This is a genomic window from Pseudomonas sp. LBUM920 (assembly GCF_003852315.1).
Lineage (GTDB): Bacteria > Pseudomonadota > Gammaproteobacteria > Pseudomonadales > Pseudomonadaceae > Aquipseudomonas.
Genome location: NZ_CP027762.1, coordinates 4,440,808 through 4,553,223, shown reverse-complemented (window position 1 = coordinate 4,553,223; position 112,416 = coordinate 4,440,808). Strand labels below are relative to the sequence as shown.

Below are 112,416 nucleotides of genomic sequence, written 5' to 3'. Positions count from 1 at the left end.
GTACACCGGTCAGCGTCGAAGACCGCGCGTCCGAGCACTATGTGGCTGGCATCAGCTGCCCGCATTGCTGGGATAAGCTGCCGGAGAAGACCCGTCGCAGCGCGATTGACCGGCAAAAGCAGATCGAGCTGGCCAAGGCCCGCAATATGCCGCACCCGATTGGCTTCAACTATAAGCAAACCCCTTCCGAGGCCTGACCCATGCCCGCGCGCCTGCTCTATGTGATGGACCCGATGTGTTCCTGGTGCTGGGGCTTTGCCCCGGTGGCCGAGGCGTTGGTCGAGCAGGCCCAGGCTGCGGGCGTGGAGCTGCACCTGGTGGTGGGCGGTTTGCGCACCGGCAGTGGCGCGGCGTTGGAGCCGACCACCCGGCGCTACATCCTTGAGCACTGGCAGGCGGTCACCGAGGCCACCGGTCAGCCGTTCACGCGTGAAGGCGCACTGCCCGATGGTTTTGTCTATGACACCGAGCCCGCGTGCCGCGCCATCGTCACGGCGCGCAGCCTGGCGCCGGATTGCGCGTGGAAGCTGCTGGGGCTGATCCAGCGCGCGTTTTACGTCGAGGGCCGCGATGTGACGCTGGCCAGCGTGCTGGTAGATCTGGCCGAGGAGGCGGGCATCCCGCGTATCGAGTTTGCCGGCGCGTTCGACCGCGCCGAGCAGCACGCCGCGACGGCCGCTGATTTCACCTGGGTGCAGGATCTGGGCATTGCCGGTTTCCCGACCCTGCTGGCTGAGCGGAACGGTCAGTTGGCCTTGTTGACCAACGGCTACCAGCCGCTGTCCGAGCTGTCGCCATTGCTCGCCCGCTGGTTGGAGCGAGCCACCTGTGCATGACCAGCCCGACCGTACCGACCGACTGACCTGGGCGGAGATTCGCCGCCTGGCCCTGCGCCACAAAAAATCGCTGTGGATTGCCAACGGCGTCGCTGTGCTGGCGACGTTGTGCAGCGTGCCGATTCCATTGCTGTTGCCTCTGCTGGTAGACGAAGTGTTGCTGGGCCGTGGCGATGCCGCGCTCAAGGTGATGAACAACGCGTTGCCCCTGGGCTGGCAGAAGGCGGCCGGTTATATCGGCCTGATGCTGTTGCTGACGCTGTGCCTGCGTTGCGGCGCACTGGTATTCAACGTGGTGCAGGCGCGGCTGTTTGCGCGGCTGGCGAAGGACATTGTCTACCGCATTCGCGTGCGCCTGATCGAGCGGCTCAAGCGCATTTCCCTTGGCGAATACGAAAGCCTGGGCAGCGGCACGGTTACCACGCACCTGGTCACCGACCTGGATACGCTGGACAAGTTTGTCGGCGAGACCCTCAGCCGCTTCCTGGTGGCCATGCTCACGCTGGTCGGCACTTCGGCGATTCTGGTGTGGATGCACTGGCAGTTGGCGCTGCTGATCCTGCTGTTCAATCCGTTGGTGATCTACGCCACGGTACAGCTGGGCAAACGCGTCAAACACTTGAAGAAGCTTGAAAACGACAGCACGTCGCGCTTTACCCAGGCATTGACCGAAACCCTCGACGCGATCCAGGAAGTGCGTGCGGGAAACCGCCAGGGCTTTTTCCTCGGACGCCTCGGCCAGCGCGCCCAGGAAGTGCGCGACTACGCGATCCATTCCCAATGGAAAACCGACGCCTCCAGCCGTGCCAGTGGCCTGTTGTTTCAGTTTGGCATCGACATCTTCCGCGCTGCGGCGATGCTCACGGTGCTGTTTTCCGACTTGTCCATCGGCCAGATGCTCGCGGTGTTCAGCTACCTGTGGTTCATGATCGGGCCGGTGGAGCAGTTGTTGAACCTGCAATACGCTTACTACGCGGCGGGCGGGGCGCTGACGCGGATCAACGAGCTGCTGGCGCGCGCCGACGAGCCGCAGTATGCCGGCGGCGCAGACCCGTTCACCGGGCGTGAGACCGTCGGCATCGAGGTGCGCGGCCTGAATTTCGGCTACGGCGACGAGCTGGTGCTCGATCAGTTGAACCTGGCCATTGCGCCGGGTGAGAAGGTTGCGATTGTCGGCGCCAGCGGCGGCGGCAAAAGTACCCTGGTGCAACTGCTGCTGGGGCTGTATACGCCGCAAGCCGGCAGCATTCGCTTCGGCGGGGCCACCCAGCAGGAAATCGGGCTTGCGACTATCCGCGAAAACGTCGCCGTGGTGCTGCAACACCCGGCGTTGTTCAACGACACCGTGCGCGCCAACCTGACCATGGGTCGCACCCGCAGCGATCAGGCCTGTTGGCAGGCACTGGAAATCGCCCAGCTGGATGCTACCGTCAAGGCACTGCCGCTGGGGCTGGACAGCGTAGTGGGGCGCTCCGGCGTACGGTTTTCCGGCGGTCAGCGTCAACGCCTGGCCATCGCGCGAATGGTGTTGGCCGAGCCCAAAGTGGTGATTCTGGATGAGGCCACGTCCGCCCTGGACGCCGCCACCGAATACAACCTGCACCAGGCGCTGGCGCGGTTTCTCAGTGGGCGTACTACACTGATCATCGCGCACCGGCTTTCAGCGGTGAAACAGGCTGACCGGGTACTGGTGTTTGATGGTGGGCACATCGCCGAGGATGGCGATCATCAGCAGCTGATCGCCGACGGTGGCCTGTACGCCAAGCTCTACGGGCATTTGCAGCAAGTTCGGTAACGTTGGGTTTGCAATGATTGACTCTGGCAGGTACGAGAGTCTCCCCAGGAAATAGCGGCTTTCCTGCGCCGTTCAAGGTTCAGGCGCTGAATAGACCCGACGCCCTTGAGCGGATCGAGCGAATTTAGCCAAGATTGTGCTGTCAGGAGCGTTAATCACTCGCCTGTTTTTGGTGGTGCTTGTGCAAGGGACCTCATGAAGCAAAAGCGCACTCTCGGAACGACGCTAAGTACGCCTCGGTTGTTGGGCATCGTCTGGCCGTTTATCGCGGTAGTCCTGTTCCAGGCATTGCTGGGTTGCGTCAGCCTCTACATGCTCTCGGCAGTACGCGGTTATGTGGCCGGTGAAAGCCTGTGGTCCAAGGGTCAGAAAGATGCGATCTACTACCTGACCCTTTACGCCGACAACCGCGATCCGGCCACTTACCTCAAATACCAGCAAGCCATCGCCGTGCCCCAGGGTGGGCATGAATTGCGCATTGCCCTTGACCGACCCACGCCCGACCTGACGGCCGCGCGCCTGGGTATCCTCAAGGGCGGCAACCACCCTGATGACGTTTCCAGCCTGATCTGGTTGTACCTCAACTTCCGCCATTTCAGTTATCTGGAAAAAGCCATCGAGCTGTGGACCGTGGGCGATGGTTACCTGGTGCAACTGGATGACCTGGCGCGCACGATGCATCGGGCGATCAGCGCTGACCAGGCCAGCAGCACCGACGTGAAGGCCTGGAAAACGCGCATCAACGCCATCAACGACGGCGTCACGCCGGCTGCCAAAGCCTTCAGTGATGCCCTGGGCGAGGGCTCGCGTGTCATCCTGCGCCTGCTGTTGATCACTAACCTGGCCACCGCACTGGGCCTGATCGCGTTGGCCCTGCTGCGCACCCACAAGTTGCTGACCCAGCGCCATGCCTTCGCCGACGCCTTGCAGGTGGAGAAGGAGCGAGCGCAGATCACCCTCGAGTCGATCGGCGACGGCGTGATCACCACCGACGTCGACGGCGCCATTGCCTACATGAACCCCGCGGCGGAGGCACTGACTCACTGGCGCTCATCGCAGGCCCAAGGGCTGCCCCTGGCGGCGCTGTTCAAGCTGCTGGACGAAAACGCCGAGCCGGACGGCTTTACGCTGCTGGAACACATCATCAAGGGCCGGCTCAGTGGCGGCAGCGAACATTCGAAGCTGATCCAGCGCCTGGACGGCAGTACCGTGTCGGTGACGCTGGTGGGCGCGCCGATCCGCAGTGCAGGCAAGGTCAGCGGTGCGGTGCTGGTGCTGCACGACATGACTCAGGAGCGTCAATACATTGCCAACCTCTCCTGGCAGGCGACCCACGATGCATTGACCGGCCTGGCCAACCGCCGCGAATTCGAGTATCGCCTTGAGCAAGTGCTGCACCCGGCAGGGCGCCAGCAAAGCGGGCGGCATGCGTTGATGTTCCTCGACCTTGACCAGTTCAAGCTGGTCAACGACACCTGCGGTCATGCGGCGGGCGACGAATTGCTGCGCCACATCTGCGCACTGCTGCAATCGGACCTGCGTGAGGGCGACACGCTGGCGCGGCTGGGCGGAGACGAGTTCGGCATTCTGCTGGAGAACTGCCCGGCACCTGTGGCGGAAAAGATCGCCGAAAGCCTGCGCCATACCGTGCAAAGCCTGCATTTTGTGTGGAAGGGGCGGCCCTTCATGACCACCGTCAGTATTGGTCTGGTGCACATTTCGCAAACCCCGACCACACTGGAAGCCTCGTTGCGAGCCGCCGACATGGCGTGCTACATGGCCAAGGAAAAGGGCCGCAACCGCGTGCAGGTCTACCACGCGGATGACTCGGAGTTGTCCCTGCGTTTTGGCGAGATGGCTTGGGTGCAGCGCTTGCACATGGCGTTGGAGGAGAATCGCTTTTGCCTCTACGCCCAGGAAATCTCCCCGCTTGGCCAAACCGATGGCGGCAATGGCCATATTGAAATCCTGCTGCGTCTGCACGACGAGGCCGGCCGGATCATCCTTCCCGACAGCTTTATCCCGGCCGCCGAACGTTACGGTTTAATGACTTCACTGGACCGCTGGGTGGTAGAAAACGTATTCAAGATCATCGCCCGTTGCATGCACGAGCGTGCAGGCCGACCTATGGCCATGTGTGCGATAAATCTGTCAGGGATAACTATTGGAGATGACGATTTTCTTGGGTTTTTACGTGAAAAATTCGAGGCTTACAGCATTCCGCCTGAAATGATTTGTTTTGAAATAACCGAAACCAGCGCTATAGCGAATTTGGGCAGTGCAATTCGCTTTATTAATGAACTCAAAGCCTTAGGTTGCCATTTTTCGCTCGACGATTTTTGTGCCGGAATGTCCTCATTCGCCTATCTGAAACATTTACCTGTAGACTTCCTGAAGATCGATGGAAGTTTCGTAAAGGATATGCTGGACGACCCGATTAACCGCGCTATGGTCGAAGTGATCAACCACATCGGCCATGTCATGGGTAAGCGCACAATTGCCGAGTTTGTTGAAACACCGCAAATCGAACAGGCGTTACTGGAGATAGGTGTGGATTACGCTCAGGGCTACCTGATTGAACGCCCGCAATTGTTTACCTTTGATAGCTTGCAGTGTCGACCTGTGCGGCCGCAGCCTCTGTTGTTCAAGGCGCCCGGCACATTCCGCTGAAACTTTGCTGGTCTGTACAATCACACTTAAAAAGGAGCCTTACAGTGATCGACACATTCAACAGAACCGGCCCGCTTATGGAAGCCTCGAGTTACCCCGCCTGGGCGCAGCAATTGATCCAGGACTGTAGCGAGAGCAAGCGCCGAGTTGTCGAACACGAACTGTATCAGCGCATGCGTGACAACACGCTCAGCGCCAAGACCATGCGCCATTACCTGATCGGTGGCTGGCCAGTGGTGGAACAGTTTGCCTTGTACATGGCACAAAACCTGACCAAGACCAAGTTTGCCCGTCATCCTGGGGAGGATATGGCGCGCCGGTGGTTGATGCGCAATATTCGCGTGGAGCTCAACCACGCCGACTATTGGGTGCATTGGGCCCGCGCCCACGGCGTCAGCCTCGAAGAGCTGCAAGCGCAGAACGTACCGCCTGAACTGCACGCACTGAGCCATTGGTGCTGGCATACCAGCTCGGCCGATTCGTTGATTGTCGCGATTGCCGCAACCAACTACGCGATCGAAGGTGCAACCGGGGAGTGGTCAGCGGTGGTGTGCTCGACCGGTGTGTACGCGGCAGCCTTCCCTGAGGAAGACCGCAAGCGCGCCATGAAGTGGTTGAAGATGCACGCGCAGTATGACGACGCCCACCCGTGGGAAGCGCTGGAAATCATCTGCACCCTGGCCGGGATGAACCCCAGCAAAGCCCTGCAGGTAGAGCTGCGCCAGGCGGTATGCAAGAGCTACGACTACATGTATCTGTTCTTGGAAAGCTGCATGCAGTTGGAGAACGAAAAAGCAAAGGCGCCTGCGGCCGCTCGCGAGCGTCAGGTTCGCGTCGCCAGCGAGGCATGATGTAAGCGTGATGGCGGGGTGTTTACCCCGCCATTGCCAAGCGGTTGCGGCCTTCGCGCTTGGCCACGTACAAAGCGTTGTCGGCACGGCGCAACAGGCTTTCGGCAGACTCTGCGGCCAACAGCGTCGAGCACCCCAGGCTCACGGTCAGCTCCACCCGCGTGGTATCTGCCCAATAGTCCTGAGCTTGTGCTGCCTTGCGCAGGCGCTCGCCGACCATACCTGCCGCGTCCCGGCCGGTGTTGGAGAGCAGGATCAAAAACTCTTCCCCGCCAAATCGAAACACCATGTCGACATTGCGCAGCTGGCTTTTGATCGCCCCGGCCACAGCGCGCAGTACGGTGTCGCCGGTTGCGTGGCCGTGAGTGTCGTTGATCTTCTTGAAGTGATCGATATCCAGCATCAGTAGAGACAACGGGTTCATGTGCCGCCGGGCCATGTCGATCTCGCGTTGCAGGGTCTGGTCCATGGCGACGCGATTACCGGTTTCGGTCAACGGGTCACGCAGAGCGCTGCGAGTGGCGGCGCGGTAGAGCAGGGCGTTGCGCATCGGATAAAGCAACGTCGCCAGCAGCGCTTCAAGCTGGACCAGTTCGTCTTCCAGCAGGCGTTGATTGCGTCGAAATATCAGCTCGCCCAAGTGCTCACCTTCATGGCTCAAGGCATAGCTCACCGAGTGGTGGCCGCGATGGCCAAATTCCAGGCGCAGGTCGCTGGCTTCGTGGCGATACTGCAACGCATCCAAAGGCACCAGGCGCTGAATCTCGCGAAAGAACAGCCCAAGGATCCGCTGGGGCTCCAGGCTGACTTGCAATTGTTGGCTCAATTGCTGACGAAGTTGGGCGAACGACGCTGGTCGACGGGGTGGCAGGAGAGACGGCTGACCAAAGCCCAGGCGTTGCAATTTGGCACTGTCGAAGTCAATTGCGTGAGTCTGGGTCGGTGTTTTCATAAGCTATCTGCCTCTAAGCACTTAACTGTCTTACAGGCTGCGTGAGAGTGGCGAGTGCCAAGCGTCTTACTGTTCCTTCAGTTCCGTAAAACATTGGTAACAGTTTAAACCGCTTTACCAGGGGTTATAACCCCTGGGTACTGCCGCACGTCTTGTCATCGCTTAACCTGCTTGAAAGGGATTAGAGCGAGATTCATGCCATTTCGTTTAACTTAATAAAACTCCTTATAAATCAACGACCATTTTACAGAGTAAAAACAGTCGTTGGGTACTGACGTCAGTTATTTGGCTGATTGAACCAGCGTAGTGCTGTCAATCTGATCAATCGACGTCACGCCGGTCAGTGTCATGGCCACGCGCATCTCCTTGGCGAAGATGTCCAGCAGGTTTTCAACGCCGTGCTGGCCATCGGCAGCCAGCGCATAGGCCGTCGCGCGTCCCAGCAGGCAGGCCTTGGCACCCAGTGCGAGCATGCGCACCACATCCAGCCCGGAACGGATGCCCGAGTCGACAAGTACCGTCAGGTCATCGCCAACCCCATCGGCAATCGGCGGCAAGGCTCTGGCGGTAGAGAGCACGCCATCAAGCTGACGGCCGCCGTGGTTGGAGACCACGATACCGTCGGCGCCGAAACTCACCGCATCCTTGGCGTCCTGTGGGTCGAGAATGCCTTTGATGATCATCGGGCCTTTCCAGAATTCACGGATCCACTCCAGGTCTTTCCAGCTGATCGACGGGTCGAAGTTGTTGGCCAGCCAGCCGATGTAATCTTCCAGATGAGTCGGCTTGCCGAGGTATTTTGAGATGTTGCCCAGATCGTGGGGGCGGCCCATCAGGCCTACGTCGAAGGCCCATTGCGGTTTGGTGACCGCCTGCAGCATGCGTCGCGACGCCGCGAACGGCCCGGACATGCCGGAGTGGGCATCGCGGTAACGCGCGCCAGGCGTCGGCATGTCCACGGTGAATACCAGTGTGGTGACCCCGGCAGCCTGCGCGCGCTCCAGCGCATTGCGCATAAATCCACGGTCCTTGAGCACATAGAGCTGGAACCAGATCGACTGCGGGCTCTGCGATGCCACTTCTTCAATCGAGCACACCGACACCGTCGACAAGCAAAACGGAATGCCCTGGTTCGCCGCTGCCTTTGCCGCTTGCACCTCACCACGCCGCGCGTACATGCCGGTAAGCCCCACCGGGCTCAGAATCACGGGCATGGCCAGTTCCTGGCCGAACAGGTGGGTCTTGAGGCTCAGGTTGTCGACGTTGCGCAGGATACGCTGGCGCAGGCTGATCTCGGCCAGGTCCGAACTGTTGGCGCGCATCGTGTGCTCGGCGTAGGCGCCGCCGTCGATGTAGTCGAACAGAAAGCGCGGCAGCTTGCGCTTGGCGGCGGCGCGGTAATCGGAAGCGGACGAGATGATCATCAACAGTGTCTCCACAAGGCAAGGTGGGTTCAGCATAAGGAAATATCTGGCATGATAAAAACAACTTTTATCGCTAGTAGCCAGTCGCTAAAGGAATACCGATGAACCTCAGAACGCTGCGCGCCTTTGTCGAAGTGGTGCGCCAGGGCGGTTTCTCCCAGGCGGCCCAAGTGGTGTCCCTGACACAGTCCACCGTGAGCAAGGCGGTCAAGACGCTGGAGGATGAATTGGGTACGCCGTTGCTCAATCGCCTGGGCCACAGGAACGAACTGACCGCCGCTGGCGAAATTGCCTACCGCCGCGCGCTGGTGTTGCTCGCTGAACGCAACGATTTGGTGGCCGAGATCAACGACCTGCGCGGGCTCAAGCGCGGCGTATTGCGCATTGGCTTGCCGCCCGTGGGCTGCGGCGTGTTGTTTGCCGCGATGTTCGCCGCTTACCGCAGGCTGTACCCGGATATCGATATCGAGCTTACCGAGTATGGCAGCAAGAAATTGCGTGAATGCCTGGAAGCCGGGGAGGTCGATCTGGCGGCGCTGCTGTTGCCCATGGATGAAGATTTCGACTATCAGTCAGTGCGCAACGAACCCTTGATGGCCGTGCTGCCCATGAGCCATCCACTCGCCCAACGCACACGTATTGATTTCAACGACTTGGCGGATTCGCCGTTTATCCTGTTCGAAGCGGGTTTTGCCCTGAATGCCAAGATTCTTGCCGCCTGTGAACGCAAAGGCGTGACGCCGAGGGTGACGGCCCGCAGCGGCCAGATCGACTTTATCGTCGACTTGGTGGCGGCGGGGCTAGGCGTCGCTTTTCTGCCGCGCATGCTTGCGCACAAGCATCAACAACCCGGCATCGCCTTGATTGCTTTGGACGAGGCGCACACTGATTGGCACATCGCCCTGGCGTGGCGCGCCAGTGCGCACCTGCCGCCCGCCGCCCGCGCCTGGCTGGACCTGGCCAAGGAAATGGCCAGCCCGGTATAGACGTTCACAGCGGTTGGCCGAAGTAATTCTGGAAAATATGCCTCAGTGCTTGACTTCTTCTTTTTAATCAGTAACATACGGCGCATTCCGCGATAGCTCAGTTGGTAGAGCAAATGACTGTTAATCATTGGGTCCCTGGTTCGAGTCCAGGTCGTGGAGCCAGATAGAGAAAAGCCTGCAGAGATGCAGGCTTTTTTTTGCCTTGGATTTGACTGATGGCAGCCACCCCAACCCCTATACAACGCCCACCCCAAAGCCATAAGATGAGAAGCATTATCATTTAATGCGGATCTGACATGCACGACGACAGCATCGCCTCGCCGGTCGCCAAGCTGTATACGAATCACCATGGCTGGCTTCGGGGTTGGTTGCATCGGCGGCTGGGGCACAGTGCCGATGCCGAAGACCTGGCACACGACACGTTTATCCGCGTGTTGCGCTCCAAGGAGGATGTGCGCGAGTTGCGCCAACCCATGGCGTTTTTGGCCACCATCGCCAATGGCTTGCTGATCAATCGCTGGCGTCGCCAAGCGATCGAGCGGGCGTACTTGGAAGCACTGGCGGCGCGGCCGCTGGCTGAGGAGCCTTCGCCGGAGGAGCGCCACCTGATGATCGAGACCTTGTTGCAGTTGGATTCGCTGCTGGTCGGGTTGTCGGCGCGGGTTCGGCAGATTTTCTTTTTGTCCCAGCTCGATGGCCTGACCTATCCGCAAATCGCTGCGCAGTTGAGCCTGACGGTGGCCCAGGTGCAGCGGGCCATGGGCAAAGCATTCAGTGTGTGCTACGCGAGTCGCTTTGAATGAGGGGCGCTGCAGTTGACCCGCGCGTGCGCGACCGTGCAATCGATTGGCTGGTGCGGATCCAGTCCGGGTTGATGAGCGCCGGTGATCATCAAGCGCTGCGGCAGTGGCGTGAGGCGAGTGCCGAGCATGAGCATGCGTGGCAGCGGGTAAGCAGCTTGCCGTTGATGCTTCAGCCGGGCGCCGATCTATTAGCCGATGCCACGGCGCGCCGGGCGTTGCAGGCGGCCGGGGCTGACCCGCAACGTCGTCGCCAGGTGCTCAAGTGTTTGCTGGCGTTGGGGCTGCTGGGTGGGATCTCCTGGCAAACGGCGGATTCCACCTTGGTGCGTTCGGCATTGGCGAGCTATCGCACGCGTGTGGGGGAGCGGCGGCACTGGGCCCTGGCGGATGGCTATTCGCTGTGGCTAAACACCGCCAGTGCGGTAAACCTGGACTTGGGCGCAGGGCAACGCAGCGTGGAGCTGGTCGAGGGCGAACTGGCCCTGGATACCCCGGCCGGGTCTGCGTCGCTGGAACTGCTGACCCCCAACGCGGTGCTCTACAGCCATGGCGCCCACCTGCTGGTGCGTCATGATCGCCAAGGCACCCGGGTGACGGTGTTGCGCGGGCTGGCGCAAGTGAGCACGCGGCATCAGCCGACGCCGGTGCCGTTGCAGGCAGGCTGGCAGATGCAGGTGGACGAGCGTGGGGCAGGGCGCCCGAGCCCCGTCGATCGGGTGCTGGCCCAGGCCTGGATGCGCGGCTTCCTGCCTGCCGAGCGCATGCGCCTGGACCACCTGTTGGCTGAGCTGTCGCGCTATCGCCCAGGCTTACTGCGTTGCAGCGAGGCGGTGGCCGCCCTGCGCATCACTGGCAGTTTCCAGCTGGACGATACCGATGCTGCGCTCGCGTTGGTCGCCAACACGTTGCCGGTGCGTATCGAGCGAAGAACGCGTTACTGGGTGACGGTGGTGCCTGCGTGAAGTTTTTTTTTCGCGGCGCGATAGTTTTTTCGATCTGGCTTGGCCTTTAGGTATTACCCACCGGCACAGGTGGGTTTCAACCCCTAGGAGCCTTGCATGATTTCCCCCGCTCGTGTCTTGCGTACCCATACATTCAGCTTGCTGTTTTTGAGTTTACAGCCGCTCTACGGTGAGCTGGTTTTTGCCGCCGGCGAACGCCCTTACCGAATTAGCGCCGGCCCGCTGGATCAAGTGCTGTCGCGCTTTGGTGCCGAGGCGGGCATCAGCATGGCGGGCAGTGCGCTGCTTACGGCCGACAAGACCAGCCACGGGCTGCAGGGGGAGTACAACATTGAGTCGGGCCTGACCCAACTGCTCTCAGGCACTGGCCTGGGCTATCAGCGCCAGGCCGACGGCGGCTATGTCTTGCGTGCGCATCAAGGTGCAGTCCTGCTGCCGACGCAAAAGGTCACGGGCGAAAATCTCGACGAGGAAGACGTCTACCGCGCGCCGCGCTCATCGGTGTACATCTCCGGCGAAGACATGCAGCGCTTTGGCGTGGTCTCTGTGGGCGACGTGCTCAAGGGCCAGCCGGGCGTGCAGGTCGGCGACAGCCGCAATGGTGGCGGGCTGGATGTGAATATCCGCGGCATCCAGGGCCAGAGCCGGGTGGCGGTCACGGTGGACGGGTCGCAGCAGGCACTGGATGTCTATCGTGGTTATGCCGGTACCCAGCAGCGCAGTTACATCGACCCGGACATGATCAGCGACATCACGGTCGACAAGGGCCCCAGCCTGACCTCCAGTGCCATCGGCGGCACGGTGAAAATGCGCACCCTCACGGTCGACGACATCCTCAAGGACGGCCAGACCATCGGCCTGCGCCTCAAGGGCGACCTGTGGAACAACGGCGTCGCTCCAGCCTCCCGAGACCCGCATTCCAAGACCGAAGACCTGTACTCGGAACCGCACCAGAGTCGCGGTGGGCTGCTCGGCTCAGAGGCGCAGGCCGGCAGCGCGGCATTTGCCTATACCCATGACTTTTTCGACGTCGTGGCGGCCTATGCCAAGCGCAACCAGGGCAATTATTTCGCCGGCAAAAAGGGCCAGGACCGCTACCGCACCTACGACCGTTGGGGCGATGAAGAAACCAGCGTGGCAACCACCTACAACGCTGGCGAAGAAGTGCTGAACTCCTCGTCGAGGACCGAATCCTTGCTGCTCAAGACCACCCTGCGTCCGGCGGACGGCCATACTTTCGACCTGGGTTACCGCCGCTATGACGGGCGCATCGGCGAGATCATGCCTTCGGATATCTTCCGCTTCGGCACCGGCGGCATCTATCAGTACCCCTTGGGCCACACCAAAATCGACACCTACACCGCGCGTTACAACTACTTGCCTGCGGGTAACCCGTTGGTGGACCTGACTGCCGACCTGTGGCTCACCGATGCGCAAACCAGCCAGCTCACCTCGGTACGCGCGCCGGCGTCCCAGGCGTATCGCTCGGACCGCGCCTGGAGTCGTCAGGCTAACCAGCGTATTGGCGGCGGCCTGGCCAACACCTCGAACTGGGCGACCGACTACGGCGACTTGAAACTGGACCTGGGCGGCTCGTTCCAGCTCGAAGAGCTGCGCCCGCAAAAAGGCGTGGTCACCAACCAGGACGATATCAACGCCAACCGCATGCTGCGCGAAGGCTCGCGGCAAGAGTTCAGCTTCAATGGCAAGCTGGAGTACAAACCGGTGGACCGCCTCACGTTATGGGGCGGCGGGCGTTACACCCACTATCGCAGCAAAGACCACATCGCCAATGCCACGGCGCGCGAGGAGGAGCGTAACTTGCGCTACCTGCGGGTCTACAACGGTGGCGGCTCCGGCAACATGATGTGGTTCCCGGACCAGAACGGCCAGTACACCGACGCCACCGATCCGCGGCTGACCAATGGGATTGTCTTCCAGAACACCAACTACCCCTTTGAGGGCGTTCGCTACAACGATTTTGGCGCGGTCGATTCGACGGTCTATCCGTCCCAGGTCGGCAGCGTGGTTACCGGCTATGAGTATTCGGGCAAGGCGAGCAACAGCGGAGGCGCTTTCGCTCCGGCCGTGGGCATCAATATCGAAGTGCTGCCGGACACCTTCGTCTACGCCTCCTACACCCGGGGTTTTCGTATGCCTTCGCTGTTCGAAACCAGCCAGGGCGTGTTGCAGACCATGCCCGGCAAGGGCCTGAAGCCTGAGCGTTCAAGTAACTGGGAGGTCGGCGCGAGCACGCTGCAAAAGGGGTTGTTGTTCGATGACGACTCGGCGGCGATCAAGCTGGCCTATTTCAACAACACCATCAAACACTACATCACCCGCTACTACGACCCAAGCCCGGGCTTGTGGGGCTTGATGCGCTTCAGCAACACCGACAGCTACAAGACCAGCGGCCTGGAATTGCAAACCCGCTACGATGCCGGGCGTGTATTTGCCGACCTGTCGTCCACCTACTACCTGAAGACCGAAACCTGCGATGCGGCGTTCGCGGCCACACTGCGCGCTACCAGTGACAGCTACCAGAAAACCAGTAATACGCCGAACTGCACGCCGGGCAGCTTCATGGGTTCTTACACCAACACCCAGAACCCGCCACGGTTCGCAGGCAACCTCACCACAGGCCTGCGCTTCTTCGACCAGAGCCTTACGCTCGGTACGCGCATCACCTACACCTCAGGCCCCACCGTCACCGCCGACAAACCCTGGCAGACCGGCGCCACCACGCCGCAATTGAATTACCGCGAAGTGGCCTTGGTCGATCTGTTCCTTAACTACAAGTTGCAGGAAGACGCCAGCCTCAACGTGTCGCTGCAAAACCTGACCGATCGCTACTACCTGGATCCACTGGCGCAGAGTTTCATGCCGGCGCCGGGGCGTACGCTGCGGGTGGGAGTGCAGGCGAAGTTCTAGAGGCAACGGTTGTGATCCTCGCGCGGCGGTGCAACAGCCCATCACGCGAGGTTCGGCAAGGCGGGGTTACAACGTCTGCACGATAATCTGGCTTTTCAGGTCGTTGACCATGCCTTCAATCGCCGGCTTCATGGCGACAAACTCCTGTGGGCTGCACAGCGCGTCGGGGTGGCTGAACGCATAGCTGCGGGTGATGAGTACGCTGTTGCCTTCCTTGACGTAAGTGGTCTGGTAGTTGAATCCACCGGTGTTGAGCGTTACAGCCTTGGGCACCGCGAGGATATTCAATTGTTTGGGGAAGTCGAAGCGCGCTTTTTCTTCAATCGTGCCAGAGGTACAGATGAAGGCCTGCGTGCGGTCTTGTTCCGCCATGAGGCTGAACACGTTCTGGCCGATGCCGCCCGCGAGGCTGCTGAGCGTCGGTACGCCCGTGGGGCCGGGCAGGTTGACCAGGTTCTCGGTACGCCCTTTGACCGTGGACGTGAAGGTGGCGGCATTGCCTTCCAAGGGGTCGGTTTCAATCTTGCCGCTGCCGCTTTGCCCGTACATGCTGAGGACTTTCTGGGTCAGTTGATCACGGTCGGCAGGCATGATGGATTTGAACAGGAAACGATTGAGTTCCGTGGCCCAGCCTTCCACCGTGGTGCCGTTGGTGAAGTCCGCCGCGCCGCTCGGGTCGATCTTGAAGTGCAGCGTGCCGTCCACCTTGCCCAATTGGTGTGAAGGTGTACGCGCCAGTTCGCCGCTCTGGGTCAGTAACACGGGTTTACCCAGTTCCGGAATCATCAAGTAGCCGGCGGCGATGGGGGTTGCGGTGGAGTCCAGATAAAGGTCGAGGGTCGGGACGTAAGTGATCGCATGGTTAAGCAAACCCAGGGTCGGCACCTTCGGCAGTACGTAGGCGTCGCCGAGGTTGATCAGCGCGGGCGAGCTTTCGATGGCCACCGCCTTGAGCAGCGCTTCGAGCAAGGCAACATGGTCCTTGCAGTCGCCATAACGGTTATCCAGCACCGCCTGCGCCGCGTGCGGCACCACGCCGCCATTGCCGACGTAAACCGCGACGTAGCGAATGTTCTTGCGCACCCAGTCACTCAGCACCAGTGCTTTGCTGCGTGGGGAGTCCAGGTTGGCGGTGAGTTCCCTGGCCAGTTGGGTAATGGCGGGCGTCACCTCAACCTGCGCCCTGACGGCATATGCCTGGGCAAGCTGTTTGTAATCGGTGAAGGTCGACACGGCGAGGCGTTGCCCGTAATCGGTGTAGGCGACGGAGCCGACTTCAACGCGGTTTTTCTCCGTGGGTTGCAGGTCCCAGCGATAGATTTTTCGCCCGTTGGCGGTGGTGGGCTCGGCGGCTTTGAAACCCCTTACGTCAGCGAACAAGGGCATGTCGGCTGGCATGTCGTAGGTGAAGTGGATCTGTTGGTTCTCGTAGAAGTCCGGCGCGTAGAGGTCTTCAAACTGTCCGGGGAACATCGCGGTGGTGCGATGGCGCTGGTAGCGCAAGACCATGCGGTCACCGACGGCTACGTCAGGGAAGATCACCACTTTGACGCGTGAGTCCTGGAACATCGGCGCTTCGGCTGAGGCCTGCTCCTGCTGTTCCTTGATCTGGTCGGCAGCCACCGGCACTTTGCGTCCGTCGGCTTTCTGGGTGTAGGCCTCCACGATGTCCACGGTTTCCAGCGAGCGGTTGAAGCTCACCGAGCGTTGCGCGTTGGGCTTGATCGCGCGTTCCTCATTGATGCGCGAGACCAGCTCGAAGTCGAGCACAAAACTGCCGTCGGCATTGACCACGTAGGCCTGGCTATTTTTTTCGACGGTCAGGGAACGGTCGGTGTAATCGGCATTTGCCTGTGCGCTGAACAGCCCGCAGACGACCACCACCGCTGCACCGAACAGGCGCGCCGGGAAGAGCGTAACGCTTTGCATAAAGATCCTTCTAAACGATGACGCGCGCCGTCTGGGCGAGGGCGCGCGTTCCTTGGGTAAACCGCCAAATGCGAAGCGTTACTATATAGAGGTGGCAGTGAGCCTGGCTATTTTTGTTGCTTAGCGTCGTGTGGGAAGCGTCTGGGTATCGCTCGACAGCCGTGAAGACCTGATGGGCGAAGAGATTTATTGGCGAACGATGGGACTGGTCGGCCTGGGGGAAATCGGTCGGCGTGTGGCGCGGATTGCCCAAGGTTTTGGCCTGGATGTTTTGGCCTACGACCCGCATCTGCGCAACCAACAGATTCTCGCTCACGGCGCCACACCCGTGATTGCCGGAACTGCTGAGGCGCAGTGATTTCGTGTCATTGCACTGCCCGTTGGACGCCAGCACTCGGCACCTGATGGGCGCGCATCAGTTCGCGGCAATGAGGCCCGGCGCGGTGTTCTTGTCCACCGCCCGCGGCAGCATTCATGATGAAGCGGCGTTGTACGAAGCCTTGCAAAAAGGCCACCTCAGCGGCGCCGGGCTCGACGTGTGGGCGTGCGAGCCGCCTGCGCAGAACGCGCCGCTGATGAGCTTGCCCAATGTGGTTGCGACCTTTCACACGGCGGGCGTCACCCACGGAGGGCGGCGCAATGTGGCACGCTCTTCGGCGGCGCAAATTGCCGCGATCCTGCGCGGCGAACGGCCGCCGCACTTGCTCAATCCTGAAGCCTGGGAGGTGGTCTGCGAGCGCGTGCGCCTCAGCCGTTGAGCCAGGCGTTAATGCTTGCTCGGGGAACAGAGGCGCGTGAACAGTCTTTGAGGATTTGCACCCGCGTGTTGGCGGCACGTGCGTGGCGATGGCAAAGTCGGGCAGACACGAATCACAGCGTCGTAGCCTTCCTAACCCGCGTGGCGCCTTCAAAAACCTCGCGCTGCGCGTGCGTGATGCGACCTATCGGTCTTCTTTCAGCCGCGATGCGGACGAGGTGCGGGTGCTGATCACCTACACGCAGCAGGTGTGGTAGCTGTATTTATGTGGCGCAGCCTGATAAACAGCTCGGTAACCGTTCTAGCTGGTACCGGGTGTCATTGATCATGAAACGCCATTTCGAAGATGTGCAGCTGGGCAGCATCGAGCTGTTTTGCCTGGCCGCCGAAGCCAATAGCTTCACCGCTGCCGCACAGATTGCCGGGGTCACCCCGGCCGCTGTGAGCCGCAGCATTTCGCGTCTGGAAGAACGCCTGGGTACGCAGTTGTTTGTGCGCACCACGCGCAGCATTCGCCTGACCGACAGCGGCCGTACATTCTTCGAGCAATGCCGCCAGGCGCTGACGCAATTGGTGGAGGCGCAGCAGGAAGTCATGGGCGCGCAGTCGGTGCCGTCCGGCCAGTTGCGCATCAGCGTGCCGACCACTTACGCCCATCATCGGCTGTTGCCGTTGCTGCCCGCGTTTCGCGCGCTGTACCCGCAAGTGACCGTGGACATCCATATCAGCAACCGCAATATCGACTTCGTTGCCGAAGGCTATGACCTGGCGATTCGCGTGCGCGCCCAGCCGGACTCATCACTGATCGCCCGGCTGCTGGAAGACGCTGAATTGGTGGTGGTGGCAGCGCCGGCCTACCTGCAGCGCGCCGGCACGCCGCAGACGTTGGAGGATCTGCCGTCGCACGAGTGCATTCAGTTTGAATTGCCCAGCAATGGCCGACGCATTCCCTGGTTGTTCCAGGTGCAAGGCCAGGAACAGGCGTTTGCCGGGGAGGCGGGTTACAGCGTTTCTCATGACGTGCTGGGCGGCGTGACCTTGGCCAAACATGGCGCGGGGCTGTTTCAGACCTACAAGTTCATCGTCGAACACGAACTGGCTGACGGCACGCTCGTGGAGGTGTTGAAGCCGTTTGGCGGGCGCACGCGACCGTTTACGTTGCTGTACCCCCACGGGCGCTATGTGCCGCATCGGGTGCGGGCGTTTGTGGATTTTTTGCTGGCGTATCGGGACGTGTGGGCGGCGCCGTAGACGCGGCGATGTCCCATGTCAGCAGGAGTTGGCTGATCGCTGCATTGAGGGTTTCAAACGACGCATTGTCACGCGCCAGAATGGAAACACCCTGCAGAAAGCTGTCATACACCGTCGCCATTGCCGTCACATTGATTGTGTCCGGCAACTGCCCGGCACTCACCCCTCGCGCCACGCACGCCACAATCCCTGCCCGGGTCCGTGCGCGTGAGTGGGTCAATGCGTCGGTGACCCGCGCATTTTCCGGGCTCGGCGCACTCATCACCCCCAGCGTGACCATGCAGCCCTTGGGGTGGGCGTTGTCACACTGCATGCGCGCCGATTGGCGCAGCGCCGTTTCGAGGGCTTGGCGCGGCGGCAGGGTTTCGTCCCACAGGCATTCAGTGACCTGGGCGTAGGTCGTCAGGTAGCGCTGCACGCACTCATCGAACAGCGCCTCTTTGGAGCCGAACGCCGCATAAAAACTCGGCGCGGAGATGCCGCCACCCAGGCCGGCCTTGAGCTGGGCGAGGGAGGTGGCGTCGTAGCCGTGCTGCCAGAACAGATGCATGGCCTGTTCCACGGCCTGGTCACGGTCGAAGTTACGCGGGCGCCCCATTTGTGCCATTTCGTTTCTCCTGTGCAGATCGATATAAATACTAGTCGATACATAAGTCATTGACAACGCGCTCACGCTGCACGCAACATCTGTATCGATCAGTATTTAAATCGCCTCAGCTTTAAGGAGTTGCCTGTGACACCCTCACTCAGCGTATCCGCCTCGTCCGAACGCCTGCCCATCGGCGCATTGCTCGCGCTGGCCATGACCGGCTTCATCTGCATCGTTACCGAAACCCTGCCCGCCGGCCTGCTGCCGTTGATCAGCGAGGGCCTGGCGATTTCGCCGTCGCTGGCCGGGCAGATGGTCACCGCCTACGCGCTGGGTTCGGTGCTGGCGGTGATCCCCATGACCATTGCCACCCGCGGCTGGCGCCGGCGCAATGTGCTGTTGCTGACCATCGTCGGGTTTCTGCTGTTCAATTCCATCACTGCGCTGTCGTCGCACTATGGCGTGACCCTGGTGGCGCGCTTCTTCGCCGGCGTGGCGGCAGGGTTGGCCTGGAGCCTGCTGGCCGGTTACGCCCGCCGCATGGTCGCGCCGCATCAACAGGGCAGGGCGCTGGCCTTGGCGATGGTCGGCACGCCGATTGCGCTGTCGTTGGGCGTACCGCTGGGCACGTGGCTGGGCGGGCTGGTGGGCTGGCGTACCACGTTCGGCCTCATGTCGGCGCTGACGCTGATGTTGATTGTGTGGGTGCTGGTAAAAGTCCCGGACTATCCGCCCCAGGCCGCGCACCAGCGTGTGTCGCTGGCCAAGGTGCTGACCACGCCCGGTGTGCGGCCCGTGCTGGCGGTGGTGATCAGTTGGATGCTGGCGCACAACATTCTGTACACCTATATCGCCCCGTTCGTGGCGCCCGCCGGCTTGGGCGACCGCGTGGATGTGGTGCTGCTGGTGTTCGGAAGTGCTGCATTGGCGGGGATCTGGCTGACGGCCAAGTTGGTCGAGCCGCTGTTGCGCCGTACCGTGCTGGTCAGCCTGGCGACGTTTGCGGCCGTGAGCGTGGTGTTCGGTTTTGTGGGCAATATGCCGCAGGTGATTTACCTCGGCGTGGCGGTGTGGGGTTTGAGTTTTGGCGGCGCGGCGACCTTGCTGCAAACAGCCCTCGCGGACGCGGCGGGTGACGGCGCAGACGTGGCGCTGTCGCTGAACGTGGTGGCATGGAACAGCGCGATTGCCGGCAGTGGCGTGGTGGGCGGCGTACTGCTCGATACCTGGGGCGTTGCCTCATTTCCCTGGGCAATGGCGCTGTTGGTTACGCTGTCGTTTGCGATTGCCTGGCGCGCACGCACCCATGCGTTCAAGCCTGGCGCACGCGGGGCGGGCAAGCCCGCCGTAGCGGGGCATTGACGTGGTTGCTGAGTGACGCTCATTAATCCTGCTGAGTAACGGGGTAAACTCCGGCCAGTCGTCACTACCGCCCAGGACCTCGCCATGCAGATCAGCCGCGCCAACCTTGCCGACTTCGTGCTCTTCCTGGCCATTGCCCGGCACCAGAGCTTCAGCCGTGCGGGCCTGGAGGTGGGCATCAGTGCGTCGGCGCTGAGCCATGCCATCAAAGGTCTGGAAACCCGCCTCGGCGTGCGCCTGTTGAACCGCACCACCCGCAGCGTCACGTTGACCGCTGCGGGCGAGGAGTTGCACAGCGTCATCAGTCAGCCCATGGATGACATCAGCCAGGCGGTCGAAGCGCTCAATCGTTTTCGTGACGAGCCCACCGGGCGCATCCGCCTGAACCTGCTCAGCGATGCCGCCGACCTGCTGCTGGGCCCGGTGTTGCCATTGTTCAACGCGCGCTATCCGGACATCCAGATCGACCTGACCGTGACCAACCAGCTCGTCGACGTCATTGGCGCAGGGCATGATGCGGGCATCCGCTACGGCGGGACGGTGCCGGAAGACATGATCGCTCAGCGGTTGTCCGCGGATATCCGTTGGGTGGTGGCCGGTTCGGCGAGTTATCTGCAGCAGTTTGGCGTGCCTCGCCATCCCCATGACTTGCTCGACCATCGCTGCCTGCGCATCCGTCTGGGCAACGGTTGCCTGTACGACTGGGAGTTCGAAAAAGGCGGCGAGCACCTGGCGATTGCAGTGCCAGGCGCCATCACCCTGGATGAAACGCGCGTCGGCCTGTCGCTGATGCGCCAGGGCGCTGGCCTGATGTATGCGCCGGAACCGGCCATGGCCCCTTTGGTGGCGCGCGGGGAGGCGGTGCGCGTGCTCGACGATTGGGCCAGCATGGGCCCCGGGTTTCATATGTATTACGCCAGCCATCGGCAATTGCCGATGGGGCTGAGGCTTTTGATCGACCTGATCCGGGAAGTGCAGCCGCTCGGTGATTGCTGAGCAGCGCTCATCAGTACATCCCGATTTCACCCGGTATTCATCCTCTGCTGCGTCACTTAGCGTGACGCTACGTTTGAGCGAGGAGATACCCATGAGTTTTTCATTCCAGCATCAGGTTGCGCTGGTCACCGGCGCGGCGTCCGGCATTGGTCTGGCGACCGCCAACGCATTCGCGCACGCCGGTGCAGCCGTGGCGATTGTCGACGTCAACGCGCAGGCTGCACGCGCGGCCGCCGAGGCGTTGGTGGCCGCCGGTTATCAAGCGATTGGTCTTGGCTGCGACGTCTGCGACATTGACCAGGTACAGGCCATGGTCAAGGAAACCGTCGCGACGTTTGGCCGACTTGATGCGGCATTCAATAACGCCGGCATCCAGAACGTACTGGCAGAAACCGCCGATGCGAGCGTTGAGGATTACGACCGGGTCATGTCGGTCAACCTGCGCGGCGTCTGGAGCTGCATGAAGTTCGAGCTTGAGCACATGCGTCGCCAGGGCGGCGGCACCATCGTCAACTGTTCCTCTCTGGGCGGTCTGGTCGGCGGGGCGCAGCGCGCCAATTACCACGCGGCCAAGCATGGCGTGATCGGGCTGACCAAAAGCGCGGCGCTTGAATACGCCACCCGAAACATCCGCATCAACGCGGTATGCCCCGGATTGATCTGGACGCCAATGGCTGACCAGATGGTTGCCGCCGGCCAGGGCGACGCGCTGGCGGGCATGGTCAAAAGCATACCGATGGGGCGTCACGGTCGACCGGAAGAAATCGCCGACGCCGTGCTCTGGCTCAGCAGCTCGACCTCCAGCTATGTCACAGGCCAGTCCATTTCGGTGGACGGGGGTTTTGTCATGCGCTAGCACCGGCGTCACGCCACGCAAGCCGCGCCCGACATTTACCCACAAGGAGTACCGAGCCGATGCCGCCATCAGCCTCTTCCAAAACAGCTGCGCTCATGCTCATCGGGCTCGGCCTCATGCTCGCGCTGGCAGGTGCGTGCCTGTTGGGCGGTGGCGGCTATCTGATCGCCCTCGGGGGTTCCTGGTACTTCGCGCTCGCGGGCCTTGGCCTGTCTGCCAGCGGGGTGTTGTTGATGCGCCGCCGCCTGCAAGGTGTGGTGATTTACCTGGGCGTATCAGCCGCCACCGTCGCGTGGTCATTGTGGGAGGTCGGCCTGGATTTCTGGCCGCTGTTTTCCCGCTTGATGGCGTTTGGGGTGCTGGCGGTGCCGGTGCTGCGTGCCACTGCGCAGCTGCGCGCCAAGGCTCGGCCGGCCGCCTACGCGGGGGCTGCGCTCGTGAGCCTCTGCCTGGCGGCCACGCTCTACCTGGCCCTGCAGCCACAGCCTATTCAAACGGCTACGGGCGCGCCTGCGCCGGTAGCCGGAAAGGCCGTCGGCAACGTGGAGCCGGCGACCGACTGGCGTTACTTCGGCCAAAGCCCCTCGGGAACCCGACATGCGCGGCTCGAAGCAATCACCCCGCAAAATGTTGCCGGGCTGCAAGTGGCCTGGACCTACCGCACCGGCGAAATTCCCCGCGGCAGCCAGGGGCATGTGGTCACGCCGCTGCATGTGGACGGCGTGCTGTATGGCTGCACACAGTCCAGCCAATTGTTCGCGCTGGATGCCGACACCGGTCAGGAAATCTGGCACCACGACCCACACGTGCAGGCGAACAATGTCTACCCGCGCTGCCGAGGCGTGGGGTATTACGCCGCGCCTGAGGCTTCAACCTCAACGGGCCAAGCGTGCACGCGGCGGATCATTGCAACCACCGTGGATGCGCGCTTGATTGCCGTGGACGCGCACACGGGGCAAGCGTGCGCAGGGTTCGGCGACGCGGGCAGCGTCAGCTTGCACAGCGGCATGGGCAGCGCCGATCAGGCGCTTTATTTCCCCACCGCCGCGCCCACCGTGGTGCGTGATCTTGTCGTCGTCGGCGGGCTGGTCTGGGACAACCAGAAGACCGGCGAGCCCTCCGGTGTGGTGCGCGCCTTCAATGTGCGTACGGGCGCACTGGTGTGGGCCTGGGACTTGGGCAACCCGGCGATTACCCGTGAGCCACCCGAGGGCCACACCTACACGGCGGGCACGCCGAACGTGTGGTCGACGCCTGCGTTCGATGAGGCACTGGGCTTGATTTATCTTCCCACGGGCAACGCCACGCCAGACTTTTGGGGCGGCCATCGCACCGACGCCGACGACCGCTATTCCTCCTCTATCGTTGCCCTCGACATTGCCACCGGCCGCGAACGCTGGCGTTTCCAGACGGTGCACCACGACGTGTGGGATTACGACGTCCCGTCGCAGCCCGCGTTGTACGACGTGCCGGATGGCAACGGCGGAACGCTCCCGGCGTTGCTCCAGACTACCAAGCGCGGGCAGATCTTCATGCTTGACCGACGCACGGGTCGCCCGATTGCGCAGGTGCAGGAACAACCCGTCCCGCAAGGTGGTGTGGCTGATGACCGGACGTCGCCGACCCAGCCGTACTCGGTCGGCATGCCTTCGATTGGCACGCAGCCGTTGAGCGAAAAACGCATGTGGGGGCTCACGCCGTTGGATCAGTTGATGTGCCGCATTCAATTTCGCCGGGCGCGTTACGAGGGTGAGTTCACACCGCCCAGCGAGCGCCTGACCCTGCAATACCCGAGTTGGCTGGGCGGCATGAACTGGGGCTCTGTGTCGATTGCCGAAAACCTCGGCTACCTGATCGTCAACGACACGCGCGTGGCGACCTGGAGCCGGATGATCCCGCGTGCCGTCTACGATGAAAAAGCGCTCGGCGGCGGCGGGCACGAAGGCAATGCACCCCAGGCGGGTACGCCGTGGGGCATTGAGCAAGGACGCTTTCTGTCACCGCTGGGCATCCCATGCCAGGCGCCGCCTTACGGAACCCTCAGCGCGGTCGACCTGGCCACGCGCAAAGTGCTCTGGTCAATGCCCCTGGGCACCACCGAGCAAACCGGGCCGCTGGGGCTCGCCACCCATCTGCCCATGCCCATCGGCATGCCAACGCGCGGCGGCCCGGTGACGACCGCCACTGGCCTGGTCTTCATGGCCGGCACCCAGGACTTCTACCTGCGCGCCTTTGATGTACGCACCGGCCATGAACTGTGGAAAGGTCGTTTGCCGGTGGGCGCAGAAGCAACACCCATGACGTATAGTTCGCCGAAGACCGGCCGCCAGTTCCTGGTCATCAGCGCCGGTGGCAACTCGGCCACCACGCTCAAAGGCGACTACGTGGTGGCCTTCGCATTACCTGTACCGCTGATTCAACATTGACGCGATAAAGCGCGTGAAGCGGCCGCACTAAAATGCCTTTCGAGGGTCAATAAACCTCGCAAGATCATCCACTTGGCTCCGCCAGCGGAGCCTGCCGCCTTACTCCCTTTCAAAGAAGTCATGCATGCACCTGCGCAAAATTGCAGTCGGGCTGTCAGCCCTTGTTTTGCTTTCCACCGGGGCAGATGCCCGTGGTTTGCTCGACCTTATCAAGCCTCCCGCCCAGGAACACACCTCACGCGCAGGCTCGACCAGCCAGCGCGCGGCCCTCGACCTTTATTCCAGCAAGCAACAGCAGCCCTCGTTCGCCAGCTGCGCCGATCTGTTCCCTGGTGCCACACCGATCAACACCGCCACCGTGCCCAGCACCATGAAACCCATGGCGTTGTGTTCCGATAGCTTTGCGGTGCTCTACTCGCAAACGAGCAAGACGCCGCTGGTGGTGGTCGAGCGCTTGAACGCCGCCCAGCTCAAGGACGCCAAAGGCGAGGAACGCACCAACCAGTTCTACGCAGACCCGCGCATCCCCAAAGGCGCTCGCGCCGAGTTGAGCGACTACCGCAGCCAGCACCCGGCCGTGGACCGTGGTCATCAGTCTCCGGCGGCCGACGCGCCGAGCGCGAATGCCATGGCGCAATCCTTCGCGCTGTCGAACATGGTGCCGCAAGACCCCACCAACAACCGCAAGATCTGGAGCAAGGTCGAGGCGGATGTGCGCAAGTTTGCCGTGCGTGCCGGCGGCGATGTGTTTGTGTTCACCGGCCCGTTGTTCGACGCGGGCTACAGCACCATCGGCGACAACAAGGTCTGGGTGCCGACGCGCCTGTTCAAGTTGGTGTACGACGCCTCGTCGAAACGCGCCTGGGCCTATGTGCTGCCCAACGCTGAAACGCGCATCCAGAAGCCGATGGACTACGAAACGTTTGTGAAGAGTACCGGGCTGAAGCTGCTGGGCAATCTGCCGGTCACGGGGTCGGTGGGTCGGACGTGATCACCTGCGGCCGATCCAGCTGGCGCTTGATTGTGTAGAGCGCCACGCCCACCGCCAGGATGCCTGACACCGCGCCGACCACCAGCGCCCAGCGCGGGCCCAAGTGGTCGGCGACCCAACCGACGATGGGCGCGCCAATTGGCGTGCCGCCCAGGGCGACGGCGACGCGCAGGGCGATCACCCGGCCGCGCATCGCGGGTTCGGTGGTGAGTTGCATCAAGCTGTTGGTGGTGTTGCTGAAGGTCATGGCGCCCACGCCGATGACCACCAGCGCAATCGCAAACGTCCAGTAATTGGGCGCCAGGGCTGCCAGCACGCAGCCAAATCCAAACACTGCCGCACCGGTCAGCAAAGACTTGAACCGGGGGCGTTCGCTGCCCGCGGCAATCAGCGCACCGGCGATGGTGCCGATGGCCAGGGTCGAGGTCAGCAGCCCGTAGCCGCGCGCGTCGGCGTGGAACACAGTGACGGCCATGGTCGAGATGAAAATCGGGAAGTTCATGCCGAAGGTGCCGATCAGAAACAGCATCAGCAGGATGGCTTTCAAGTCCGGCCGCGCCCACACGTAACGCATGCCTTCGGTAAGGCTGCCTTTGGTACGCAGCGCGCGCACCTTGGTGTGTTGACTTGAGACGCGCAGGAAAAACAGCGACGCCAGCACCGCAAAAAAGCTCGAGCCATTGAGCAGGAACGCCCAGCCGGTGCCCACCGACGCGATGGTCACGCCGGCCACGGCCGGGCCGATCATGCGCGCCATGTTGAACGAGGTGGAGTTGAGCGCGATGGCATTCGACAAGTCCTTCTCGCCCACCAGTTCTGCAACGAAAATCTGTCGCACCGGCGCATCGAATGCCGAGGCGCAGCCGGATAAAAACGCGAACACGTACACATGCCACAGCTGCACGAAGCCGGTGATGGTGAACACGCCCAGCGTCAGCGCCAGCAAGCCCATCACCGCCTGAGTGAAGATCAACAGCTTGCGCTGGTCGTAGTGATCGGCAGCAAACCCGGTCCACGGCAGCAACAACAACTGCGGCCCGAACTGCAGCGCCATTACGATACCCACCGCGGCGGCGTTGTGCGGCGTGAGCTGAGTCAGCACCAGCCAGTCCTGGGCGGTGCGTTGCATCCAGGTGCCGACGTTGGACACCAGCGCGCCGGCGGCCCAGATGCGGTAGTTGGGGCTGCGCAGGGAACGGAACGTGCCGAGGAAACTCATGACGGCTTCAGTTCCCCCGGTTGTCGAGCAACTCGATGATGGCTTGCGCCGTGCCCGATTCGCCCAGCTTGGGGAACACGTGCTGCAGGCTGTAGGCATGGGCCTCGGGGCTGACGTCGGTCATGGCATCGATGGCCAGGGTCACGTTGAAGCCGAATTCGTACGCCTGCCGCGCGGTGGCTTCGACGCCGGTGCCGGTGACGACACCTGTGATCACCACTTGCGTGACATTGAGCGCCTTCAACTGCGCCTCAAGGTCCGTGTTGGCGAAGGCGCCCCAGCAGCGTTTGGTCACCAGAATGTCGCTGGGCTGGTGGCCGAGTTGCGCAATCAGATCAGCCCAATCGGGTGGCAGGTCAGTGATGCGACGCGGCCGCTCGGTGCGTCCCGGCGCAAAGCCGTTGACATTCACCAGCACCACCGGCAGCCCGCGTTCGCGAAAGGCGTCGAGCAGTTCACGCGACCGCTCTATCACCTCGCCAATGGGATGGATAAAAGGGTAGCCAACGATGCCGTGTTGCAGGTCCACGATGATCAGGGCGGTTGTTGCATCCAGCGAGGTGACAGCCATGCTATTTCCTCAATCGGGTGATTCAAAAGTCGGCGAGGCGCTCCAGCAGTTTCACCGCAGCGGCGAGTTCGTGTTGTTCCTGGGGCGACAGTTGTTCCTGCAGCGCGTGCAGCAGCCAATCGTCTTTGGCGGCGCGGCTTTGGGTCAGGTGTTTGCGCAAGGCGGGCGTCAGTTCGATCAGCGTCTGCCGGCCATCGGATGGGTCCGGCTTGCCGCTGACGGCTTGCATTGCCTCAAGCCCGGCCACGGTGATGCGCATCGACTGCGGCCGCACGCTTTCAGCGCGGGCGAGGGCGGACACGGTCGTCGGGCCATCACGGTCCAGTCGCAGCAACACCGACTTTTGCGCGGTGGTGAAATCATCGGGGTGAGTCTGTTCGCGCAGGCGGCGGATCAGCTTGCCCAATGAGATGCGCAGTTCGGCGGCCAGGGTGGCGGCGGATGGAGTGTCGGCAGTCGGGGAGGGCTCGGTCATGCCTTAACCGTAGCGCCCTGCAGTCAAACTGTACAGTTTGGCTGTATTAATTTTTTTTCATAAATCGCGCATGGCATGCCTATGTGCACCCGTGGAGGCGGCTGCTAATAACCCCGTGGCGAGCGGGCTTGCCCCGCGTTGGGCCGCGAAGCGGCCGTCAAAACCCGCAGCGCATTTCAACTAATACGTCGCACCCCCCGCACTGGCCCACTTCACAGTCCTACGCGAGGCAGACCCGCTCGCGACAGCAAACCTGCACGACTCAACCCCTCACAGATCATTTACACGACGATCCACCGACCCCCTCGGTTTATACTCACCGCACCTTGCACACCCTCAAACCGAGATACCCCATGAGCACCTCTGTTTCCCTGACGCCTGCGCGCAAGCCTATCGCGCCGCTGGTGGCTTTTATCATCCTGTTGGCGGGCGCCGTGTTTCTGCAAAGCAGTGTCGGCTCACGCCAGGTGCTGTTGCTGGTGGTCGGCGCGGCACTGGGTTTGACCCTGTATCACGCCGCCTTTGGCTTTACCTCCGCCTGGCGCGTGTTCATCAATGATCGGCGTGGCGCCGGCTTGCGAGCGCAGATGGTGATGCTGGCGGTGGCGGTCGTGCTGTTTTTCCCGGCGCTGGGGGCGGGCACGCTGTTGGGTCAGCCGGTGGTCGGGCTGGTGGCGCCGGCCGGCGTGTCGGTGGTGTTTGGCGCGTTCATCTTCGGCATCGGCATGCAGCTGGGCGGCGGTTGTGCCTCGGGCACGTTGTTCACTGTGGGCGGCGGCAATGCGCGCATGTTGGTGACGTTGTTCTTCTTCATTTGCGGTTCGTTGATCGCCACCCACCATGTCGATTGGTGGTTTGCACTGCCGGCGTTTCCTGCGGTGTCCATCGTCAAAAGCTTCGGCGTCGTACCGGCGCTGCTCTTGAGCCTGGCGGTGTTCGCGATCATTGCAGCCGTCACCGTGCGCCTGGAGAAGGGCCGTCACGGCCAACTGGAAGAGGGCGTGACCAGCGAACACAGCGGCCTGCGCCGTTTCCTGCGCGGGCCGTGGCCCTTGGTATGGGGCGCGATAGGCCTGGCGCTGCTCAATTACGCCACCCTGGCGCTGGCTGGGCGGCCGTGGGGCATTACCTCGGCGTTCGCGCTGTGGGGCGCCAAGGTCGCCAGCGGTTTGGGTGTGGACGTGGCCAGCTGGGCGTTCTGGCAGGTGCCGGGCAATGCCAAGGCCCTGGCCGCACCGGTGTGGGAAGACATCACCAGCGTCATGGACATCGGTATTGTTCTCGGCGCTTTGTTGGCGGCCGGCCTGGCCGGGCGTTTTGCGCCCAGCCTGAAAATCCCCGCGCGCTCGCTGGTGGCGGCGGTGATCGGTGGCTTGCTGCTGGGTTACGGTTCGCGTCTGGCATACGGTTGCAATATCGGCGCGTACTTCAGCGGCATCGCTTCGGGCAGCCTGCATGGCTGGGTTTGGTTGGTGGCGGCGTTTATCGGTAACAGCGTGGGCGTGCGGTTGCGTCCCTTCTTCTTTGCGGGCGAGCGGCCGCAGGTGGCGTTGAGCGGCTGCTGAACGAACCAGTGAGGTATGCGGCATGATTCGAGAACTGAGGACTTTCGTCAGCGCGGCGCGGCGCGGCACTTTTGCCGCTGCCGGTCAGCAGGTGGGGCTGACGCAATCGGCCGTGAGCGCGCAGATCAAGCACCTTGAAGACGCGCTGGGGGTGAAGCTGTTCGACCGCACCGGCCGCTCGGCCACCCTCAACTCGGCCGGGCAGCGCGCGGTGCCGCTGGCGGAGGAAATCCTCGATATTTTCTCGCGCATGGGCACCCCCGACAGGGCCAACAACTTCCACGGTTCGTTGCGCATCGGCGCCATCGGCAGTGTGCAGACCGGCATCCTGCCCAAGGCGCTGGTGGCCCTCAAACAGCGGGCGCCGTTTATTGAAGTCAATTTGGTGCCGGGGGTTTCGCTGAACCTGCTCAGCCAGGTCGATGCCGGTGAACTGGACCTGGCGATCATGATTCACCCGCCGTTCAACCTGCCAAAGGACCTGAATGTCGAGGTCATCGCCCGCGAGCCTTTTGTGCTGATCACCGCCAAGGACGTGCCGGGCGATGACCCGCTGCAGATCCTGCGCGAGCAGCCGTTTGTGCGATACGACCGGGGCTCGTTCGGTGGCCGCCAGGTCACGCAGTTTCTCAAGGAACAAAAGATCCAGACCCAGCAGGCGCTTGAGCTTGATGAGTTGGACGCCATCGTCAAGATGGTCCGCAGCGGCCTCGGCGTGTCCCTGGTGCCACTGGCCGGCTTGTGGCTGGAACACGAAAGCGACGTGCGGGTTTTGCGATTGGACGACCTGACCTTCCATCGCGAAATCGTCTTGCTCACCAAGTACACCCAGCGTCAACTGCCGCTCTTCGCGTTATTCAGGGCGTGCATCATGGAAGTGCTCGGTGCGCCGAAGTAGGGCGCGAGCATCGAAAAAATTGAGGCTCAGGACGAAAGATATGCGCTTTATCGCTCGGTCTTTCTGGTGAAGAATCGAGTTCTGAATAACAGAACCCGCAGGTAGCCACCGTGAGCCTTTCGCCCTTTCATCTTGCTATTCCCGTCTACGACCTCGCCGCCGCCCGCCACTTCTACGGCGACGTGTTTGGCCTTCGCGAAGGTCGCTCCAGCGCGCAATGGGTCGATTTCGACTTTTACGGGCACCAGTTGGTCATCCACGAACACCCCAAGACGGAATCCCAGGCATCGGTGCACTCCAACCCTGTCGATGGTCATGACGTACCGGTCCCGCATTTCGGCATCATCCTGCACTGGGACCAATGGGAAGCCCTGGCCGATCGGCTCAGAGCGCGTGAAACCCGGTTTGTGATCGAACCCTACATCCGCTTTCAGGGCCAGGTCGGCGAGCAAGCCACCATGTTCCTGTTTGACCCGTGCGGCAACGCGCTGGAGTTCAAGGCGTTCAAGGACATGAGCCAGTTGTTCGCCAAGTAGTTGCCATCCGCGCGACCGTCGCCACCCGAGCGACGGCGTTAATAAGACGTGAAGCTGCATGCCTGCCGCATGAGAGAAGTGACGTGATGTCTGACGTTGACTGTGATTTTCGGCCTGTGCGTGCCGAACAGCGCTGGCAGTTCGAGCCGTGTGGCGACAGCTGCATCGTGGTAGTGTTTGCAACGCTGTTCAGCGCGCAGGCCAACCGCCGTGCCGTGGCGTTCAGTGCCACGCTGCATGACCTGTTGGCGCGTGGGCTGCTTGGCGGCGTGACCGATGTGATCCCGGCGATGGTGTCCGTGGGCGTGCATTATGCCCCGCCTATCATCGCCAGGCTGTACCCCGAATTATTGCCCTACGACGCGATTGCCCAGGTGTTGGAAAACGCCCTGACTCAACAGCACAACCTGGCACGCATCACACCCAAACGCCTGGAGATCCCGGTGTGCTACGAGGGCGACTACGCGCCGGATCTGCTGGACATCGCCAACGCCTGCGCCATCACGCCCAACGAAGTCATCGCCGCACACAGCGGGCAGTGGGTCGACGTATTGATGGTCGGTTTCGCACCGGGCCATCCCTATATCGGCATGCACGAGCCTGCGTTGAAACTGACGCGCCGCGCCGTACCGCGCACGCTGGTCACGCGCGGCAGCGTCGGCCTGGCCAATTGTCAGAGCGTGATTTACCCCACTGATTTGCCAGGTGGCTGGAACATCGTAGGCCGCACACCGTTGTCGATGTTTTCGCCGGCCAATCAGCCGCCGTGCCTGTTGAGCGGTGGCGATCAGGTGCGCTTCGTGCCCATCACCGCCCGTGAATTTGAACAACTGGCCGGAGCGCAGCGATGACCATCAAAGTAATCAGGCCCGGTCTGTTTTCCACCTTTCAAGACATCGGCCGCGTGGGCTTCCAGCATTGGGGCGTGCCGGTCAACGGCGCCATGGACCAGGACGCGCATGCGCTGGCCAACCTGTTGGTGGGCAACCCGACCACCGCTGCGACCCTGGAAATCACCCTTCAAGGCCCGGTCTTGTGCTTTCAGGCACAGGCGCTGATCGCCCTGGCCGGGGCTGACCTGGGCGCGCGACTGGACGGCGTTGCGCTGCAACCCGGGCGCGCCGTGCGTATCAAACCGGGCGCGATGCTTCGCTTCGAGACGCGTGAGTACGGCGCGCGGGCCTATCTGGCCGTGGCCGGCGGTTATCTGCTCACGCCGGTGATGAACAGCGCCAGCACGTATAGCCGGGGAGGGTTTGGCGGGCTGTCGGGGCGCGCACTGCAAGCCGGCGATGTGATCCCCATTTGCTCATCGTTCGCAAACCCCGTGCGGTTGAATATTCCTGCGGGCTGGCGGCTTGGCGCGCCGACACGTCCCGCGTCCATTCGGGTGCTGCCGGGGCGCGAATGGGCCGACTTCACCGAAACGGCTCGCCATGACTTCCTGCATGAGCCCTATCAGCTGACCGCTGCCTCGGATCGCATGGGTTATCGATTGGACGGCGCCGCGCTGGACCTGACGCAGCCCCGCCAGCTGCTGTCCGAAAGCGTGGCCTTCGGCACCGTGCAAGTGCCCGCCGGCGGTCAGCCGATTGTGCTGATGGCCGACCGGCAAACCACCGGTGGCTACCCGCGCATCGCCCAGGTGGCCAGTGTGGATTTACCCAGGCTTGCGCAACTGTTGCCCGGCGATGAGATTCGATTTTCGCTGATTGACTTACCCACGGCTCAAGCGTTGTTCGTGGCGCGTGCACACGCGCTGGAACGACTGGAGGCCGCCCACTGAGCAAAAGCCGTCGCTACCGATAATAAAAACAGGAGCGCTAGATGATTAAGCCCACGTTCACATTTCTTACTGTCGAGCATTAAAACCCCTCGCAACCTGACGGGTTTACTTCTGGGTGGAACTGTCCACCTCAATAACTCAAATGACCAACGGTCAGAGTGGAAGGTGTTTATGTCTCGCGTGATCGCTACTCCCATCCCATCGCCGCGTTTGGGCGAGTTCGACAAGACCGCTGACAGCAGCGCCACCAGGATCGCCAAGCGGGCAGCCATCGCTGCCGCGACGGGCACTGCAGTGGAGTATTACGAATTCGGTGTGTACGGCTTTATGGCGACGATTATCGCGCCGTTGTTTTTTCCCAGCGATAACGCCGCCGCCGCATTGCTGGCCACGCTGGCGGTGTTTGGCAGCGCATTCTTGATTCGGCCGTTGGGCGGCATTCTGCTCGGGCGGCTGGCGGACCGCATCGGTCGGCGCAAAGTATTGCTGAGCACCGTCATCGGAATGGGCACCGCGACCGCGATGATCGGGCTGTTGCCGACGGCCGCCCACGTGGGGATTGCCGCGCCGATCCTGCTGGTGCTGATCCGGCTGGCGCAGGGCTTTTTCGCCGGCGGCGAGGTGATTGGGGCTGCGGCTTTTCTGGCCGAGTCTTCACCCAAGGGCCGCCGTGGTTTCTACGGTGCGTTCACGCCGGTGGGTGTTGCGATTGGCGGGTCGATGGCAGCGATCATCTGCGGCATCACCACCGGCCTGGTCGATGCGCAGCAGCTGCAAGCCTGGGCCTGGCGTATCCCGTTTTTCCTGGCGATTCCGTTGGTGATCTTTTCGTGCATCATGCGCCACAACGTCGAGGAGACGCCTGAGTTCAAAGCCTTTCTTGCCGTGGAAAAGCCGCCCACCGCGCCGGTCAAGGAGGTGCTCACGCAGAACCTGCCGGCGGTGCTGCGCGTGGTGGTGTTCGCCTTTGCACAGAACGCCGGCTACTACATCGGCCTGGTGTTCATGAACATCTACCTGACCACCTACCTGCATTTCGAGAAGTCCAAGATCTACTGGGTCATCGCCGGCGTCAGCCTGTGCATGGCCGCGCTGATGCCGTTCTGGGGCGGGCTGTCGGATCGCATCGGGCGCAAGAAAGCCCTGGCCATCGGCTTTGTCGGTTATGCGGTACTGGTGATTCCGATGATGGTGTTGATGAACAACAGCAGCCTGTTCATCGCGGTCCTGGCGTTTTTTGTGGCGACGCTGCCGATGCCGGTGATCCAGTCGGTGGGCTACCCGACCTATGCCGAGCAGTTTCCCACTCGGGTCCGCTACACCGGCATGGCCATCAGCATCAATCTGGGCGCCATCCTGGGCGGCGGGATCACGCCTTACATCGTCACATCACTGATCGGCTCGACCGGCAATTTGCTGATCCCGGGGTTTTTCATGGCCGGCGCGGCGGTCTGTGCGTTGATTGCCTTGACCACCTTGCGTGAAACCTCCCAAGGCGCTTTGCGCCGCTGAGAATGAATGTCCGAATACGTCCGCATGTGGTCCGTCATGTGCCTGTCGCTCGCGTGCCGCACTGCCTAGTATGGCTTGCATCACTCACTGAACTGCACGCCAACAGGACACCTCATGAGCCGCAAAGCCCTTATTGTTATCGATGCCCAGCATTCGTTCCGCCATTCAAGCTACTGGTCCGAAAATGACCTGCCGGGTTACCTGGAAAAGCAACAGGCCCTCATTGATGGGTGTGTTCAACAGGGCATCCCGGTGATACAAGTCTTCCATGTGGAAGACCAGGGGCATTTTTCGCTGGCCTCGGGCAATGTTCGGGCATTGAGCGAGTTGTCGATCAACCCTGACCAGGTCATTCACAAGCGCTTTCACAGCGCGTTCGCCGGCACGCCCTTGGCGGCGCGGCTCACGGAAATGGGAGTGACCACAGTGATCATCAGCGGCATCCGCACCGAACAGTGCTGTGAAACCACCACGCGGCAGGCGTCGGACAGTGGCCTCAGTGTGGAGTTTGTCAGCGAAGCGACGTTGACCTTCCCGATGACCCACGCGCGCAGCGGCCGGGTCTATACCGCAGCCGAAATACGCGAGCGTACGGAGCTGGTGCTGGAAGGCCGCTTTGCGCGCATCGTCACGGTCGCCCAGGCATTGGAGGATTGACCCCGTGAGCGTGCCGGTGCTGTTTGTACTGCTGCCCAACGTGCTGATGCTGGACCTGGCCGGTCCCGCCGAAGTGCTGCGCCTGGCCACTCAGGTCGAGGACTCGACGGCCGTTGAGTTCGACTTGCAATACGTCAGCCCGGTTGAAACGCTGCCAACGTCCATCGGCTTGCCCCTGACCGGGTTGGCGCCGCTTCCGCCAAATCTGGCGCCGGGCACGCTCGTGGTATTGGTGGGCTCTACATCCAAGGTCAGCAAGGCGGGGCAGCAGGCATTTGAAGCGGCCAGCAGCGTGCTGACCCAGTGGCTGCAGGCGGTGTTCGCGCCGTCTGGCGAGAAGCTGGTCTGCGTCTGTGCGGGCGCCTTGAGCGCTGCCCGCGCCGGGCTGCTGGACGGACGCCAATGCACCACGCACCACGCGCTGTGCGCCGCTTTGCAAACCCTGGCGCCCAAGGCTCGAGTACTGGAAAACCGCTTGTACGTCACCGATGGCAACATCAGTTGCAGCGCCGGCGTCACTGCCGGCATCGACCTGATGCTGCATTGGGTGGCCGAGCTGGCCGGGCCGCGACTGGCCTGCGCGGTTGCACGGGACATGGTGGTGTACATGCGCCGCAGCGGCGCCGATCCACAGCTGTCGGCCTGGATCGCCGGGCGCAACCACCTGCATCCCGCCGTGCATCGGGTGCAGGACGCCGTCGCTGCCGACCCGTGTGAGCCGTGGACCGTCGCGCGTATGGCCAGCCTGGCCTGCACCAGCACCCGGCACCTGGCGCGACTGTTTCACGAACACGTCGGCATCAGTCCGCTGGATTATCTGCACACCCTGCGTTTAACCGTGGCGCGTGAATTACTGGTTGAATCGACCCTGGACATTGAAACCGTTGCCGAGCGCGCGGGCTTTGGTTCGGCGCGGCATCTGCGGCGTATCTGGGGCAAATATGAAGCGGGGACGCCGTCAGCTGGGCGTGTCGGTGGTGGTTGACGCTTGATCGTCCTGGGCTTCGAGTTTGGCGCGGTCGGCTTTGCTGATGTATTTATCTTTGCTCTTAGGGGCCAATTTGGCGCTGGCTTTTTTCGCTTTGGCCTTGAAGAGCTGCTGCAGTTTTTTCTGGCGGTTCATGGTGTGCTACTCAGCGGGTAAGTGTTCGCATGATATCAGCTTGAGGCAGTGCGTCAGGCCTCGGCCTTGTGGAGTCAACCTATGCTCAGGTTCATCGTTGGGGTTGCCGGTCTGGTGGTGTTAGCGGTGCTACCGGCTGCGCACGCCGGCGACGCTTTCTACGTCAATCCTGAATCGACCGCTGCTCAGTGGTTAAAACACAACCCGCAGGCGGCCGATGCGGCAATCATCCGTGTGGCCATTGCGCAGGTGCCGAGTGCCCTGTGGCTGACCGGCAGCAGCCAGGGCAGCGATCAGCTTGAGGCGCGTGTGGAGCGCTACGTATCCGCCGCCGCCACGGCCCGCGCCACACCGATCCTGGTCGCCTACAACCTGCCGCACCGTGACTGCAGCGGCGGCGCCTCTGCAGGCGGCGCGGCCGATGCGACAGCGTATCGCGCCTGGATTGGCCAGCTGATCAACGGCGTTGGCCGCAAACCGGCGATCATCATCCTGGAGCCCGATGCCTTGCCGGACATGCAGTGCCTCAGTCAGTCTCAGCGAGACGAGCGCCTGGCGCTGTTCAACTACACAGTCGCAGCTTTCAAGCAACGCGCGCCCCAGGCCGACGTGTACCTGGACGCCGGTAACGCGCACTGGAAGCCCGCCGCGCAGATGGCCGATGCCCTGCATGCGGCCGGGATAAAAAACGCACGCGGTTTTGCGCTGAACGTCTCCAATTTCTACACGCTCGATCAATCCCGTGACTACGCCGACAGGATCAACGCCAGGCTCTTTGCCAATCACGCCTACACAAAGGCGGTGGTCGTCGATACCAGCCGCAACGGCAACGGCGCCGTCCCTGGCGACTGGTGCAACCCGCCTGCACGCAAGCTGGGCATGCTGCCGCACGCCGTCACGCCCAACCTGCTGGCGCTGTGGATCAAGCTGCCGGGCAACTCGGACGGCGCCTCTTCGCCCATCGCCGACTGCCATGGTGGGCCGGCGGCCGGCACGTTCAGCGCGCCGTTGGCGCTGCGGTTGATCGAGGGCAAATAAACCCCTCTGCGTGACCCCGGTGCTGTTGGCGAACGCGCAACGGCCCTCGCCACAACGGAACGTCTTGGCATCTGGGTCGCTTTTCAGCGCCGATCTGTGCATTGAATCACCGGCTGTTTTGCCAATAATCAGGCCGGGTATTCAGCGCAAACGGAAGGCATTTGATGAGCACGCATACCCGCACCCAACGCATCACCGTCCCGCAACTGGTCGCGATGAAAGGCCAGCAGAAAATCGTCTCCCTGACGGCGTATTCCAGCGCCATCGCCACGCTGATCGACCCGTTGGTCGACTTCATTCTGGTGGGTGATTCCACGGCCATGGTCGGCTATGGCCGGCCTTCAACCTTGAGCATGCAGCTCGAAGAAATCATCGGCCACACTCGCGCAGTGGTCGACAGCACGCGCCTGGCCTGTGTCATCGCCGACATGCCGTTTGGCAGCTACCAGGAATCCCACGAGCAGGCGTTTCGCAACTGCGCCCAGGTATTGGCGCGCACCGGTTGCGACGCCGTCAAGCTGGAAGCCAACCAGGCCTTGGCCAGCACGGTTGAGTTTCTGGTGGCGCGCGGCATTCCGGTGATGGCCCATGTGGGGCTGATGCCGCAGTTTGTGAATGTGATGGGCGGCTTCAAGGCGCAGGGCCTCACGATCCAAACCGCTGCGGTGATCGCTGAAGATGCGCGTGCCAACCTGGAGGCGGGCGCTTTCAGCCTGCTGCTGGAAGGCGTGGCCGAAGGTGTGGCCCGGCAGATTACCCAGGACGCGAAAATGCCGACGATCGGCATCGGCGCCTCGCCCGCCTGCGATGGCCAGGTGTTGGTCACCGAAGACGTGCTGGGCCTGAGCGGTGAGCACCTGCCACGTTTCGTCAAACAGTACGCCGATGTCGGCGCGGTGATTCGCGATGCCTGCGAGCGCTTTGCCGATGACGTACGCCACGGGCGTTTCCCCGAGGCGCGGCATTGCTACGGGCTTTGACGCATCGCCTGGGCCAGCAGGTTTACGGCCTGGGCGATATCCTTGCCCCAGTCGAGGGTGTAGCTCAGGCGTAGGTGATGGCGCCAGGCGCCTTGCTGACTGAACAGCTCGCCGGGCGCAATGACGATGCGCTCGGCCCGCAGACGCTCGAATACCTTGCGCATGTCGACGGCGGGCGAAGCCTCAAGCCAGAAACTCGCGCCGCCGTGGGGGCGGTGTACCTGCCACTGATCGTGTTCGCTCAGCAGCGCGTCGAGTTGGGTCATGCGCTTGTGCAGCAGTGCCCGCAGCGCTTTCAAATGTGGGTCGATACGCTTGGACGTGAACAGTTTGGCGATCGCCTTCTGACGGATAGGCGACAGGCGGAACCCGCGCTTGAGAAACTCTCGCTGCAACTGCGAGCCTTGCCCGCGACTCAGTACGTACCCATAAGGCGCTTCCGCGCCGATGACTTTGTCGAAGGTCGAAAACACCAACAGCTTCTGCGGGTCGGCAAAGTCGCGATAGCGCGCAGGTCGCGGCTCGAAATACAACTCGCCGTAGGTGTCGTTTTCGAACAGCCAGATATCCCGCTCTGCCAGCCAGCGGCAAATCTGCTGTTTATCCTGCGCGGGCATCACGCCACCCTGGGGGATATTCACCGTCGACGACAGCACCGCCAATCGAATCGGCGCCCGCTTCAGTACTCCTTCCAGCGCGGCCAGGTCGAACCGCCCGTGCGCGTCGAGGGGCAATTCGATCACCCGGATCTTCGCTGCCTGCAGCTGACGCAGGATCGCCCACGAACACGGCGACTCCACCAACGCCACCGTGCCGGCGAGGTCCAGCGCGTTGAGCGCTGCGTCCAACACCGCGTGCAAGTCCGAGCCGATAAACACATGGTCGGCCTGCCAGTAATGGTCGGTGGATTGGGTGTAGCGCTCGGCCAATGCGGTGCGCAACTCGGGCTCGCCGAACGGCAGGTACAGCGGCGCCAGCGAGCGCGGGTGTTGGCGGGTGAGTTCGCGTTCGAGCATCAGCAGCGGGTGTTCCAGCGACAGCAGCAGCGCCGGGGCATCGCTGCTCAGCGCCAGCATCCCGGGCTGGCGGGCCGTGGCAAACACCTGGTCGAGCAGGCTTGATGTGCCTTCAGTCAATAACGGCGCCGGTAGCGATCGGGTGAAGTAGCCGAACTTGGCTTTGGCGTAGATCCGCCCTCGATCTTCAAGCAGCGCGTAGGCGTACTTGGTGGTCGACACTGACACACCCAGGCGCTCGGCCAGTTGGCGCAGAGATGGCAATTTGCGTTCGCCGTCTGGCGGGCCGGCGTCGATCAACTCGATCAGGTAGCGGTACACCGCCTGATAAGCGAACGCGCTGTGTTTAGTTCTATCCATGACTACTCGCGCTACTCGACCAGGTTACACGGGGAATACATCGGGATTGGGGCCGGGCCAGTATTACTCAAGACGATGTGATACGGAACTCAACGGCAGCCCTCCATCATCAAGCCGTACACCCTTAACATTCCTGACGAGCGCGCGTGCCGCTGTGCTTATCGGATTGGCAGATTTGAGCCGAAGCTTGAAATCATGGATGCTGCTGTCGATTCGTTCACGGGCCGTACGATGCGTTGGGGCCTGATACTTTCATGTCGACCAGGAAAACCACACCATGCAAACCTCGCCGCCCGATGGATTACCTGTTTACCGGCTACTGACGGGCAAGGATGACGCCGCGTTTTGTCACCGCGTCTCTGAAGCCCTTGCGCTGGGTTATCAGTTATATGGCTCGCCAGCGGCCACCTTCAACGGCGAGTACGTCGTGGTGGCTCAGGCCATTGTTTGGGGGCCTGGTAAGTAGGCCCGTTTGCCTTGTCAGGTCAGCCCCTCGGCGACGTTCTTGGCCAGCGCCAAAAACGCTCGCGCCGCCGCAGGCTGATAACCCCCTTTGCGCTGCATCAACACGGCGGTGCGCTGTAACCGCTGCGGCCCCAGCTCAATGGCCACCAACTCTGGATGCGCCCGCGCAATCGCGGCGGGCAGTAGCGTCGACAGCGTAGTCCGGCGCACCACCTCAATAAGCGCGCCAATCACATTGGCCTCCATCACCACGCGTGGGCGAATGCCGTGCGTGCTGCAATAGCGGTCAATCTGCTCGCGGGTGGCGAATTCCTTGCCCAGCAAAATCAGTGATTCACCGTCCAACGCCTCCAGCCCAATAACCCGCTCCTCAGCCCGCGGGTGCTGCTTGCCGACTACCAGCGCAAGGGTTTCGACCAGCAGGGGCGTGGCGTCGATGTCGGGCGCGTGCACCTCATCGAACGCAATCCCCACGTCCAGTTCGTCCGCCAGCAGGAGGTTTTCCATCTGTTCCTGGGCAACCTCACGCACGTTCAGCGTGATGTTTGGATAGCGGCCGTGAAAGGCCTCCACCAGCGGCCCCACCAGGTAGGTGGTGAACGTCGGCGTGACGGCAATCCTCAGCGTGCCCCGGCTCAGGTCGCCCACGTCATGAATCGCGCGCTTGCCTTGCTGCAGCTCCTGCGCCGCCCGCAGCGCATAACGCAGGTACACCTCGCCGGCATCGGTCAGGCGCGTTTGGCGACCGGATCGATCAAACAACTGGGCACCGAGGCTCTCCTCCAACTGCCGCACTTGCTGGGACAGTGCCGGCTGCGAGACATGCAGGGCCGCCGCCGCTTTGGTAAAGCCTTGGTGTTCTGCAACGGCCAGGAAGTAGTGGATATGGCGTGCCAGCATATTTGTACTCATAAGATTATCTAATGTGCAGGATCATATATAAGACTTTTACCTTATTGCACGGGCTCCGTAACCTTTGCTCCATCGCATCGCGATTCAAAGGAGTTACCCATGCAAGACATCATCGACGGTTTCCTGAAATTCCAGCGCAGTGCCTTCCCTGAGCGCGCCGGCTTGTTCAAAGACCTGGCCAACCAGCAGAGCCCACGCGCGCTGTTCATCTCCTGCTCCGACAGCCGTCTGGTGCCCGAGCTGGTCACGCAGCGTGAGCCGGGCGACCTGTTCGTCATCCGCAACGCCGGCAATATCGTGCCCTCTTACGGCCCGGAGCCGGGCGGCGTGTCGGCGTCAGTGGAATACGCCGTCGCGGCCTTGCAGGTTCGCGACATCGTGATCTGCGGGCATTCCGACTGCGGCGCCATGACCGCTATCGCCACCTGCAAATGCCTGGACCACATGCCCGCCGTGGCCAGCTGGCTGCGCTACGCCGACTCCGGCCGGGTGGTCAACGAGGCTCGCCAGCATGTCGACCAGCCCGCCAAAGTCGCCTCCATGGTCCGCGAAAATGTGATCGCGCAATTGGCCAATATCCAGACGCACCCCTCGGTACGCCTGGCACTCGAAGAGAAGCGCGTGACCCTGCATGGCTGGGTCTACGACATCGAAAGCGGCTGTATCCAGGCCTTCGATAGCCGCACCGGCACCTTCGTGCCGCTGGCCGATTACCCTGCCTGATGCACCGAGGTGTCTGCATTGCAGCGGTGCGGCGATCCGACATGCCAGCTCCCACAGTTGATAGTTGGCGCTTTCCCCATCAACCGTTTTACCCATTGTTTTTACTCACGGAGATAACCCCATGATCCAATCACACATCAGCCAGAACACTCGCCTTGCCCTGACCGACGTCATCCTGCTGGCCAAGGCCCGCAAAGACCTGTCGTTCGCCCAGATCGCCGAGGGCACCGGCCTGCACGAAGCCTTCGTCACCGCTGCGTTGCTCGGCCAACACCCGCTGCCGGCCGACGCCGCCCAAACCGTTGCCGACACCCTGGGCCTCGACGCGGACGCTGTGCTGCTACTGCAAACCATCCCCGTGCGCGGCAGCATCGGCAACGGCATCCCGACCGACCCGACCATCTACCGCTTCTACGAAATGATTCAGGTCTACGGCACCACGCTCAAGGCACTGGTTCACGAGAAGTTTGGCGACGGCATTATCAGCGCGATCAACTTCAAGCTCGACGTCAAGAAGGTTGAAGACCCGGACGGCGGCTCGCGCGCGGTGATCACCCTGGATGGTAAGTACTTGCCGACCAAACCGTTCTGATCACGTCCGCAAAGGGCCCGGCGGCGCCTGGTCGCCGGGCTCCACTCTCCTCACGATGTCGAAGAGGTTATCTGAGCATGAAAGCGTTACTTGCACTGGTGGTTGGGTTTTTTTGCAGCGCGGCGATGGCCGACCAGCTGCTTCCGGTTGAGCAATACAGCTATGCCCAGCACCTGGACATCGCCCACGTCATTTCCATCAGCGACATTGCAGACGTCTGCGCAGTGGTGCCTGTGCGCATGACTTACGAAGACTCGAAGGGCCAGCAGCACATTCTTGAATACCACGTGATGGGTAACGGCTGTTCCAACGGTTAAGCCACCCATTGTTTGTGTTTTTACCGCTGCGCCCGGTGCGCCTGAGGGCAGCAACTTGAGGGCCATACCCATGGATTTAATCTTTCGCAACGTACGCGTCGACGACGCACAACCGCTGATGGACGTGGCGGTGCACGACGGCAAAATCATTGAAATTGCGCCTCGCATTTCAGCGCATGCCCAGCAGGAAATTCAGGGTCAGGGCAACGTGCTGATACCCGGTTTTGTCGAAGGCCACCTGCACCTGGAAAAAGCCCATGTCATGCACCGCAAGGCCAATCGCTCCGGCACGTTGAAAGAGGCAATTGCGGTGACCGCCGAACTCAAACCCAGCTTGACCCGGGACGACATTCTGGAGCGCTCCACCCAGGTCTTACGTGCGCTGGTGCAAGCCGGCACTACTCATGTGCGTGCCCACGCCGAGTTCGACCCTGTACAAGGCTTCACCGGGTTTGATGCGGTGCTGGAACTGCGGGAGAAATTTCGCGACGTCATCGATATTCAGGTGGTCGCCTTTCCTCAGGAAGGCATCCTGAAGCTGCCAGGGATGCGGGAAATGATGGTCGAGGCCATGGAAAAGGGCGCCGATGTGGTGGGCGGCATTCCCTACAACGATGACTCGGCGCATGAACATATCGACTTTGTGTTCGCCCTGGCCAAGCGCTACGGCAAGGACATCGATTTGCACCAGGACTTCGCCGACCACGCCGAACACATGACCATTGAGTACCTCGCGCGCAAGACCCTTCAGGAAGGCTATCAAGGCCGCGTGTGTGTCGGCCACCTGACAAGCCTGGGCGCCGTGCCACCGCACAAACAGCACGAGATCATTGCGCTGATCCGCGAGGCTGGCATCAGCGTCATGTGCCTGCCTGCCACCGACCTGCACCTCGGTGCGCGCGGCGACAGTCATAACGTGCGCCGCACGCTGACACCGGTGCGGGCCCTGCGTGATGGCGGCGTGAATGTGTGCCTGGCCACCAACAATATTCGCAACGCCTTTACCCCGTTTGGCACCGGCGACTTGCTCAATATTGCGCAACTGGCAATTCCTGCCTGCCACCTGGGCGGGGCGGACGACCAGGCCACGGTGTTGTCGATGCTCACCACAAGCCCGGCCAAAGCGCTGGGCTTGAAGCACTACGGGTTGGCAGTGGGTAAGGCTGCTGACCTGGTGTTGTTGGATACGCGCGCAGTCAGTGATGTGATTCTCGATTTACCGACGCGGTTGATGGTGCTCAAGCGCGGGAAGATCGTGGCGACATCGGCCTGTCAGCGTTCGGTGGTTTTTTGACCCGGCGTGCTTGCCCTGGCCAGAAACCCGCTGATCAGCGCCACCACCTGCTGCTGAATCACCGCCCGTGGCCGCGCGCCTTCGCCATCCCGGCAAATCATGCCATCGCCCGGCGAGCTTTCTTCAATCAATGCCATGCCACCCGGCTTGCAGATCGGCATAAAGCTGAAGTGCGTGGCGTCGCTGATCTCCACGTACTGCGTGGAGGGTGTTGGCATGCGCTTGACCATGTCGGCGGATTCCAATTCGGGCGACATGTCCTCAGTTGGCACGCCCCCGGCGATCACCAGCGCCGGCACCGGCAGTGCGGCCAGGCTGGCGCTGGTGAAGCCCCGCGACAGGCCCAGGTCCAGTGACACAACTGCGGTGATGCGTTTGTCGCTCAAGTCAGCGGCCAACTGGGCCTTGCCGGCGGGCGTGGCGGCGGGGTTCATCTGCTGGTAGCCGATGCAGCCGCCCAACTTCGGGTGTTCGGCGCAGTCGCGGCTGAACAGGTCGGGGTCGAAGCGTGCCCCGGCGATTTCCATCACGGTCCAGCCGCCGAGGGAGTGGCCCACCGCAGCAATCCGGGTAGGCGCAACCGCGCCAAATTGCTGCGGCTGAGCCAGGACCGCGTCGATAGCGCGGCTCAGGTCGGCCGGGCGCAGCCACAGTTGCGCGGCGGCTTGGGGGCTGCGGTCTTTGGTGGTGGTGCCGGGGTGATTGACCGCAGCCACGATATAACCCTTGTGCGCCAAGGCACTGGCCAGCCACACCTGTTTACCCCAATTGCCGCCGTAGCCGTGGGACAGCACCACCAACGGATGCTCGCCGGCAGCCGGTGGCGCGTCGGGCACGGCGAGGGCGCCGATGAACACCGCGTTGTCGGCGATCAGCTTGGGTTGGGCTGTGGAGGTAGCGGGGTACCAGACCACCAGTTCCAGCGGGCGCTGGTGTGTGGCATCGGGCAGCGTGGCGGTCTTGAAGCCCACCGGGCTTTCGGCAGCGAAGGCGGGCGTGGACAGGCACAGCAGCAACAGGGCGCGCAGCGCGGTTTTCATTGTTTTTATCGTCCTTGATGTGGGTGGCGCATCATTACCTGAAATGCCCTCGCAATGCATCCCCTGCCGGGTCACCTGCGACGATTGAAACGCGCTTCTACGGCGCTTCGAAACCCTCGTAATCCAGGGAGATCTCATCGTCTTTCGGGTAGCTGACGTACACCACCACCGCGTCGCTGCTGTCGACCAATGCGTAAGGCCATTTACCGTTGGCCTTACGCATGTGCTCATACAACGGCAGGAAAAAATCCTTGGTCTGACCGCGTGGGTCGTAGGGCGCTTGCACCTGGAAAATCGGGTAATGACCGCCGTTGCACAGCTGGATGCGTTCGAGCTGAAAGTTGTTCTTCTCCAGTAACGTGCGGGTGGGATGCTGCCAGGTGGCCAGGTTGACGTCCACGCAGTCGTGGGCGGTGGTGGTGTAGAGCGTGGTGTCTTTCAGGACGGGGAGGGCGTGGGCCAGGCTGGGTAGAAGCAAGAGCAGAAGGGGGAGAAGGCGCGGCATGGCGAGGTTCCGAGAAAGATGGGGTTTGGTTGGTGTGTTTTTACCAGCTTTATAGGTGTGAAGCGTTTGATATCTGGTCGAGGTGCTTTGGCTTCACGGGGGGCTGTTGGCTTATGGTGGTATGCGCTGCGAGATAGCCGGCTTTAGACCCAATACGGTCAAATCACGAAACGCATGTTCCACCGACAAAGAATGGGATTCGCTGAATTTTCACCTCGCTCATTGTTCGCCAATCATTCAGCACAACCTCTCGCGCACAGCCCTCAATACCGCTTCTATGTGCCAGGTTTCGACACCGATGGCGACCGCTTCGCCGGCATCAAGCACTAACTCAATTTGGGTGGCTATGGCTTGTTCGAAAAGCAGTCGCTGCGCGTCTTCAAGCAGCCTGCGTTTACCTGTGAGCCAATAGCGTTGTTTGCCCGTCAGCAACGCAAGGGTTTGCGGGTAAGTGCACTGCAGCTTTCGACGCAAATTGACCAGAGCCGGTTTGTCGCCTCGGTCAATTGCTGGGGTCAGTACATACTTGTTGCCCGACGCTGCCTCCAGATCGTATTTGTCTTGCAGATATTCATCGACACTCATGCAACTGACGACCGTCTCACGCTCTCCCGTCATGACGTTGATCAAGTGCGCATTAACGCCGACGTAGCAGAACTCCGTCATGCCGTGGACGACGTAATCCTCACTGTTACTGCGAATAACCCAGTAATCACCGTTGCCGGAAAGCTCACATGACTGAATGACAAAACGCTCAGGTTTGCCATCTCTCATGACGCCGTCAAACAGGCTAAGCACGATTTCGCAGGCCTGCTCTGCGGTTAGCAAGGAGTTGATCCTTGTCACGCTTTGCCAAAGCCAAGCAATGAACGCAGCCAGCCTGCCGACTTTCGTTCATAGAAGGGTGCGGTTTGTGTGAGGAAGTAATCGCTAAGGCCTGATTCCCCCGCGTGAACGCGGTAGAGGTCAACGGGTTCGCCATCCGGAGCGCTATCCCCGGCAACGTTACCGGCTTCGCGCATGACCCGTTCAATATCCCCATCCGCTTCAATACCAATGATCAGATGAGGCTTCTGATCAGACGATGCGTCATGCATCAACGCCAGAAATGCACGCTTTACGTTGCGATGTTTGGCGAGTAATTGCGTGAGCGAGTTGACCATCTTCGACGGATGGTGCGACGGCTGTCCGAGCAGCACGTTGGTGTCTTTTTCTACTGTGCGCTGCACGGGCTCCTGGCCGATCCCGTCAGAGAGCAGATGGCGCACTTCCTCCGGGAAAAACTCTTTGCCGTAAGCAGACTTTGGATTGAGGAAAAGAGGGGTGCCTAGTGTGATTTCAAACAGCGATCTGGCCGAGATCTCTATGTAGGATTCTTTGCTATCTATGGATCTTTGGAGTGTTTGCAACGAAGAAAAAAACGGGATGACTGCGCAGCCGTCAGGTTTTTGCCAGTGCGCAATGCTGATGTTGCTACCAGACTCGATGTTGACTTGACCTTCGCCAACGCCGGCAGTGCCGAGGACGTAGACGGAGGAATTCAACAAAGTCTTGAAAAAGTCTGGACGATGAGCCGGTTCATTCGCCGCCAGCCGGAGTGATTTTTCGAGGTTGTTTTCTTGCTGGGTATCCATGATGTCCATCAGCAGTTCCATCGAAACAGACAAAAAGGTGAGCGGCAAAGTGCGCGCAGTTTTTCACGCCACTGTGAAAACGGGAAGAACAGGGGGCTAATAAATTTGAAGCATACGCAGAGACACGCTGGACGGTCTTCAAGGATAGCTCCTCGAGAAAATAGGGTCAGACCACTGTTATAAAGGGTGGCCTGACCCGGTTTTTATGGCGTTATGCGCTGCGAGATAGGCTGCTCTCGACCCTAAGCTGCCCTTTACGGAGGGCAGCAATCGGCCAAAAGCGGACGGTCGGTGACCTGCAAGCACGGCTACGAATCCTGTACCGTTTTACGGCGACTCACCACTCTGGCAACTCCGTCGCCGTTCACTGGTTCAGGAACTTGATGACAGCACTGGCGAACAGTTCGGGCTGGTCGAGCATGATGAAGTGAAAACTGCCGTCAAGGCGCCTGAAGCTGATGTTTGGGGTAGAAGCATAGGCGTTACGGAACATTGCATCGACGTGGGACGCTTCTACGCCGAAAAGCGCATCGTAGGCGTAGACGACCTCAACCGGCACCTTAATGTGCCCAAGCTCAGGCCGGAGGTCTGAGACCATCAATTCATACATGGCATCGGCCATGGTCTTTCGGTCCGAGTTTAACCCCGCCGCGACCAGGCCTGGCCTGACCGCTTCAGTTTTGGCGAGGCGGGCGATGGATGCATGCTGCATGGCTTGCGCCTGCTCAGGCGTTGCCGCCAACATTGCATCACGCATTGCAGCCGCATGCGGGGCCGCCGTTTCACTGGTCGCGGAGGGATCAAAGAGCAAAGTGTAAAAGGGCATCGCATCGACAATCATCAGGCGTCCCACTTGATCAGGATGACGAGCACCTAGCATGAGTGCCACCTCGCCACCCAACGAATGCCCGATGATGACCGGCGACTCGATGCGCTGGCTGCGGATGTATTCAGCGATCGCCTCGACCGTAGACGCGACTACTCTCCCGTCCGGATTGGATACAGCAGGCGAGCCGGCAAATCCAGCTACCTGTATAAGATGGAGCCGGTGGCTGAGTCTTAATCTGGAGGCCAAATCTGCCCATACTTCGTAGGACGACGCAAATCCTGGGATCAAGATGATATCTGTGCCCGAGCCTTGTACCTGCACCGAGATACCCCCCTTGTTCACTGTGCCTGGCGGCAGGGGCGCAGACTGGGCTGGCGATGCAGACAGCAGCGCCAACAGCGTGCCGATCCCGGCAAAAATCATTCTTGCACGCATTGAACTGCCCTTTTCGCGCAGTGAGTAGTGACGTTTACACCGACAGGTAGGCCGCTTAACGGGTTCATAGCCACTCCTTTGACTGAATAAATATTGCCACTATACGGCGCCCAAAGACATCAGAAAACTATCCCCGCCTGCAATTTATGGCGTCCGCTTCGGGTCGATAGCTGCCACTCAGTGAAGGTGGAAAAGCCTCAAGATCAAGCGTGAGGCTTTATCACCGTCGGCCTCATATAGACCGTGTAATCCGGCCTGATCGGTGAGTTTGTGTAGATTGAAGTGGTTGTAAAACGCTTGGCCCAGTCGCTGATGCTCGAAGCTTCCATGACTCCAAAGCCAGACGAACTCCTCATAAGCGGCGCGTTCGATCTGCAACGAGGGATCATGTCCCATGTCAGGTTCCTATCATTAGAGGGACTCAAGCATACTAGTTGCCTATCAGCCCTTCCAGCTCGGCCTTCCCCAAAAAAACAGGGTCAGACCACAGTTAAAGTAATTGTGGTCTGACCCCGTTTTTCTGTTTTTCTCCACAAGCGCCGTTCGGAGCGAATGCCATAGCAATAGCCCACGACTAGCATGCGGATCATCAGTTCAGGATCAATCGAAGGGCGCCCAATCGGGCTATAGAAATCGGCGAGGTAGTGGCGCAGGTCGCTCAGATTGAGACACCGATCAATGCTACGCAGGAGATGATTTTTTGGGATGTGTTCTTCAAGATTGAACGAATAAAACAGCCGATCCTGCTTACTCGATAACTGTCCCATCATGCTGCGTACTCTCCCGCTGGCCGACGGGCAGATTTTGCCTTAGACCAATCAGGAGAGCTACTTTTGCAAAAGGACAGTTCATCATCTGCTGATGTAAAAGGCAGTTCGCCGACAGAGGTTTCGTGTGCCTTGATTCCCGAATGTAGATGAAGAAGACTCCATCCATTATCTGAGGTCGAACCAACGACCGTAGTTGTCGAAGTGGGATTACTTTTGGGCATGGGGCCGACGATGCAGGGAAAAACGTTCGAAATAGTGCGAATAGATCAAATCCACGAAATTGTTTCGCCAACCGTAGAATCACTTTTACAGCCGTTAGGGTTCGAAGTTCAGGGCCCGCTGTCCTGGCTTCGTAGCGTCAATGCTCCCATTCGCCAACTCTTTCGCCTTGAGCAGTGCAAAGGCGGCGCGCTAGCGCCGTCATGGGCTCTGTCACTGGACTTCGTTCCCCATCTTTCCGGCAATGAAATCAAATGGCACAGGACGTCAAAATCAGCACGACCTGATCTGACTTTCGATGTGCGAGATCGAGCGTTTGATATCTCATGCAGCTACGGACCTGATGTCATAGCAACCCGCGCACCCAATATTCTCCGGGCAGCAATTCCAAAAGCTGAATCGTTTTGGAACGAGGCTCGTTCGATAGCCGACCTGCCTGATGCTTTCGAGCGGGTCAAGCAGCATTTGTCGACTGGTGGCCTGGGTTTCTACAACTACATACAACATCCTCTTGCATACGCGTTTGTATTGGCCATGAACGGCAAGCCCGACACAGCCTAAGAAGAGTTTCAACGCTATTCACCGCGTCTTTCAAAGGCAGCTCGAAAAAAACTCCGCAAGCTATTCATTGATGCAGGCGGTCACCTTGGCTAAGCGAGTACGACTTTTTCAACAGAATCGGCCAAAAACAGCCCTTCAACGCGGCTACAAAACCAGCTGCGGTTTACTCACAACGCAGACGCGGCCAACCCAAGCTTCAACAGTTCCTTGCGTAGCAGCGCGGGCTCCAGCACCGCCATTGCGGCCTGCCATTCGATCGACAGTAAATGGCTCAACTTTTGTTGGCTGACCAAGGGCTCAGCCAGAAAGTAGCTTTTGCACTCGCGGATGCTGATGACGTTCAACAGCCAGTCTTCACCCTGCGCCGCCAGCCAGTGTCCCATCGTTGCACGATGGGTTCGGATGAGCGCACTGGCATCCCATACCGCCAGCTGCGCGAAAACCTGCGGCAGGTTGCTCTCGGCTTTCAGCCGCTTCACATCAACCGCCAACGCGCCAATCAGGTCTGATTCGACAGTGGCCTGACACTCGGAGAAATACCGCTCGGGCCAATCGGCCTCCAGTTTCGCCCGCTCTGCGAGGACTTCATACGCCCGGATATCCGAGTGGGTGGTCAACTGCCCGGTGAAATTCAGGGTGTTGTCCAGAATGGCCGTGGCCAGCAACGCGGCACTTGTTTCGCTGATCAGCGGCAACAACTCTGCCGCTTCCCAGCGCTGAAAAATCAGCGTTGCCGCTGCGCCGATCGGCAGGATGTGGGCCGCAGGTCCGAGCTTCTGCGCCCAATGGTTTTCAAAGCCTGGGTGATGGTCAATGACTTCCACCACCTGTTCAAGCACCACCAGCGGGTCGAAATGGTGGTAGTCGGAGACATCCACCAACACGAACTCATCACCCGCTCTCGGCCGATAATCGTCCAGCGATGATTGCCATCCGCGCACGGTCCTGGAGATGCTGACATTGAGCGGGGCGCTACTGACGGCCCGAGCATCAACGCCCTGGTGATTCAACAGCTCGGCGTACGCAATGCAACAGGCATACGCGTCGATGTCCAGGTACGCCGAGCCTGAGGTCACTACCCTCATGACGCATGGGTCACAGCGTGAGCTGCCGGGACAGTCGAAGACAGCTTCAGCGCTTGGGCGATACCCGCCAGAATCCGCTCATACGCCAATTGACACTGTGCTTCGGCGATGGAAATGCGCACCGTGGCCCCGGCGATCCGGTCGGGATATCCCAGTTGTATAACCGTGTTGGACAGGCTCCGTTGCTTGTCCGAGCATGCCGACCCACCGGTGATGTAGATCGACTGCGTGTTCAAGGCCCACTGCAGTTTTTTTGTATTGACCCCTGGCAATGCAACAAAACTCACACAAGGCACACGCGGCGCTTGCTGACCGATCACGACCACTTCGCCCAGCATCGCTTGCAGCGTACGTTCAAACGTTTCCCGGCTCTGTTGTACCGCGACTTTGCCGGTGCCGTAGGTGTGTTGTTTCTCCTGCAACGCGGTTTCAATCGAAAGAATGCCCGGATAGTTCTGAGTACCACCGCGCAACCCACCTTCCTGGCCGCCGCCAACAATCAATGGCGACAACCCGTAGCGGCTCCTGGCGTACAGAAAACCGGCACCGGGCAACGCCCCGAACTTGTGTCCTGACGCAATGGCGAAATCAACGCCGGATGCGTGCAGGTCCACAGGGATTTTACCGATGGCCTGGGTCATGTCCGAAAACAGCCAACCACCTCCAGCCTTCACGTGTCGGGCGATGTCTTCGATCGGTTGAATCACGCCGGTTTCGTTATGCACGGCCATAACGCAAACCAACGTCGGGCGACCGGCATGGGCGCGCAGCAACTGCTCCAATTGTTCGGTGTCGAGCAGTCCGTTCATTTGATGCCCGATTGCTATGGCCTGCAGGCCTTCCAGGCCGTAGCGGTTTATGTTCTGCAGGGTGCAGGCGTGTTCGATCGCTGAGTACAACACCAAGGGTTGCTCATGTTTGTAGCGTTCGAAAAAACCATGAAACACCTGAGCACAGCCCTCACTGGAGCCACTGTTGAAAATCAGGCAGTCGGCGTCCACGTTCAAAAGGCTGGCGATGCTGCCACGCGCCCGTTCGACGCGTTCGAGCAACTGAACGCCCAGGGCGTGATTGGCATTGGGGTTGGCGCATTGGCGGGTCGAAAACAACGCCTGAAGCATGTTGCTGACACCCATTGAAACCGGAGCCGACCCACAGACGTCGGCATAAACTGCATCCACAGCAATATCCATATCAAACACTTCCAGGTTTTCTTTGTATGTCATTCAGGATGCTGCTCGCAGATGCGAACACAGACTCACAGGTCAAATAAGCACGCGCAGCATGAGCTGGAGCGAGCACAGCAAAACGAAAGCATTCAGCGCTTGCTTCAAATGCCTCGAATCCAGCCGATGAGAAAGCATGGCGCCGAGCAATCCCCCCACCAATATCCCCAGTACCAACTCACCGGTGTAGCCGAGAAAATCCATGGTTGAGCCCACTCTGCCGAATAACGCTCCACTTGCTCCGATGATGCCGATCAGCGCCGAGGTCGAAATGGCCTGCTTTATCTGCAGACCAAACAAGCTGATCAGTACAGGCAGGTAGATGAACCCGCCGCCCTGTCCAACCAGCCCGCACAGTACGCCAAGCACCAGCCCTATCAGTGGCAACGACAGCGATTGATGGTTGCACAGCAGGGCCACCGGTTTACGGAACAGGTACGTGACCAACAACGACATCAACCCCAGCAGGCCGAAGACGAACAGGATGAAGTTTTCGCTGAAGGCATCAGCATGGAGCGAGGCAAAAAAGTTGGCGACAGCCATCGGAACGGCAAAGCTTCTGATCACTCGCCAATCCGGCTGAAACTTGATGCGGTGCAACGCGAACGACACGAGGGACGAAAAGAAGCCCTGTGCAGAGGACAACCCCGTCACGACTTCAATTGGCAGTTTCTGACCGGACAATATCGGGTAAATCAGCACCAACAGGGGCGTCACGATGATGCCCCCACCAATACCGAACAGGCCTGACATGAAACCCGCCATCACGCCCACACCGACCATAACCGGGTAGATTGTCATGGCTACCATCTCAGCAGACCTTGATCTTGCCGGTCCCTTGCGTCATCCGACCGATAACAATCAGATCAGGGCAAAGCGCCTGCCACGTCCGACGGTTCGTTTCAAACCCTTGGGCACTCACAGTGAACAGCAACCCGCCATTCGTTTGCGGGTCATGCAACAGAAACTTTCTAGCCAAGGGAATATCAGCCAGGTACTCCACGTGCTGCGCGTACTTTTTAATGTTAGAAAAAATACCGCTGTCAGCCGACGTCACCGCCACTGCCAATGACTCTGTACCGTCATAAAAAACCAGACCGCTTGTATCGAGGTCAACATCCAGTTGCCCCAGCCCGACCATCTCACTGATATGGCCGATCAGGCCGAACCCGGTGATGTCAGTCAAACTGCTGACTTCAGGGCTTTCGCTCAGCGTGCGCCCAAACGCGTTGTCGCCGGTGATCTGGGCAAGCGTCGACGCAGCAATGTCCTCTTGTTCAATCACGCCGGTCTTCAGGGCATTGGCGAGGATGCCGACACCAATCGGACGCGTCATGACCAGCCAATCACCGGCCTTGGCCGTGTTGTTTTTCTTCAAGCGGTGCTTTTCCACCTCACCAATGATCGAGAAGCCGTACAAGGGCTGGCTGTTCTTGATCGTGTGGCCACCGACGATGCTGACGTTGAACTTGTTCATCACCGACTGGGCGCCCAGGATCATCTGCGTTACTTGTTCGGCCGACACCAGTTCCGGGTCGAACGCCATGATCGAGTTGGCAATCAGTGGACTTCCGCCTGAAGCAAAGATATCGCTCACAGCATTGCTGGCTGCCAATTGGCCGAAGACATAAGGGTCGTTGACTATCGGGGAGAAAAAGTCGGTGGTGAATAAAAGGTATTTTTCACCTGCGTCATAGACGGCGCAGTCGTCAGAAGACTCAAAGCCCAATACCACTTTGTCATCCGAGACCGTATTGGCCGCTGCAGTTTGCGACAGAATCTTCGTTAACACGCTGGATGGGATCTTGCACCCGCACCCACCACTCTCAGATTTATCCATAATCTGACAAAACATCGACATCGATTTTCCTTAAAATCCATTTTCCATAATAAAAACAGCGGTTTAGCGTGCTAAAGCTGGCTGTTATGTCCTATTTCCGCCGACAAAAATCGCATGGTTTCATTGCAGAAATATGACGCCATGGCGGCATTTTTAAGCCATGCGAATATCAGCGCGCAGCGGTGTATGAACCATTGCCTCACGGCTGCGCAGCGCTGTGCGGCCATTTTGCTGGCCGGGAATTTATCAGTGAGGCGAGCGCAACCCGACGTTCACCCTTGCTATTGCCCAGCACAGCCCCATAACTATCCCAGTACTCATTCAGCACAAGGGCAGACCATGACCAACCAAACCGAAACCGCGATCCTCGCCGGCGGCTGCTTCTGGGGCATGCAGGACCTGTTGCGGCGCTACCCCGGCGTCCTCAGCACGCGAGTCGGCTACACCGGCGGCGATGTGCCGAACGCCACTTATCGCAACCACGGCAATCATGCTGAAGCGATTGAGATCGTGTTTGATCCTGCGGTGATCACGTACCGGCAGATTCTCGAGTTCTTTTTCCAGATCCACGACCCCAGCACGCCTAACCGCCAGGGCAATGACCTTGGGCCAAGCTATCGTTCAGCGATTTACTACCTGAGCGAACAGCAACGCGACATCGCCGAAGACACTGCTGCCGACGTGGATGCCTCCACGTTGTGGCCAGGCCGTGTGGTGACTGAAATAGAACCCGCAGGGCCGTTTTGGGAAGCGGAGCCGGAGCATCAGGATTATCTGGAGCGCATACCCAATGGCTACACCTGCCACTTCATCCGGCCGAACTGGAAGTTGCCCAAGCGCGCCTGAGCCTGAGTTGCGCTCGAAAAACAACGTAGACCACGCTCCAGGAAACCTGTGAACGTGGTCTTACTCCTGCGCCGAAGTAGAGTGCAACGTCATGCCCATTACACGCGATCAAAACACCCCAGTGAAGTTAGTCCTCGCTCAACCCGGCGACGTGGACGATTTGGTTGCCATTCGAATCGAGGCGATGCGCGACAGTCTGGAGCGTGTCGGGCGATTTGATCCGGTGCGGGCGCGTGAGCGGTTCGTCAGCGGCTTCGAAGCCCACAGCACCCGTTACATTGAGGTCGCTGGAGACCGGGTCGGCTTTGTCGTGGTCAAGCACGAGCCCGATCAACTCGTGCTCGACCACCTGTACGTGAGGCCGAGTGCGCAAGGGGCAGGGGTAGGTGCTGCGGTGCTTGCTCAGGTTTTCAAAGAAGCGGATGCCGCTGCACTGCCGATCAAAGTAGGTGCTCTCAAAGAAAGCGCCTCGAACCGGTTTTATACCCGCCATGGTTTCCAATTCGTCGAAAGCAGTGAGTTCGACAATTATTACGTCCGTCAGCACCTTACGACGCGCGGCGTAACTGGCCCGTCGGGTGAAATGATGTGAGCCCTATGCATTCCTTTTCGCGAATCGCCGTCTTTACGCCTTCTTCCGTTTGCGCAGACAGTCATAAACCAGATCGATCGCGGTGATTTGTGCGGCACTCATGCTGAATCAACCGATCCCCCTGGGCGGATCTCCATATTCAAGTGCTGAGTGGCCAACAGAGTCAGTCCGCTGTAAATAGAAAAGCGCGCTACACGACTACTCCTTCATCAGCCATTCGGCCTTGTTCAGGGTTGCTTCATAGGCCTGCTTCTCGAAGGTATAGGGGCCAACGCCATCGATGATGACTGGCTCTTCATACCCGTTCTCGTAAGCAAAGGCGTGCCACGTAAAGCGGTTATCGGTTTGACTGACATGCACTGAATAGCCGCCACAACTGATGTCGCCGCACTCGGGGCACGCGTACAGGAGGACACGTCCACTTTCCGTTCCGGCGGGTTCGCGCAACAGCAGGCGAGCGCTGGACCGGCTGTTTGCCTCGCAGAAGCCTTTGACGAAACAGCTCATATAGTCTGCGTGGTCACCGCCCGCGGTGACGAGCGTATCGAGCAACGAACGCTGATTAATCAGAAAATCAATTGAACAACGCTCGGCCACCGTGCAACCTTTTAAGTCGCTTCCAGGGCGAAGCATTTGTTGGAACGTGAGGGAGCTGATGTCCATATTCGCGACCCCGTATGCCGTGCAAATACGAGAGGTGACCTAAATAGTCCGGGGATGGAAGACATCAGTGAATAGCCATTCACTTGCGGTCCAACCTCAGTGGCGGCCCGAATGGCTGAATCGCTACGCCAGTAGCCGTCGAAGGTGCAGACGATGACGTTCTCCCTTTATTTCCCCGCACTCATAAGGTGCCTGACACCTCAGAACATGGAAAATCTAACAACATCGCAAAATCGTAATTGAGGCCGGCTTACCCTGACCACTTGATAGCCGAACAAGGAACGCTTCGATGATTCGTCACGCCTCACCCGCAGACGCCAGGGCGATTGCCCAGGTGCACATCAGCAGTTGGCAAGACGCCTATCGCGAGCTGATGCCCGCCGACTACTTGGGTGCGTTGAGTTCGACCTTGGCCAGGCGCGAGTCATTTTGGATGGCCTCGATTGAATCGGGCGAATCAAAAGTCTGGGTGGCGCAGGTGAACAAGCAGGTAGTCGGCTGGGTGTCCGTCGGCGCCAGCCGTGATGAAGATGCTGCTGCGCAGAACGTAGGTGAAGTGATGGCCATCTACGTTGTCGCCGAGCACTGGCACACGGGCGTCGGGCTGGCGTTGTGGAACGCGGGCTTACAGTATTTGGCTGAACAGGGGTTTGAACAGTTAACGCTGTGGGTGTTGGCCCGTAATGAACGAGCTATCCGCTTTTATCGCCGGGCAGGCTGTGTTGAGGAGGCGGGCAGTGAGCGCACGCTTGAGAGGGGCGGTGTGCAGCTGGTCGAGGTGAGGTATCGGTTGCCGTGTATTCGGTTGAGCTAGAGAGAGCAGGCGGCAGGCCACGCCTTTAAAGGTGGCCTGTTCCCCACTACCAATCAGTTAAGCGCCGATCCCCCTGTGGGAGCGGGCTTGCCCGCGAAAGCGGTGGGTCAGTCGATCTCATAATTGCCGGCCCGAGGTCTTCGCGAGTAAACCCGGTTGTTTATTCGGCTCATGCAGTTGAAAGCTCAGCGACCCGCTACAGCAGCCTCCCGCTCCATCAGCCTGTCCATCAACAAAACCCCCAACTCACTCAATTGGTGAATCGCCAGCGCCACGTCGCGCTGTTTCCCGGTCAGGTCCTCCGACAGGTCAAGCAGCAAGGCGGTTACCGAGGAAAAGGTTTCGTAGCTGTTGGTGATCAGGGTTTCGTTGCTGGCGTCGGCGGCAACGCTGAACAGGCCCGGCGGCGATGGTGAGTCAGCTTCCGGGCTGAGATAGCGATCAATCGCGCGATGCGCCGCCTGGTTCAGCTTCAGGTCCGGCTCGTTCGGAGGGTTGGGTGTGACTTTGAACATGTGTGTTGTACCTGATTAGGGCCAACACCTCTTCGCTACTAAACGATGGGGTGGCAGCTGTGCGCAGGTTAGTAGACCGGGGAAACACACAAAGCCGGCGCGCCCGAGGGCGCCCTGCACACAGCCACCATCAAGCACAGACAAGAACATCTGACAGATGAGGCTCATGCACTTTATGTTATCGCTCGGGCTACTAAACCCGATCACTGAGCATTCAGCGACCGAGCAACCTTAGAGACGCCCACCCAAGCACACAAGCCGGCGGATTCTGACGCAAGCGTAGGCAACGGAGCAAGGCGCCGTCGCCTCGGACTTTGCTGTTTCAGGGCTTGGTGTAGGACATGTACTCATTCTGCAAAACAATATGGTCGGCCACGTACTTCGCGTCGTGCCAAACCCCGTAGATAAACGACGACGCGCGGTTCACCAGATTCGGCAGGCCGAGGAAGTAAATCCCGCTTTGCGCCGAGATGCCGCGCTTGTGGAATGGCTCGCCTTTTTCGTCAAACGCATCGACTTTCAACCAGCTGAAATCGAATTTAAAACCAGTCGCCCAAAGGACAGTGGTCACGCCTGCCTCGGCCAGGTCCAGGCTGAGGGTCGGGTTAACCAGGCATTCCGGGTCGGGCAGCAATTTCCAGGCGTCGGGCTCCAATGGGAATGGCAACCCGTTGGCCTCGATGTAGGCGTCGGCGTCGCGCAGTACATCAAAGTAGGCGCGGTCACCTTCGGCCACGTTGTCGGCCAGGCCCGGTTCGAAAGTCATGACGCCCTCGTTCCACTCGCGCGTGACGCCGACCAGGTGGATGCCCTGGTGCGCCAGGCGGCGGAAGTCCACGGTCTTGCCGCCTTCATAGCCGCTGACGGCAAAGGCCACGTGCTTTTTCTTCGGCTGAATTTTGACTTCGTCCCACAGGCCCAGCGCGCCGAGCCACCAGCAGTAGTCGCGGCCGCGGTAGGCGCGGGGCGGGCGGTAGTGTTCGCCCACCGAGAGGTACACGGTTTTGCCGGCCTTTTGCAGTTCTTCGGCGATTTGCGAGCCGGACGCGCCGGCGCCTACCACCAGCACGGCGCCCTCGGGCAATTGCGCGGGGTTCTTGTAGGTGGAGGAGTGCAGTTGGTGCACGGGCGCGGTGGCCGGGACGATGGTGGGGATCGATGGGCGCTGGAACGGGCCGGTGGCCGCCACCACATTCGCGGCTTCGATGATGCCCGCGGAGGTGGTGACTTTGAAGCCGGGGCGGCCCACGTGGCGTTCCACGCGTTGGACTTCCACGCCGGTGCGCACGGGGGCCTGTAACTTCTCGACGTAGGCTTCGAAGTAGTCGGCCATGCGCTCTTTCGGCGGGAAGGCTTCGGGGGAAATGCCCTCGAATTTCAGCCCGGGAAAGCGGTCGTGCCAGGCCGGGCCGTTGGCGACCAGCGAGTCCCAGCGCTCCGAGCGCCAGCGTTCGGCGATGCGGCTGCGCTCCAGCACCAAGTGCGGCACACCCATCAGGGAAAGGTGCTCGCTCATGGCGACGCCGGCCTGGCCTGCGCCCACTACCAGGGTGTTGATTGTTTCCACTGACATGTGCGTTTCCTAAAAGTGAACGACCTCGGTCGGTTTGGGCGACGCGCAAGCATCGACAGCCTCAGTGTGATCACGCAGTGGAAGAAGCGAAATTATGCTTTTTGAAGGCAGAGGTTAGGAAAATCCAAACCCCATGGGGCAGTCGTCAGCAGCGTCATTATCGATGCATCACTGATGCACCCTAGATAAGCAAGTGTATGAGCTGACCCTGGATGACTTTCGTCATTTTGGTGCGTGGTTCTTTCCCATGGACGAGTCTGTAGAGGACGAGCTGACGGTGCGTCCACTGGTAGATAAAGAAGTGTGTTCGGACTACCCGATCATCGTAAGCACTATTTTTCAATGATCTTTTCGAGAAATACGCTGCCCGCGCTGGTTCATCAGGTTGAACAGTATCCCTTCGCAGCCTCGCTAAAGCTCGACAGCTCCCACCGTTGATCTGCGCTGAGGCGGCTCATTGGGTTTTCAACAACGTGGCCACCGCCGTAAGCGCCAGCTCATAACCCAGCGCCCCAAGCCCTGCGATGACGCCGGTAGCCGCCTTGGACACGTAGGAGTGATGCCGAAAGCTCTCACGCTTCCAGATGTTGCTCATGTGCGCTTCGATGATCGGGCCGTCGAAGGCCAGCAGCGCGTCGAGGATCGGTACCGAGCTGTAGGTGAGCCCGGCGGCGTTGATCACGATGGCGTTGGCGTTCGACCGCGCCTCTTGAATCCAGTCCACCAACACGCCTTCGTGGTTGCTCTGGCGAAAGTCCAGGGTCAGGCCCAGCTCAGCGGCGTGGCGTTCGCAGCGCGCTTCGATACTGGCGAAACTTTCGCTGCCATAGGTGCCGTTTTTGTCGAGGCCGTACAGGTTGGCGTTAGGGCCATTGAGGAAAAACACGCGGTGGGACATGGCTTGCGCTCCAGTTATTGCGCGACGGTCAGCACGACTTTGCCGACGTTGGCGTTGGCCTCCAGCAGCCGATGGGCCTCGGCGGCTTGAAGCAGGGGCAACTGCGTGTGGATTTGCGGACGCACCAGGCCGGAGGCGAGCCAAGGTAAAAAACGCGAGCGAATACACACCGCCAAACGGGCTTTTTCGGCGTGACTTTTGGGGCGCAAGGTGGAGGAGGTGAGGCTGAGGTTTTTGCGCATCAAGACCTGTAAATCCAACTCGATTTTTGCGCCTTGCAGGAAGGACAAACTCACATGCCGCCCGCCCATTGCCATGGCGGCGAGGTTGCGTGCGACATAAGGGCCGCCGACGTTATCCAGTACCACGTCGACGCCGCGCCCTTCGGTGCAGTCGTTCACCACCTCGACAAAATCTTCAGTGTGTCTATCCACCGCGCGCCACACGCCAAGGGCGTGCAGCATCGCGACTTTCTGCGCGCCGCCGGCGGTGGCGATTACCCGCGCCCCGGTGGCGTGCGCGCACTGCACGGCGAAGCTGCCGACGCCACTGGCGGCGCCGTGGATCAGCACGCTGTCGCCGCTGCGCAGGCGGCCCAGCTCAAACAGGTTGTGCCACACGGTGAACGCCGCTTCCGGCACACCTGCGGCCTCCTGAAGTGATAACCCCGCCGGCACAGGCAAGCAGTGCGCGGCCTGGGCCACGCAGTACTCGGCGTAGCCGCCGCCGTTGAGCAACGCCATCACGCGGTCGCCAGGGGCAAACTCGTCTACGCCAGGGCCTGTCGCGACCACAATGCCCGCCGCTTCCAGGCCGAGTACGTCGGTGACGCCAGGCGCAATCGGTGCGCCGCTGCGTTGCATCAAATCCGGGCGATTGACGCCTGCGGCGGCCACGCGAATCAACACCTCGCCCGCCTCGGGTGTCGGCACCGGGCGCTCCACGCCGTGCAGCACCTCAGGCCCGCCCGGCTCATGGGCAATCACCGCCTTCATACGGTCCAGTCATCCGGCACAACGGCGATCACGTCGATTTCCATCAGCCATTCCGGCTGGCCCAGGCCGGAAATCACCAGCCCGGTGGAGATCGGGAACACGCCTTTGAGCCACTTGCCCACTTCCTGATACACCGGCTCGCGGTAACGCGGGTCGGTCAGGTAAGTGGTGGTTTTCACAATGTGCGACAGGTCGGAGCCGGCCTCTTCAAGCAGTTGTTTGACGTTTTTCATCGCCTGCTCGGCTTGCGCACGCGGGTCGCCGAGGCCGACCAGGTTGCCGTCGAAATCGGTGCCGATCTGGCCGCGCACATAGAGGGTGTTGCCGGCGCGCACGGCCTGGCACAAGTCGTTGTCCAGCGCCTGGTTGGGGTAGGTCTGTTTGGTGTTGAACATGCGGATGCGGGTGTGGGTGGGCATGGCGGGCAACTCATCGGAAGCGGGATACAACAAGCTTCACATCGCCCCCGATCTCGCGAAACCAGCATTTGCGCGCGGTAGTGCTTAGGAAAAACCGAAGCCCGTGCAGGTCATCGGCTCGCGCCTGACCCGGCACGAACCCTGCAACACCTCGCGTACAGTCATTGTTGAGGGGCAGGCGTAATGCTCAGTCGTATTACTCAGCGTCAACTGGAGTATTTCGTGGCGTCGGGAGAGGCGGGCAGCATCAGTGCTGCGGCTGAACGCATTCATGTGTCGTCGCCGTCGATCTCGGCCGCCATCACCCATATGGAAGCCGAGCTGGGCATCCAGCTGTTTATCCGCCATCACGCCCAGGGCATTTCGCTCACGGCAGTGGGGCGCCAGGTGATGCAGGAAGCCAAGCTGATTCTGGAGCAGATGACCAACCTCTACACCATCGCCTCGGAGTCGTTGAACTCTGTGCGCGGGCCGTTGCGAGTGGGTTGCCTGGAGTCGCTGGCGCCGATGATCACCCCCGAACTGGTGTTTGGTTTTGGCCGCGCATTCCCCGGCGTGCGGCTGACCCAGGCCGAAGGCAACCACGAGGAATTGCTGGAAAAACTGCGCAGCGGCGAGCTGGATATCGCCCTGACCTACGACCTGGTGACCAGCCCCGATATCGACTTCCAAGCCCTGGCGCACCTGCCGCCGTATGTGATGGTTGGCGAATATCACCCGCTGGCGAGCTCTCCTGCGGTGAGCATGCAAGACCTTGAGGCTTACCCGGTGGTGCTGCTCGACACGCCCTGGAGCCGCGACTATTTCCTCAGCCTGTTCATGCAGGCGGGCACCACGCCCAACATCATCATGCGTTCCACCAACCTCGAAACGGTGCGCGCGATGGTCGGCAATGGCATTGGCTATTCCTTCGCGAATGCGCGGCCCAAATCCAATGTGTCCCAGGATGGCAAGCGCGTGATTCGCCTGCGCCTGGCGGGCTCGCACCGGCCGATGCGGCTGGGCTACGCCACGGCGAGCAACACTCAGCTGTCGCGTGTGGTGTCGGCGTTCGCCGAGCGCTGCCGCATGTTTGTGTCCGACCAGTACATCCCCGGCATGGCACCGCCGAGCTTTTTTGACCCGCATGCGGTGCGGGTCTTGAGTGGTGTGAGCTGAGATTGCACCAAAAGGTGGCGCGGGCTGCGCCACTTGCTCGGCGGTGCACCCTTTTGGCCGGAGCCAACAATCCCGGAAACACCAAAGGCCCCATGTGGGAGCGGGCTTGCTCGCGAAGGCGGTATGTCAGCTAAACATGGGTTGACTGACACACCGCCTTCGCGAGCCAGCCCGCTCCCACATTTGATCTTCATGGTTTCCCCTGGCCGGTTATCACTGCATAGGTTCTGCCTACCCAGTGGGCCGGGTTTTACGAATTGACCCTGAACCCCCGTCCCCACGACTCTCATCCCATCGATGCAGATCAACTTCTTTTCAGCAAGGCACCGCGACGATGACATTCGACTGGCACTACATGTTTGGTTTGCTCGCCGATCCCGAGTTCTGGCGGGCGACGTGGACGGTAATCAAGCTCAGCACCCTGACCTGGGTCCTGAGCATCGCCCTGGGCTTTCTGCTGGCGCTGGCCAAACAATCCAAACATGGGCTGCTCAGCGTCCCGGCCCGTGGCTATATCTGGTTGTTCCGCAGCCTGCCGCTGCTGGTGCTGCTGATCTTTATCTACAACCTGCCCCAGGCGCTGCCCGGCACCTCGGCCGTGCTGGCCGACCCGTTCTGGTCCGGCCTGCTGGCGTTGGTGATCTGCGAGACGGCGTACGTGGCCGAAATCCACCGTGGTGGTTTGCTCTCGATTCCCAAAGGCCAGGGTGAAGCGGCGCGGGCGTTGGGCTTGAGGTTCTTTGGCACCCAGTGGCGCGTGGTGATTCCCCAGGCGTTGCGCGTGGCCCTGCCGTCGCTGGCCAACGAGTACATCTCCATCGTCAAGCTCACCTCGCTGGTGTCGGTGATCTCGCTGACCGAGATTTTGATGGTCGGCCAACGCCTGTATTCGCAGAACTTCCTGGTGATCGAAACCATGGCGGCGGTGGCGTTTTTCTACGTGTTTATCGTCACCGTGTTCGACTTTCTGCTCAAACGCCTGGAGCGCTTTCTCGACGTCAACCAACGCAATGTGTCCCGCGTTCCGGATGCCGCAGTGCTGGCCCTGGCCACCCAACAACGCACGGCGCCGGCGCGCCCGGCCAACACCGGCGTCGCCGCGCTGCAAGCTGCCCGGTTGCATAAGGCTTACAACGACATTGAAGTGCTGGGCTCGGTCAACCTGCAGGTGCAGCCGGGTGAAGTGGTGTCGGTGATCGGGCCGTCCGGGTCGGGTAAAACCACGCTGATACGCCTGCTCAACGGCCTGGAGCAACTGGACAACGGCGAGATTCATATCAACGGCCTGCCGTTCATTCATTTGCATAAGGCCGGCGCGCAGAAACCTCAATTTATTGAGCACGCCGAGCACCGCCTGAACATCGGCATGGTGTTCCAGAGCTTCAACCTGTTCCCGCACTTGAGCGTGCTCGACAACCTGCTGATGGCGCCGAAATACCATCGCCTGGGGCGCACCGATGAGCTCAAGCAACAGGCTTACGCGCTGCTGCACAAGGTCGGGATGCTCGACCACGCCTGGAAGTACCCGCACCAGCTGTCCGGCGGCCAGCAGCAACGTGTGGCCATCGCCCGCGCCTTGATGATGCGCCCGCAGATCATGCTGTTCGACGAGCCCACCTCGGCGCTCGACCCCGAGAAAGTCAACGAAGTGCTGCAGGTCATCGAAGCCCTGGCCGGGGAGGGCATCACCATGGTGATTGTCACCCACGAGATGAACTTCGCCTTCAAGGTCTCCGACCGCATCGTGTTCATGGAAAAGGGCCGCGTGGTTTGCGACGACACGCCCCAGGCCCTGCGCAGCGGCCACAACCCACGCGTGGAGGCGTTCCTCAAGGACGTCTCGCTGGCGTGATCTCTTCAATGTTCAGGACTCACTAAAAATGATCGAGCAAGCTCAAATCGAACAATTCCAGCGCGACGGCTTCCTGGTGGTGGAGGGCGTGTTGTCGCTGGACGAAGTGGCCGCGTTGCAACACGACTTCGACCTGTGGGTGGAGGAGAGCCGCAGCCATGACCAGGGCTGGGGTGCCACCGTGGATGGCCGCGCGCGTTTCGACCTGGAAGGCGACCACCGCGCCGATCACCCGTCGTTGCGGCGGGTGAGTTCGCCCACCGAGATTTCCCCGGCGTATGAGCGCGTGGCGCTGCACTCGCGGATGGCGGCGATTTCCGCGCAGTTGGTGGGCGCTGGCGGCGCGCGTTTTCATCACAGCAAGATCAACTCCAAACTGCCGCACACCGCGACGCAGGTGAAGTGGCACCAGGATTTTCTGTTCACGCCGCACAGCAACGACGACATCGTCACTGCCTTGCTGATGGTCAGCGAAGTGACCCCGCAAAACGGCCCACTGAATGTGATCCCCGGCAGCCACAAAGGCCCGTTGTGGTCGCACTGGCAGGACCAGCGTTTTACCGGTTCGGTGGACGATGCCGTGGTCGAAGAACATTGCCGGCAACCGGTCGCCTGCTATGGACCGGCCGGCTCCGTGTGCTTTATGCACACGCGTCTTCTACATGCTTCCAGCCCTAACGAGACCGAACTGCCGCGCACTCTGTTCATCAGCGTCTACGCCGCTGAAGACGCGCTGCCATTCGGCGAAAACCCGCTGCCCAGTGCACACGCCGGCCTGCTGGTGGCCGGTGAAGAAAGTGGCTTGGTGCGTTCCACCGACAACCACCTGCGCTTGCCGCAGAAACCCCGTGGCGCCTCGTTCTTTGTGCAACAGGCCGGCCAAGACTCCGCGACTGCCTAACCCCCTAAAATCCTTGCAGGTAATGACCATGACAGCGTCTCAAAAAAGTCTTCGCCCTCTTGCCGTGTGCCTGTTGGGCGCCGCGGTTGCACTGACCTCGTTGGCGGCTTCGGCGTTCCAGCAGGAAGGCAAGATCATCGCCGGTTCCGACGTGACCTTCTTCCCGTACGAGTACATGGATAACAACACGCCGGCAGGCTTTGATATCGAATTCATGGACGGCCTGGGCAAGGTCATGGGGCGCAAGGTCGAAACCCTTGACACGCGCTTCCCCAACCTGATCACCGGCCTGCAGGCCGGGCGGTTCGATGTGACGAACTCGTCGATGTACATCACGGCGGAGCGGGTCAAAGTCATCGACATGATCCCTTACCTGAAAAGCGGCGAGTCGATCCTGACCCTCAAGGACAGTGCGTTCCAACCCAAGAAACCGGAAGAGTTCTGCGGCCACAAGATCGGCTCCATGGGCGCCACGTCCTGGCTGGCACAGATGCACAAACTGTCGGATGAGTACTGCGTGGCCAAGGGCTTGAAACCGATTGCGATCAGTGAATACAGCACCGACCCGCAAACCACCCAGGCCTTGCTGGCCCACGCCGTTGAAGCGCAGATCACCGATGCCGCCGTGGCGCGGGGTGTGGTCGACAAGCTCGGCAGCCGCGTGGTGATTTCGTCCGACTCGCTGATCTACCCGGTACTCAACGGCTTCGGCGTGAAAAAGGGCAACGACGAGGTGAAAAAAGCCCTGCTCGACGGGTTGGACAAGTACCGCGCGACCCCGGAATACGCGGCCTTGCTCAAGAAATACAACTTTGAAGCGCCGACCGATGCCGACATCGCCGCGCTGATGCCCAAGTAAGCCTATTGCGCGGCCGCAGCCTTGCGGTCGCGCCTTGCGGAGACAGATTCATGGCGTTATCCCTTGAAGAACAGGCGCGCATCGACCTGGCGGCAACCTTTCGCATCATTGCCCACTTGGGCATGCACGAGGCGGTAGCCAACCATTTCAGCGCGGCGGTATCGGCCGACGGCAAACAGTTTTTGCTTAACCCGAAGTGGAAGCATTTTTCGCGCATTCGCGCCAGCGACCTGTTGCTGTTGAACGCCGACGACCCGGCCTGCGCCGACCACCCGAATGTGGACGCCACCGCCTGGTCGATCCACGGGCAGATCCACCGACTGCTGCCGCAAACCCGCGCCGTGCTGCACCTGCACCCGGTCTACACCACGGCGGTGGCGTGCCTGGCCACACCGCACATTCCGGCGATTGACCAGAACACCGCGCGCTATTTCAACCGCGTGGCCGTGGACGAACTGTACGGCGGCATGGCTGACACCGAAGCCGAAGGCGCGCGCCTGGCCGCGCTGCTCGACGGCAAGAGCCGCCTGCTGATGGGCAACCATGGCGTGATGGTCACGGCGGCGTCCATTGGTGAGGCCTTTGACGATATCTGGACCCTGGAGCGTGCCTGCCAGATCCTGGTGACGGCGTGGTCCACCGGGCAGCCGCTGCGGGTGTTGTCGGATGACGTGGCGGAGAAAACCGCACGCGGCTGGGAAGGTATCGCGGACTTTTCGCGGCAGCACTTTGAAGAAATGAAGCAGTTGATGATCGACGCCGATCCTTCGGTGCTCGACTGAGGGCTTTTTATGACGTTTTCCGTTGTCGCTCGCTGCGCCGAGACCGGCCAGCTGGGCATTGCAATCAGCTCTTCAAGCATTGCCGTTGGTGCGCGGTGCCCATGGCTGCGCCCCGGTGTGGGCGCGGTGGCGTCGCAGAACATCACCTTGCCGAGTTTGGGGCCGCATATCCTGGACAGCTTAGGGCAGGGCTTGGCGCCGAATGAGGCGCTGGAAACGGTGCTGGCCGGGCAGGATCACAGCCAGTACCGCCAGGTGACGGTGATCGATAACCAAGGCCGCACGGCGCATTTCAGCGGCGCGCAGACCCTTGGTATTCATGCGGCGCTGAGTGGTGAGCAATGCGTGGCGGCGGGGAATATGCTCGCCCATCCCGGCGTGATCGCGGCCATGGTGCAGGCGTTCGAAAATGCCTCCGGGCACCTGGCCGACCGACTGCTTGCCGCGATGCAGGCGGGCCAGGCTAAAGGCGGTGAAGCCGGCCCGGTGCATTCGGCCGCCCTCGTGGTGGTCGATGACCTGCTGTGGCCCATCGTCAATTTGCGCGTGGACTGGGCCGATGACGACCCGATCGGCGCCCTCGACCAATTGTGGCAGGCCTATCGCAGCCAACTGCAGGACTACATTGACCGCGCCATCAACCCTCAACATGCACCGGGCTATGCGGTACCGGGAGATGACCGATGAGCAACAGCCGCGACCTGCTGGCGCAACTGGTGCGTTTCGACACCACCAGCCGTGAATCCAACCTGGCCTTGATCGACTTTGTGCGCACGTATTTGCAAGGCCAAGGCGTGGTCTGCGAGTTGGTGTTCAACGCGCAAAAAAGCAAGGCCAACCTACTGGCAACCCTTGGCCCGGCCGGCGTGCCGGGGATTGTGCTGTCCGGGCACACCGATGTGGTGCCGGTGGACGGTCAGCGCTGGACGGTGGCGCCGTTTGACCTGACAGAAAAGGACGGCAAGTTGTACGGGCGTGGCACGGCGGACATGAAGGCCTACATCGCCTGTGTGTTGGCCTGTGTGCCGGCACTGGTGCAGGCGCCGCTGCGCATGCCGGTGCATATCGCGCTGTCCTATGACGAAGAGGTCGGCTGCCTGGGTGTGCGCTCGTTGATCGAAAGGTTTCACGCGCAACCGGTCAAGCCGCTGCTGTGCGTGATTGGCGAGCCCACCGAGCTCAAGCCGGTGCTGGGCCACAAGGGCAAGCTGGGCATGCGCTGCCAGATCCATGGCGCGGCGTGCCATTCGGCCTATGCGCCGTCGGGCGTAAACGCTATCGAATACGCTGCGCGGTTGATCAGTGAGCTGGTGCGGCTCGGTGAAACGCTCAAGGCTGAGCAGCACCTTGATGCGCGATTTGACCCGCCATTTTCCACCGTACAAACCGGCGTGATAAGCGGCGGGAAGGCCTTGAACATCGTGCCGCAGGATTGCAGTTTTGACTTTGAAGTGCGCGCGTTGCCGAACCAGAACCCCTGGCAGGTTGCGGACCAGTTACGCGGCTACGCCGAACGCACTCTGCTGCCGGCAATGCAGGCAGTGAGCGCGCAGTGTGCGATCAGCTTCAGCGAGTTATCCAGCTACCCGGGCCTGGCGACGTCGCTGCAGAGCCAGGCGGCTGAGTGGATTGCGCAATTTTGCGGCTCGCGCGACTACGGCACTGTGGCTTTCGGGACTGAGGGCGGGCTGTTTGACCAGGCAGGGATTCCCACCGTGGTCTGCGGACCGGGGAGCATGGAGCAGGGCCACAAGCCCGACGAGTTCATCAGCCTGGAACAATTGGCGGCGTGTGACCGGATGTTAGAGCGGGTGGTGGCGTTTGTGAGCCAGTAAGGCCACCCCCTATCCAATGTGGGAGCGGGCTTGCCCGCGATGCAGGCGCCCCGGCCTTGCAGTTAAACCGAGGTGATGCCTTCGCAGGCAAGCCAGCTACCACACAAGCCCGCTCCCACATTTGCTCTGTGTTGTTTGCTCAGGCGTTGGCCACACCTACCCGCCACTGCGCCGGCGGCAGCGCACCGTTCACCAGGTAGTTGCCCACAATGCGCGATTTGTAGACCCGCGGATTATGATTGGCCAACGTGCGCGCATTGCGCCACAGCCGGTCCAGCGCTTTGTTGCTGGCCGTGGCACTGGCGCCCAGCGCGTCAAACAGTGCGGTGGTCGCCGCGAGTGTCGCGTCCACCACCGGGTTGACTGCCAGGCACACTTCCAGCTCCGCCAATGCCACGTGCGGGTCATCGTCGTGCAGCGCCTGCTTGTGGGCGATCACAGACTGCGCCGTCTGCTCCAGGCGCTGCGCCGCTTGCTGGGTGATGGCGTGCGCGGCGTAGGCCTGGCTGGCAACTTCGCCGATGACTTGCAGCAACTGCACGTCTTGCGCTGCGGTGTCGGCGTTGCCGGTGGTGAAGGTTCTGGCGCGCTGGCTGAGTTCTTGTGCACCGCTCAGCGCCGCGCGGCGAGCAATGCCGGCGAGGGTGCTGAGGTGGTAGATCTGGTAGAACGACTGGCCGTAGCCGAAGCGTTGGTGGGTAGGGCGCAGGTCGTCCTCCACCGGGGCATTGTCGAAAATACAGGTGCCGCTGGCGGTGAGGCGTTGGCCGAAGCCATTCCAGTCATCGACGATGTGCACGCCAGGGGCCTTGAGGTCGACGACGACCGAATACACCGTGCCATCCTCACCCGTGGCGACGGTGTTGATCAGGTCGCTGTAGAGCGCGCCGGTGGTGTAGAACTTTTTGCCGCTGATGCGCAGGGTGCCTTCGGCATCGCGGTGCAGACGGGTTTCGAAGTCGCCGCGGGTCTGGTTGCCGACCTCGGTGCTACCGGGAGAGAGCAGCACGCCCTGGCCGAGCCGGTCCAGCCATTTGGCGCGCCAGTGGAGGTCTTTGGCACAGAGGACGTCCTCGCAAAAGCCAAAATGCCCGCGCAGGGCCTGGGTGATGTTGGAGTCGGCGGCGGACAGTTCGGTGAGCAGCGCAAGCAGTTCGGCAAAGGTCGCGCCCTGGCCACCGTGGCTCACGGGCAAGCGCCAGCGGGGCAGTCCCAGTTCGTTGAGCTGGCGGATAACAAGTGCCAGGCTGGCGCGTGTCTGATCTGCCTCTGCGGCTTGCGCAAGGATCTGCGCAAAGAGCGGGCGAAAGGGAGCAGCCAGTTGTTCGTAACGGGAGGAGGGCGCAGCGCCCCAGATATTCAACGCGCAAATCGACATGCAATGGACCTTGCAGAAAGTGGCTCAGGTGCTGGGGTCCAGTGGTCTGGTGCCGCCACCCTAACCCACAGTTCGCAAAGTTTTTAATACGAAAAATAGCTATGGAGCTGCGCGGCGGTTCTATCGATAGTGCGCAACAGTATTAAACCCCGTGCTTTTATTGCGTTAGCTTCTACGGGCGCCGTTCTTGGCGACCTTCCAACCCCATTTCTCATCACCAGACTGCACGCCCACAGATGGTTGAGTCAGCCCTCACGTGTGTGGAGTGCATTCATGATCAATCGTCGACACTTGCTTGCCCTGCTCGGCCTGGCCGCGCTTACGCTGCACGGTCCTTCGGTCGAGGCGGCAGAGCCGCTGACGCTCACCGTGGGCGATCAATTTTTCTCCAACCGCATTGTTCTGGAGCTGTCAGGCGAGTTGAAGGACTTGCCCTACAAAATCGACTTCAAGCGCTTTAATACTGGCTCCCCTGTGGCCTCGGCGGTCGCCAGCGGCGCGCTGGACGTGGGGATTGTCGGCGACACGCCGGTGATCAGCCTGGCGGCCAATGGCGCGCCGGTGAAAGTGGTCGCCAGCACCCAGACCAGCCTTGACGGCGTCGGCATCGTGGCGCGCAAAGGCATCCAGTCGGTGGCCGATCTGAAAGGCAAAACCATCGCGATCTGGAATGGTTCGTGGAGCCAGCAACTGGCCTACAAAGCCCTCGACGAAGCCGGCGTGCCGCGCAACAGCGTGACCTTCAAATACCTGCTGCCGGCCGAGGCCAGCCTGGCGCTCACCCAGGGCGACATCGATGCGTTCGGCACCTGGGAACCCTACGTGTCGCTGCAGGAGAAAGAGGGCAGCCGCCTGATCCGCAACGCCAAGGGTTTGATGAGCGCGCCGACCTACATCGTCGCGTATGAGCCGGCGCTGGCGCAGAAAGGCGCGATCATCAAAGACTTTGTCGCGCGCCTTACCCGCGCACGGGTGTGGAGCAACAGCCATATCGATGAGTACGCCGAGGCGTGGTCGAAGGCCAACCAGTCGGCGCCGGAGATTGCCAAAGTGTGGTTCAAGCGTGATGCGATCAAGGTACTGCCGATCTCGCCGACGATTGTCAGCGAAGCCCAGGCCACGGCGGATTTCCTGGTGGATGCGCAGATGCTGAAGCAGCGGTATGACGTGACGCCACTGTTTGATCGGGCGCTTTAAACGTAACGGAAATAAGCGCTAATGGTATCGACAAGCTGATTATGCCTGGGCTGGGCTAGGTTTTTTATTCCGGTGCGCACCGGGACAAAAAATTAACTAGCATCAGCGAGGAGTAGCCAGTAGGCTACATGTGAATCTGTGACCAACTTGATCGGCAGGACGCCGCAGTTCGATACATGGCTCGACGGCATGAAGGATGTCTGGGGAAGAACGGCTGTTCTGACGCGCCTGGACCGCGTCGAAGAACACAATTTTGGCGATTGCGAGCCAGTCGGTGAAGGCCTGAGCGAAATGCGTGTTTTCGTCGGGCCGGGCTACAGAATTTACTTTGTACGGACGGGCATTACCGCTTACCTGATGTTATGGGGCAGCGATAAAACCGACCAGAAGCGGGGAATCACACGGGCAAAAGAGATCCTCGATGCCCTCAGAGGTTAATGAAATGAGCGAATCGAAATTCAAACCTGAGGACATGCCGATCCTCGATCTTGATACGTCCGGCACCCGTGTTTATGAGGCTTCGCGCTTTCTCGACAGCCCGGAAGTTATCAGTGCCTATCTCGCGCAAAGCATGAAGGCGCAAGATCCGCAAATATTCATGAAGGCGCTTGCCGAGGTTGCCAAAGCCCAAGGCGTAAACAAGGTGGCTGAGGCGGCAGGAGTCAACCGGGAGAGTCTGTACAAAACCCTCAAAGGCGGCTCAAAGACTCGCTATGAGACGATTCAGAAGCTGATGCTGGCGTTAGGCGTTGAGCTCACTGTGCAACCGATTGCTGTCAATCAGGCGACAAGGGCTAAGCCGGTGGCAGCCGGTAAGCCCTGATACCGAATCACGACGATCAAATGTGGGAGCGGTCGAGCTTTCGTGGCCTCGCTGAAGCTCGACAGCTCCCACCTCGATCGCCGTTGTCCTTAAGTCTTAACGCACCAGGCAAGGCTGCTTGTTATTAAAGCGCCAGCCCGGAATCAAGAACTGCATCGCCACACTGTCATCCCGCGCTCCAAGGCCCATGCCTTTGTACAGCTCATGGGCCTTGGCCACTGCGTCCATGTCGATCTCCACGCCCAGGCCAGGCTGGGTGGGCACTTTTACGTAGCCGCCTTCGATTTTCAGTGGCGCCTTGGTCAGGTGCTGGCCGTCCTGCCAGATCCAGTGGGTGTCGATGGCGGTGATGTCTCCCGGAGCGGCGGCGGCCACCTGGGTAAACATCGCCAGGGAAATATCGAAGTGGTTGTTGGAATGCGAACCCCAGGTCAGGCCCCATTCATTGCACATCTGCGCCACACGCACCGAGCCTTGCATCGTCCAGAAGTGTGGGTCGGCCAGCGGAATGTCGACCGATTGCAGCTGGATCGCGTGGCCCATTTCGCGCCAGTCGGTGGCGATCATGTTGGTCGCGGTTTTAAGCCCGGTGGCACGGCGGAATTCAGCCATGACTTCGCGACCCGAGTAGCCGTTTTCTGCGCCGCAGGGGTCCTCGGCGTAGGCGAGCACGTGGTGTTGGTCGCGGCACAGGCGGATGGCTTCTTTGAGTGACCACGCACCGTTGGGGTCAAGGGTGATGCGTGCATCTGGAAAGCGTTCGGCCAGGGCAGTGACGGCTTCGATTTCTTCATCGCCACTCAGCACGCCGCCTTTGAGCTTGAAGTCGTTGAAGCCGTACTTGGCCTTGGCGGCTTCGGCAAGGCGCACCAAGGATTCGGCAGTCATGGCCTTCTCGTGACGCAGGCGGAACCACGCGTCATCGGCGTCGGCCTCGTTGCGGTAGGCCAGAGAGGTGGCTGTGCGGTCGCCGACATAAAACAGGTAGCCGAGCATTTTTACCGCATCACGTTGCTGTCCTTCACCCAGCAGCGCCGCCACCGGCACTTCCAGGAACTGACCCAACAGGTCGAGCAGGGCAGCTTCCATGGCGGTGACGGCGTGAATGGTGATGCGCAGGTCAAAGGTCTGCAGGCCGCGACCGGCGGCGTCGCGAGCGGCAAAGGTGCTGCGCATCTGGTTAAGGATGCGTTGGTATTGGCCAATCGGCTGGCCGACCACCAGGCTGCGCGCATCTTCAAGGGTTTCACGGATGCGCTCGCCACCGGGCACCTCGCCCACGCCCGTGTTGCCGGCGCTGTCCTTGAGAATCACGATATTGCGGGTAAAAAATGGCCCGTGGGCGCCGCTCAGATTGAGCAGCATGCTGTCGTGGCCTGCCACCGGGATGACTTGCAATTGGGTGACTACAGGAGTGTTCATGGCAGTGTCCTAAGTAAGCTCAAAGAGGTTTGCTGATGGCGGCGCCCGTTGGCACAGCGCTGGCAGAGGTCAATACGGCCGAGGGTGAGGTCTTGGCGAAAAACACCAGGATCGCGGCAAGCACCGAGGTGCCGGCCAGGCCGTAGAGGCCGCCCTGGATCGAGCCGGTGGTTTGTTCCAGGAAGCCAAACGTGGTCGGGGCCACGAAACCGCCCAGGTTGCCGATGGAGTTGATCAACGCGATCACGGCCGCGGCGATGCGCACATCCAGATAACCCTGGGGAATGGGCCAGAACAGCGACGAGGCGGATTTGAACCCGATTGCCGCGAAGCAGATCGCCACGAAGGCGAAGATTGGCCCACCGGTGGTGGACATGAACATGCCCGCAGCGGCAATCAACAGCGCGGCGGCGACCCAGGCTTGCTGGAACTTGAACTTGCCCGACAGCGAGGCGAAGGCGTACATGGCGATGATCGAGATCAGCCACGGAATCGAGTTGAAGAACCCGACCTGAATGTCGCTCAGGTCACCCATTTTCTTGATGATGCTCGGCAGCCAGAAGGTCGCCGCGTAGATCGTCAGCTGGATGCAGAAGTACAGGGCGCAGAACAGCAGGATCTGGCGGTCCTTGAGCAGTTTGCCAATGGTCGGTTTGACCGTGGTCAGTGCTTCTCGCTCACGTTGTTCCTGGTCGATGGCGCCGACCAGTGTGTCCTGCTCTTCGCGGGTCAGCCATTTGGCGTCGTGGGGTTTGGAGTCCAGCCAGAACCACACGAAGAACCCCAGCGCCACCGAGGCCAGGCCTTCAATGGCGAACATCCATTGCCAACCGTGAAAGCCAAAGCCTTCGATTTGCAACAGTGCGCCCGACAACGGGCCGGAAATCAGCGAGGCGACCGCCGAACCGCTGAGGAAGATTGCAATGGCTTTGCCGCGCTCCACACCCGGCAACCAACGAGTGAAGTAGTAGATCACCCCAGGGAAAAACCCGGCTTCGGCCACGCCCAGCAGAAAGCGCAGGATGTAGAACTGTGTTTCGTTCTGGATGAACGCCATCAGCGTGGCAACGATGCCCCAGGTGAACATGATGCGCGTCAGCCAGATCCGCGCACCGACCTTTTGCAGCAGCATGTTGGAGGGCACTTCAAACAGCGCATAGCCAATAAAGAACAACCCGGCGCCCAGGCCATAGGCGGCCGCGCCGATGCCCAGGTCATGCTCCATGTGCGTGCGCACGAAGCCGATATTGACCCGGTCGATGTAGTTGAGGATGAACATGATCACGAACAGTGGGAGCACATGGCCCTTCACTTTGCTCACGGCGCGCGTGAGTACTGAGTCGCTGGGTGAAGCGGCAGATGCATGGTTTGAATTGGTCACAATTCAAAACTCCCCTGATTTATTTTTATGCGGGTTTGCGTGTTTTGTTGATAGACATCATACAAGTGCCTTTCTTTTTTTCGCAATGCGCCGTGGGGTGTATTTGTTCTTATAAGCGAGAGAATTTAATAGGTGTTTTGGTTATTTGTTCAGCGTTTATTGGGCTATTGCACCGTTTAGGGTGTGTCGAGACGGCGTGATCGCCACCCGACTAACGACACCGACGCCCTTTAGGCTAAGAGCTAGAGAGTTGAGTTGTCATACAAGCTAGGCATTTTTTGAATCAACTCAGCGTTGCCGCCGAGCGGGGTGTTAAGCTCCCTCCAGCCCAACCCCGTGGACCCTAGCGATGCCCATTGAAAATGCAACCCTGGTCCGTAGACGTTCCAATAACCTGGCCCAGGGCGTGGTTGATGCGCTGACCCAGCGCATCCTGCTCGGCCAGCTCAAGCCCGGTGAAAAACTGCCGTCCGAATCCACCATCGTGCTTGAGCATGGGGTGAGTCGCACGGTGGTGCGCGAAGCGATTTCCAAGTTGCAGGCGTCAGGCCTGGTAGAAACTCGCCACGGCATCGGCACCTTTGTACTGGAGCAACCTGCGCAACAGGGCTTGCGCCTGCATGTGGACACCGTCGCGAGCGTGCGCAATATGCTCGAGCTGCGCCTGGGCCTGGAGGTGCAAGCGGTGGCGCTGGCCGCTGTGCGCAGAAGTGACGAGCAACTCGTGCGCATGCGCGAAGCGCTGGATGACTACCAGGCTTCGCTGGCGAACAACGACAGTTGCGTGGAGGAGGACAAGCGCTTTCACCAACTGATCGCCGAGGCCACCGGCAATACCTTCTTCACTGAAATCATGCTGCACCTGGGCAATGCGATGATCCCGCGCACCCAGGTCAAGGGCGCCGAGCGCGGCGGCGCCGATTTTGCCAAGCTCGGTCAGTTGGCAAACCTGGAGCACGAAGCGATCTTCAATGCCATCAAGCGCCAGGACCCGGACGCCGCGCGCGCGGCCATGGTGCTGCACCTGACCAACAGCCGGGATCGGTTTTCGGGTGTGTAATGTTGTGCTGATAAGGAACAACCGTTGAACGAACACACATTGTCCATGCGCCTGGAGCGTGTGGCGGCAAACGTGCCGGCGGGTGCGCGCCTGGCCGATATCGGCTCGGACCACGGCTACCTGCCGGTAGCCTTGATGCGTCGCGGCGCGATCGCAGCGGCGGTGGCGGGTGAGGTGGCGGCCACGCCCTTTCACGCGGCCGAACGCACGGTACGCGACAACGCTCTGCAGCAGCACATCAGCGTGCGGCTGGCTGATGGCTTGGCGGCCATTGAACCGGCGGATGCAATCACCGCGATCAGCCTGTGCGGCATGGGCGGCGAAACCATCCGCGACATCCTCGACAGCGGCAGGGCGCACTTGAGCGGTCAGGAACGCCTGATCCTGCAACCCAATGGCGGCGAACAACCCTTGCGCCAATGGCTGATGGACAACGGCTACCGGATCGTGCGCGAGGAGCTGTTGCAGGAGAACCGGTTTTACTACGAAATCATCGTCGCCGAACGCGCTGAGCCGCTGGTCTACACGGCGCAACAGCTGTACTTCGGCCCGCTGCAGATGCAGGCGCGCAGCCCGCAGTTCCTGGGCAAGTGGCAACGCATGTTGCGTCAGAAGCACAAGACCCTGGCCAGCTTCGAGCAGGCCCGGCAGGCGGTGCCCCAGCACAAGGTGCAGGAGATTGAACAGCAGGCGCGCTGGATCACCCAGCTGCTGGCTTGAACTGGCAACAGTGAACAGGGTCACACATCCCAGACCGGCGCTTTACCCGGTCTCTTGCGCCGCCCATGATGGACGGCTCGCACTCATGGAGGACGCTGCGTATGTTTGGCTCCCTGCTCGACAAACTTTTCAATCGCCCGCTGACTGAAGATGCGTTCGCCGAGAAAGTCATCAAGGCGGCTCGCGAAGCGGGTTTCAGCGAACCTCTTGAGTACGCGCCCAAAGAGTTCCGCCTCAAGCATGGCGACGGTAGCTACTTCAACCTGCATAACGCATTCAATGACTATCAGAACGCCGAAAAAGCGCACAAATCTGACGTATTGAAAGGGTATGTATCGACCCTGCTCGGCTACAAAAAGCCAGCCCCGCCAACCTTCGAAGGCGTCAGGCCGCTGTTGCGGCCGGTGATTCGTAACCTGGCGATGCTCGAAGAAGTGCGCCTTCATCACGTCCGCAACAAGGGCTGGGATGCGCCGTACACCGCCGTTCATCAGGCGCTGGGCACCGACTGCGTGACCCTGCTGGCGGTGGACTACCCCGAGACTACGTCCACCCTGACCGAGGGGCCTGATCCACAGTGGGGCGTGAGCCTGGACGAGGCATTGGCGGTGGCGGTGAGCAATCTGCGTGAAGCGACCCAGGACGCGTTTGACGAAATCGTGCCCGGCCTCTACCTCGGCCGCTGGAATGACGGCTATGACACCAGCCGCGTGCTGCTGCCGGATGTCCTGCAGCGTGCGGCCATCAAGGGCCGCCCCGTGTTCATGATCCCGACCCGCGACATCCTGATGGTGACCGGTGACAAGGATGAAGCGGGCATTCGGCACATGGTCGAGGTCAGCTTCAAGGCCATGGAAAGCGGGCGCGCGGTGTCCAGCCAGGTCTACACCTATGACGATCAACGGATCGTGCCTTTCATCAGCCAGGATGAAGCGCTCACGGCGCGCATGGCGAGCCTCGAACACATGCTGCTGCAGGGCAACTACCACGCGCAGAAAGAGCAGCTCGACATCCTTCACGATGAGCAGAAAATCGACGTGTTTGTCGCGACCTACACGTTGTTCGAGTTAAAGGACAGTCACGGCAAGACCTTCTCGCTCTGTAGCTGGACAGAAACCGTCGACACCTTGCTGCCCAAGACCGACCGCGTGGCGCTGGTGCAGATCCAGCCCGATGGCACCGCCCAGACTCAAGTGGTCGAATGGGCTGAGCTTGAGGCCAAGTTGGGCGACCTGCTGGCGCCGGCCAGCCTGTACCCGGCGCGCTATCGCACGCTGGGTTTTCCGACGCCTGCGCAATTGAGTCAGTTGACGCCGCTGGTTTAGCGCCGGCTTGTCACGCGTCGCCCACCTGTGCAAGGATCGCCCATGACCAAATTTTCGCAAAGCAACCGCCATCACCCCCACGGACCTTGCCCAAGGTGCCGCGGTTGCTTGCGCTCACTGATTGACCAGAACCTCTGATCACTCGATGAACCACCACCCAAGGCGCCGATGGCGCCTTTTTTATTGCTTGTAAAAAGGGAGATTCAACAGATGACAATGCTACGGGGTACCCGAATAGTGACGGGCAAAGAAGCCGCGACAATGCGAGAGATCGAGGCGCGTTTTCGGAGCTATCTTCATCGACGCGGGCGCTGAAGAAGTCATCGTGCCGGCCCTGTGGGGCCAGGACACGTTTATCGAAAAAGCCGGCGGCAGTGAAATCATCGGGCAGATGTGGGCCTTTGATGACAAGGCCGGACGTCAGTGTTGCCTGATCCCGGAAGCCACCGCGCTGTTCCAGGAGCGCAACACGCAATTGCTTGGCGCGCGCGCGGAGGCGATGTTTTTCTACGTGGCGCGGTGTTACCGGTATGAGCGGCCGCAAGCTGGGCGCTACCGGGAGTTCACTCAGTTGGGGCTGGAAATTCTCAGCCCTGAGCCCGCGCTGGCGTTGCAGCGCAGCCAAGCGCTGTGCACCGGTTTTCTCGACACGCTGAACCTTGACTATGAGCTTAACCTGGCCGTCAAACGCGGGCTGAGTTACTACCTGCAAGGCAATGGCTTCGAGGTGCGCTGCCCCGCGTTGGGTGCTCAGCAACAAGTGGTAGGCGGCGGTGCATACCGCGAAGGCGCCGGGTTCGGCATCGGGCTTGAGCGTCTGGTGCTTGCGTTGGCGTGATGTGCAAGGACGCCTCCACCCGGAGGCGTCTCCTATCCGGCCGCCGGATATGCTCCAATAGCCGCCATCATTTGCTCACCCTGGGAACCCCGCCATGGCCGACACCACCGATCAAGCCTTCTACGACCGTGCAGACGCACACATCGAACTGTCGAACGAACAACTCAAAACCTGTGAAAACCTCGGCGAGGTCAGCGCCTCGATGATGTTCGGCACCACGCGCTTCAACGCCTGGGCCAGTGCACGCAACTTCAAGTCCGGCGCCGAAATGGCCGATGCGCGGGAAGCGATGCTGAAGTATTTCTGTGACCAGTACCGGATGATGCTTGAGGACAATCTGGATGATCACATCAATAATTTCAGTCAGTACATGTTGGTCAAATAGCTCGTCGGCACCGATTCCACTTGCTCTTGTACGTTGAGTTGTCCTTTCCTCAGCAGCCGTTGGATGTCCAGGGCTGTTTCAGATGCCCTTGCGCGCCAGGTCGGGCAGGTCAGTGCCCAGAGCCTCCAGGGCAAGCCAGCCTCCCTGGAAAGCCGGGTTACCGTTCCACTCTGCACACTGAGTGCTTTTGCCCCATTTTCGCGCATGCCCCAGCGCCGTCACCTCGCCAAGCCGCCTATTTCGCGACCCGCCACCAACGGCCCGTATCTTGCTAGTACCTTCCCAATCAATGACATGGCATTTTGCTTCTAGTCATATCCAGGTTGTTTGGGGGAGTGGGTCGGCCATGCACAGTCTTTTATCACCGGGTATCCGCCTGCTTGGCCATTTCGGTTTTGCGCGCAAGTTCCAGATCCTGTTTTTCCTGTTCATGCTGCCCCTGGCCGGAAGCCTGTGGCTGATCGGCCAGGACTATCGCGACAAATTAGCGGTGATTTCCAGCGAGCAGTCCGGCGTGCGCCAGCTGCTGGCCCTGGACACCCTGGATGGGCAGTTGACCGCACAACGCAACCTGGCTGCCCGCTGGAAAGCGCTGGATATTCTGCACACCCCAACCCCTGCCGCGCAGGCGGCGATGGACAACGTCGATGCCGGCAACCCGGCCATTGTGCAAAGCCTGCAAGCCTTGGGCGATGCGCTCAAGACCCACAACGCCAGCGCTGACACCCTGGCCCGTTTTGAGGCGTTGCAGGCGACGGTCAAGGGCATGGACACCCAATCGCTGCGCACCGTGGGCTGGTGGCCGGACGGTTATGACCGCTTTACCGCCGCCCTGACTGCGATGCAAACCTTGCGCGAGCAGATCACCCTGGACGCCGGCCTGATCCTCGACCCCTGGCTGGAAACCTACTTGCTGATGCAGATTTCCACCCAGCACACGCCGGACTTGATCGAGCGTGTCGGCCGCACCGCGAGCGTCGGGCAGTCCTCGATTGCCTCCGGGCAATTCACCTTGCAAAGCCGCTTGCAGATGCGCGACCTGCGCGGCCGAATCGGCGATGCACGTGACCAGTTGGTCAAGGCCGCCGCGTCACTCAAAGCCAAGCAATACGCCGGGATGCAACCGTGGACGGCGCAATACGACACCAGCCTGCAATTGCTCGATAACCAACTCAAAGGCCTGGACGACGGCGTGTTTGGCGGCACCATCAAGCTCGACACCGCAGGCTTTGATCGCAGTGTCGACAGCATCCTCGGCGCGTTGGGCGCACTGCGCAGCCAGTCGCTGCACTCGCTGGATGAACGTTTGAGTTATTACCGTGACCGCTCGCTCAGGGAGTTCATTCCGGTGGTGGCCACGTTCAGCCTGCTGGCGTTGGCGGCGTTGTACCTGTTTATTTGCCTGCAGGCTTCGATTCGTCGCAGTGCCAGTGGCATCACCACGCTCGCCGAGTCCCTGCGTGATGGCAACCTGTGCGTCGAAGTGGCGGTGGAAGGTCGCGATGAACTGGCGGCAATCAGCACCGCGCTCAACGTCGCCGTGGTGCAGCTGCGCACCAGCCTGCTGGGCGTCAACCACGAGACCCAGCAGTTGGGCTCGGCGGTGCTCACCCTCAACGCGCAATCGGGCAGCACCCTGACCGAAGTCGAAGACCAGCAACACCAGATCAGCCAGATCGCCGCCGCCGCCACGCAACTGGCGGCCACCTCGATGGGCGTCGCCAAAAGCTGCGAACAGGCTTCCGGCAGCGCCCAGCAAACCCGGCGTATCGCCGAAGACAGCAGCCGCGACAGCCAGCGCACCACGGCGAGTATCCAGCAACTCAACCAGCGCCTGACCGACACGGCGAATGCCCTGGAGCAAGTGAGCCAGCAGGGCCAGCAAATTCAGTCGGTGGTCGACACCATTCGCGGCATTGCCGAACAGACCAACCTGCTCGCACTCAACGCCGCCATCGAAGCCGCCCGCGCAGGCGAGCAAGGCCGTGGGTTTGCCGTGGTGGCGGATGAGGTGCGCAGCCTGTCGCAACGCACCCAGGCTTCGACGGCGCAGATCGCCGGCACGGTGGACAGCCTGCGCGCGACGGTGAGCCAGGCGGTCACGCTGATGGGCGCCGCGTGTGACCAGGCGCTGACTGACGCCGAGTCCGTCACCGGCCTGGGCACACGCCTGGGCGAAATTGCCGGCGCGGTGCAAAACGTCACCGACACCCTGGCGCAGATTGCGGCGGCGGTGGAAGAACAGGCGACGACGGCGGATGAAGTCAGCGGCAATATCCAGCAGGTCGATCAGGCCGCAGGGCGCTTGCTCGACGGCGCGCGTGCGGTGAACCAGGCGGCCGACACCTTGAGCAAAGGCAGCCGCGCCCTGAGTGAAAACACCGCGCGCTTTCGCCTGGACTGACCATCCCCCCCTGTGGCGAGCGGGCTTGCCCCGCGTTGGGCCGCGAAGCGACCCCAAACCCAACAACGAGAACTATCAGAAAAACCCCATCGCTCTAATTGGGCCTGCTTCGCCCCCCCAACGCGGTGCGCTCTGAATGAAAGCACCGCGCGTTAGATGAACCTTCAGCGCCAACAGGGCTCACTTATCAAGTCGCCCTGTTCCGTTGCCGAAAGGAATCTGCATGCCTTCAACCCCGCCATCACCCGACCTGACCGCCCCCGTGGAACGCGAACTCAGCCTGCGCGCGGTGATTACCGGGGTCGTGCTGGGCATCCTGCTCACGCCCTCGAATGTGTACGCGGGGCTCAAGATCGGCTGGTCGTTCAACATGTCGATCATCGCCTTGCTGGTCGGCTACGCCATCTGGCAGGGCCTGGCCAGGCGCAGCCCCGGGCAACTGCCGTGGACACTGCACGAAAGCAACATCAACCAGACCGTTGCCTCGGCCGCCGCCTCGATTATCTCCGGCGGGCTGGTGGCGCCGATCCCGGCCTACACCTTGTTGACCGGCCACACGCTGGACGCCTTGCCGATGATCGCCTGGGTGTTCTCGGTGAGCTTTCTCGGGATCTGGATCGCCTGGTACCTGCGGCCCTCGCTGCTCAATGACAACGCGCTGAAATTCCCCGAGGGCATGGCCACCCTGGAAACCCTGCTGCACATCTACAACCACGGCCGCGAAGCCGCCACGCGCTTGAAGGTGCTGCTCGGCGCCGCGTTGCTGTCCGGGCTGGTCAAGTGGGTGGATACGTTTATGTGGGCCTTGCCGCGCTGGTCGCCCAGCGCGGCGTTGGAGCGCCTGACGTTTACCGCCGACCCTTCGCTGCTGTTGCTGGGCTTTGGCGGCATCATCGGGATTCGCGTGGGCCTGACCCTGCTGCTTGGCGCCTTGCTCGCCTGGGGCGGGTTGGGGCCGTGGCTGTTGGCGCAAGGCCTGGTCAGCCTGCCGGCAGGCAGCAGCGGCCCCCAATTTGCCGCGTTGGTGGAATGGTTGCTGTGGCCCGGCGTGAGCTTGATGGTGTGTTCGACGCTGGCCTCGCTGGCGATCCGTCTGTGGGCCTTGCACACGTCCACCAAAGCCGGCGGCGGCACGCCCTGGGCGGTGCCCAAGGCTGGGCCTGCCGCCGGTTTTGCACTGGCGATTGTGCTGGTGGTGAGCCTGCAGGCGCTGTTGTTCGGCATCAACCTGTGGATGGCCTTGCTGACCATTCCCCTGGCGATTTGCCTGGCCGCCGTGGCGGCGCGCGTGGTGGGTGCCACCGGCATTCCGCCGATTGGCGCCATCGGGCAATTGTCCCAGCTGAGCTTCGGCATCGTTGCGCCGGGGCAAGTGCCGATCAACTTGATGAGTGCCAACACCGCCGGCGGCTCGGCCGGGCAATGCACGGACTTGATGAACGATTTCAAGGTCGGCAAGGCGATTGGCGCCACGCCGCGCAAGCAAGTGATCGCGCAGATTCTGGGGATTTTTGTGGGCAGCATCGTTGGCGTATTTGCCTACCTGGCGTTGATCCCCGACCCGCAAAGCATGCTGCTCACCGAAGAGTGGCCGGCGCCTGCGGTCGCCACCTGGAAAGCCGTGGCGCAAACCCTGACCCATGGCCTGGATTCATTGTCGGTGAGCATTCGTTGGGCGATTGGCCTGGCGGGTGCGGTCGGCGTGTTGCTGGGCGTTCTCGACAGCACTTTGTCGTCCCGACGCGCCCGGTATCTGCCCAGCGCCGCGGCCTTGGGCCTGGCCTTCGTGCTGCCGGCTTCGGTGTCGCTGATGATGGCCCTCGGCGCGGTGCTGACGTGGTTGGCGAGCTGCCGCTGGCCGAGTCTCACCGAACGTTTTGCGATTACCGCGGCGGCCGGATTGATCGCCGGGGAGAGCATCACCGGGGTCGGCGCGTCGTTGTGGGCGATGGTTGCGAATTAATCCATGGCACTCCACCGCGACAGCGTAGTCTCTTACCTGGATACCCACTCTCGTTCAGCGGAGCCCTTATGATCACTGTCCACCACCTCAACAACTCGCGTTCGCAACGCATTCTGTGGCTGCTCGAAGAACTCGGCCTGCCTTACCAGATCAAGCGCTACCAGCGCGACCCGAAAACCAACCTTGCTCCGCCCGAACTCAAGTCGATCAACCCGTTGGGCAAATCCCCGGTGATCGAAGACGGCGACCTTGTGCTGATCGAGTCCGCCGCGATCATCGACTACCTGATCCGCCGTCATGGCCAAGGCCGTCTGCAGCCCGATCCGGCTACGGCCACCTACGACAAATACGTGCAATGGCTGCACTTCGCCGAAGGCTCGGCAATGCTGCCGCTGATGCTCAACCTCTACGTCGGCCGCCTGGGTGAAGCGGGCGCACCGTTGCATCCGCGCATCGAGTCGGAGTTGGCCAACTACCTGGGCTACCTGAACGACGTGCTGGCGGATACGCCATACCTGGTGGGTGACGAGCTGAGCGGCGCGGATATCCAGATGAGCTTCATCGGCGAAATCGCCAAGGCCCAAGGCAAGCTGCAGGCCTACCCGAACCTGGCCGCGTGGGTGCAACGCTTCCAGGCGCGCCCGGCCTACCGCAAGGCAGTGGAGCAGGGCGGCGAGTACGCCTTCGCCAAATAAAAGCGCAGGCGTTACCCCTGTGACGAGCGGGCCTGGTGTGGCAAACGGGCCTGGTGTGACGAGCGGGCCCGGTGTGGCAAACGGGCCTGATGTGACGAGTGGGCTTGATGTGGCGAGCGGGCTTGCCCCGCGTTGGGCTGCGAAGCAGCCCCAAACCAGCCGCCGAGTACCGCCTGACACACCGCGTTCTGCTCCATTCATTGGGGCCGCTGCGCAGCCCAACGCGGGGCAAGCCCGCTCGCCACACCAGGCCCGTTCGCCGCAAGAGGCCCGCGCTTCACAACGCCTTAGCCCCTACAGCCCACCGAGAGCGGCCTCTAGCTGTTCGCAAACCGCTTCAACGAAAACGACGACAAATCCAGCTCACTCGACCCCCGCATACACCACTGCGCAAACGCCTCCCCCAACGCCGCCGAATGTTTGAAGCCATGCCCCGAACACGGCGACACCACCAGTGTGTGCTGCAGCGATGGGTGCTCGTCGATGATGAAATGGTGGTCCGGCGTCACCGTGTAGGCACACACCGCTGACTTCACCACCTCGGCCGTCACCCCGGCGATACGGCCCTGCACCTGCTGCTCATACATCTCGCGCGCTTGCGCCGCCGAGACCGTGCGGTCCAGCGTCTCAGGCGTGGCAGCGGTGTGATACTGCGCCGTGGCAAGTTTCAGGCTGCCCTCGCCGGGCAATGCGGGGAAGCCATAGTGGGTTTGATCCTGGCCATGCGTGAGGATATACGTGGGCGATTTGCCGACCAGATCGGCACCCGGTTCAAGCGCGAACCAGAACAGTTGCTGACGGTAAACGCTGAGCAACCGATCAAACGGCGCCCCGAGCAAACCGCCCGCCCAATTGCCCGCGCTCACCACCAGTTTGTCGGCCTGCAACGTGCGTTTGTCGGTGGTCACCGTCACGCCGTGCGCGTCCGAACTGATCTGGGTGACGGTCTCGCCCTTATACAGCGTGGCGCCGTGCTGCTCGGCCAGCTTGAGCTGCACATCGATACACCGCTCCGGGCGCACAAAGCCGCCACCGGGTTCGTAGTAGCCGATGGCGCTGTCCGCCACCTGGGAAAATTGCGCGAAGCGCTGGCGAATCTGCGTCGCATCCAGCAACTCGTGTTCGATGCCATAGGTTTGCGCCAGGCCAATGGTGCGCAGGGTGAAGTCGGTTTCATCGCTGGGGTCGAAGTCATCGCGGGAGGTCAGCACCAACAGCCCCGACTGCTCGAACAACGCCTCCCCGGACAACGCCTCCAGCTCACGCCAGATACGGTGCGAGTTGCGCACAATGGGCACGTACTGCGCGCCTTCACCCACCGACAGCCGCGTGATACGCGTATCGCCGTGGCTTGAGCCGAACGAGTGGGGCGGGTGATGGCGATCGATACCGGCAACGTTTACACCGGCTTTGGCCAGTTGGTACACCGTGGCGGCACCCATGGCGCCGAGGCCGATGACCAGCGATTCATAGCGTTCCAAGGTTGATACTCGCGTCTGAGGGCAGGGCAGTAGTTGAGGCCAAGACGGCAGAAAAAACAATGGGCAACAGGCACGGGCGCCTCGCCTAGCGCCGTTGGGCCACGCATTCTGCATATGCCAATTACAAAGCCCTTTGCAATTTTTTATTCTTTCCTAACCTATACCGCCTTCATGCAAAGTCCGCCTTTCCAGCGATGGATCTCCATCGTTCCTCGACAGCAAGGCTGAATGGCCGTTATCCGCACGGAGCATGCAATGGGTGTTAATCAGAACCTGCATTTCGGTCTGATTGGTCAGATGTTCAAGAGCGATTACAGCTGGCTGTGTGCGCGCGTTGGCCGGGCGATGGGATGCCCGCACGGGGCGCAGGATATTGCCTCGGAAACCTTTTTGCGGGTGCTGGCGTTGCCGGACCCGGCGGCCATTCGAGAACCACGCGCATTGTTGACCACCATTGCGCGGCGCCTGATGTATGAAGGCTGGCGCCGCCAGGACCTGGAACGGGCGTATCTGGAAGCACTGGCCCTGGCGCCGGAGTTGGTGCATCCGTCGCCTGAAGAGCGCTTGTTGCTGATCGAGACATTGCTTGAAGTCGACCGCTTGCTCAACGGCTTGTCGGCCAAGGCCAAGGCAGCGTTTTTGTATCACCAACTGGATGGGCTGACCTACGCGAAAATTGCCGAACGGCTGCAGGTGTCGGTGAGCCGGGTGCAGCAGTACATGGCCGATGCGTTCAAGCGTTGCTACCTGGCGATGGCGCAACCATGAGCACCAACCCGCCCGATGAGGCGATGATCGATGAGGCGGCGCAATGGATGGCGTTGCTGCAATCGGGGCATGCCAGTGCCCAGGAGCACCACGCGTTCCGCCGTTGGCGCGAGGGCGACCCACGGCGGGCCGAGGTCTTCAATATGATGGGCAGTGGCGTGTCGGCGCTGGGCAACGACGACCTGCGGCGCATGCCGCGCGAGAGCCTGTTGCACACCTTGAATGCGCCCTCGGGCCGTCGCCGCTTTTTGCGCAATACCCTGGCGTTGGTGGGCTTCGTTTCCTGCGCGAGCCTGGTCACGCGGCTGTCCGACAACTGGCTGCCGTCCGACGGCCTGCGCACCGGCACGGGCGAGCGCTTGAACCTGACGCTGGAAGACGGCAGCGCCTTGAGCCTGGATGCGCGCAGCAAGGTGATCACGCATTTCGACGCTCGGCAACGGCTGCTGGCGTTGCTCGACGGCAAACTGTTGGTGGACGTGATCAAGGACCCGCTGCGCCCGTTTATTGTCGAGACCGAGCAGGGCCGCATGCGCGCTTTGGGCACGCGTTTTCAGGTGCAGCAGGGCGACGGCCAGACACAAATCACGATGCTGCATTCCCAAGTGGAAATCACCACGTGCAGCGGCGCCGTGCAGGTGATCAACGCCGGCCAGAAAGCCACGTTCAACGCGCAGGGCCTGTTGAAACTCGAAGCCGCCAGCGGTGGCGAGGCCGCGTGGACGCAAGGCCTGCTGGAAGTGCGTGACCGCTCACTGGGTGAAGTGGTGGACGCATTGCGCGACTACCGGCGCGGCATTATCCGCATCAGCCCCGCGGCAGCCAGCCTGCGCTTGAGCGGGATTTTCCCGCTGGACGACAGCCAGCGTGCCCTGCAATTGCTGGCCCAGTCGTTGCCGGTGCAGGTCGACTACCACAGCCCGTACTGGGTCAGTATCGAGCGCCGATAAATCATTGCACGGCGCCCTATAAAAATCCCATGGCAGTTGCACAACCCTGTGCAGGCAGAGGTTTATCTGCCCGCGTACAGCCGTGTTCGCCGTTATAAACCCATGCCTTTTTAGCCTAACGCCCGTCTATAAAAACCGCTGATTGGTTGTTCAACCCATCAACTGCATAACACTGATGGGGAAGCTCAACCATGCACTTCAAACACCGCAATCGCTCATCGCTGGCGGCGCTGTCCTTGGCCCTTGGCGTGACCCTGGCCGGGCATGGCGCCCTGGCGTTCGGCCAGTCGCCGTCGCCGGCAGCTTCCACGCACGCCCAGACCTATGACTTCGATATCGCCAGCGGTCCCCTCGACCAGGCGTTGCTGAACCTGTCGCGCAACAGCGGGCAGACCATCGCCTTCCAGCAAGACCTGGTGCAAGGCCTTACCAGTGCCGCGGTGCGGGGGCGCCTGACCACCGAGCAAGCGCTGCAACAGGCGCTGCGTGGTTCGGCCCTGGACGCGGTGCCAAGCGGCGACGGCGGCTGGGTGCTGCGCCGCGCGGCCAAGGCGCCTGCCGCCAGCATCAAGGCGGCACCTGCTGCGGCCGTCGCCCTCGCACCAGTGCCTGGCGATGTGGCCCTGGAAAAAGTCGTGGTCACCGGCTCGCGCATTGCCCGCGCCCAGGTCGAAGGGCCGTCGCCGGTCACGGTAATCAGCGGCGAAGAAATCACCAGTCGTGGCTACAAGAATGTCTACGACGCCATCGCTTCGCAAACCCAGAACACCGGCATGACCCAGGGCGAAGACTACGGCAACACCTTCCAGCCCGCCGCCAGCGCCCTCAACCTGCGAGGGTTGGGGCCCAACCACACACTGGTGCTGATCAACGGCCGGCGCGTGGCCGACTACCCCACGGCGTACGACGGCGCGGTCAACTTCACTAACCTGGCGAATATCCCGGCGGTGATGATCGAGCGCATCGAAATCCTCAGCAGTGGCGCGTCGGCCGTGTACGGCTCCGACGCCATTGCCGGGGTGGTGAACATCATCCTCAAGGACAAAATCAGCGGCGTAGACGTTAACCTGCGCGGCGGTTACGCCGAGCGCGGCGGCGGCGACAACCAGCGGCTGCAGATCAGCGGCGGCGACAGTTGGGGCGATTTCGACGGTGTGTTCGGCCTTGAACTGACCAACCGCCAGCCGATCTGGAGCAACCAGCGCGGCTTCATGACAGACGGCCCGGCGGTCAACGTCGGCTACCGGCGCAACCTCGACAGCGGCGCCTACCTGGGGCCCGGCTGCGCCGCCTATGGCGGTATCTACAACGGCAAGCTGGGCAACACCGGCAATCGCTGCACCACCAACCAGTACTACAACGATTACTCGACCCTCCAGGCCGAGAAGGAGAACTACGACGGCTACACCCGTGGCACCTGGTATTTCAGCGACAGCGGCAAAGTATTTGCCGACCTGATGTTTGGCTTTGATCACACCCAGAACAACACGCGCGGCCCGAGCTTTACCTCGCCGGACTTCATCAACCAGAACACCGGCAACCTGGAGCGCTGGTCGCGTAACTTCGCCAGTGAGGAAATCGGCGGCAAGACCTCCAACAACAGCAAATGGCGCGAGCTGTCCTGGACCGGCACCCTGGGCCTGGAAGACAAGTTCGCCAACAGTGACTGGGGTTACCAGATCGCCGCCAACCGCTCCGAGTACACCAGCGACCGCAACACCCGCTACACACCGTTGAGCGGCATCCGCGATTACTACCTGGGGCCGCAACTGGGCACCCAGGACGGCCACCCGGTATTTGCCCCGGACCCGTCACGGCTGGACCAGCCGCTGACCGAAGCGCAGTGGCGGCAGTTTCGCGGCAACCTGGTGCAGAAGAGCAAGTCGGTGTCCCAAACCTTCAGCGCCAACATCAACGGTGACCTGTTCGACCTGCCGGCCGGGCCGGTGGGGTTTGCCGGTGTGACTGAAGTCGGGCGTCAGTCCTACAGCGTGCATGTCGATGACCAACTCAATGACGGCACCTTCTACAACACCACGCCGGCGTCCAATTCCGGCGGCTCGCGTGACCGTTATGCCGCCGGCGGCGAGTTCAGCATTCCGCTCACCGACACGCTGCTGGCCTCGGCGGCCGGGCGTTGGGACCAATACACATTCAGTGGCCGTTCCGAGCAACAGAAAACCTACAACCTGGGCCTTGAGTGGCGGCCGATCACCAGCCTGCTGTTTCGCGGCAGTTACGGCACCAGCTTTCGCGCGCCGGACCTTAATTACCTCTATCAGGCCGACAGCAAAGGCTACAAACCGGACCAGATCGACTACTACGGTTGCAGCAAAGGCCTTGAAGGCGCCTGTGATCGCGGGCGCGTTGACTACACCCAGAGCGGCACGCCGAACCTTGAGTCGGAGCGCGGTAAATCCTGGACTTATGGGGTTGTCTGGTCGCCCTCGCATCAGTTCGATGTGTCCGCTGACTTCTGGCGCGTGCAGATCAAGGACCTGCTGACCACCGTTGACATCAACCGCCTGCTGCAACAGGAAGACCAGTGCCGCAATGGCCTGCTCGACGCCGCCACCTGCGCCGATGTGCTGGCGCGTGTGCAGCGTAATGCCGGCAACGCGGCGGTCGATCCGAACAAGTTGCAACAGGTGTATGTCAATGCCATCAACGCCGCCAGCGAACGCGCCAGCGGCCTGGACCTCAAGAGCAATATCCGCTGGGGCGCAGGCGAGTACGGCGCGTTCAGTTCGGTGATCGGTTACAGCCTGGTGCTGTCCCACTACCTCAAGGAATCGGATGAGGCGCAAACCCAGAACCTGCGCAGCAGCACCAACAACTACGACTGGCGCAGCAAGGTCAACGCCAGCCTGACCTGGGATTACCAGCGTTTTACCACCACCCTGACCGGCATCCGGTACGGCAGCGTGACCAATGGCGCCGGCGACGGGCGCCTGTCGCCCTGGGCCACCTTCAACGCCAGCGCGCGTTATCAGGTCAATGACCAGGCCAGCGTTGGCCTGACCGTCAACAACCTGCTCAACACCTACAAGCATGATGATTCCGCCTGGCCGTATTACCCGGTGGGCAACTACGACCCCTATGGTCGGCAAGTCTGGCTGGACGTGAGTTACCACTTCGGCAAGTGAGGTGTCGCTAACGCATAAGGACATGCGTTAACGGTCTAAACGGCGCTCTATAAAAAAACCGGCATCGACGCACAACCCTGCATACCCAGACAAAGGACAGGGAGCCCTCGACGCATGCTTACGCCAAACCCCACACGTTTTTTACTCAGCCTCGCCGCCACGCTGGTCGCCGGTAGCGCGGCGGCCAGCCCGTTGGACATTCCCGCCGGGTCGCTCGACAAAACGCTGCTGAGTATTTCCCAGCAAAGCGGCAAGCCGATCGCGTTCGAACAACGCCTGGTCAGTGGCCTGAATGCACCGGCGATCAAGGGTGACCTCAGCGCCGGTGAAGCCCTGCAAATCGCCCTGCAGGGCACCGACCTGCAAGACAGCGAAAGCGCCAGCGGCATTGTGCTGAGCGCCGCACCGCGCGAGGCAACGATTGCGCCGGTGACCGCCGGGGTAGAAAGCCCGTCGCTGATCCCGCAATTGCAGCGCATCGAAGTCACCGGCAGCGCGATCCGCCGGGTTGATGCGGAAACCGCCGTGCCGGTGACCATCCTGCGCACCGAAGAGCTGAAAAAACAGGGCGTCACCACCACCGAGCAATTGATCAGCCGTATTTCCGCCAACCAGTCCTCGGTAGGCTCCGGCCGCTCGATCGGTTCCAGCAGCGGGGGTGCGGCCTATGCCGACTTGCGTGGCATCGGCCCGAACAAAACCCTCGTGCTGCTCAACGGCAGGCGCCTGGCCAACAACGCCACCAGTGCAATCAACGGCTCGGGTGTAGACCTTAATACCATCCCGTTTGCCGCCATCGACCGCGTGGAAGTGCTGCGCGACGGCGCGTCGGCGTTGTATGGCACGGACGCCATCGGCGGGGTGATCAACTTCATCACCAAAAAAAGCGTGACCGACGGCCAACTGACCCTGGGCGGCAGCACGCCAACCCGCTCCGGTGGCGGTGAAACCAATAACTTCAGTGGCAGCTGGGGGTTTGGCGACCTGGAAGAAGACCGCTTCAACGTGTTCGGCGTGGTCAGCCACGACAAACAGCAAAGCCTCAAGGCCAAAGACCGCGACTACACCTACAACTACCAGCCGGGCCGTGGCCTGGATTATTCATCGGGCATCGCCTCACCGGCCAACTACAGCCAGGGCGCGAACGCGAGCAACCCGTTGGCGGCGTCCGGCTGTAATGCACCGGGGCTGATTTCCCGCAGCGGCATCTGCCGCCAATCGCTGTGGAGCTACCTGGACCTGGTGCCAGAAACCGAAAAGACTTCGTTCTTCGGCAAAGCCAGCGGCAAGTTGGCGGACGAGCATACCGTCAGCCTCGAGTACTTCTGGGCACGCAACCTCAACCGTACCCAGATCGGCCCCGGCTTGCTGCAAGGGCTGCAAGTGCAACCGGGCACGCCGTTCTACCCAGGCAACGGCATCACACCGGGCCCGACTCAGTTTGCGCTCGACCCGACGCAGCCGGTCGATGTGAACTGGCGCGAAAGTGAAGTGGGCCCACGCAAGCATGAAGACGATAACGTCGGCCAGCGCCTGCTGCTGACCTTCGAAGGCACGCTGGCGGGCTGGGATTACAACGTCGGCGCGGCCTACAACCAGAACAAAGTCACCAACACGATCAAAAGCGGTTATGTGGACGACCGTGTGGTTGCCAGCGGCATCAACACCGGCGTGATCAACCCGTTCGGTCCGCAGACGGCGGCCGGCAGTGCGTTGCTCGGCGCCAGCGGGGTAGACGGCGACTACGGCTCTGCCGTCGGCCGTGTCAAAAGCATCGATGGCCGTATCAGCCGCGACATCGGCGACTGGTTCGGCGCAGGCCCGTCGGCCCTGGCGCTGGGCGGTGAGTACCGCAAGGAAGACTTCCACCAGGACTTCGCCGACTTTGCCGCCAACGTGCAAAGCCTGGGCGTCGACCCGGCCGCGACGGTGGCGGGGGATCGCACGGTGTCGGCGCAATACGCCGAGGTCAACGTGCCGGTGATCGACAGCCTCGAGCTGTCGGCAGCGCTGCGTCACGACAAATACAGTGACTTTGGCAACACCACCAACCCCAAATACTCGTTCCGCTTCCAGCCGTTCCGCGAATTGGTGGTGCGTGGCGCCTACAGCGAAGGCTTCCGTGCGCCGTCCCTGTATGAACTCTACAACCCCAACTTCACCAGCTTTACCGTGGCCAACTACAACGACCCGCGCCTGTGCGCTGGCGGCTCGCCGAGCAACGGTGGCCTGGCTAACCGCGATTGTGCGCAGCAGTTTTTCAGCCGCAGTGGCGGTAACACCAGCCTGAGCCCCGAAACCGCGCGCAACGTGACCTTGGGCTTTGTCTATCAGCCGATCACCAACTTGTCGGTGGGCCTGGATTTCTGGTGGATCAAGATCGCCAATCAGATCGCCGAGTTCCCGGAGTCGGCGGTCTTCGAACAGCCTGACCTGTACTCGGACCGCATCGTGCGCAAGGCCGATGGCTCCATCGACCACATCGTCACCGGGCTCGCCAACCTGGGCAAGGTCAAGACCAACGGCGTCGACGTCAGCCTCGACTACCGCTTTCCCGAGTCCCGGCTGGGCCAGTTCGGCACCAACCTGCAAGGCACTTACGTGGATCGCTACGTGTACCAGCAGCAGCTCAAGGGCGATTACATCGACAAGGCCGGTGACTTTCGCGGCGGCGATTTTGCCTCGGCCGGCGCCGTCGCCCGCTGGCGTCACAGCCTGACCGGCACCTGGAACAAAGGCCCGCTCGGCGCCTCGCTGACCAACCGCTACACCAGTGGCTACAACGACTACAACCGCGCCTTCCACGACAAGGTCGGCGCCTGGAGCGTGTGGGACCTGGCCGGCACCTACACCTGGCGTGACACCGCGCAGGTCACGGTGGGCGTGCAGAACGTGTTTGACCGCGAACCACCGTTCAGCAACCAGACCTCGACCTTTCAGAGTGGCTACGACCCGCGTTACTCCGACCCGTTTGGCCGCACGTTGTATAGCCGGGTTTCCTACAACTTCTGAGGATGAAGCACTGCCTCAGGAACAAAGCACATTAACGGTGGGCGCTGGCTTGCCGGCGATAGCGGTGGATCAGTCGATGAACTACTGGCTGACAGGGCCTCATCGCAGGCAAGCCAGCGCCCACACGTGATCTTCAGTGTTTTCAAAAAAGGAGCCGCGTTTGTGATCCTGTGTCGTTTCATCCTGGCAGCGCTGTTGCTGGGGCTTTGGGCGCCGTCACTGCTGGCGCAACCGGTGCATGCATTAACGGTTTACGGCGAAGCCCCCAAGTACCCGGCAAACTTCAAGCACCTGGACTACGTCAACCCGAACGCCCCCAAGGGCGGCAGTTTTCGCCGCTCGTCCATGGAAGGCGGCGCGTTCGATCACCTGATCCCGTATGTCGACAAAGGCACCGGCATCACGCAGATCCAGGGCTGGCTGTACAGCCCGCTGGCGTACCGCTCACAGGATGAGCCCTACACCGTGTATGGATTGGTGGCGCAGACCCTGGAGCTGGCCGACGACCATTCGTGGATACGTTTCTACCTCAACCCCAAGGCGCGTTTTGCCGATGGCACGCCCATCAACGCCCAAGACGTGGCCTACACCTTCAAGCTGTTCACCACCCAGGGCAGCCTCGCGTACCGCCAAACCTTTGCCGACGTGGATGAGGTGCAGGTGGAATCACCGACCCAAGTGCGCTTCACCTTCAAAAGCGCCGACAACCGCACCTTGCCGCTGGACATCGCCTCGTTGCCGGTGCTGCCGGAGCATTGGTGGCGCGGGCGTAACTTTGCCAACGGCGGCGGCTTTGAACCGCCGCTGGGCAGCGGCCCGTACCGCATCAGCGCAGTGGACAACGGCCGCAGCGTCACCTTCGAGCGGGTCAAGGACTGGTGGGGGCAAGACTTGCCGGTGACCCAAGGGCAGTACAACTTCGACAGCCTGCGCCTGGAATTTTTCGCCGACACCGACGTGTCGCGCCAGATCCTGCAAGCCCAGGGCTATGACTTCAACCGCGAGTTTTCGGCCACCAGTTACTCGGTGGGCTACGACGGTGAAGCCTTGCGCGACGGGCGCCTGCAACGCGAGCAGCTGGCCCCGGATGCGGTGCAGGGCACCCAGGGGTTTGTGTTCAACCTGCAAAAACCGCAGTTCCAGGACCGCCGCGTGCGTGAGGCGTTGAGCTTGCTGTGGGATTTCGACTGGAGCAACCGGCAGATCATGCACGGCATGTACCTGCGCCAGCGCAGCTTTTTTTCGCGCAGCCCGCTGGCGGCCAGTGAGCTGCCCGACGCCCAGGAGCGGGCGATCCTCGAACCCTGGCGCGGCCAGGTGCCGGATGCGGTGTTCGATCAGGTGTATCAACCGCCGCACACCGACGGCAGCGGCCGCATTCGGCCCCAGCAGGCGCAAGCCTTGAAGTTGCTCGAGGCGGCGGGCTGGACACCCAAGGGCGACCAACTGGTGAATGCCGAGGGCACGCCCTTGCAGTTCACCTTTCTCAACAGCCAAAAGGGCTTTGAACGTTTGCTGCTGCCGTACAAACGCAACCTCGCGCAGATCGGCATCGGCTTCAACATTCGCATGATCGACTCGGCCCAGTACACCAACCGCGTGCGCGCCCGGGACTACGACATGATTGTTGTGGGCTACCCGGTCAGCCCCTCGCCGGGCCGCGAATTGATCAACTATTTTGGCTCCGAAAGCGCCGACGACCCGGGCTCCAACAACTACATGGCGCTGCGCAACCCCGCAGTAGACACATTGATTGATGGCCTGGTGCGCGCCAACGACCGTCCGAGCATGGTGCGCTACGCCCACGCGCTCGATCGTGTTTTGCAGTGGGGCTTCTATTGGATTCCCAACTACTACCCGCCAGGCTCGTCGTCGCTGTGGTGGAACCGTTTCGGCCGCCCGCGCACGGCGCCGCTCAATGAGGTGGGCATCGACACCTGGTGGGAGCTGAGCCCGACGCCGCTGACCACTGCGCAAATGCGTGAACTGACCGAGGTGAGCCAACATGCTGGCCTATAGCGCGCGCCGTTTGTTGCTGATCGTACCGACCCTGTTGTGCATTTTGCTGGTGAATTTTTTTATCGTGCAGGCCGCACCCGGTGGTCCGGTGGAGCAAGCCATCGCGCGCCTGCAAGGCATCGGCACCCAGGCCTCCGCGGCGGGCACCCGCGTGGAAACGGGCAGCACTGAATCACGCACCACCCGTGGCCTGGACCCGGCGCTGGTAGCCGATATCGAGCGCCAATACGGCTTTGACAAACCCTTGGGCGCACGCCTGTGGCTGATGCTCAGCAGCTACGCGCGGCTGGATTTTGGCGACAGCTTCTTTCGCGGCGCCAAGGTCACCGACCTGATCCTGCAAAAACTGCCGGTGACCTTATCGCTGGGCTTTTGGGCCACGCTGATCAGTTACCTGGTGTCGATCCCGCTGGGCATTCGCAAGGCCGTGCGTCATGGCAGCCGCTTTGATGTGTGGAGCAGCGCGGCGGTGATCATCGGCCATGCCATGCCGGCGTTTCTGTTTGCGTTGCTGCTGATCGTGGTGTTCGGCGGCGGCAGCTTGTTGAACTGGTTTCCAGTGCGCGGGCTGGTCTCGGAAAACTTCGCCGAGCTGTCCTGGGCGGGCAAGGTGGTCGACTACTTCTGGCACCTGGTACTGCCGGTGTCGGCGCTGGTGATCGGCGGCTTTGCCACCCTGACCATCCTTACCAAAAACAGCTTTCTCGATGAAATCAGCCGCCAGTACGTGGTGACCGCACGGGCCAAGGGCTTCAGCGAAAAACAGGTGTTGTACAAGCACGTGTTTCGCAACGCCATGCTGCTGATTGTGGTCGGGCTGCCCCAGGCGCTTACGGCCATGCTGTTTGGCGGCTCGCTGCTGATTGAAGTGATTTTTTCCCTCGACGGCCTCGGCCGCCTGAGCTACGAAGCGGCGGTGGCGCGGGATTATCCCGTGGTGTTCGGCACGCTGTTTATCTTCACCTTGGTGGGGCTGGTGATCAAATTGCTCGGTGATGTGTGTTACCGGCTGCTGGACCCGCGTCTGGATTTTTCTGCGAGGGCGCATTGATGCAGGCTTTTTCCCCGACCACACGCCGCCGCTGGTTGCACTTCAAACGTAATCGCCGGGGCTGGTGGTCGCTGTGGCTGTTTGTGGCGTTGTTTGTTGCCTGCCTGGGCGGTGAGCTGTTGGCCAACGACAAACCCTTGCTGGTGGCCTACCAGGGCGCGTTGTATTTTCCGGCATTGGAGCGCTATACCGAGCAGGACTTCGGCGGCACGCTGCCGTTTCAACCGGACTACCGCGACCCTTACGTGCGCGAGCTGATCGAAGGGCAGGGCGGCTGGATGCTGTTCGCGCCGGTGCCGTTCAGCTACGACACGGTCAATTACGACCTCACCGCGCCATCGCCCACGCCGCCCAGCGCGCAGAACTGGCTGGGCACCGACGACCAGGCGCGGGACGTGCTGGCGCGGGTGATTTTCGGCACGCGGGTGTCGCTGTTGTTTGCGTTGGCGTTGACCGTGGTGAGCGCCTTGATCGGTGTCGCCGCCGGCGCGCTGCAAGGCTATTACGCCGGCTGGGTCGACCTGTTGGGGCAGCGCTTGATCGAGATTTGGTCCGGGCTGCCGGTGCTGTATTTGCTGATTATCCTGTCCGGTTTTGTCGAGCCGAGCTTCTGGTGGTTGCTGGGGATCATGGCACTGTTTTCCTGGCTGACCCTGGTAGACGTGGTGCGCGCCGAGTTCCTGCGCGGGCGCAACCTGGAGTACGTGAAGGCCGCCCGCGCCCTCGGTGTGGGCGATTTTGCGGTGATGCTGCGGCACATCCTGCCCAATGCCGTGACGGCGACTTTGACCTACCTGCCGTTCATCCTCACCGGCGCGATATCCACGCTCACCGCGCTGGATTTTCTCGGCTTCGGCATGCCCACCGGCAGCGCCTCGCTGGGTGAGTTGATCGGGCAGGGAAAAAATAACCTGCAAGCCCCATGGCTGGCGCTGACGGCGTTTTTTGCGCTGGCGCTGATCCTGTCCCTGTTGGTGTTTATCGGCGAAGCCTGCCGCGATGCCTTTGACCCTCGATCCTGATAAGCGAGCCGTGCCGTGACTGATGCGTTGATTGAAATTCGTAACCTGCAGGTGGCGTTCGAGGGGCATAAGGCGGTGCGCGGTATTGACCTGGATATTCGCGCCGGCGAATGCCTGGCGCTGGTGGGCGAGTCGGGCTCCGGCAAGTCGGTGACCGCGCATTCGATCCTGCAATTGCTGCCCGCGCACACCACGCGCACCCAGGGCAGCATTCGCTACCTGGGCGAAGAGCTGCTCGGCGCGCCGCCTGCGCGCCTGCGCCAGATTCGTGGCGACCGCATCGCCATGATCTTTCAAGAGCCGATGACCTCGCTCAACCCGCTGTACAGCATCGAGCGACAACTGTCCGAAACCCTGCTGCTGCACAAAGGCCTGGGCGGTGCGGCCGCACGCGCGCGCGTCTTGGAATTGCTCGAACTGGTGGGCATCCAGCAGCCGCGCCAGCGCCTGAATGCCTACCCGCATCAACTCTCCGGCGGGCAGCGTCAACGGGTGATGATTGCCATGGCGCTGGCTTGCGAGCCGCTGCTGTTGATTGCCGATGAACCTACTACCGCGCTGGACGTGACCGTGCAGCGGCGCATTCTCACGCTGCTCAAAGACCTACAACACCGCCTGGGCATGGCGCTGTTGCTGATCAGCCACGACCTCAACGTGGTGCGCAGCATTGCCCAGCGCGTGGCGGTAATGCGCGCGGGGCAGATCGTCGAACAGGCCGAGTGCCAGACCCTGTTTGCTGCGCCGCAGCACGCCTACACTCGCCAGTTGCTGCAAGCCGAGCCGGACGGGCGTGCGCTCAAACGTGCGCCGGCCGGCAACCTGCTGGAAGTGGACGGCCTGAGAGTCTGGTTCGCCCAAGGCGGCCTGCTGCGGCGTAAGCCGCCGATCAAGGCGGTGGACGGCATCGACCTGCGTTTGCAGCGCGGCAAAACCCTGGGCATTGTCGGCGAGTCCGGCTCGGGCAAGTCCACGCTGGGCCAGGCGATCCTGCGCCTGGTGGACGCCCAGGGCAGTATCCGCTTTGAGGGCCAGGCCCTCGACGCCCTTAAAGGCAAGGCGCTGCGCCCATGGCGGCGCAAGCTGCAAGTGGTGTTCCAGGACCCGTTCGGCAGCCTCAGCCCACGCATGAGCGTGCAGCAAATCATTGAAGAAGGCCTGCGCGTGCACACCGACCTCACTGCCGCCCAGCGTGAAGCCGACGTCATCAGCGCACTGCGCGACGTCGGCCTCGACCCCGACACCCGCCACCGTTTCCCCCACGAGTTTTCCGGCGGGCAACGCCAACGCATCGCCATCGCTCGCGCGCTGGTGATAAAACCCGACCTGATCCTGCTCGACGAACCCACCTCGGCGCTGGACCGCACCGTGCAAAAACAAGTGGTGAGCCTGTTGCGTCGGTTGCAGGAGGAGCACGGCCTGACCTACCTGTTTATCAGCCATGACCTGGCCGTGGTACGCGCGTTGGCGCACGACTTGATGGTGGTCAAGGACGGCGTGGTGGTGGAGGCGGGGAGTACGCAGCAGCTGTTTGAGGCGCCGCAGCATGCCTATACGCGGGATTTGCTGGTGGCCTCGGCATTGCGGCCACTGGAATGATCAGTTCCAACAGCGCTTCAGCGGGCAACAACGATCAACTGTGGGAGCTGGCTTGCCTGCAGCACGAAGTCTGTGGCAGGTGGACTGTTGTGGCGAGCAGGCTTGTCCTGCGTTGGGCTGCGAAGCGGCCCCAGTAAAGGCACTGCAATTTTCCTGAAAGAACTCAGCGTCTGGGTTTGGGGCTGCTTCGCAGCCCAACGCAGGACAAGCCTGCTCGCCACAGGAGAAATTGGCTGCCTTCAAAAGTTGTGTAGATACCCATAGCTATCGCAGGCAAGCCAGCTCCCACAATCACTGTGGGAGCTGGCTTGCCTGCGAAGGCATCAACACGGGCGACCTGCCGAGCCGAAAGACCTGAATCGCCGCAGTATCAGGCCAGTCGCGCGCGCCAATCACCGCCATGCTGGAGGTTGCAGGCTTCTTCGCAATCAAAGCGCACGCAGCGCTCGATTTTCACGGGGGCCACCTCGGCGTCCTCCAACGCAGCAGCCGTCAGTTCGCGCATACGTTGATCCGCGCCGTTTGCCAGGGCCTGCTCCTTGTTGGCCCGCGTATCGAACACCCAAATCACCCGCAGGCTTTGGGGGAACGCGGCGTAATCAACCGTGTGAGTCAGCCACTCGAAGCCCGGGATATCAGCCTTGGCGGTTTCGCAGGCTTCGGTCAGCGTGGCGACCAGGCGGCGTTCGAGGCGGGCGGTGTCGCGTTTGGTTAGGGGCATCAAAGGTCCTGAGATTCAAAAAAAGTCATCACATCATCCGGCGCGTATTCAGGGGTTAGCCAGGTGTTTCCATCAGCTCAAAGTGAAAGGCCTTAGACCTGAATGTCACACCACGCCTCAACGGCGTGCAGCCGCAAGGTCAGCCCCGATGCGAAGCACACGACCACGTGATGGTCGGCGGGGAAGGTGTCGCAGAGGTAGAACGTATCCGTCTCGGCGTCGGCCGCCACAATGCCGATGGCGTGAAGCACCGTGTCGTCCTCAATCGGGCTGTCATGGCGCCCTTCGGCCGAAAAATAACTCACGCCATGGAAGGTGATGGTGATTTCCCGTGGCTCTTCGGGCGGCACCCAGTCCGCGGTCCGTCGCGTAAACCTGAGCGACAGCCTGCGCTCAGACAGCGCGTAATGGATGTCGCTGGCGACATAGAAATTGTGCAGGTCACAGGCGCGTCCTTCGACCTCAACCTCTATATGCCCGAGTACAAAACCGTGAAATTTCATCGCGCCTGCCTATCGCTGCTGAAAGGCCACCTTGAGCCCCAGTCCCATAAACAGCGTGCCGATGATTTTGCCTTCCCAGCGACGCAACGTTGACAGCCCCTTGATCCCGCGACTCAACGGGCGAATCGAGATCGCCAGCAAGCTCGTGTAAATCGCGCTGAGCACCGAAAAAATCAAACCCAGCACCGCAAATTGCACCAGCGAGGAACCCGATTCCGGGTGCACGAACTGCGGCAGAAACGCCAGGAAAAAGATCGCGGTTTTCGGGTTCAGCACTTCGGCCCCGATCGCCTGGAAAAACGCCTGGCGCGGCGTCACCGCCGGTAACTCAAGGCGCGCATGCGTGCCGGTTTTGGCCATGAAGGCCCGCACGCCCAGGTAGATCAGATACGCCGCACCAGCCCACTTCACCGCATTAAACGCCGCCGCCGAGGTCATCAAAATCGCTGACAGGCCCAAGGCCGCGCACAGTGTGTGAATCAAATCGCCGCAAGCCACCCCCAGCCCGGTGGCGATGCCCACCTTGCGCCCGCCTTGAATCGTGCGCGTGAGCACCAACAGCACCGAAGGGCCGGGGATCAGGAAAAGACCGATCACCACGGCGACGTAGGTGACGAGGGAGGCGAGTTCAAACATGGCGGCGATCTCTGAGTCAGGCACGGCCTACAGTAATCCTCATGTAGAGGGGTAATGCAACGCCGCTCAAGCAAACGCCGCCTGCATAAATGCCTGCAAGCCTTTTTCTTCCAGAATCTCGATGGAGAAATGCCCAAATCGCTTGGGCAACCAAATGATGCGCGTGCCGGATGGCGACTGCAGATCCTCCAGGGCCAATGGCCGGCCGTTCTCATCCTCCGGTTGCACGCCCTTGGCGACCAACTCGGCATAGGCCACCTCGATGTCCGGCGTGGTGTAGCAGTGCCGGTAAATCATCCCTTCGCCGTGTGCGTCCAACAGCTCGCGCAAGTTACCCCTCAGCGGCTGCACCAGCATGAAACGCTCCTGGCCCATCAGCACGACCGCATACCGCACATGAAAGCCGCCGCGATTCCAGACTTGAGTGGTGGAGAGGTTGGCGTTGAAAATGTTGGCGTAGTACGCGCACGCCTGTTCGAGGTCCTCGACCAATACATCGACGTGGCTGAATGTCAGCTCCATTGCATGCCCTCTGGCGGATATGGGTTCAGGCGACACTAGCCGATTTACAACTGTTTACGTATTCACAGAAACGTTCGATATAGGCTTTGAACAGCCCCGACCCACTGTTCGCTGAGCCAGCCGCCATGAAACTGCCTGCCATCGCTGTCACGTTTTTTGCCCTCGCCACCTTGCAGTCGCCATGGGCGCAAGGCGCGACGCCCATCACCCATGTCGCCCTCTACCGTGGCCCGGCGGGCTGTGATGACTGTTCCGAAAACGTCAAAAACGCCTTGCTGCGGCTCAGCCCCAACTACCAGATCGACTTTGTGGGTGCGGACGAAGCCATCGACATCACCCCGCAAAACCTTGCGCGTTACGACCTCTATGTTCAGCCGGGCGGCGGACAGGACATTCCCGCCGCACTCGACAGCTTTGGTGATGCACGCGTGGACGCCATTCGTGAATACGTGGCCAAGGGCGGGCGCTACCTGGGGTTATGCATGGGCGCTTATCTGGCGGACAACAGCAACTTTGGGTTGATACCGCAGGACCTCGACTCCGAAACCGGGCGGCCGGGGTTTGAAGTGCGCGGGGTTGAAGACGCGGCGGTGCGGGTGATGTGGGATGGCAAGCCGGACAGTGTGTTCTATCAGGACGGGCCGTATTTTCCCAAGGTTGATGGGCACGCGCCGTATACGGTAATTGCGACTTATCGCAATGGGGATGTGGCGGCGGCGCGGTATCGGTATGAGAAGGGCGTAGTGGTGCTGAGCGGGCCGCATCCTGAGGCGGGGAAGGCGTGGTTTGAGAATGCGGGGATTGCGGTGAGTGAGATGCCGCGGGGGGAGTTGTTTGGGGTGTTGGTGGGGAGGGTTGGGGAATGATGTGTTTATTTACGTTTGTTCGGTAGCGGGTTGTTGGAAAGGGCAGTTTTCGGCCAATAACGGACATTCAAAAGGTATATGAAAAAAGTGCCTTTTCACAAGGCAGCATACGTGTATCTAAAAAACTAGTAAAAAATGGAAGCAGATTAATTTCCTTGAAAGTAAGTCCGCCCCCATTTTCTGTGCTAGAGATTGGCTGCGCTATTGAGTTAGGGCTCATTTATAGCTATATGTGTCATCGAGGCGAACCTTGTGAATAACTATTTTTCTTCTCGATTTTGTAAGCTGTTCAAATGAAAGCTGTATGGCATTGTGGGCTTGGATGCTGCCTTGTCGTGCATCAGTCATAAGCCATGACTCAATTATGGGTAGATCCTTTTGATTTCCTGCTCCTTTTTTTAGGGTGTCTAGTAGGTCCCAATATTGATTTGAATAGTTTTGAATATTTTTTAATGCTCTTCTGATGTCGAAAGCTATCAAATTAAGTTGGGGGATTTTTGTCGTAAGTTCTTTAAGGATGTATTCTAGATCGCTAATATCGTCATCATTAATTGAAATCCCTAGTGCTAAATGGCTAGAGAGACTGGGTTGAATGCTGAGTTTTCGAAGCACACTTCGAAGTCGACGGCAGTAAAATATCATCAGCTCTGCAGCTTCTTGTTTTCGGCGTGACTCTTCAGAGATTTTTAAACCCCATTGAATAGCACCACTTGAAACTACTCCGATAATTGCTGCAGTTGCTCCAACCAATGCTCCCTGTACTGCTGGCTCCATTAATATTACTCCTTTTTGTTTTGTATGTGCTGAGAAAAAGCGGCGATCCGCTTTCGCGATATATGAAAATTGCATAAATCGGGTGAGGTCACGATTTAAGCAATCGCCCAAACGTGGTCTGAGCCCGATTACATTCATTTGATGGTGATAACAAAATCCATTGTAGTCATGCTGGCAAGGTTGCTATCAATATAGTCACAAAGCAAGCCTGTCACCAGTTTTCTAGATACACCCTTGATGTCCTGATTTTTTCTGTGTTCCAAACCTATGCCTGCGAATCGGAACAGCTGTTCTGAGCTTGCGTCAGTGAAGCCACTATTGTTCCGGTAAAAGGGGCAGATTTATTTTCAGGAAAAAATCTGTCCCTTTACCTCTTACTTGCGGCCCTCAATCATTTAGCAAGCTCACGAACAAAGCGTGCGCATCCCTCGGGGTCGGGAGTTGGCCATTTGACCGTGATTGATAGTTCATCAACGGGTATCTCAATGATTGCCAGTGCCTCAGTCCGCCGTTTATATGAAATCGGGGTCAGACCACCATTGGTTTAAACGTGGGCTGACCCTGAGGAATCTACCAAAAGTGCGGTCAGGTAGGGTGCAGTTGTCCACTACAGCGTCGGTAACCGGTCCAGCGCGCAAGTGCGCTCTATTTTCGGCTCGTCGGCCGTGGGCACGCGCACGCCCGAATCGACATTGAATATGTCGATGTAACAACGGCTCAGCGAGCCCGGGACGTCGACAATCCCTCCCTTGATCACATAGCGTGCGCCCGGCGAAAATTCGCTGACAAACGCTACGCTGCACGAGCGATGGGCATTGGCCACGCCGCGCATTTCCAAGTGCAGCGGCTTGCCGGCTTCAATTGGGAAAAATCCCTCCGGCGTCGAGACATTCTTATAAACGGAAACCAACTGCTTCCCCATCCCTGACTCAGTCGCCACGGTTCTGCCGTATTTGCAGCCGATGGCAGGCGCCTCGACCAGAGTCACGCCGTTTCGATAATTTTCCATAGAGACCAATTCGCTGCGGATCAGCGCCTGGGGCGCCCCCGCCGGCACAAGGTATTTCGGCGCTGGAGCGCAGCCTACAAGTAGCAGAACTGAGCACAGGTAGAGAGGCTTCATAATTTCCTTATTAATGGAGGTAGAGGCGGCACTAACAGGCCTGATCAATCACAGTGAGTCAAGCAATAAGTGAGAAGGATGGGCGGCTGACCAGGTTGAATTAAAGGTGAACCGCCCTTGGTTTATTAGATACGCACAATGGCCGCTTCTGGCCGAAAGCAGCCCCTTTCCCCGCCAACCGGTCTACCATGGTGTCCCCCGGCAGTGGTCCATGCGCTCCCGATCATTTTTTTATCAAGGTATCGCCATGTCCATCGACCAAATCTCCCTCCCAAAAGGCGTCGGCCCTCACGCCATCAAGCTGCTCGACGCCATCACCGGCGCTTCCACCCACGAAGAACTCAACCGCGCTGGCGGCAAAGCCGAAGGCTTTGTGTTGGGGCTGGAAGCCACCAAAGCCATCAAAAGCCAGATCGCCGAGTCGTTGTATGTGGCTTATGACGATGCGGCGAGTAACCGCGCGGGTGAGTTGAAGGGTTAAGAACCGGCAATGCAGGACGTTGCGCGCGCAGGTCGGTAAACTGGGCGCCTTTTTATTTCTCAGGATGAGGCTGTCATGTTCAAAGTTGCTCTTGCGTCACTGCTGCTGGCGTGTGCCTTCGGCGCTCAAGCGGATACGACTGTTGATGTGTCAAAGATTTACGGCAACATCAAGTTCGTCAGTAGCTTCCCGGACTATAAGGTCAAGGTGGTAAACAGTTTCCCTGACCTTAAGGTAAAACAGGTGAGCAGTTTTCCCGATTCGGCCGGCAAGTGGAAAACAGTCGAGAGCTTCCCCGACTACAAGATCCAGATTGTTGACTCCTTTCCAGACTTCACCATTCAGTACGTTGATTCGTTCCCTGGGGTTAATTGAAGGCAGCGCCCTCAGCGGCGCTGCGGTGGGCTGTTGGTCAGCCAGTGCAAGGCGCTTCACGGTCGAGCAATTTGGCCGTGAGCAGCACGCCCAGTTCGCTCAGTTGGTGAATGGCCAGGGCGATGTCGCGGTGTTTGCCGCACAGGTCTTCGGACAGGTCGAGCAGCAGGGTGCTGACGCTGGTGAAGGTTTCGTAGCTGTTGGTGATGAGGGTTTCGGTGCTGGCGTCGGGGACGACGGTGAAGAGGGTGGTTGAGTCTGTTGTGACATTAGCCATTGTTAAGTTCCTTGCTTGGGCTACAACCTCATCGCTACTAAACGAAAAGGCGGTGGCTGTACGCAGGTTAGTAGACCGGTGGAACCTAACAAAACCGGCGCACCCGAGGGTGCCCTACGCACAGCCACCATCAAGCACAGACGAGAACGCCTGACAGATGAAGCTTGTGCACTTGTTAGGTTAAACCGTGGGCTACTAAACCCGATCACTGAACATTCAGCGACCGAGCCACCTTAGAGACGGCCACCCCAGCGCACAAGCCGGCGGATTCTGACGCACGCGTAGGCAATGGGGCAAGGTGCTGCGGGCCGTTCGCAATTCCCCAGGCAGAGGAAACTCCCTTGTGGCGAGCAGGCTTGCCCTGCGTTGGGGTGCGAAGCGGCCCCTGCAAACAGGCGACCGAGTTTTACTGTTGGACCAGCGGCGGCTGGGTTGGGAGCGCTGCGCACTCCAACGCAGGGCAAGCCTGCTCGCCACAAGAAGTCTTCAAGCCACAACAGGCCTTCAGCCACAGCAAGTCTTCAATCCACAACAGGCCTTCAGCCACAGCAAGTCTTCAATCCACAACAGGCTTTCAAGCCACAACAAGTCTTCAAGCCACAACAGGCCTTCAGCCACCGCAAGTCTTCAATCCACAACAGGCCTTCAAGCCACAACTAGCCTTCAAGCCACAAAAGGCCTTCAAGTCACAACTAGCTTTCAAGCCACAGCAGGCCTTCAACCCACAACAAGCCTGCTTGCCACCACCGCGCCGGGTTAGAACGCCTGGTTCACCCCAACCCCACGCATGATCGAAAACCGTGGGTCGATCAGCTTCAGCGTTTGCTCGCCCTTCAAGCGCCCGACCACCACGTGGTAGGTCTTTGGCGCTTCGGAGAGGTTTTCCGGGTTGCGGGCCAGTTTTTCAATCGCCGGGGTGTTGGCCCAGTTGGCGATGGTTTTCTGGCGAATGTCGACGGTCACCACCCAGGATTTGTCCACGGCGGCGCCCATGGGGTTGGTGTTGGCGGCAATGTTCTGGACCTTGGCGATTTCATAGCCCTGGGCGTAGCAGAACCCGGATTCCTGCTGCACGTAGGCGGCGCGGCCGGCGTCGGTGAGGGTGTAGGTTTTGTCGCTTTTGGCCAGCAGGCCGGCGTTGGTCAGTGCATCGAAGGCCGGCTGGTTGGCGCTGGAGGTGCCGCTCATGACGCTGTCACTCAAGGTCACCGGGAAGCTGTTGAACATCGCCGCCTTTACGCAGGAAGCCCCTTCCAGCCTGGGTTGCAGCGCGGCTTGAATGTCGGCGTCCGATGGGCTGTCGCTGCACGCGGTGAGCAGCAACGCGGCGGCGGTGATGAGGGCCATTTCTCTGATTCGCATCGTTTTATCCTTGACGATTGGTAGCGGGCGGGCAAAGTGTATAGAAATATGGCTGTCACGAAACCCTCCCGCCAGTCGTGTAGGGTCGGTGGCTTGAGCCGCGCTGAACAGCCAAGGATTAACCATGACATTGACCGTCAACACCCTGCTCGAACTGGCCATGGCCAACCCCATCAACGCCCAGATCACCGCGCGCCTGCCCGACCTCGGTGTGGAGCAGTGCATGCTCACGGCGGGCTGCCTGTTCCAGGCCGTATGGAACCATCAGTCAAACTTGCCTGCGGCTCAGGGCGTAAAGGACTACGACGTCTTTTACTTCGACACGGATCTGTCCTACGAAGCTGAGGACAAAGTGATCCGCGCCGCCGAACGTTTATTTGAGGATTTGGGCGTTAACGTCGAGGTCAAGAACCAGGCGCGGGTGCACCTGTGGTACGGCGAGCGCTTTGGTCGGCCTTATCCACAGTTGCACTCGGCTAAACAGGGCGTGGACCGTTACCTGGTGGCCGGCACCTGCATCGGGCTGGAGATCGACACGGGCGAAGTGTATGCGCCCTATGGCTTAGCGGATGTGGAGCAGGGCGTGTTGCGCATTAACCCGCTGCACCCGGAGCCTGAGTTGTTCGCCGCCAAGGCTCGCAGTTATCAAGCGCGCTGGCCTTGGCTGAAGATCGTTGCGCCGGATGATTTGTGAACTTTTACCGACTCCCCATACGTCCTATCTTCAAATGAACCCTGAGAGTGGATAGCCCATGATCTTCCTGATTTTCCTCATCGCCTGCGCCGCCGCCGCCAGTACCGGTGTTATTTTCAAGCCCGGCCAGTGGTACGAAAGCCTGGTAAAACCCAGCTTCACCCCACCCAATTGGTTGTTTCCGGTGGCCTGGACGGTCATCTACCTGCTGCTCGCGTGGGCGGGCTATCGCCTGACGATGATCCCCGGTAGCCAATTGGCCCTGGGCTTGTGGGCGGCGCAGATTGCGCTGAACACGCTGTGGACGCCGGTGTTTTTCGGCGCGCATAACCTCTTCGCCGGGATGGTGGTGATTGTGCTGCTGTGGCTGGTGGTGGCGGCGTTGGTGGTGATGGCGTTGCGGTTGGACTTGATCACCGGGTTGATTCTGTTCCCCTACCTGGCGTGGCTGAGCGTGGCGGCGGCGTTGAATTTCTCGATTTTGCGAAATAACCGCTGATGGCCTACACACCCTGGCCTGCCAGCGAGCCTGAGCTGGCGCAGATGCGCGACTTCAACAAGAAGCTTGCCTGGATGCCGCGCTTTAAAATCCGCAACCGCGTCACGCCGCGTGTGATTCAGGCGCTGTTGCGGGTCAGCCAAACGCTCAAGAAAGCGCCGCCGGCAGAAACCCGCACGGTGGGCGCAGTGCCCGTGCGTATTCTGCGGCCGGCAGGCAAAGCCAAAGGCGTGGTACTGGATATCCACGGCGGTGGCTGGGTGATCGGCAATGCGCAGATGGACGACGACCTGAACCTGGGCATGGTGCAGGCGTGTGGCGTGGCAGTGGTGTCGGTGGATTATCGGCTGGCGATCGACACGCCGGTTGAGGGGCTGATGGAGGACTGCCTGCATGCTGCGCGTTGGCTGCTCAGCAGTGACGAGTTTGCCGACTTGCCGGTGTTTGTCGTGGGTGAGTCAGCCGGTGGGCATCTGGCGGCGGCAACCTTGCTGGCGCTTAAGCAATGGCCGGATCTGCTCAAACGTGTGCGCGGTGCGGTGTTGTACTACGGCGTATACGACTTGACCGGCACACCGAGCGTGCGCACGGCGGGGCCGCAGACATTGTTGCTGGACGGGCCGGGAATGGTCGAAGCGCTGCGCATGCTCACGCCGGGATTGAATGATGAGGAGCGTCGGCAGCCACCCTTGTCACCGCTGTATGGCGACCTTACGGGGTTACCGCCAGCGTTGATGTTTGTCGGCGAACTCGACCCGTTGCTGGACGACACGCTGCAGATGGCTGAACGCTGGGGCGCGGCTGCGCAGGTTGAGGCACACCTGTTGCCGGAATCAGCCCACGGGTTTATTCATTTTCCGGTGGCGATGGCAGATGGCGTACTTGCTTACAGTCGGGGGTGGATATCGGCGAGGATCCAGGCGGTATTGGATTACAGCCATTAGCCATTCGAGCCACACGGCGCTCGCTTTATCTTCCGACGTCAACATCTGGATCTGCGGTCATGAACACTCGTCTTCACTCACGACGCCTTCCAGCGTGAAGTCCTGAAAAGTGAAGACAGAGTGGGTGATATCTTTCCGATTCTCCTACAGGCCGCGTAACCTCTGACACCCCGATTTTCAGACTCTCGCAAGGACGCACACGTGACCATTTCCCATCCAGTCGTAGGGCTATCGGCATTTTTGCTGGTGGCGGGTGTTCAAGCCGCCGAATACAACTTCTCGTTTGATGTGCCCTACGGGCAGTACGAGCGGCAATTCAAAATGAAGACCCCAGGTGACGGCACGTTGAACTGCACGGTGTTCATCGAAAAAGAATACCGGGGCGAGAAGTGGGTGCCGGCAGTGATTCTGGCGGCTGCCGAAGACGATGCCGAGGACGACACGCTGTTTCTGTCCAGTTCTACCGAGCCAAACGGCGGGCCTCGCACGTTCCACCTGCGCACGTTCAATCAGGCGAAGCCGGTCATCGACAAGACGCTGTGGCAGGCCCCCGATGAGAAGGGCGTGTATAAGCTCGCCGTGTCGTGGTATGCCAATGGCGCCATCGGTTATCAGTACGGCGTCTATGCGAGTTGGCAAGAGAAGCAGTTCGTCGAGAAGCCAGGTTTTTCCACTCGCCATGTCAGCGTCCATGCGTCGGGCGTGAAGGGCTCTGCTTTGTGCTACGTGCAGACTAAATGACACTGAGCATGTGGGTTGGGAACTTAAAAGCTGATCGATAAGTCAGGTTAATCAGTTGCTCCTTTCCCTCATCAGGACCTCACCATGCGCGAATACACCCTGAACTACCTGTTCAACGACGAGCCCCGCACCCACGTGTTTGAACTCAAACAGCCTGAACTGCCCCTGCACGAGGCGGCGATGCATTTACTGCAATTGCATTTTGGCGATGCGGAGAATGGGTTGATCCTGCCGCCTGCGGATGCGACGCCTGAGGAGATTCTGGAGCAGGCGCAGGTGGTAGGGATCAGTCAGATCAGGGTTGTATGAACGAGCGACCGGTCATTCAGGATGTGACCTGCGACGACATTCCAGCAGTGCTGGACTTTGTCCTTGAGGCTCGCAGCGAGCTTTTCCCCAAGCTCAGCGCAGCCGGCATGCCGGATGATCTGGCGCGATTTGAAGCGGTGTATGTTCATGGCGACGGCCAGTTTTTGATCGCCCGCGTCGATGGCCGGATTGTTGCGGCCATCGGCTATGTGCACTACGACGGGCGCTTCTCCCAGTTGAATTACCAGGGCCTCAAGACGGTGGAGGTGGTACGCCTGTTTGTGGCGCCGACGTCGCGCCGACGTCGCGCCGATTCGGGTTGGCGGGTGAGTTGTACGGCGCGCTGGAGGCGAAGGCGCGGGGGGAGGGGGTGGAGATGGTTTACCTGCATACTCATCCGTTTCTTGCTGGGGCGATTGATTTTTGGCTTCGGCAGGGGTTTGAGATTGTTGATGTCGAGGCGGATCCGGTTTGGCGGACGACGCATATGCAGCGGTCGCTGTAGCGCTGGCGGCTGGGTTTTTTGGGGGGCTGAGTGGATATCCGTGATTGGGGGGGCTGAGAGGGGTTCCGCCCTTACGGCGGGTCACTTTGGAAAAGCCCCAAAGTAACCAAAGGGCTCTTGCCCCACCACTCGGCACCTCGCTTAGGCTCGGTGTGCCCTCACGCAGGCTTTGGACCGTGGGGCCGCCGCGATGGGCCATCCATGGCCCAACACGGCTAAACCGGCGTCCTGCCGGTTTACCCACGCTCCAAAACCTGTGTTCGGCCAGCGTGGTTTAACGGGGCGCCTAAGATCAAAATCAAAAGCAGATCAAGATCAAAAGCAGAGCACGGCGGCCTGGTAGCCGACCTGAGTGGTTAGATCAAAAGCGAAGGCGAGGCGGCCTGACAGCCGACCTGATGTTGGACGCTGAACTCAATCAAGGGTGGGAGCTGGCTTGCCTGCGATGGCATCAACCCGGTGTACCTGATACACCGAGGTGCCTGCATCGCAGGCAAGCCAGCTCCCACAGAAAGGCAAAGCGGTGCGGCACTGGCAGATGAACGCGGTCAAACTGTGGGAGCGGGCTTGCCCGCGAAGGCGGCAGGTCAGCCGACTGACATGCCTCTGACACACCGCCATCGCAGGCAAGCCAGCTCCCACAGAAAGGCAAAGCAGTGCGGCACTGGCAGATGAGCGCGGTCAAACTGTGGGAGCGGGCTTGCCCGCGAAGGCGGCAGGTCAGCCGACTGACATGTCACTGACACACCGCCATCGCAGGCAAGCCAGCTCCCACAGAAAAGCAAAAGCAGTGCGGTGGTGGCGGTCTGTACTCGGTCAAACTGTGGGAGCGGGCTTGCCCGCGAAGGCGGCGGGTCTGCCGACTGACATGCCACTGACACACCGCCCTCGCAGGCAAGCCAGTTCCCACAGTTGATTGGTGGTGTTGTTAGGAGCCGCGGTCAGCTCATCAGTTCGAGCGCAACCGCAGGATCTGCGCGCCGTCAAATGGGTCTGTCAGGTAGTGCGCCTGTACCCCGAATGTCTCTTGCAATCGCTGCGGCGTCAGCACCTCCAGTGGCGGGCCCAGCGCCACCAGCCGCCCGCGGTCCAGCACGGCCAGGCGATCGCAGGTCAGTGCCTGGTTGAGGTCATGCAGCGCAATCAAGGTGGTCACCGGCAGGGCCTGCACGCCCTTCAAGATCGCCAGTTGATGCTGGATATCCAGGTGATTGGTCGGCTCATCCAGCAACAGAATCTGCGGCCGTTGCGCCAGGGCGCGGGCGATGTGCACGCGTTGGCGTTCGCCACCGGAGAGGCTGCGCCACGCGCGTTTGCTCAGGTGGGTGGCGTCTACGTCGTGCAGCGCCTGACCCACAATGGCGTCGTCTTCGTCAGACCACGGGCTCAGCGCCGACAGCCAGGGCGTGCGGCCCAGCGCCACGGCGTCGAACACGCGGATGGCATCGTCGGTATCAGCCTGCTGCTCCACCACGGCCAGTTGCTGCGCGATGGCGCGCCGGGATAGGCGGCCCAAGTGCTGGCCGCCCAACAGCACTTCACCGGACGCCGGTGCACGCAAACCGGCCAGCAGTTTGAGCAGGGTGGACTTGCCGGAACCGTTCGGCCCGACAATGCCCAAGGTTTCACCTTGCTGAACGTCCAAGTGGATATCGCGCAGCAACTCGGCATCGCGCACTTTGAACCCCAGGCCCGTGCAACTGAGCACCGTCATCGCGCATTTCTCCGGCCGATCAGGATCAGCGCAAACACCGGCGCGCCGACCAGCGCGGTGACCACGCCGACCGGAATCACCTGGCCCTTGATCAGCGTGCGCGAGAGCACGTCGGCGGCGATCAAAAACAGCGCGCCGCCCAAGGCGCTGGCCGGCAGCAGCCGTGAATGCCCGGTACCGACCAGCAGGCGCACCGCATGCGGAATCACCAGCCCGACAAAGCCAATGGAGCCGACAATCGACACCATCACCGCCGTCACCAGCGCCGCGCAGCCCACCAGCACAAACTGCACCCGGCGCACTGGAATGCCCAGCGAGGCCGCCGAGTCGGTGCCGAAGGTGAACGCGTCCAGCGCGCGGCGGTGCCACAGGCACACCGCCAGGCCTGCGACGGTCACCGGCACCGCCAGCCACACCGACGGCCAGCGCACCCCGCTGAGGTTGCCCAGCAGCCAGAACATAATGCCGCGTGCCTGCTCGGA

At 61.0% G+C, this 112,416-nt stretch carries 110 protein-coding genes, 1 tRNA gene and 2 pseudogenes (2 of these 113 cut by a window edge); 73 read left to right on the top strand and 40 right to left on the bottom strand.

Annotated features, from left to right (window positions below; all coding sequences use genetic code 11):
* The 5 genes from trhO to C4J83_RS21045 all read left to right on the top strand — a co-directional run.
* Window positions 1–197: the end of an oxygen-dependent tRNA uridine(34) hydroxylase TrhO gene (gene trhO, locus C4J83_RS21065; protein ID WP_124418117.1), read on the top strand. The gene continues 745 nt to the left of window position 1, outside the view; only the last 197 of its 942 coding nucleotides appear in the window; its start codon lies beyond the left edge, outside the window; the stop codon is at window positions 195–197.
* A 36-nt stretch (window positions 198–233) separates the two neighbouring features.
* Entirely contained in the window at window positions 234–836 is a 603-nt protein-coding gene (locus C4J83_RS21060; protein ID WP_177416175.1) for a DsbA family protein, read from the top strand.
* Window positions 829–2,631 (top strand): ABC transporter ATP-binding protein, encoded by a 1,803-nt coding sequence (locus tag C4J83_RS21055; protein ID WP_106576559.1) that lies wholly within the window; start codon window positions 829–831, stop codon window positions 2,629–2,631. Before C4J83_RS21060 ends, C4J83_RS21055 begins: the two co-directional genes overlap by 8 nt.
* A gap of 195 nt (window positions 2,632–2,826) precedes the next feature.
* Window positions 2,827–5,301 carry an EAL domain-containing protein gene (locus C4J83_RS21050; protein ID WP_106576560.1) on the top strand — a complete coding sequence of 825 codons (2,475 nt, stop codon included), beginning with the start codon at window positions 2,827–2,829 and terminating at the stop codon, window positions 5,299–5,301.
* 77 nt (window positions 5,302–5,378) lie between these two features.
* Window positions 5,379–6,152 (top strand): iron-containing redox enzyme family protein, encoded by a 774-nt coding sequence (locus tag C4J83_RS21045; RefSeq protein ID WP_372239336.1) that lies wholly within the window; start codon window positions 5,379–5,381, stop codon window positions 6,150–6,152.
* Between the two features lie 22 nt (window positions 6,153–6,174).
* On the opposite strand, the gene C4J83_RS21040 is transcribed toward C4J83_RS21045, so the two are convergent.
* On the bottom strand, window positions 6,175–7,104 hold the full coding sequence (locus tag C4J83_RS21040; RefSeq protein ID WP_106576562.1) for a GGDEF domain-containing protein: 930 nt from the start codon (window positions 7,102–7,104) through the stop codon (window positions 6,175–6,177).
* Window positions 7,105–7,385: 281 nt separating this feature from the next.
* A complete protein-coding gene (gene lldD, locus C4J83_RS21035; protein ID WP_106576563.1) occupies window positions 7,386–8,528 on the bottom strand; it encodes an FMN-dependent L-lactate dehydrogenase LldD in 1,143 nt (380 codons plus the stop codon).
* A 101-nt stretch (window positions 8,529–8,629) separates the two neighbouring features.
* On the opposite strand from lldD, the gene C4J83_RS21030 reads away from it, so the two are divergent.
* The 5 genes from C4J83_RS21030 to C4J83_RS21010 all read left to right on the top strand — a co-directional run bounded on the left by C4J83_RS21030 (window position 8,630) and on the right by C4J83_RS21010 (window position 14,210).
* Window positions 8,630–9,514: a LysR family transcriptional regulator gene (locus C4J83_RS21030; protein ID WP_119742410.1), complete on the top strand. Its 885-nt coding sequence runs from the start codon at window positions 8,630–8,632 to the stop codon at window positions 9,512–9,514.
* A gap of 86 nt (window positions 9,515–9,600) precedes the next feature.
* Window positions 9,601–9,676: transfer RNA gene (locus tag C4J83_RS21025), tRNA-Asn, on the top strand.
* A 134-nt stretch (window positions 9,677–9,810) separates the two neighbouring features.
* Complete coding sequence (locus C4J83_RS21020; RefSeq protein ID WP_124418114.1) at window positions 9,811–10,317, top strand: sigma-70 family RNA polymerase sigma factor; 507 nt, start codon at window positions 9,811–9,813, stop codon at window positions 10,315–10,317.
* Window positions 10,314–11,279 carry a FecR domain-containing protein gene (locus C4J83_RS21015; protein ID WP_124418113.1) on the top strand — a complete coding sequence of 322 codons (966 nt, stop codon included), beginning with the start codon at window positions 10,314–10,316 and terminating at the stop codon, window positions 11,277–11,279. The genes C4J83_RS21020 and C4J83_RS21015 overlap by 4 nt, the downstream gene beginning before the upstream one ends.
* A gap of 96 nt (window positions 11,280–11,375) precedes the next feature.
* A complete protein-coding gene (locus C4J83_RS21010) occupies window positions 11,376–14,210 on the top strand; it encodes a TonB-dependent receptor (RefSeq protein WP_124418112.1) in 2,835 nt (944 codons plus the stop codon).
* 66 nt (window positions 14,211–14,276) lie between these two features.
* On the opposite strand, the gene C4J83_RS21005 is transcribed toward C4J83_RS21010, so the two are convergent.
* Window positions 14,277–16,139, bottom strand: coding sequence for a DUF3857 domain-containing transglutaminase family protein (locus C4J83_RS21005; protein WP_124418111.1), 1,863 nt, complete (start codon window positions 16,137–16,139; stop codon window positions 14,277–14,279).
* A 130-nt stretch (window positions 16,140–16,269) separates the two neighbouring features.
* On the opposite strand from C4J83_RS21005, the gene C4J83_RS30825 reads away from it, so the two are divergent.
* The 4 genes from C4J83_RS30825 (at window position 16,270) to C4J83_RS20990 (ending at window position 18,147) form a co-directional block, all read left to right on the top strand.
* Complete coding sequence (locus C4J83_RS30825) at window positions 16,270–16,497, top strand: NAD(P)-dependent oxidoreductase (RefSeq protein WP_256660619.1); 228 nt, start codon at window positions 16,270–16,272, stop codon at window positions 16,495–16,497.
* Between the two features lie 4 nt (window positions 16,498–16,501).
* A complete protein-coding gene (locus C4J83_RS21000; RefSeq protein ID WP_256660618.1) occupies window positions 16,502–16,897 on the top strand; it encodes an NAD(P)-dependent oxidoreductase in 396 nt (131 codons plus the stop codon).
* 88 nt (window positions 16,898–16,985) lie between these two features.
* The gene (locus tag C4J83_RS20995; RefSeq protein ID WP_124418110.1) at window positions 16,986–17,153 is read left to right on the top strand and encodes an OprD family outer membrane porin; all 168 of its coding nucleotides are present in this window, start codon (window positions 16,986–16,988) and stop codon (window positions 17,151–17,153) included.
* 70 nt (window positions 17,154–17,223) lie between these two features.
* Window positions 17,224–18,147 (top strand): LysR family transcriptional regulator, encoded by a 924-nt coding sequence (locus C4J83_RS20990; RefSeq protein ID WP_124418109.1) that lies wholly within the window; start codon window positions 17,224–17,226, stop codon window positions 18,145–18,147.
* On the opposite strand, the gene C4J83_RS20985 is transcribed toward C4J83_RS20990, so the two are convergent.
* Window positions 18,050–18,754 carry a TetR/AcrR family transcriptional regulator gene (locus C4J83_RS20985; protein WP_124418108.1) on the bottom strand — a complete coding sequence of 235 codons (705 nt, stop codon included), beginning with the start codon at window positions 18,752–18,754 and terminating at the stop codon, window positions 18,050–18,052. The genes C4J83_RS20990 and C4J83_RS20985 overlap by 98 nt on opposite strands.
* Window positions 18,755–18,880: 126 nt before the next feature.
* Between C4J83_RS20985 and C4J83_RS20980 the strand changes: the two genes are divergently transcribed.
* From C4J83_RS20980 to C4J83_RS20960, 5 genes are all read left to right on the top strand, one after another.
* Window positions 18,881–20,098, top strand: coding sequence for an MFS transporter (locus tag C4J83_RS20980; RefSeq protein ID WP_124418107.1), 1,218 nt, complete (start codon window positions 18,881–18,883; stop codon window positions 20,096–20,098).
* Between the two features lie 84 nt (window positions 20,099–20,182).
* Window positions 20,183–21,094 (top strand): LysR family transcriptional regulator, encoded by a 912-nt coding sequence (locus C4J83_RS20975; protein ID WP_124418106.1) that lies wholly within the window; start codon window positions 20,183–20,185, stop codon window positions 21,092–21,094.
* 91 nt (window positions 21,095–21,185) lie between these two features.
* Window positions 21,186–21,950, top strand: a complete 765-nt coding sequence (locus C4J83_RS20970) for an SDR family NAD(P)-dependent oxidoreductase (protein ID WP_124418105.1) — start codon at window positions 21,186–21,188, stop codon at window positions 21,948–21,950.
* A 59-nt stretch (window positions 21,951–22,009) separates the two neighbouring features.
* Entirely contained in the window at window positions 22,010–24,376 is a 2,367-nt protein-coding gene (locus C4J83_RS20965; protein WP_218569109.1) for a membrane-bound PQQ-dependent dehydrogenase, glucose/quinate/shikimate family, read from the top strand.
* A 124-nt stretch (window positions 24,377–24,500) separates the two neighbouring features.
* A complete protein-coding gene (locus C4J83_RS20960) occupies window positions 24,501–25,367 on the top strand; it encodes a DNA/RNA non-specific endonuclease (RefSeq protein WP_106576574.1) in 867 nt (288 codons plus the stop codon).
* Here C4J83_RS20960 and C4J83_RS20955 read toward each other — a convergent pair.
* Genes C4J83_RS20955 through C4J83_RS20945 form a run of 3 tightly spaced genes read right to left on the bottom strand, consistent with a single transcriptional unit; the run spans window position 25,342 to window position 27,632 of the window.
* Entirely contained in the window at window positions 25,342–26,586 is a 1,245-nt protein-coding gene (locus C4J83_RS20955; protein ID WP_106576575.1) for an MFS transporter, read from the bottom strand. The genes C4J83_RS20960 and C4J83_RS20955 overlap by 26 nt on opposite strands.
* Window positions 26,587–26,593: 7 nt before the next feature.
* On the bottom strand, window positions 26,594–27,157 hold the full coding sequence (locus tag C4J83_RS20950; protein ID WP_124418103.1) for an isochorismatase family protein: 564 nt from the start codon (window positions 27,155–27,157) through the stop codon (window positions 26,594–26,596).
* A gap of 22 nt (window positions 27,158–27,179) precedes the next feature.
* Entirely contained in the window at window positions 27,180–27,632 is a 453-nt protein-coding gene (locus C4J83_RS20945) for a MarR family winged helix-turn-helix transcriptional regulator (protein WP_119742432.1), read from the bottom strand.
* A gap of 353 nt (window positions 27,633–27,985) precedes the next feature.
* Here C4J83_RS20945 and C4J83_RS20940 point away from each other — a divergent pair, with 353 nt between their 5' ends.
* From C4J83_RS20940 to C4J83_RS20905, 8 genes are all read left to right on the top strand, one after another.
* Window positions 27,986–29,197 (top strand): YeeE/YedE family protein, encoded by a 1,212-nt coding sequence (locus tag C4J83_RS20940; RefSeq protein ID WP_124418102.1) that lies wholly within the window; start codon window positions 27,986–27,988, stop codon window positions 29,195–29,197.
* A 22-nt stretch (window positions 29,198–29,219) separates the two neighbouring features.
* Window positions 29,220–30,095, top strand: a complete 876-nt coding sequence (locus tag C4J83_RS20935; RefSeq protein ID WP_124418101.1) for a LysR family transcriptional regulator — start codon at window positions 29,220–29,222, stop codon at window positions 30,093–30,095.
* Window positions 30,096–30,205: 110 nt separating this feature from the next.
* On the top strand, window positions 30,206–30,631 hold the full coding sequence (locus C4J83_RS20930; protein WP_119742438.1) for a VOC family protein: 426 nt from the start codon (window positions 30,206–30,208) through the stop codon (window positions 30,629–30,631).
* A gap of 86 nt (window positions 30,632–30,717) precedes the next feature.
* Window positions 30,718–31,482 carry a 5-oxoprolinase subunit PxpB gene (gene pxpB / locus C4J83_RS20925; RefSeq protein WP_124418100.1) on the top strand — a complete coding sequence of 255 codons (765 nt, stop codon included), beginning with the start codon at window positions 30,718–30,720 and terminating at the stop codon, window positions 31,480–31,482.
* The gene (locus tag C4J83_RS20920) at window positions 31,479–32,417 is read left to right on the top strand and encodes a 5-oxoprolinase subunit C family protein (RefSeq protein WP_124418099.1); all 939 of its coding nucleotides are present in this window, start codon (window positions 31,479–31,481) and stop codon (window positions 32,415–32,417) included. The genes pxpB and C4J83_RS20920 overlap by 4 nt, the downstream gene beginning before the upstream one ends.
* 171 nt (window positions 32,418–32,588) lie before the next feature.
* Window positions 32,589–33,929, top strand: coding sequence for an MFS transporter (locus C4J83_RS20915; RefSeq protein ID WP_106576583.1), 1,341 nt, complete (start codon window positions 32,589–32,591; stop codon window positions 33,927–33,929).
* Window positions 33,930–34,043: 114 nt separating this feature from the next.
* Window positions 34,044–34,586, top strand: a complete 543-nt coding sequence (locus tag C4J83_RS20910; RefSeq protein ID WP_124418098.1) for a cysteine hydrolase family protein — start codon at window positions 34,044–34,046, stop codon at window positions 34,584–34,586.
* A gap of 4 nt (window positions 34,587–34,590) precedes the next feature.
* A complete protein-coding gene (locus C4J83_RS20905; protein WP_124418097.1) occupies window positions 34,591–35,571 on the top strand; it encodes a GlxA family transcriptional regulator in 981 nt (326 codons plus the stop codon).
* Here the strand turns inward: C4J83_RS20905 and C4J83_RS20900 are convergent.
* A complete protein-coding gene (locus C4J83_RS20900; protein ID WP_106576586.1) occupies window positions 35,545–35,709 on the bottom strand; it encodes a DUF2986 domain-containing protein in 165 nt (54 codons plus the stop codon). The two genes, C4J83_RS20905 and C4J83_RS20900, sit on opposite strands and share 27 nt — an antisense overlap.
* Window positions 35,710–35,790: 81 nt before the next feature.
* Between C4J83_RS20900 and C4J83_RS20895 the strand changes: the two genes are divergently transcribed.
* On the top strand, window positions 35,791–36,747 hold the full coding sequence (locus C4J83_RS20895) for a glycoside hydrolase family 6 protein (RefSeq protein ID WP_124418096.1): 957 nt from the start codon (window positions 35,791–35,793) through the stop codon (window positions 36,745–36,747).
* 164 nt (window positions 36,748–36,911) lie between these two features.
* Window positions 36,912–37,727 (top strand): 3-methyl-2-oxobutanoate hydroxymethyltransferase, encoded by an 816-nt coding sequence (panB, locus tag C4J83_RS20890; protein WP_106576588.1) that lies wholly within the window; start codon window positions 36,912–36,914, stop codon window positions 37,725–37,727.
* On the opposite strand, the gene C4J83_RS20885 is transcribed toward panB, so the two are convergent.
* Window positions 37,715–39,103: an aminotransferase-like domain-containing protein gene (locus tag C4J83_RS20885; protein WP_124418095.1), complete on the bottom strand. Its 1,389-nt coding sequence runs from the start codon at window positions 39,101–39,103 to the stop codon at window positions 37,715–37,717. The genes panB and C4J83_RS20885 overlap by 13 nt on opposite strands.
* 277 nt (window positions 39,104–39,380) lie before the next feature.
* Between C4J83_RS20885 and C4J83_RS20880 the strand changes: the two genes are divergently transcribed.
* On the top strand, window positions 39,381–39,569 hold the full coding sequence (locus C4J83_RS20880) for a DUF1737 domain-containing protein (protein ID WP_106576590.1): 189 nt from the start codon (window positions 39,381–39,383) through the stop codon (window positions 39,567–39,569).
* A gap of 14 nt (window positions 39,570–39,583) precedes the next feature.
* On the opposite strand, the gene cynR is transcribed toward C4J83_RS20880, so the two are convergent.
* Entirely contained in the window at window positions 39,584–40,468 is an 885-nt protein-coding gene (gene cynR, locus C4J83_RS20875; protein ID WP_124418905.1) for a transcriptional regulator CynR, read from the bottom strand.
* A 111-nt stretch (window positions 40,469–40,579) separates the two neighbouring features.
* On the opposite strand from cynR, the gene C4J83_RS20870 reads away from it, so the two are divergent.
* From C4J83_RS20870 to C4J83_RS20855, 4 genes are all read left to right on the top strand, one after another.
* Entirely contained in the window at window positions 40,580–41,203 is a 624-nt protein-coding gene (locus tag C4J83_RS20870) for a carbonic anhydrase (protein ID WP_106576592.1), read from the top strand.
* Window positions 41,204–41,324: 121 nt separating this feature from the next.
* Window positions 41,325–41,795 (top strand): cyanase, encoded by a 471-nt coding sequence (cynS, locus tag C4J83_RS20865; RefSeq protein ID WP_119742460.1) that lies wholly within the window; start codon window positions 41,325–41,327, stop codon window positions 41,793–41,795.
* 77 nt (window positions 41,796–41,872) lie between these two features.
* Entirely contained in the window at window positions 41,873–42,112 is a 240-nt protein-coding gene (locus C4J83_RS20860; RefSeq protein WP_124418094.1) for a DUF2790 domain-containing protein, read from the top strand.
* Between the two features lie 70 nt (window positions 42,113–42,182).
* Window positions 42,183–43,406 (top strand): amidohydrolase family protein, encoded by a 1,224-nt coding sequence (locus C4J83_RS20855; protein WP_124418093.1) that lies wholly within the window; start codon window positions 42,183–42,185, stop codon window positions 43,404–43,406.
* On the opposite strand, the gene C4J83_RS20850 is transcribed toward C4J83_RS20855, so the two are convergent.
* The 6 genes and pseudogenes from C4J83_RS20850 to C4J83_RS20820 all read right to left on the bottom strand — a co-directional run.
* Complete coding sequence (locus tag C4J83_RS20850; RefSeq protein WP_124418092.1) at window positions 43,385–44,446, bottom strand: alpha/beta hydrolase family protein; 1,062 nt, start codon at window positions 44,444–44,446, stop codon at window positions 43,385–43,387. The genes C4J83_RS20855 and C4J83_RS20850 overlap by 22 nt on opposite strands.
* Window positions 44,447–44,543: 97 nt before the next feature.
* Window positions 44,544–44,951 (bottom strand): hypothetical protein, encoded by a 408-nt coding sequence (locus tag C4J83_RS20845; RefSeq protein ID WP_119742467.1) that lies wholly within the window; start codon window positions 44,949–44,951, stop codon window positions 44,544–44,546.
* Window positions 44,952–45,188: 237 nt separating this feature from the next.
* Window positions 45,189–45,779 (bottom strand): hypothetical protein, encoded by a 591-nt coding sequence (locus C4J83_RS20840; protein ID WP_256660617.1) that lies wholly within the window; start codon window positions 45,777–45,779, stop codon window positions 45,189–45,191.
* A gap of 14 nt (window positions 45,780–45,793) precedes the next feature.
* Window positions 45,794–46,594: an enhanced serine sensitivity protein SseB gene (sseB, locus tag C4J83_RS20835; protein ID WP_124418090.1), complete on the bottom strand. Its 801-nt coding sequence runs from the start codon at window positions 46,592–46,594 to the stop codon at window positions 45,794–45,796.
* A gap of 355 nt (window positions 46,595–46,949) precedes the next feature.
* Window positions 46,950–47,849: an alpha/beta fold hydrolase gene (locus C4J83_RS20830; protein ID WP_119742473.1), complete on the bottom strand. Its 900-nt coding sequence runs from the start codon at window positions 47,847–47,849 to the stop codon at window positions 46,950–46,952.
* A gap of 533 nt (window positions 47,850–48,382) precedes the next feature.
* Window positions 48,383–48,619, bottom strand: a pseudogene (locus C4J83_RS20820) (transposase); the annotation flags it as partial.
* Between the two features lie 219 nt (window positions 48,620–48,838).
* Between C4J83_RS20820 and C4J83_RS20815 the strand changes: the two are divergent.
* Window positions 48,839–49,399, top strand: coding sequence for a hypothetical protein (locus C4J83_RS20815; RefSeq protein ID WP_256660616.1), 561 nt, complete (start codon window positions 48,839–48,841; stop codon window positions 49,397–49,399).
* A gap of 167 nt (window positions 49,400–49,566) precedes the next feature.
* Here the strand turns inward: C4J83_RS20815 and C4J83_RS20810 are convergent, their stop codons facing one another.
* Genes C4J83_RS20810 through selD form a run of 4 tightly spaced genes read right to left on the bottom strand, consistent with a single transcriptional unit; the run spans window position 49,567 to window position 53,571 of the window.
* Window positions 49,567–50,484 carry a DHH family phosphoesterase gene (locus tag C4J83_RS20810; protein ID WP_124418089.1) on the bottom strand — a complete coding sequence of 306 codons (918 nt, stop codon included), beginning with the start codon at window positions 50,482–50,484 and terminating at the stop codon, window positions 49,567–49,569.
* Window positions 50,481–51,710: a cysteine desulfurase family protein gene (locus C4J83_RS20805; protein WP_256660615.1), complete on the bottom strand. Its 1,230-nt coding sequence runs from the start codon at window positions 51,708–51,710 to the stop codon at window positions 50,481–50,483. Before C4J83_RS20805 ends, C4J83_RS20810 begins: the two co-directional genes overlap by 4 nt.
* 39 nt (window positions 51,711–51,749) lie before the next feature.
* The gene (locus tag C4J83_RS20800) at window positions 51,750–52,511 is read right to left on the bottom strand and encodes a sulfite exporter TauE/SafE family protein (protein WP_256660614.1); all 762 of its coding nucleotides are present in this window, start codon (window positions 52,509–52,511) and stop codon (window positions 51,750–51,752) included.
* 10 nt (window positions 52,512–52,521) lie between these two features.
* Entirely contained in the window at window positions 52,522–53,571 is a 1,050-nt protein-coding gene (selD, locus tag C4J83_RS20795; RefSeq protein ID WP_124418087.1) for a selenide, water dikinase SelD, read from the bottom strand.
* Window positions 53,572–53,889: 318 nt separating this feature from the next.
* On the opposite strand from selD, the gene msrA reads away from it, so the two are divergent.
* Window positions 53,890–54,396 carry a peptide-methionine (S)-S-oxide reductase MsrA gene (msrA, locus tag C4J83_RS20790; RefSeq protein ID WP_119742485.1) on the top strand — a complete coding sequence of 169 codons (507 nt, stop codon included), beginning with the start codon at window positions 53,890–53,892 and terminating at the stop codon, window positions 54,394–54,396.
* Window positions 54,397–54,487: 91 nt separating this feature from the next.
* Complete coding sequence (locus C4J83_RS20785) at window positions 54,488–54,988, top strand: GNAT family N-acetyltransferase (RefSeq protein WP_124418086.1); 501 nt, start codon at window positions 54,488–54,490, stop codon at window positions 54,986–54,988.
* A 198-nt stretch (window positions 54,989–55,186) separates the two neighbouring features.
* On the opposite strand, the gene C4J83_RS20780 is transcribed toward C4J83_RS20785, so the two are convergent.
* Window positions 55,187–55,651: a hypothetical protein gene (locus C4J83_RS20780; RefSeq protein ID WP_124418085.1), complete on the bottom strand. Its 465-nt coding sequence runs from the start codon at window positions 55,649–55,651 to the stop codon at window positions 55,187–55,189.
* A gap of 289 nt (window positions 55,652–55,940) precedes the next feature.
* On the opposite strand from C4J83_RS20780, the gene C4J83_RS20775 reads away from it, so the two are divergent.
* Window positions 55,941–56,465 carry a GNAT family N-acetyltransferase gene (locus C4J83_RS20775; protein ID WP_124418084.1) on the top strand — a complete coding sequence of 175 codons (525 nt, stop codon included), beginning with the start codon at window positions 55,941–55,943 and terminating at the stop codon, window positions 56,463–56,465.
* 185 nt (window positions 56,466–56,650) lie between these two features.
* Here the strand turns inward: C4J83_RS20775 and C4J83_RS20770 are convergent, their stop codons facing one another.
* From C4J83_RS20770 to C4J83_RS20750, 5 genes are all read right to left on the bottom strand, one after another.
* A complete protein-coding gene (locus tag C4J83_RS20770) occupies window positions 56,651–56,980 on the bottom strand; it encodes a DUF6124 family protein (protein WP_124418083.1) in 330 nt (109 codons plus the stop codon).
* 322 nt (window positions 56,981–57,302) lie between these two features.
* On the bottom strand, window positions 57,303–58,553 hold the full coding sequence (locus C4J83_RS20765) for a flavin-containing monooxygenase (protein ID WP_124418082.1): 1,251 nt from the start codon (window positions 58,551–58,553) through the stop codon (window positions 57,303–57,305).
* Window positions 58,554–59,007: 454 nt separating this feature from the next.
* Window positions 59,008–59,451 carry a type II 3-dehydroquinate dehydratase gene (locus C4J83_RS20760; RefSeq protein WP_124418081.1) on the bottom strand — a complete coding sequence of 148 codons (444 nt, stop codon included), beginning with the start codon at window positions 59,449–59,451 and terminating at the stop codon, window positions 59,008–59,010.
* 14 nt (window positions 59,452–59,465) lie between these two features.
* Entirely contained in the window at window positions 59,466–60,446 is a 981-nt protein-coding gene (locus tag C4J83_RS20755) for an NAD(P)H-quinone oxidoreductase (RefSeq protein ID WP_124418080.1), read from the bottom strand.
* Entirely contained in the window at window positions 60,443–60,865 is a 423-nt protein-coding gene (locus C4J83_RS20750) for a RidA family protein (protein ID WP_124418079.1), read from the bottom strand. The genes C4J83_RS20755 and C4J83_RS20750 overlap by 4 nt, the downstream gene beginning before the upstream one ends.
* 183 nt (window positions 60,866–61,048) lie before the next feature.
* Between C4J83_RS20750 and C4J83_RS20745 the strand changes: the two genes are divergently transcribed.
* From C4J83_RS20745 to argE, 7 genes are all read left to right on the top strand, one after another.
* Window positions 61,049–62,023 (top strand): LysR family transcriptional regulator, encoded by a 975-nt coding sequence (locus tag C4J83_RS20745; protein WP_119742506.1) that lies wholly within the window; start codon window positions 61,049–61,051, stop codon window positions 62,021–62,023.
* Between the two features lie 334 nt (window positions 62,024–62,357).
* The gene (locus tag C4J83_RS20740; RefSeq protein WP_124418078.1) at window positions 62,358–63,875 is read left to right on the top strand and encodes an amino acid ABC transporter permease/ATP-binding protein; all 1,518 of its coding nucleotides are present in this window, start codon (window positions 62,358–62,360) and stop codon (window positions 63,873–63,875) included.
* Between the two features lie 28 nt (window positions 63,876–63,903).
* Window positions 63,904–64,776: a phytanoyl-CoA dioxygenase family protein gene (locus C4J83_RS20735; protein ID WP_124418077.1), complete on the top strand. Its 873-nt coding sequence runs from the start codon at window positions 63,904–63,906 to the stop codon at window positions 64,774–64,776.
* Between the two features lie 28 nt (window positions 64,777–64,804).
* Window positions 64,805–65,635, top strand: coding sequence for an ABC transporter substrate-binding protein (locus tag C4J83_RS20730; RefSeq protein ID WP_119742508.1), 831 nt, complete (start codon window positions 64,805–64,807; stop codon window positions 65,633–65,635).
* Between the two features lie 50 nt (window positions 65,636–65,685).
* Complete coding sequence (locus tag C4J83_RS20725; RefSeq protein ID WP_124418076.1) at window positions 65,686–66,417, top strand: class II aldolase and adducin N-terminal domain-containing protein; 732 nt, start codon at window positions 65,686–65,688, stop codon at window positions 66,415–66,417.
* A 9-nt stretch (window positions 66,418–66,426) separates the two neighbouring features.
* A complete protein-coding gene (locus C4J83_RS20720) occupies window positions 66,427–67,104 on the top strand; it encodes a DUF1028 domain-containing protein (RefSeq protein ID WP_124418075.1) in 678 nt (225 codons plus the stop codon).
* The gene (gene argE / locus C4J83_RS20715) at window positions 67,101–68,252 is read left to right on the top strand and encodes an acetylornithine deacetylase (protein ID WP_124418074.1); all 1,152 of its coding nucleotides are present in this window, start codon (window positions 67,101–67,103) and stop codon (window positions 68,250–68,252) included. The genes C4J83_RS20720 and argE overlap by 4 nt, the downstream gene beginning before the upstream one ends.
* 139 nt (window positions 68,253–68,391) lie before the next feature.
* Here argE and C4J83_RS20705 read toward each other — a convergent pair whose 3' ends face one another.
* A complete protein-coding gene (locus tag C4J83_RS20705) occupies window positions 68,392–69,630 on the bottom strand; it encodes an acyl-CoA dehydrogenase family protein (RefSeq protein ID WP_124418072.1) in 1,239 nt (412 codons plus the stop codon).
* A gap of 273 nt (window positions 69,631–69,903) precedes the next feature.
* Here C4J83_RS20705 and C4J83_RS20700 point away from each other — a divergent pair, with 273 nt between their 5' ends.
* The 3 genes from C4J83_RS20700 to C4J83_RS20690 all read left to right on the top strand — a co-directional run bounded on the left by C4J83_RS20700 (window position 69,904) and on the right by C4J83_RS20690 (window position 71,650).
* The gene (locus C4J83_RS20700; RefSeq protein WP_106576623.1) at window positions 69,904–70,827 is read left to right on the top strand and encodes an ABC transporter substrate-binding protein; all 924 of its coding nucleotides are present in this window, start codon (window positions 69,904–69,906) and stop codon (window positions 70,825–70,827) included.
* Between the two features lie 138 nt (window positions 70,828–70,965).
* Complete coding sequence (locus tag C4J83_RS20695) at window positions 70,966–71,265, top strand: type II toxin-antitoxin system RelE/ParE family toxin (RefSeq protein ID WP_124418071.1); 300 nt, start codon at window positions 70,966–70,968, stop codon at window positions 71,263–71,265.
* Window positions 71,266–71,269: 4 nt separating this feature from the next.
* Window positions 71,270–71,650 carry an addiction module antidote protein gene (locus tag C4J83_RS20690; protein ID WP_106576718.1) on the top strand — a complete coding sequence of 127 codons (381 nt, stop codon included), beginning with the start codon at window positions 71,270–71,272 and terminating at the stop codon, window positions 71,648–71,650.
* Between the two features lie 96 nt (window positions 71,651–71,746).
* On the opposite strand, the gene gudD is transcribed toward C4J83_RS20690, so the two are convergent.
* Complete coding sequence (gudD, locus tag C4J83_RS20685) at window positions 71,747–73,072, bottom strand: glucarate dehydratase (RefSeq protein ID WP_124418070.1); 1,326 nt, start codon at window positions 73,070–73,072, stop codon at window positions 71,747–71,749.
* Between the two features lie 19 nt (window positions 73,073–73,091).
* Entirely contained in the window at window positions 73,092–74,453 is a 1,362-nt protein-coding gene (locus C4J83_RS20680) for an MFS transporter (RefSeq protein WP_106576626.1), read from the bottom strand.
* A 349-nt stretch (window positions 74,454–74,802) separates the two neighbouring features.
* Here C4J83_RS20680 and C4J83_RS20675 point away from each other — a divergent pair, with 349 nt between their 5' ends.
* The 8 genes from C4J83_RS20675 (at window position 74,803) to C4J83_RS20640 (ending at window position 83,843) form a co-directional block, all read left to right on the top strand.
* A complete protein-coding gene (locus C4J83_RS20675) occupies window positions 74,803–75,513 on the top strand; it encodes a FadR/GntR family transcriptional regulator (protein ID WP_106576627.1) in 711 nt (236 codons plus the stop codon).
* A 24-nt stretch (window positions 75,514–75,537) separates the two neighbouring features.
* Window positions 75,538–76,233: a tRNA (adenine(22)-N(1))-methyltransferase gene (locus C4J83_RS20670; protein ID WP_119742524.1), complete on the top strand. Its 696-nt coding sequence runs from the start codon at window positions 75,538–75,540 to the stop codon at window positions 76,231–76,233.
* A gap of 101 nt (window positions 76,234–76,334) precedes the next feature.
* Window positions 76,335–77,558, top strand: a complete 1,224-nt coding sequence (locus C4J83_RS20665) for a DUF1444 family protein (protein ID WP_124418069.1) — start codon at window positions 76,335–76,337, stop codon at window positions 77,556–77,558.
* A gap of 292 nt (window positions 77,559–77,850) precedes the next feature.
* Window positions 77,851–78,396, top strand: coding sequence for an ATP phosphoribosyltransferase regulatory subunit (locus tag C4J83_RS20660; RefSeq protein WP_124418068.1), 546 nt, complete (start codon window positions 77,851–77,853; stop codon window positions 78,394–78,396).
* A gap of 94 nt (window positions 78,397–78,490) precedes the next feature.
* The gene (locus C4J83_RS20655) at window positions 78,491–78,781 is read left to right on the top strand and encodes a DUF3144 domain-containing protein (RefSeq protein ID WP_106576631.1); all 291 of its coding nucleotides are present in this window, start codon (window positions 78,491–78,493) and stop codon (window positions 78,779–78,781) included.
* Between the two features lie 346 nt (window positions 78,782–79,127).
* The gene (locus C4J83_RS20650) at window positions 79,128–81,185 is read left to right on the top strand and encodes a methyl-accepting chemotaxis protein (protein ID WP_124418067.1); all 2,058 of its coding nucleotides are present in this window, start codon (window positions 79,128–79,130) and stop codon (window positions 81,183–81,185) included.
* Between the two features lie 223 nt (window positions 81,186–81,408).
* A complete protein-coding gene (locus tag C4J83_RS20645) occupies window positions 81,409–83,148 on the top strand; it encodes an OPT family oligopeptide transporter (protein WP_124418066.1) in 1,740 nt (579 codons plus the stop codon).
* 68 nt (window positions 83,149–83,216) lie between these two features.
* A complete protein-coding gene (locus tag C4J83_RS20640) occupies window positions 83,217–83,843 on the top strand; it encodes a glutathione S-transferase family protein (RefSeq protein WP_124418065.1) in 627 nt (208 codons plus the stop codon).
* A 317-nt stretch (window positions 83,844–84,160) separates the two neighbouring features.
* On the opposite strand, the gene solA is transcribed toward C4J83_RS20640, so the two are convergent.
* Complete coding sequence (gene solA / locus C4J83_RS20635) at window positions 84,161–85,324, bottom strand: N-methyl-L-tryptophan oxidase (protein WP_124418064.1); 1,164 nt, start codon at window positions 85,322–85,324, stop codon at window positions 84,161–84,163.
* Window positions 85,325–85,579: 255 nt separating this feature from the next.
* Here solA and C4J83_RS20630 point away from each other — a divergent pair, with 255 nt between their 5' ends.
* The 8 genes from C4J83_RS20630 (at window position 85,580) to C4J83_RS20595 (ending at window position 98,888) form a co-directional block, all read left to right on the top strand.
* A complete protein-coding gene (locus tag C4J83_RS20630; RefSeq protein ID WP_124418063.1) occupies window positions 85,580–86,092 on the top strand; it encodes a sigma-70 family RNA polymerase sigma factor in 513 nt (170 codons plus the stop codon).
* Window positions 86,089–87,042, top strand: a complete 954-nt coding sequence (locus C4J83_RS20625; protein WP_124418062.1) for a FecR domain-containing protein — start codon at window positions 86,089–86,091, stop codon at window positions 87,040–87,042. Before C4J83_RS20630 ends, C4J83_RS20625 begins: the two co-directional genes overlap by 4 nt.
* A 191-nt stretch (window positions 87,043–87,233) precedes the next feature.
* On the top strand, window positions 87,234–90,188 hold the full coding sequence (locus tag C4J83_RS20620; protein WP_124418061.1) for a TonB-dependent receptor: 2,955 nt from the start codon (window positions 87,234–87,236) through the stop codon (window positions 90,186–90,188).
* A gap of 114 nt (window positions 90,189–90,302) precedes the next feature.
* On the top strand, window positions 90,303–93,200 hold the full coding sequence (locus tag C4J83_RS20615; protein ID WP_256660613.1) for a TonB-dependent receptor: 2,898 nt from the start codon (window positions 90,303–90,305) through the stop codon (window positions 93,198–93,200).
* Window positions 93,201–93,362: 162 nt separating this feature from the next.
* On the top strand, window positions 93,363–95,219 hold the full coding sequence (locus tag C4J83_RS20610) for an extracellular solute-binding protein (RefSeq protein ID WP_124418060.1): 1,857 nt from the start codon (window positions 93,363–93,365) through the stop codon (window positions 95,217–95,219).
* Window positions 95,206–96,270, top strand: a complete 1,065-nt coding sequence (locus C4J83_RS20605) for a microcin C ABC transporter permease YejB (RefSeq protein ID WP_106576640.1) — start codon at window positions 95,206–95,208, stop codon at window positions 96,268–96,270. Before C4J83_RS20610 ends, C4J83_RS20605 begins: the two co-directional genes overlap by 14 nt.
* Window positions 96,270–97,292, top strand: a complete 1,023-nt coding sequence (locus C4J83_RS20600) for an ABC transporter permease (protein WP_164487956.1) — start codon at window positions 96,270–96,272, stop codon at window positions 97,290–97,292. The genes C4J83_RS20605 and C4J83_RS20600 overlap by 1 nt, the downstream gene beginning before the upstream one ends.
* 15 nt (window positions 97,293–97,307) lie before the next feature.
* Complete coding sequence (locus C4J83_RS20595) at window positions 97,308–98,888, top strand: ABC transporter ATP-binding protein (protein WP_124418058.1); 1,581 nt, start codon at window positions 97,308–97,310, stop codon at window positions 98,886–98,888.
* 370 nt (window positions 98,889–99,258) lie between these two features.
* Here C4J83_RS20595 and C4J83_RS20590 read toward each other — a convergent pair whose 3' ends face one another.
* From C4J83_RS20590 to C4J83_RS20575, 4 genes are all read right to left on the bottom strand, one after another.
* Entirely contained in the window at window positions 99,259–99,609 is a 351-nt protein-coding gene (locus tag C4J83_RS20590) for a hypothetical protein (RefSeq protein ID WP_124418057.1), read from the bottom strand.
* Between the two features lie 92 nt (window positions 99,610–99,701).
* On the bottom strand, window positions 99,702–100,112 hold the full coding sequence (locus tag C4J83_RS20585) for a hypothetical protein (protein WP_124418056.1): 411 nt from the start codon (window positions 100,110–100,112) through the stop codon (window positions 99,702–99,704).
* Between the two features lie 9 nt (window positions 100,113–100,121).
* Complete coding sequence (locus C4J83_RS20580; RefSeq protein WP_124418055.1) at window positions 100,122–100,748, bottom strand: LysE family translocator; 627 nt, start codon at window positions 100,746–100,748, stop codon at window positions 100,122–100,124.
* Window positions 100,749–100,814: 66 nt separating this feature from the next.
* Complete coding sequence (locus C4J83_RS20575; protein ID WP_124418054.1) at window positions 100,815–101,270, bottom strand: VOC family protein; 456 nt, start codon at window positions 101,268–101,270, stop codon at window positions 100,815–100,817.
* A gap of 125 nt (window positions 101,271–101,395) precedes the next feature.
* Here C4J83_RS20575 and C4J83_RS20570 point away from each other — a divergent pair, with 125 nt between their 5' ends.
* A complete protein-coding gene (locus C4J83_RS20570; protein ID WP_124418053.1) occupies window positions 101,396–102,136 on the top strand; it encodes a BPL-N domain-containing protein in 741 nt (246 codons plus the stop codon).
* A gap of 216 nt (window positions 102,137–102,352) precedes the next feature.
* On the opposite strand, the gene C4J83_RS20565 is transcribed toward C4J83_RS20570, so the two are convergent.
* Window positions 102,353–102,910, bottom strand: coding sequence for a hypothetical protein (locus C4J83_RS20565; RefSeq protein ID WP_124418052.1), 558 nt, complete (start codon window positions 102,908–102,910; stop codon window positions 102,353–102,355).
* A 607-nt stretch (window positions 102,911–103,517) separates the two neighbouring features.
* The gene (locus C4J83_RS20560; protein WP_164487955.1) at window positions 103,518–104,033 is read right to left on the bottom strand and encodes a hypothetical protein; all 516 of its coding nucleotides are present in this window, start codon (window positions 104,031–104,033) and stop codon (window positions 103,518–103,520) included.
* A 247-nt stretch (window positions 104,034–104,280) separates the two neighbouring features.
* Between C4J83_RS20560 and C4J83_RS20555 the strand changes: the two genes are divergently transcribed.
* Both C4J83_RS20555 and C4J83_RS20550 read left to right on the top strand, forming a co-directional pair.
* The gene (locus C4J83_RS20555) at window positions 104,281–104,514 is read left to right on the top strand and encodes a hypothetical protein (protein ID WP_106576648.1); all 234 of its coding nucleotides are present in this window, start codon (window positions 104,281–104,283) and stop codon (window positions 104,512–104,514) included.
* A 75-nt stretch (window positions 104,515–104,589) separates the two neighbouring features.
* Window positions 104,590–104,889: a 7(1) septoil knot domain-containing protein gene (locus tag C4J83_RS20550; RefSeq protein ID WP_017136894.1), complete on the top strand. Its 300-nt coding sequence runs from the start codon at window positions 104,590–104,592 to the stop codon at window positions 104,887–104,889.
* A gap of 37 nt (window positions 104,890–104,926) precedes the next feature.
* On the opposite strand, the gene C4J83_RS30600 is transcribed toward C4J83_RS20550, so the two are convergent.
* Both C4J83_RS30600 and C4J83_RS20540 read right to left on the bottom strand, forming a co-directional pair.
* Window positions 104,927–105,166, bottom strand: a complete 240-nt coding sequence (locus tag C4J83_RS30600; RefSeq protein WP_157986861.1) for a DUF6124 family protein — start codon at window positions 105,164–105,166, stop codon at window positions 104,927–104,929.
* A 756-nt stretch (window positions 105,167–105,922) separates the two neighbouring features.
* The gene (locus tag C4J83_RS20540) at window positions 105,923–106,528 is read right to left on the bottom strand and encodes a hypothetical protein (protein WP_164487954.1); all 606 of its coding nucleotides are present in this window, start codon (window positions 106,526–106,528) and stop codon (window positions 105,923–105,925) included.
* A 124-nt stretch (window positions 106,529–106,652) separates the two neighbouring features.
* Between C4J83_RS20540 and C4J83_RS20535 the strand changes: the two genes are divergently transcribed.
* The 6 genes and pseudogenes from C4J83_RS20535 to C4J83_RS20510 all read left to right on the top strand — a co-directional run bounded on the left by C4J83_RS20535 (window position 106,653) and on the right by C4J83_RS20510 (window position 110,220).
* Complete coding sequence (locus tag C4J83_RS20535; protein WP_124418051.1) at window positions 106,653–107,222, top strand: nucleotidyltransferase family protein; 570 nt, start codon at window positions 106,653–106,655, stop codon at window positions 107,220–107,222.
* 58 nt (window positions 107,223–107,280) lie between these two features.
* Window positions 107,281–107,721 carry a tryptophan-rich sensory protein TspO gene (gene tspO, locus C4J83_RS20530; RefSeq protein WP_124418050.1) on the top strand — a complete coding sequence of 147 codons (441 nt, stop codon included), beginning with the start codon at window positions 107,281–107,283 and terminating at the stop codon, window positions 107,719–107,721.
* On the top strand, window positions 107,721–108,665 hold the full coding sequence (locus C4J83_RS20525) for an alpha/beta hydrolase (protein ID WP_124418049.1): 945 nt from the start codon (window positions 107,721–107,723) through the stop codon (window positions 108,663–108,665). The genes tspO and C4J83_RS20525 overlap by 1 nt, the downstream gene beginning before the upstream one ends.
* Window positions 108,666–108,866: 201 nt before the next feature.
* Window positions 108,867–109,406, top strand: a complete 540-nt coding sequence (locus C4J83_RS20520) for a hypothetical protein (RefSeq protein WP_119742585.1) — start codon at window positions 108,867–108,869, stop codon at window positions 109,404–109,406.
* 84 nt (window positions 109,407–109,490) lie between these two features.
* Complete coding sequence (locus C4J83_RS20515) at window positions 109,491–109,715, top strand: hypothetical protein (protein ID WP_106576654.1); 225 nt, start codon at window positions 109,491–109,493, stop codon at window positions 109,713–109,715.
* Window positions 109,712–110,220: pseudogene (locus C4J83_RS20510) on the top strand (GNAT family N-acetyltransferase). The gene C4J83_RS20515 and the pseudogene C4J83_RS20510 overlap by 4 nt, the downstream one beginning before the upstream one ends.
* 949 nt (window positions 110,221–111,169) lie before the next feature.
* On the opposite strand, the gene C4J83_RS20500 reads toward C4J83_RS20510, so the two are convergent.
* Both C4J83_RS20500 and C4J83_RS20495 read right to left on the bottom strand, forming a co-directional pair.
* Window positions 111,170–111,934, bottom strand: coding sequence for an ABC transporter ATP-binding protein (locus tag C4J83_RS20500; RefSeq protein ID WP_119742589.1), 765 nt, complete (start codon window positions 111,932–111,934; stop codon window positions 111,170–111,172).
* Window positions 111,931–112,416, bottom strand: partial view of a FecCD family ABC transporter permease gene (locus C4J83_RS20495; RefSeq protein ID WP_119742591.1) — the 3' portion only. It continues 519 nt past the right edge of the window; the window shows 486 of its 1,005 coding nt (coding positions 520–1,005); its start codon lies beyond the right edge, outside the window; its stop codon occupies window positions 111,931–111,933. Before C4J83_RS20495 ends, C4J83_RS20500 begins: the two co-directional genes overlap by 4 nt.

Bases quoted from the DNA above. Each gene is read 5' to 3' on its own strand.
- C4J83_RS20700 (WP_106576623.1), top strand. From the start codon at position 69,904: ATGATCAATCGTCGACACTTGCTTGCCCTGCTCGGCCTGGCCGCGCTT.
- C4J83_RS20855 (WP_124418093.1), top strand. From the start codon at position 42,183: ATGGATTTAATCTTTCGCAACGTACGCGTCGACGACGCACAACCGCTG.
- C4J83_RS20880 (WP_106576590.1), top strand. From the start codon at position 39,381: ATGCAAACCTCGCCGCCCGATGGATTACCTGTTTACCGGCTACTGACG.
- C4J83_RS20990 (WP_124418109.1), top strand. From the start codon at position 17,224: ATGAAACGCCATTTCGAAGATGTGCAGCTGGGCAGCATCGAGCTGTTT.
- C4J83_RS20555 (WP_106576648.1), top strand. From the start codon at position 104,281: ATGTCCATCGACCAAATCTCCCTCCCAAAAGGCGTCGGCCCTCACGCC.
- C4J83_RS20940 (WP_124418102.1), top strand. From the start codon at position 27,986: ATGAGCACCTCTGTTTCCCTGACGCCTGCGCGCAAGCCTATCGCGCCG.
- C4J83_RS20760 (WP_124418081.1), bottom strand. From the start codon at position 59,451: ATGTCCCACCGCGTGTTTTTCCTCAATGGCCCTAACGCCAACCTGTAC.
- C4J83_RS20500 (WP_119742589.1), bottom strand. From the start codon at position 111,934: ATGACGGTGCTCAGTTGCACGGGCCTGGGGTTCAAAGTGCGCGATGCC.
- C4J83_RS20665 (WP_124418069.1), top strand. From the start codon at position 76,335: ATGTTTGGCTCCCTGCTCGACAAACTTTTCAATCGCCCGCTGACTGAA.
- C4J83_RS20955 (WP_106576575.1), bottom strand. From the start codon at position 26,586: ATGAGTTTCCTCGGCACGTTCCGTTCCCTGCGCAGCCCCAACTACCGC.
- C4J83_RS21030 (WP_119742410.1), top strand. From the start codon at position 8,630: ATGAACCTCAGAACGCTGCGCGCCTTTGTCGAAGTGGTGCGCCAGGGC.
- C4J83_RS20750 (WP_124418079.1), bottom strand. From the start codon at position 60,865: ATGCCCACCCACACCCGCATCCGCATGTTCAACACCAAACAGACCTAC.
- C4J83_RS20705 (WP_124418072.1), bottom strand. From the start codon at position 69,630: ATGTCGATTTGCGCGTTGAATATCTGGGGCGCTGCGCCCTCCTCCCGT.
- cynS (WP_119742460.1), top strand. From the start codon at position 41,325: ATGATCCAATCACACATCAGCCAGAACACTCGCCTTGCCCTGACCGAC.
- C4J83_RS21005 (WP_124418111.1), bottom strand. From the start codon at position 16,139: ATGCAAAGCGTTACGCTCTTCCCGGCGCGCCTGTTCGGTGCAGCGGTG.
- C4J83_RS20765 (WP_124418082.1), bottom strand. From the start codon at position 58,553: ATGTCAGTGGAAACAATCAACACCCTGGTAGTGGGCGCAGGCCAGGCC.
- C4J83_RS20590 (WP_124418057.1), bottom strand. From the start codon at position 99,609: ATGCCCCTAACCAAACGCGACACCGCCCGCCTCGAACGCCGCCTGGTC.
- tspO (WP_124418050.1), top strand. From the start codon at position 107,281: ATGATCTTCCTGATTTTCCTCATCGCCTGCGCCGCCGCCGCCAGTACC.
- C4J83_RS20575 (WP_124418054.1), bottom strand. From the start codon at position 101,270: ATGGAGCTGACATTCAGCCACGTCGATGTATTGGTCGAGGACCTCGAA.
- C4J83_RS20540 (WP_164487954.1), bottom strand. From the start codon at position 106,528: ATGCGAATCAGAGAAATGGCCCTCATCACCGCCGCCGCGTTGCTGCTC.
- C4J83_RS20815 (WP_256660616.1), top strand. From the start codon at position 48,839: ATGGGGCCGACGATGCAGGGAAAAACGTTCGAAATAGTGCGAATAGAT.
- C4J83_RS20915 (WP_106576583.1), top strand. From the start codon at position 32,589: ATGTCTCGCGTGATCGCTACTCCCATCCCATCGCCGCGTTTGGGCGAG.
- lldD (WP_106576563.1), bottom strand. From the start codon at position 8,528: ATGATCATCTCGTCCGCTTCCGATTACCGCGCCGCCGCCAAGCGCAAG.
- C4J83_RS20995 (WP_124418110.1), top strand. From the start codon at position 16,986: ATGGCAAAGTCGGGCAGACACGAATCACAGCGTCGTAGCCTTCCTAAC.
- C4J83_RS20630 (WP_124418063.1), top strand. From the start codon at position 85,580: ATGGGTGTTAATCAGAACCTGCATTTCGGTCTGATTGGTCAGATGTTC.
- C4J83_RS20770 (WP_124418083.1), bottom strand. From the start codon at position 56,980: ATGTTCAAAGTCACACCCAACCCTCCGAACGAGCCGGACCTGAAGCTG.
- C4J83_RS20850 (WP_124418092.1), bottom strand. From the start codon at position 44,446: ATGAAAACCGCGCTGCGCGCCCTGTTGCTGCTGTGCCTGTCCACGCCC.
- C4J83_RS20740 (WP_124418078.1), top strand. From the start codon at position 62,358: ATGACATTCGACTGGCACTACATGTTTGGTTTGCTCGCCGATCCCGAG.
- selD (WP_124418087.1), bottom strand. From the start codon at position 53,571: ATGTCGATGTTTTGTCAGATTATGGATAAATCTGAGAGTGGTGGGTGC.
- C4J83_RS20975 (WP_124418106.1), top strand. From the start codon at position 20,183: ATGCAGATCAGCCGCGCCAACCTTGCCGACTTCGTGCTCTTCCTGGCC.
- C4J83_RS20735 (WP_124418077.1), top strand. From the start codon at position 63,904: ATGATCGAGCAAGCTCAAATCGAACAATTCCAGCGCGACGGCTTCCTG.
- pxpB (WP_124418100.1), top strand. From the start codon at position 30,718: ATGTCTGACGTTGACTGTGATTTTCGGCCTGTGCGTGCCGAACAGCGC.
- C4J83_RS20600 (WP_164487956.1), top strand. From the start codon at position 96,270: ATGCAGGCTTTTTCCCCGACCACACGCCGCCGCTGGTTGCACTTCAAA.
- C4J83_RS20870 (WP_106576592.1), top strand. From the start codon at position 40,580: ATGCAAGACATCATCGACGGTTTCCTGAAATTCCAGCGCAGTGCCTTC.
- C4J83_RS20645 (WP_124418066.1), top strand. From the start codon at position 81,409: ATGCCTTCAACCCCGCCATCACCCGACCTGACCGCCCCCGTGGAACGC.
- C4J83_RS20655 (WP_106576631.1), top strand. From the start codon at position 78,491: ATGGCCGACACCACCGATCAAGCCTTCTACGACCGTGCAGACGCACAC.
- C4J83_RS21050 (WP_106576560.1), top strand. From the start codon at position 2,827: ATGAAGCAAAAGCGCACTCTCGGAACGACGCTAAGTACGCCTCGGTTG.
- C4J83_RS20535 (WP_124418051.1), top strand. From the start codon at position 106,653: ATGACATTGACCGTCAACACCCTGCTCGAACTGGCCATGGCCAACCCC.
- C4J83_RS21045 (WP_372239336.1), top strand. From the start codon at position 5,379: ATGGAAGCCTCGAGTTACCCCGCCTGGGCGCAGCAATTGATCCAGGAC.
- C4J83_RS21040 (WP_106576562.1), bottom strand. From the start codon at position 7,104: ATGAAAACACCGACCCAGACTCACGCAATTGACTTCGACAGTGCCAAA.
- C4J83_RS20800 (WP_256660614.1), bottom strand. From the start codon at position 52,511: ATGACAATCTACCCGGTTATGGTCGGTGTGGGCGTGATGGCGGGTTTC.
- sseB (WP_124418090.1), bottom strand. From the start codon at position 46,594: ATGGACATCATGGATACCCAGCAAGAAAACAACCTCGAAAAATCACTC.
- C4J83_RS20985 (WP_124418108.1), bottom strand. From the start codon at position 18,754: ATGGCACAAATGGGGCGCCCGCGTAACTTCGACCGTGACCAGGCCGTG.
- C4J83_RS20515 (WP_106576654.1), top strand. From the start codon at position 109,491: ATGCGCGAATACACCCTGAACTACCTGTTCAACGACGAGCCCCGCACC.
- argE (WP_124418074.1), top strand. From the start codon at position 67,101: ATGAGCAACAGCCGCGACCTGCTGGCGCAACTGGTGCGTTTCGACACC.
- C4J83_RS20935 (WP_124418101.1), top strand. From the start codon at position 29,220: ATGATTCGAGAACTGAGGACTTTCGTCAGCGCGGCGCGGCGCGGCACT.
- C4J83_RS20565 (WP_124418052.1), bottom strand. From the start codon at position 102,910: ATGGAGCCAGCAGTACAGGGAGCATTGGTTGGAGCAACTGCAGCAATT.
- C4J83_RS20580 (WP_124418055.1), bottom strand. From the start codon at position 100,748: ATGTTTGAACTCGCCTCCCTCGTCACCTACGTCGCCGTGGTGATCGGT.
- C4J83_RS20960 (WP_106576574.1), top strand. From the start codon at position 24,501: ATGCACCTGCGCAAAATTGCAGTCGGGCTGTCAGCCCTTGTTTTGCTT.
- C4J83_RS20785 (WP_124418086.1), top strand. From the start codon at position 54,488: ATGCCCATTACACGCGATCAAAACACCCCAGTGAAGTTAGTCCTCGCT.
- C4J83_RS21060 (WP_177416175.1), top strand. From the start codon at position 234: ATGTGTTCCTGGTGCTGGGGCTTTGCCCCGGTGGCCGAGGCGTTGGTC.
- C4J83_RS20945 (WP_119742432.1), bottom strand. From the start codon at position 27,632: ATGACCGAGCCCTCCCCGACTGCCGACACTCCATCCGCCGCCACCCTG.
- C4J83_RS20830 (WP_119742473.1), bottom strand. From the start codon at position 47,849: ATGCGTGCAAGAATGATTTTTGCCGGGATCGGCACGCTGTTGGCGCTG.
- C4J83_RS20780 (WP_124418085.1), bottom strand. From the start codon at position 55,651: ATGGACATCAGCTCCCTCACGTTCCAACAAATGCTTCGCCCTGGAAGC.
- C4J83_RS20885 (WP_124418095.1), bottom strand. From the start codon at position 39,103: ATGGATAGAACTAAACACAGCGCGTTCGCTTATCAGGCGGTGTACCGC.
- C4J83_RS20615 (WP_256660613.1), top strand. From the start codon at position 90,303: ATGCTTACGCCAAACCCCACACGTTTTTTACTCAGCCTCGCCGCCACG.
- C4J83_RS20755 (WP_124418080.1), bottom strand. From the start codon at position 60,446: ATGAAGGCGGTGATTGCCCATGAGCCGGGCGGGCCTGAGGTGCTGCAC.
- C4J83_RS20920 (WP_124418099.1), top strand. From the start codon at position 31,479: ATGACCATCAAAGTAATCAGGCCCGGTCTGTTTTCCACCTTTCAAGAC.
- C4J83_RS20965 (WP_218569109.1), top strand. From the start codon at position 22,010: ATGCCGCCATCAGCCTCTTCCAAAACAGCTGCGCTCATGCTCATCGGG.
- C4J83_RS20895 (WP_124418096.1), top strand. From the start codon at position 35,791: ATGCTCAGGTTCATCGTTGGGGTTGCCGGTCTGGTGGTGTTAGCGGTG.
- C4J83_RS20950 (WP_124418103.1), bottom strand. From the start codon at position 27,157: ATGGCTGTCACCTCGCTGGATGCAACAACCGCCCTGATCATCGTGGAC.
- C4J83_RS20845 (WP_119742467.1), bottom strand. From the start codon at position 44,951: ATGCCGCGCCTTCTCCCCCTTCTGCTCTTGCTTCTACCCAGCCTGGCC.
- C4J83_RS20970 (WP_124418105.1), top strand. From the start codon at position 21,186: ATGAGTTTTTCATTCCAGCATCAGGTTGCGCTGGTCACCGGCGCGGCG.
- C4J83_RS20860 (WP_124418094.1), top strand. From the start codon at position 41,873: ATGAAAGCGTTACTTGCACTGGTGGTTGGGTTTTTTTGCAGCGCGGCG.
- C4J83_RS20650 (WP_124418067.1), top strand. From the start codon at position 79,128: ATGCACAGTCTTTTATCACCGGGTATCCGCCTGCTTGGCCATTTCGGT.
- C4J83_RS21020 (WP_124418114.1), top strand. From the start codon at position 9,811: ATGCACGACGACAGCATCGCCTCGCCGGTCGCCAAGCTGTATACGAAT.
- C4J83_RS20805 (WP_256660615.1), bottom strand. From the start codon at position 51,710: ATGACATACAAAGAAAACCTGGAAGTGTTTGATATGGATATTGCTGTG.
- C4J83_RS20625 (WP_124418062.1), top strand. From the start codon at position 86,089: ATGAGCACCAACCCGCCCGATGAGGCGATGATCGATGAGGCGGCGCAA.
- C4J83_RS20570 (WP_124418053.1), top strand. From the start codon at position 101,396: ATGAAACTGCCTGCCATCGCTGTCACGTTTTTTGCCCTCGCCACCTTG.
- cynR (WP_124418905.1), bottom strand. From the start codon at position 40,468: ATGCTGGCACGCCATATCCACTACTTCCTGGCCGTTGCAGAACACCAA.
- C4J83_RS21010 (WP_124418112.1), top strand. From the start codon at position 11,376: ATGATTTCCCCCGCTCGTGTCTTGCGTACCCATACATTCAGCTTGCTG.
- gudD (WP_124418070.1), bottom strand. From the start codon at position 73,072: ATGAACACTCCTGTAGTCACCCAATTGCAAGTCATCCCGGTGGCAGGC.
- C4J83_RS20730 (WP_119742508.1), top strand. From the start codon at position 64,805: ATGACAGCGTCTCAAAAAAGTCTTCGCCCTCTTGCCGTGTGCCTGTTG.
- C4J83_RS20525 (WP_124418049.1), top strand. From the start codon at position 107,721: ATGGCCTACACACCCTGGCCTGCCAGCGAGCCTGAGCTGGCGCAGATG.
- C4J83_RS20725 (WP_124418076.1), top strand. From the start codon at position 65,686: ATGGCGTTATCCCTTGAAGAACAGGCGCGCATCGACCTGGCGGCAACC.
- C4J83_RS20810 (WP_124418089.1), bottom strand. From the start codon at position 50,484: ATGAGGGTAGTGACCTCAGGCTCGGCGTACCTGGACATCGACGCGTAT.
- C4J83_RS21015 (WP_124418113.1), top strand. From the start codon at position 10,314: ATGAGGGGCGCTGCAGTTGACCCGCGCGTGCGCGACCGTGCAATCGAT.
- C4J83_RS20640 (WP_124418065.1), top strand. From the start codon at position 83,217: ATGATCACTGTCCACCACCTCAACAACTCGCGTTCGCAACGCATTCTG.
- C4J83_RS20550 (WP_017136894.1), top strand. From the start codon at position 104,590: ATGTTCAAAGTTGCTCTTGCGTCACTGCTGCTGGCGTGTGCCTTCGGC.
- C4J83_RS20775 (WP_124418084.1), top strand. From the start codon at position 55,941: ATGATTCGTCACGCCTCACCCGCAGACGCCAGGGCGATTGCCCAGGTG.
- C4J83_RS20560 (WP_164487955.1), bottom strand. From the start codon at position 104,033: ATGAAGCCTCTCTACCTGTGCTCAGTTCTGCTACTTGTAGGCTGCGCT.
- panB (WP_106576588.1), top strand. From the start codon at position 36,912: ATGAGCACGCATACCCGCACCCAACGCATCACCGTCCCGCAACTGGTC.
- C4J83_RS20585 (WP_124418056.1), bottom strand. From the start codon at position 100,112: ATGAAATTTCACGGTTTTGTACTCGGGCATATAGAGGTTGAGGTCGAA.
- C4J83_RS20900 (WP_106576586.1), bottom strand. From the start codon at position 35,709: ATGAACCGCCAGAAAAAACTGCAGCAGCTCTTCAAGGCCAAAGCGAAA.
- C4J83_RS20605 (WP_106576640.1), top strand. From the start codon at position 95,206: ATGCTGGCCTATAGCGCGCGCCGTTTGTTGCTGATCGTACCGACCCTG.
- C4J83_RS20690 (WP_106576718.1), top strand. From the start codon at position 71,270: ATGAGCGAATCGAAATTCAAACCTGAGGACATGCCGATCCTCGATCTT.
- C4J83_RS30600 (WP_157986861.1), bottom strand. From the start codon at position 105,166: ATGGCTAATGTCACAACAGACTCAACCACCCTCTTCACCGTCGTCCCC.
- C4J83_RS20675 (WP_106576627.1), top strand. From the start codon at position 74,803: ATGCCCATTGAAAATGCAACCCTGGTCCGTAGACGTTCCAATAACCTG.
- msrA (WP_119742485.1), top strand. From the start codon at position 53,890: ATGACCAACCAAACCGAAACCGCGATCCTCGCCGGCGGCTGCTTCTGG.
- C4J83_RS20720 (WP_124418075.1), top strand. From the start codon at position 66,427: ATGACGTTTTCCGTTGTCGCTCGCTGCGCCGAGACCGGCCAGCTGGGC.
- C4J83_RS20745 (WP_119742506.1), top strand. From the start codon at position 61,049: ATGCTCAGTCGTATTACTCAGCGTCAACTGGAGTATTTCGTGGCGTCG.
- C4J83_RS20910 (WP_124418098.1), top strand. From the start codon at position 34,044: ATGAGCCGCAAAGCCCTTATTGTTATCGATGCCCAGCATTCGTTCCGC.
- C4J83_RS20620 (WP_124418061.1), top strand. From the start codon at position 87,234: ATGCACTTCAAACACCGCAATCGCTCATCGCTGGCGGCGCTGTCCTTG.